The organism is Enterococcus sp. XAF26B05_ASV22 (assembly GCF_056727285.1).
This window is the reverse complement of record NZ_CM161538.1, coordinates 1,787,343-1,902,685: the sequence shown is the minus strand read 5'-3', so window position 1 is coordinate 1,902,685 and position 115,343 is coordinate 1,787,343. Positions and strand designations below refer to the sequence as shown.

The 115,343-nt window shown below is 36.1% G+C and carries 105 protein-coding genes, 4 pseudogenes and 2 other annotated features (2 of these 111 cut by a window edge); of the genes and pseudogenes, 87 read left to right on the top strand and 22 right to left on the bottom strand.

Features of this window, described 5'->3' with window-relative positions; all coding sequences use genetic code 11:
- Nucleotides 1-749: the 3' portion of a homoserine kinase gene (thrB, locus tag AC1PU0_RS09435; RefSeq protein WP_111248718.1), read on the top strand. 115 nt of this gene lie to the left of the window's left edge; only the last 749 of its 864 coding nucleotides appear in the window; its start codon lies off the left edge, out of view; it ends in the stop codon at nucleotides 747-749.
- A gap of 59 nt (nucleotides 750-808) precedes the next feature.
- Here thrB and AC1PU0_RS09430 read toward each other — a convergent pair whose 3' ends face one another.
- A complete protein-coding gene (locus AC1PU0_RS09430; protein ID WP_069653037.1) occupies nucleotides 809-1,666 on the bottom strand; it encodes a pyruvate, water dikinase regulatory protein in 858 nt (285 codons plus the stop codon).
- Nucleotides 1,667-1,765: 99 nt separating this feature from the next.
- On the opposite strand from AC1PU0_RS09430, the gene AC1PU0_RS09425 reads away from it, so the two are divergent.
- The 16 genes and pseudogenes from AC1PU0_RS09425 to AC1PU0_RS09350 all read left to right on the top strand — a co-directional run bounded on the left by AC1PU0_RS09425 (nucleotide 1,766) and on the right by AC1PU0_RS09350 (nucleotide 15,052).
- The gene (locus tag AC1PU0_RS09425; RefSeq protein ID WP_069653038.1) at nucleotides 1,766-2,194 is read left to right on the top strand and encodes a Fur family transcriptional regulator; all 429 of its coding nucleotides are present in this window, start codon (nucleotides 1,766-1,768) and stop codon (nucleotides 2,192-2,194) included.
- 207 nt (nucleotides 2,195-2,401) lie between these two features.
- Nucleotides 2,402-2,578 (top strand): 30S ribosomal protein S21, encoded by a 177-nt coding sequence (rpsU, locus tag AC1PU0_RS09420; RefSeq protein WP_002356740.1) that lies wholly within the window; start codon nucleotides 2,402-2,404, stop codon nucleotides 2,576-2,578.
- Between the two features lie 25 nt (nucleotides 2,579-2,603).
- The gene (locus AC1PU0_RS09415; protein WP_069653039.1) at nucleotides 2,604-3,053 is read left to right on the top strand and encodes a GatB/YqeY domain-containing protein; all 450 of its coding nucleotides are present in this window, start codon (nucleotides 2,604-2,606) and stop codon (nucleotides 3,051-3,053) included.
- Between the two features lie 5 nt (nucleotides 3,054-3,058).
- Nucleotides 3,059-3,184, top strand: a complete 126-nt coding sequence (locus tag AC1PU0_RS09410; RefSeq protein ID WP_258379373.1) for a hypothetical protein — start codon at nucleotides 3,059-3,061, stop codon at nucleotides 3,182-3,184.
- 57 nt (nucleotides 3,185-3,241) lie between these two features.
- Nucleotides 3,242-4,210, top strand: a complete 969-nt coding sequence (locus AC1PU0_RS09405; RefSeq protein ID WP_069653201.1) for a PhoH family protein — start codon at nucleotides 3,242-3,244, stop codon at nucleotides 4,208-4,210.
- Nucleotides 4,211-4,242: 32 nt separating this feature from the next.
- Entirely contained in the window at nucleotides 4,243-6,441 is a 2,199-nt protein-coding gene (locus tag AC1PU0_RS09400) for an HD family phosphohydrolase (protein ID WP_206848583.1), read from the top strand.
- Nucleotides 6,441-6,918 (top strand): annotated as a pseudogene (gene ybeY, locus AC1PU0_RS09395) (rRNA maturation RNase YbeY). Before AC1PU0_RS09400 ends, ybeY begins: the two are co-directional and overlap by 1 nt.
- Nucleotides 6,902-7,303, top strand: coding sequence for a diacylglycerol kinase family protein (locus tag AC1PU0_RS09390; protein ID WP_205634344.1), 402 nt, complete (start codon nucleotides 6,902-6,904; stop codon nucleotides 7,301-7,303). The pseudogene ybeY and the gene AC1PU0_RS09390 overlap by 17 nt, the downstream one beginning before the upstream one ends.
- 12 nt (nucleotides 7,304-7,315) lie before the next feature.
- A complete protein-coding gene (gene era / locus AC1PU0_RS09385; RefSeq protein WP_069653043.1) occupies nucleotides 7,316-8,218 on the top strand; it encodes a GTPase Era in 903 nt (300 codons plus the stop codon).
- A gap of 92 nt (nucleotides 8,219-8,310) precedes the next feature.
- Nucleotides 8,311-9,102, top strand: coding sequence for a DNA repair protein RecO (recO, locus tag AC1PU0_RS09380; protein ID WP_206848587.1), 792 nt, complete (start codon nucleotides 8,311-8,313; stop codon nucleotides 9,100-9,102).
- Nucleotides 9,103-9,562: 460 nt separating this feature from the next.
- Nucleotides 9,563-9,729: a binding site (T-box leader), on the top strand.
- Between the two features lie 70 nt (nucleotides 9,730-9,799).
- Nucleotides 9,800-10,042, top strand: coding sequence for a hypothetical protein (locus tag AC1PU0_RS09375; RefSeq protein WP_069653045.1), 243 nt, complete (start codon nucleotides 9,800-9,802; stop codon nucleotides 10,040-10,042).
- A gap of 103 nt (nucleotides 10,043-10,145) precedes the next feature.
- On the top strand, nucleotides 10,146-11,054 hold the full coding sequence (glyQ, locus tag AC1PU0_RS09370) for a glycine--tRNA ligase subunit alpha (protein WP_069653046.1): 909 nt from the start codon (nucleotides 10,146-10,148) through the stop codon (nucleotides 11,052-11,054).
- 1 nt (nucleotide 11,055) lies between these two features.
- Nucleotides 11,056-13,137, top strand: a complete 2,082-nt coding sequence (gene glyS / locus AC1PU0_RS09365) for a glycine--tRNA ligase subunit beta (RefSeq protein WP_206848588.1) — start codon at nucleotides 11,056-11,058, stop codon at nucleotides 13,135-13,137.
- 186 nt (nucleotides 13,138-13,323) lie between these two features.
- Nucleotides 13,324-13,446 (top strand): annotated as a pseudogene (locus AC1PU0_RS09360) (hypothetical protein); the annotation flags it as partial.
- Nucleotides 13,447-13,613: 167 nt separating this feature from the next.
- Entirely contained in the window at nucleotides 13,614-14,420 is an 807-nt protein-coding gene (locus AC1PU0_RS09355; protein ID WP_206848589.1) for a tryptophan-rich sensory protein, read from the top strand.
- A 62-nt stretch (nucleotides 14,421-14,482) separates the two neighbouring features.
- Nucleotides 14,483-15,052 (top strand): TetR/AcrR family transcriptional regulator, encoded by a 570-nt coding sequence (locus AC1PU0_RS09350; protein ID WP_069653049.1) that lies wholly within the window; start codon nucleotides 14,483-14,485, stop codon nucleotides 15,050-15,052.
- A 45-nt stretch (nucleotides 15,053-15,097) separates the two neighbouring features.
- On the opposite strand, the gene yidC is transcribed toward AC1PU0_RS09350, so the two are convergent.
- On the bottom strand, nucleotides 15,098-16,027 hold the full coding sequence (gene yidC, locus AC1PU0_RS09345; protein WP_069653050.1) for a membrane protein insertase YidC: 930 nt from the start codon (nucleotides 16,025-16,027) through the stop codon (nucleotides 15,098-15,100).
- A gap of 119 nt (nucleotides 16,028-16,146) precedes the next feature.
- Nucleotides 16,147-16,422, bottom strand: coding sequence for an acylphosphatase (locus AC1PU0_RS09340; protein ID WP_206848590.1), 276 nt, complete (start codon nucleotides 16,420-16,422; stop codon nucleotides 16,147-16,149).
- Between the two features lie 119 nt (nucleotides 16,423-16,541).
- Between AC1PU0_RS09340 and AC1PU0_RS09335 the strand changes: the two genes are divergently transcribed.
- The 34 genes from AC1PU0_RS09335 (at nucleotide 16,542) to AC1PU0_RS09170 (ending at nucleotide 52,963) form a co-directional block, all read left to right on the top strand.
- Complete coding sequence (locus AC1PU0_RS09335; RefSeq protein WP_111248713.1) at nucleotides 16,542-17,315, top strand: TrmH family RNA methyltransferase; 774 nt, start codon at nucleotides 16,542-16,544, stop codon at nucleotides 17,313-17,315.
- 225 nt (nucleotides 17,316-17,540) lie between these two features.
- Nucleotides 17,541-18,302 carry a carbonic anhydrase gene (locus AC1PU0_RS09330; RefSeq protein WP_206848591.1) on the top strand — a complete coding sequence of 254 codons (762 nt, stop codon included), beginning with the start codon at nucleotides 17,541-17,543 and terminating at the stop codon, nucleotides 18,300-18,302.
- Nucleotides 18,303-18,514: 212 nt separating this feature from the next.
- Nucleotides 18,515-19,303: a 30S ribosomal protein S2 gene (gene rpsB / locus AC1PU0_RS09325; protein WP_069653054.1), complete on the top strand. Its 789-nt coding sequence runs from the start codon at nucleotides 18,515-18,517 to the stop codon at nucleotides 19,301-19,303.
- Between the two features lie 347 nt (nucleotides 19,304-19,650).
- Nucleotides 19,651-20,532 (top strand): translation elongation factor Ts, encoded by an 882-nt coding sequence (tsf, locus tag AC1PU0_RS09320; RefSeq protein WP_069653055.1) that lies wholly within the window; start codon nucleotides 19,651-19,653, stop codon nucleotides 20,530-20,532.
- A 135-nt stretch (nucleotides 20,533-20,667) separates the two neighbouring features.
- Nucleotides 20,668-21,390: a UMP kinase gene (gene pyrH, locus AC1PU0_RS09315; protein ID WP_069653056.1), complete on the top strand. Its 723-nt coding sequence runs from the start codon at nucleotides 20,668-20,670 to the stop codon at nucleotides 21,388-21,390.
- 3 nt (nucleotides 21,391-21,393) lie between these two features.
- The gene (frr, locus tag AC1PU0_RS09310) at nucleotides 21,394-21,951 is read left to right on the top strand and encodes a ribosome recycling factor (protein WP_111248712.1); all 558 of its coding nucleotides are present in this window, start codon (nucleotides 21,394-21,396) and stop codon (nucleotides 21,949-21,951) included.
- 200 nt (nucleotides 21,952-22,151) lie between these two features.
- Nucleotides 22,152-23,618 carry an FtsX-like permease family protein gene (locus AC1PU0_RS09305; protein ID WP_206848592.1) on the top strand — a complete coding sequence of 489 codons (1,467 nt, stop codon included), beginning with the start codon at nucleotides 22,152-22,154 and terminating at the stop codon, nucleotides 23,616-23,618.
- A gap of 12 nt (nucleotides 23,619-23,630) precedes the next feature.
- Nucleotides 23,631-24,305 carry an ABC transporter ATP-binding protein gene (locus AC1PU0_RS09300; protein WP_069653059.1) on the top strand — a complete coding sequence of 225 codons (675 nt, stop codon included), beginning with the start codon at nucleotides 23,631-23,633 and terminating at the stop codon, nucleotides 24,303-24,305.
- Complete coding sequence (locus tag AC1PU0_RS09295; protein WP_206848593.1) at nucleotides 24,298-25,881, top strand: PASTA domain-containing protein; 1,584 nt, start codon at nucleotides 24,298-24,300, stop codon at nucleotides 25,879-25,881. The genes AC1PU0_RS09300 and AC1PU0_RS09295 overlap by 8 nt, the downstream gene beginning before the upstream one ends.
- Before the next feature lie 245 nt (nucleotides 25,882-26,126).
- Complete coding sequence (locus tag AC1PU0_RS09290) at nucleotides 26,127-26,930, top strand: isoprenyl transferase (protein WP_069653061.1); 804 nt, start codon at nucleotides 26,127-26,129, stop codon at nucleotides 26,928-26,930.
- Nucleotides 26,927-27,727: a phosphatidate cytidylyltransferase gene (locus tag AC1PU0_RS09285; protein ID WP_206848595.1), complete on the top strand. Its 801-nt coding sequence runs from the start codon at nucleotides 26,927-26,929 to the stop codon at nucleotides 27,725-27,727. Before AC1PU0_RS09290 ends, AC1PU0_RS09285 begins: the two co-directional genes overlap by 4 nt.
- A 58-nt stretch (nucleotides 27,728-27,785) precedes the next feature.
- Nucleotides 27,786-28,946: a 1-deoxy-D-xylulose-5-phosphate reductoisomerase gene (locus AC1PU0_RS09280; RefSeq protein ID WP_206848597.1), complete on the top strand. Its 1,161-nt coding sequence runs from the start codon at nucleotides 27,786-27,788 to the stop codon at nucleotides 28,944-28,946.
- Nucleotides 28,943-30,211: an RIP metalloprotease RseP gene (gene rseP / locus AC1PU0_RS09275; protein WP_206848599.1), complete on the top strand. Its 1,269-nt coding sequence runs from the start codon at nucleotides 28,943-28,945 to the stop codon at nucleotides 30,209-30,211. The genes AC1PU0_RS09280 and rseP overlap by 4 nt, the downstream gene beginning before the upstream one ends.
- A 72-nt stretch (nucleotides 30,212-30,283) precedes the next feature.
- Nucleotides 30,284-31,996 carry a proline--tRNA ligase gene (locus AC1PU0_RS09270; protein ID WP_206848601.1) on the top strand — a complete coding sequence of 571 codons (1,713 nt, stop codon included), beginning with the start codon at nucleotides 30,284-30,286 and terminating at the stop codon, nucleotides 31,994-31,996.
- Nucleotides 31,997-32,368: 372 nt separating this feature from the next.
- On the top strand, nucleotides 32,369-36,721 hold the full coding sequence (locus AC1PU0_RS09265; RefSeq protein WP_206848603.1) for a PolC-type DNA polymerase III: 4,353 nt from the start codon (nucleotides 32,369-32,371) through the stop codon (nucleotides 36,719-36,721).
- Nucleotides 36,722-37,280: 559 nt separating this feature from the next.
- Nucleotides 37,281-37,943, top strand: coding sequence for a type IV pilus modification PilV family protein (locus tag AC1PU0_RS09260; RefSeq protein WP_206848605.1), 663 nt, complete (start codon nucleotides 37,281-37,283; stop codon nucleotides 37,941-37,943).
- A 32-nt stretch (nucleotides 37,944-37,975) separates the two neighbouring features.
- Nucleotides 37,976-38,443 carry a prepilin-type N-terminal cleavage/methylation domain-containing protein gene (locus AC1PU0_RS09255; protein ID WP_206848607.1) on the top strand — a complete coding sequence of 156 codons (468 nt, stop codon included), beginning with the start codon at nucleotides 37,976-37,978 and terminating at the stop codon, nucleotides 38,441-38,443.
- Nucleotides 38,444-38,453: 10 nt separating this feature from the next.
- Nucleotides 38,454-38,702: a hypothetical protein gene (locus AC1PU0_RS09250; RefSeq protein ID WP_206848609.1), complete on the top strand. Its 249-nt coding sequence runs from the start codon at nucleotides 38,454-38,456 to the stop codon at nucleotides 38,700-38,702.
- Nucleotides 38,686-38,910: a hypothetical protein gene (locus tag AC1PU0_RS09245; protein WP_206848611.1), complete on the top strand. Its 225-nt coding sequence runs from the start codon at nucleotides 38,686-38,688 to the stop codon at nucleotides 38,908-38,910. The genes AC1PU0_RS09250 and AC1PU0_RS09245 overlap by 17 nt, the downstream gene beginning before the upstream one ends.
- Nucleotides 38,911-38,964: 54 nt before the next feature.
- Nucleotides 38,965-39,291: a hypothetical protein gene (locus AC1PU0_RS09240; protein ID WP_111248701.1), complete on the top strand. Its 327-nt coding sequence runs from the start codon at nucleotides 38,965-38,967 to the stop codon at nucleotides 39,289-39,291.
- Nucleotides 39,252-39,584, top strand: coding sequence for a hypothetical protein (locus AC1PU0_RS09235; RefSeq protein ID WP_206848613.1), 333 nt, complete (start codon nucleotides 39,252-39,254; stop codon nucleotides 39,582-39,584). The genes AC1PU0_RS09240 and AC1PU0_RS09235 overlap by 40 nt, the downstream gene beginning before the upstream one ends.
- 53 nt (nucleotides 39,585-39,637) lie before the next feature.
- On the top strand, nucleotides 39,638-40,630 hold the full coding sequence (locus tag AC1PU0_RS09230) for a pectate lyase-like adhesive domain-containing protein (RefSeq protein WP_479998226.1): 993 nt from the start codon (nucleotides 39,638-39,640) through the stop codon (nucleotides 40,628-40,630).
- An 85-nt stretch (nucleotides 40,631-40,715) separates the two neighbouring features.
- Complete coding sequence (locus AC1PU0_RS09225) at nucleotides 40,716-42,407, top strand: hypothetical protein (RefSeq protein ID WP_206848618.1); 1,692 nt, start codon at nucleotides 40,716-40,718, stop codon at nucleotides 42,405-42,407.
- Entirely contained in the window at nucleotides 42,408-43,166 is a 759-nt protein-coding gene (locus AC1PU0_RS09220) for a hypothetical protein (protein ID WP_206848620.1), read from the top strand.
- Nucleotides 43,167-43,667: 501 nt separating this feature from the next.
- A complete protein-coding gene (gene zapA / locus AC1PU0_RS09215) occupies nucleotides 43,668-44,111 on the top strand; it encodes a cell division protein ZapA (RefSeq protein ID WP_069653076.1) in 444 nt (147 codons plus the stop codon).
- Between the two features lie 17 nt (nucleotides 44,112-44,128).
- Nucleotides 44,129-44,677, top strand: coding sequence for a CvpA family protein (locus AC1PU0_RS09210; protein WP_111248696.1), 549 nt, complete (start codon nucleotides 44,129-44,131; stop codon nucleotides 44,675-44,677).
- A 42-nt stretch (nucleotides 44,678-44,719) separates the two neighbouring features.
- Nucleotides 44,720-47,086: an endonuclease MutS2 gene (locus tag AC1PU0_RS09205; RefSeq protein ID WP_206848622.1), complete on the top strand. Its 2,367-nt coding sequence runs from the start codon at nucleotides 44,720-44,722 to the stop codon at nucleotides 47,084-47,086.
- A 207-nt stretch (nucleotides 47,087-47,293) separates the two neighbouring features.
- A complete protein-coding gene (trxA, locus tag AC1PU0_RS09200; RefSeq protein WP_069653079.1) occupies nucleotides 47,294-47,608 on the top strand; it encodes a thioredoxin in 315 nt (104 codons plus the stop codon).
- Nucleotides 47,609-47,709: 101 nt separating this feature from the next.
- Nucleotides 47,710-49,509 (top strand): excinuclease ABC subunit UvrC, encoded by a 1,800-nt coding sequence (gene uvrC / locus AC1PU0_RS09195; protein ID WP_479998223.1) that lies wholly within the window; start codon nucleotides 47,710-47,712, stop codon nucleotides 49,507-49,509.
- A 175-nt stretch (nucleotides 49,510-49,684) separates the two neighbouring features.
- A complete protein-coding gene (locus tag AC1PU0_RS09190; protein ID WP_069653081.1) occupies nucleotides 49,685-50,005 on the top strand; it encodes a PadR family transcriptional regulator in 321 nt (106 codons plus the stop codon).
- A gap of 56 nt (nucleotides 50,006-50,061) precedes the next feature.
- Complete coding sequence (locus tag AC1PU0_RS09185) at nucleotides 50,062-50,280, top strand: DUF2812 domain-containing protein (protein ID WP_206848624.1); 219 nt, start codon at nucleotides 50,062-50,064, stop codon at nucleotides 50,278-50,280.
- 55 nt (nucleotides 50,281-50,335) lie between these two features.
- Nucleotides 50,336-50,716, top strand: a complete 381-nt coding sequence (locus AC1PU0_RS09180; RefSeq protein WP_206848626.1) for a hypothetical protein — start codon at nucleotides 50,336-50,338, stop codon at nucleotides 50,714-50,716.
- Between the two features lie 86 nt (nucleotides 50,717-50,802).
- Entirely contained in the window at nucleotides 50,803-51,702 is a 900-nt protein-coding gene (locus AC1PU0_RS09175; protein WP_111248692.1) for an ABC transporter ATP-binding protein, read from the top strand.
- Nucleotides 51,695-52,963 (top strand): ABC transporter permease, encoded by a 1,269-nt coding sequence (locus AC1PU0_RS09170; RefSeq protein WP_069653083.1) that lies wholly within the window; start codon nucleotides 51,695-51,697, stop codon nucleotides 52,961-52,963. Before AC1PU0_RS09175 ends, AC1PU0_RS09170 begins: the two co-directional genes overlap by 8 nt.
- Before the next feature lie 128 nt (nucleotides 52,964-53,091).
- On the opposite strand, the gene AC1PU0_RS09165 is transcribed toward AC1PU0_RS09170, so the two are convergent.
- A complete protein-coding gene (locus tag AC1PU0_RS09165) occupies nucleotides 53,092-54,090 on the bottom strand; it encodes a LacI family DNA-binding transcriptional regulator (protein ID WP_069653084.1) in 999 nt (332 codons plus the stop codon).
- Between the two features lie 161 nt (nucleotides 54,091-54,251).
- Here AC1PU0_RS09165 and AC1PU0_RS09160 point away from each other — a divergent pair, with 161 nt between their 5' ends.
- Nucleotides 54,252-55,646: a 6-phospho-beta-glucosidase gene (locus AC1PU0_RS09160; RefSeq protein ID WP_069653085.1), complete on the top strand. Its 1,395-nt coding sequence runs from the start codon at nucleotides 54,252-54,254 to the stop codon at nucleotides 55,644-55,646.
- 69 nt (nucleotides 55,647-55,715) lie between these two features.
- On the opposite strand, the gene AC1PU0_RS09155 is transcribed toward AC1PU0_RS09160, so the two are convergent.
- Nucleotides 55,716-56,153 carry a hypothetical protein gene (locus AC1PU0_RS09155; protein WP_206837629.1) on the bottom strand — a complete coding sequence of 146 codons (438 nt, stop codon included), beginning with the start codon at nucleotides 56,151-56,153 and terminating at the stop codon, nucleotides 55,716-55,718.
- Between the two features lie 156 nt (nucleotides 56,154-56,309).
- Nucleotides 56,310-57,599, bottom strand: a complete 1,290-nt coding sequence (locus AC1PU0_RS09150) for a BaiN/RdsA family NAD(P)/FAD-dependent oxidoreductase (protein WP_206848628.1) — start codon at nucleotides 57,597-57,599, stop codon at nucleotides 56,310-56,312.
- Nucleotides 57,600-57,737: 138 nt separating this feature from the next.
- On the opposite strand from AC1PU0_RS09150, the gene gdhA reads away from it, so the two are divergent.
- Entirely contained in the window at nucleotides 57,738-59,084 is a 1,347-nt protein-coding gene (gene gdhA / locus AC1PU0_RS09145; RefSeq protein WP_206848630.1) for an NADP-specific glutamate dehydrogenase, read from the top strand.
- 247 nt (nucleotides 59,085-59,331) lie between these two features.
- A pseudogene (locus AC1PU0_RS09140) lies at nucleotides 59,332-60,682 on the top strand (glucose-6-phosphate isomerase).
- A 65-nt stretch (nucleotides 60,683-60,747) separates the two neighbouring features.
- On the opposite strand, the gene AC1PU0_RS09135 reads toward AC1PU0_RS09140, so the two are convergent.
- Entirely contained in the window at nucleotides 60,748-61,083 is a 336-nt protein-coding gene (locus AC1PU0_RS09135) for a hypothetical protein (RefSeq protein WP_111248687.1), read from the bottom strand.
- A 263-nt stretch (nucleotides 61,084-61,346) separates the two neighbouring features.
- Between AC1PU0_RS09135 and lepB the strand changes: the two genes are divergently transcribed.
- From lepB to pheT, 6 genes are all read left to right on the top strand, one after another.
- On the top strand, nucleotides 61,347-61,892 hold the full coding sequence (lepB, locus tag AC1PU0_RS09130) for a signal peptidase I (protein ID WP_069653091.1): 546 nt from the start codon (nucleotides 61,347-61,349) through the stop codon (nucleotides 61,890-61,892).
- Between the two features lie 138 nt (nucleotides 61,893-62,030).
- Nucleotides 62,031-65,609 carry a PD-(D/E)XK nuclease family protein gene (locus tag AC1PU0_RS09125; RefSeq protein WP_206848633.1) on the top strand — a complete coding sequence of 1,193 codons (3,579 nt, stop codon included), beginning with the start codon at nucleotides 62,031-62,033 and terminating at the stop codon, nucleotides 65,607-65,609.
- Nucleotides 65,602-69,399, top strand: coding sequence for a helicase-exonuclease AddAB subunit AddA (gene addA / locus AC1PU0_RS09120; RefSeq protein ID WP_206848635.1), 3,798 nt, complete (start codon nucleotides 65,602-65,604; stop codon nucleotides 69,397-69,399). The genes AC1PU0_RS09125 and addA overlap by 8 nt, the downstream gene beginning before the upstream one ends.
- A gap of 63 nt (nucleotides 69,400-69,462) precedes the next feature.
- Nucleotides 69,463-69,807: a winged helix-turn-helix transcriptional regulator gene (locus AC1PU0_RS09115; protein WP_069653094.1), complete on the top strand. Its 345-nt coding sequence runs from the start codon at nucleotides 69,463-69,465 to the stop codon at nucleotides 69,805-69,807.
- A gap of 42 nt (nucleotides 69,808-69,849) precedes the next feature.
- Nucleotides 69,850-70,059, top strand: a binding site (T-box leader).
- A gap of 112 nt (nucleotides 70,060-70,171) precedes the next feature.
- Nucleotides 70,172-71,218, top strand: a complete 1,047-nt coding sequence (pheS, locus tag AC1PU0_RS09110; RefSeq protein ID WP_206848637.1) for a phenylalanine--tRNA ligase subunit alpha — start codon at nucleotides 70,172-70,174, stop codon at nucleotides 71,216-71,218.
- A 6-nt stretch (nucleotides 71,219-71,224) separates the two neighbouring features.
- A complete protein-coding gene (gene pheT, locus AC1PU0_RS09105; protein ID WP_206848638.1) occupies nucleotides 71,225-73,648 on the top strand; it encodes a phenylalanine--tRNA ligase subunit beta in 2,424 nt (807 codons plus the stop codon).
- Nucleotides 73,649-73,703: 55 nt separating this feature from the next.
- On the opposite strand, the gene AC1PU0_RS09100 is transcribed toward pheT, so the two are convergent.
- From AC1PU0_RS09100 to AC1PU0_RS09085, 4 genes are read right to left on the bottom strand one after another with little or no spacing between them, the layout of a single operon-like run.
- The gene (locus AC1PU0_RS09100; RefSeq protein ID WP_206848640.1) at nucleotides 73,704-74,360 is read right to left on the bottom strand and encodes an amino acid ABC transporter permease; all 657 of its coding nucleotides are present in this window, start codon (nucleotides 74,358-74,360) and stop codon (nucleotides 73,704-73,706) included.
- A gap of 12 nt (nucleotides 74,361-74,372) precedes the next feature.
- A complete protein-coding gene (locus AC1PU0_RS09095) occupies nucleotides 74,373-75,071 on the bottom strand; it encodes an amino acid ABC transporter permease (RefSeq protein WP_069653097.1) in 699 nt (232 codons plus the stop codon).
- A gap of 46 nt (nucleotides 75,072-75,117) precedes the next feature.
- Nucleotides 75,118-75,942: a transporter substrate-binding domain-containing protein gene (locus AC1PU0_RS09090; RefSeq protein ID WP_206848642.1), complete on the bottom strand. Its 825-nt coding sequence runs from the start codon at nucleotides 75,940-75,942 to the stop codon at nucleotides 75,118-75,120.
- Between the two features lie 33 nt (nucleotides 75,943-75,975).
- A complete protein-coding gene (locus AC1PU0_RS09085; RefSeq protein ID WP_069653099.1) occupies nucleotides 75,976-76,704 on the bottom strand; it encodes an amino acid ABC transporter ATP-binding protein in 729 nt (242 codons plus the stop codon).
- A gap of 458 nt (nucleotides 76,705-77,162) precedes the next feature.
- Here AC1PU0_RS09085 and racE point away from each other — a divergent pair, with 458 nt between their 5' ends.
- The 9 genes and pseudogenes from racE to AC1PU0_RS09040 all read left to right on the top strand — a co-directional run bounded on the left by racE (nucleotide 77,163) and on the right by AC1PU0_RS09040 (nucleotide 85,923).
- The gene (gene racE, locus AC1PU0_RS09080) at nucleotides 77,163-77,990 is read left to right on the top strand and encodes a glutamate racemase (RefSeq protein ID WP_206848650.1); all 828 of its coding nucleotides are present in this window, start codon (nucleotides 77,163-77,165) and stop codon (nucleotides 77,988-77,990) included.
- Between the two features lie 3 nt (nucleotides 77,991-77,993).
- Nucleotides 77,994-79,339: pseudogene (gene rph, locus AC1PU0_RS09075) on the top strand (ribonuclease PH).
- Nucleotides 79,340-79,349: 10 nt separating this feature from the next.
- The gene (locus tag AC1PU0_RS09070) at nucleotides 79,350-79,865 is read left to right on the top strand and encodes a metallophosphoesterase (RefSeq protein WP_069653102.1); all 516 of its coding nucleotides are present in this window, start codon (nucleotides 79,350-79,352) and stop codon (nucleotides 79,863-79,865) included.
- A 201-nt stretch (nucleotides 79,866-80,066) separates the two neighbouring features.
- Nucleotides 80,067-80,564: a cyclic-di-AMP-binding protein CbpB gene (cbpB, locus tag AC1PU0_RS09065; RefSeq protein WP_069653103.1), complete on the top strand. Its 498-nt coding sequence runs from the start codon at nucleotides 80,067-80,069 to the stop codon at nucleotides 80,562-80,564.
- A gap of 193 nt (nucleotides 80,565-80,757) precedes the next feature.
- The gene (gene dapD / locus AC1PU0_RS09060) at nucleotides 80,758-81,459 is read left to right on the top strand and encodes a 2,3,4,5-tetrahydropyridine-2,6-dicarboxylate N-acetyltransferase (RefSeq protein WP_111248677.1); all 702 of its coding nucleotides are present in this window, start codon (nucleotides 80,758-80,760) and stop codon (nucleotides 81,457-81,459) included.
- 189 nt (nucleotides 81,460-81,648) lie between these two features.
- Complete coding sequence (locus AC1PU0_RS09055; RefSeq protein ID WP_111248676.1) at nucleotides 81,649-82,800, top strand: efflux RND transporter periplasmic adaptor subunit; 1,152 nt, start codon at nucleotides 81,649-81,651, stop codon at nucleotides 82,798-82,800.
- Nucleotides 82,793-83,473, top strand: a complete 681-nt coding sequence (locus tag AC1PU0_RS09050) for an ABC transporter ATP-binding protein (protein WP_206848644.1) — start codon at nucleotides 82,793-82,795, stop codon at nucleotides 83,471-83,473. Before AC1PU0_RS09055 ends, AC1PU0_RS09050 begins: the two co-directional genes overlap by 8 nt.
- The gene (locus tag AC1PU0_RS09045) at nucleotides 83,470-84,675 is read left to right on the top strand and encodes an ABC transporter permease (protein ID WP_479998218.1); all 1,206 of its coding nucleotides are present in this window, start codon (nucleotides 83,470-83,472) and stop codon (nucleotides 84,673-84,675) included. The genes AC1PU0_RS09050 and AC1PU0_RS09045 overlap by 4 nt, the downstream gene beginning before the upstream one ends.
- Nucleotides 84,676-84,795: 120 nt before the next feature.
- On the top strand, nucleotides 84,796-85,923 hold the full coding sequence (locus AC1PU0_RS09040; protein ID WP_206848648.1) for an amidohydrolase: 1,128 nt from the start codon (nucleotides 84,796-84,798) through the stop codon (nucleotides 85,921-85,923).
- A gap of 233 nt (nucleotides 85,924-86,156) precedes the next feature.
- Here AC1PU0_RS09040 and AC1PU0_RS09035 read toward each other — a convergent pair whose 3' ends face one another.
- The gene (locus tag AC1PU0_RS09035) at nucleotides 86,157-87,089 is read right to left on the bottom strand and encodes a mechanosensitive ion channel family protein (RefSeq protein ID WP_206838555.1); all 933 of its coding nucleotides are present in this window, start codon (nucleotides 87,087-87,089) and stop codon (nucleotides 86,157-86,159) included.
- A 141-nt stretch (nucleotides 87,090-87,230) separates the two neighbouring features.
- Between AC1PU0_RS09035 and AC1PU0_RS09030 the strand changes: the two genes are divergently transcribed.
- The 3 genes from AC1PU0_RS09030 (at nucleotide 87,231) to AC1PU0_RS09020 (ending at nucleotide 90,364) form a co-directional block, all read left to right on the top strand.
- Nucleotides 87,231-88,247, top strand: a complete 1,017-nt coding sequence (locus AC1PU0_RS09030; protein ID WP_206850607.1) for a branched-chain amino acid aminotransferase — start codon at nucleotides 87,231-87,233, stop codon at nucleotides 88,245-88,247.
- Between the two features lie 181 nt (nucleotides 88,248-88,428).
- Nucleotides 88,429-89,412: a glucosaminidase domain-containing protein gene (locus tag AC1PU0_RS09025; RefSeq protein ID WP_242596653.1), complete on the top strand. Its 984-nt coding sequence runs from the start codon at nucleotides 88,429-88,431 to the stop codon at nucleotides 89,410-89,412.
- Between the two features lie 127 nt (nucleotides 89,413-89,539).
- Complete coding sequence (locus AC1PU0_RS09020) at nucleotides 89,540-90,364, top strand: aldo/keto reductase (RefSeq protein ID WP_111247216.1); 825 nt, start codon at nucleotides 89,540-89,542, stop codon at nucleotides 90,362-90,364.
- Nucleotides 90,365-90,412: 48 nt separating this feature from the next.
- On the opposite strand, the gene AC1PU0_RS09015 is transcribed toward AC1PU0_RS09020, so the two are convergent.
- Together AC1PU0_RS09015 and gloA are read right to left on the bottom strand one after the other, a co-directional pair.
- On the bottom strand, nucleotides 90,413-91,132 hold the full coding sequence (locus AC1PU0_RS09015; RefSeq protein WP_111247215.1) for a gamma-glutamyl-gamma-aminobutyrate hydrolase family protein: 720 nt from the start codon (nucleotides 91,130-91,132) through the stop codon (nucleotides 90,413-90,415).
- 171 nt (nucleotides 91,133-91,303) lie between these two features.
- On the bottom strand, nucleotides 91,304-91,678 hold the full coding sequence (gloA, locus tag AC1PU0_RS09010) for a lactoylglutathione lyase (RefSeq protein ID WP_111247214.1): 375 nt from the start codon (nucleotides 91,676-91,678) through the stop codon (nucleotides 91,304-91,306).
- A gap of 174 nt (nucleotides 91,679-91,852) precedes the next feature.
- On the opposite strand from gloA, the gene AC1PU0_RS09005 reads away from it, so the two are divergent.
- Together AC1PU0_RS09005 and AC1PU0_RS09000 are read left to right on the top strand one after the other, a co-directional pair.
- On the top strand, nucleotides 91,853-92,296 hold the full coding sequence (locus AC1PU0_RS09005) for an NUDIX hydrolase (RefSeq protein WP_069653115.1): 444 nt from the start codon (nucleotides 91,853-91,855) through the stop codon (nucleotides 92,294-92,296).
- A gap of 380 nt (nucleotides 92,297-92,676) precedes the next feature.
- A complete protein-coding gene (locus tag AC1PU0_RS09000) occupies nucleotides 92,677-93,135 on the top strand; it encodes a PTS sugar transporter subunit IIA (protein ID WP_206850604.1) in 459 nt (152 codons plus the stop codon).
- A gap of 66 nt (nucleotides 93,136-93,201) precedes the next feature.
- Here the strand turns inward: AC1PU0_RS09000 and yidA are convergent, their stop codons facing one another.
- The 4 genes from yidA to AC1PU0_RS08980 all read right to left on the bottom strand — a co-directional run bounded on the left by yidA (nucleotide 93,202) and on the right by AC1PU0_RS08980 (nucleotide 96,729).
- Nucleotides 93,202-94,008 (bottom strand): sugar-phosphatase, encoded by an 807-nt coding sequence (yidA, locus tag AC1PU0_RS08995; protein WP_206850603.1) that lies wholly within the window; start codon nucleotides 94,006-94,008, stop codon nucleotides 93,202-93,204.
- 23 nt (nucleotides 94,009-94,031) lie between these two features.
- Nucleotides 94,032-95,402 (bottom strand): HD domain-containing protein, encoded by a 1,371-nt coding sequence (locus AC1PU0_RS08990; protein ID WP_206850602.1) that lies wholly within the window; start codon nucleotides 95,400-95,402, stop codon nucleotides 94,032-94,034.
- A 126-nt stretch (nucleotides 95,403-95,528) separates the two neighbouring features.
- Nucleotides 95,529-96,377 (bottom strand): lipoate--protein ligase family protein, encoded by an 849-nt coding sequence (locus AC1PU0_RS08985; protein WP_069653118.1) that lies wholly within the window; start codon nucleotides 96,375-96,377, stop codon nucleotides 95,529-95,531.
- Nucleotides 96,370-96,729: a hypothetical protein gene (locus tag AC1PU0_RS08980; RefSeq protein WP_111247210.1), complete on the bottom strand. Its 360-nt coding sequence runs from the start codon at nucleotides 96,727-96,729 to the stop codon at nucleotides 96,370-96,372. The genes AC1PU0_RS08985 and AC1PU0_RS08980 overlap by 8 nt, the downstream gene beginning before the upstream one ends.
- Nucleotides 96,730-96,923: 194 nt before the next feature.
- On the opposite strand from AC1PU0_RS08980, the gene AC1PU0_RS08975 reads away from it, so the two are divergent.
- The 8 genes from AC1PU0_RS08975 (at nucleotide 96,924) to AC1PU0_RS08940 (ending at nucleotide 104,681) form a co-directional block, all read left to right on the top strand.
- Entirely contained in the window at nucleotides 96,924-97,922 is a 999-nt protein-coding gene (locus AC1PU0_RS08975) for a thiamine pyrophosphate-dependent dehydrogenase E1 component subunit alpha (RefSeq protein WP_206850601.1), read from the top strand.
- A complete protein-coding gene (locus AC1PU0_RS08970; RefSeq protein WP_069653121.1) occupies nucleotides 97,919-98,908 on the top strand; it encodes an alpha-ketoacid dehydrogenase subunit beta in 990 nt (329 codons plus the stop codon). The genes AC1PU0_RS08975 and AC1PU0_RS08970 overlap by 4 nt, the downstream gene beginning before the upstream one ends.
- A gap of 2 nt (nucleotides 98,909-98,910) precedes the next feature.
- A complete protein-coding gene (locus AC1PU0_RS08965) occupies nucleotides 98,911-99,858 on the top strand; it encodes a sugar-binding transcriptional regulator (protein WP_206850599.1) in 948 nt (315 codons plus the stop codon).
- A gap of 174 nt (nucleotides 99,859-100,032) precedes the next feature.
- Complete coding sequence (locus AC1PU0_RS08960) at nucleotides 100,033-100,467, top strand: YwiB family protein (protein WP_069653123.1); 435 nt, start codon at nucleotides 100,033-100,035, stop codon at nucleotides 100,465-100,467.
- 75 nt (nucleotides 100,468-100,542) lie between these two features.
- Complete coding sequence (gene rpoE / locus AC1PU0_RS08955; protein ID WP_181429437.1) at nucleotides 100,543-101,172, top strand: DNA-directed RNA polymerase subunit delta; 630 nt, start codon at nucleotides 100,543-100,545, stop codon at nucleotides 101,170-101,172.
- A 274-nt stretch (nucleotides 101,173-101,446) separates the two neighbouring features.
- Nucleotides 101,447-102,280 carry a PRD domain-containing protein gene (locus AC1PU0_RS08950; protein ID WP_069653125.1) on the top strand — a complete coding sequence of 278 codons (834 nt, stop codon included), beginning with the start codon at nucleotides 101,447-101,449 and terminating at the stop codon, nucleotides 102,278-102,280.
- 23 nt (nucleotides 102,281-102,303) lie between these two features.
- Entirely contained in the window at nucleotides 102,304-104,286 is a 1,983-nt protein-coding gene (gene nagE, locus AC1PU0_RS08945) for an N-acetylglucosamine-specific PTS transporter subunit IIBC (protein WP_479998213.1), read from the top strand.
- 206 nt (nucleotides 104,287-104,492) lie between these two features.
- Entirely contained in the window at nucleotides 104,493-104,681 is a 189-nt protein-coding gene (locus AC1PU0_RS08940; protein ID WP_111247205.1) for a hypothetical protein, read from the top strand.
- Nucleotides 104,682-104,874: 193 nt separating this feature from the next.
- On the opposite strand, the gene AC1PU0_RS08935 is transcribed toward AC1PU0_RS08940, so the two are convergent.
- Both AC1PU0_RS08935 and AC1PU0_RS08930 read right to left on the bottom strand, forming a co-directional pair.
- Entirely contained in the window at nucleotides 104,875-105,744 is an 870-nt protein-coding gene (locus tag AC1PU0_RS08935) for an IS3 family transposase (protein WP_479998808.1), read from the bottom strand.
- Between the two features lie 11 nt (nucleotides 105,745-105,755).
- Nucleotides 105,756-106,286 (bottom strand): transposase, encoded by a 531-nt coding sequence (locus AC1PU0_RS08930; protein WP_479998212.1) that lies wholly within the window; start codon nucleotides 106,284-106,286, stop codon nucleotides 105,756-105,758.
- A 234-nt stretch (nucleotides 106,287-106,520) separates the two neighbouring features.
- On the opposite strand from AC1PU0_RS08930, the gene tuf reads away from it, so the two are divergent.
- On the top strand, nucleotides 106,521-107,708 hold the full coding sequence (tuf, locus tag AC1PU0_RS08925; RefSeq protein ID WP_206850206.1) for an elongation factor Tu: 1,188 nt from the start codon (nucleotides 106,521-106,523) through the stop codon (nucleotides 107,706-107,708).
- 194 nt (nucleotides 107,709-107,902) lie between these two features.
- Here tuf and mprF read toward each other — a convergent pair whose 3' ends face one another.
- Entirely contained in the window at nucleotides 107,903-110,491 is a 2,589-nt protein-coding gene (gene mprF / locus AC1PU0_RS08920) for a bifunctional lysylphosphatidylglycerol flippase/synthetase MprF (RefSeq protein WP_206850207.1), read from the bottom strand.
- 10 nt (nucleotides 110,492-110,501) lie between these two features.
- Nucleotides 110,502-111,221 (bottom strand): alpha/beta fold hydrolase, encoded by a 720-nt coding sequence (locus AC1PU0_RS08915; protein WP_069653130.1) that lies wholly within the window; start codon nucleotides 111,219-111,221, stop codon nucleotides 110,502-110,504.
- A 175-nt stretch (nucleotides 111,222-111,396) separates the two neighbouring features.
- On the opposite strand from AC1PU0_RS08915, the gene AC1PU0_RS08910 reads away from it, so the two are divergent.
- The 4 genes from AC1PU0_RS08910 to AC1PU0_RS08895 form a co-directional block, all read left to right on the top strand.
- Nucleotides 111,397-112,014, top strand: coding sequence for a lysozyme family protein (locus AC1PU0_RS08910; protein WP_069653131.1), 618 nt, complete (start codon nucleotides 111,397-111,399; stop codon nucleotides 112,012-112,014).
- A 143-nt stretch (nucleotides 112,015-112,157) separates the two neighbouring features.
- Nucleotides 112,158-114,494, top strand: coding sequence for a cation-translocating P-type ATPase (locus tag AC1PU0_RS08905; protein WP_206850208.1), 2,337 nt, complete (start codon nucleotides 112,158-112,160; stop codon nucleotides 114,492-114,494).
- 38 nt (nucleotides 114,495-114,532) lie between these two features.
- Nucleotides 114,533-114,766, top strand: coding sequence for a hypothetical protein (locus AC1PU0_RS08900; protein WP_084013189.1), 234 nt, complete (start codon nucleotides 114,533-114,535; stop codon nucleotides 114,764-114,766).
- Between the two features lie 52 nt (nucleotides 114,767-114,818).
- Nucleotides 114,819-115,343 carry the 5' portion of an SPFH domain-containing protein gene (locus AC1PU0_RS08895; protein ID WP_373681194.1) on the top strand. 363 nt of this gene lie beyond the right edge of the window, so the window shows 525 of its 888 coding nt (coding positions 1-525); its start codon is at nucleotides 114,819-114,821; its stop codon lies off the right edge, out of view.

The following is a 115,343-nucleotide window of genomic DNA, read 5'->3' as shown; positions in this document are numbered from 1 at the left end:
AAATTCTCCATTCTTTAGGAACAGACATCCCAACTGATGAAACAAATCTACTGATTCAAACGGCATTAAAATTAGCTCCCGAACTTTCACCTAAAGTATTAAAAATGACGTCAGATATTCCTTTGGCTAGAGGTCTAGGTAGTAGTTCGAGCGTAATTGTAGGAGGGATCGAGCTAGCCAATCGTCTAGGGAATTTGAACTTATCTCAAAAGGATAAATTACAAATTGCAACGGAGATTGAAGGTCATCCAGATAATGTTGCTCCAGCAATATACGGTGATTTTGTTGTGGCAAGTTATATTGATGGCGAAGTACATTCTGTAAAGCATCATTTTCCAATGTGTGACGTGATTGCATATATTCCAGATGTTCAACTATTGACAGCTGAAAGTCGTAGTGTACTTCCTTCTTCTATTCCGTATAAAGAAGCGGTTCAAGCAAGCTCTATTGCCAACGTAATGATTGCTGCAATCTTGAACGGCAATTTACCATTAGCTGGTATAATGATGGAAAAAGATCGCTGGCACGAACCTTATCGTAAAAAACTTGTTCCACATTTAGATGAAATACGAGCTCTAGGTCATAAAATTGGGGCGTATGGTGCATTTTTAAGCGGGGCTGGTCCGACGGTATTGATTTTGTCTCCAGAAGAAAAAACAGATCAAATGGTTCAAGAACTAGAAAAATTACCTCTTTCAGCTACCATCAATGTGCTATCGGTAGATAAAGAAGGTATTCAAGTCTTTTAAAAAATAAGAGCAGTGAGATGTTTGTTGACCTCAATGCTCTTATTTTTTATTTTACTAATTTAAACCTCAGGCGATTCCGTTGCATAATAACTATGATCTTCTAAATTCAACGCATTTAAAATCATTGAAGCCGTCTCTTCAATTGATAAAGAAGCAACATTGATTACCACACAACCTAATTTTTCGTATAAATCATTCGCAAACGTTAACTCTTTTCTGATTTTTTCAATATCTGAATAAGAAGTATTGGCTGGCAACCCATAAGTTCTCATTCGTTCTTTACGGATACCGTTCAAGATATCTGGATCATTTGTCAATCCAACAATTTTTTTAGGATTCGTTTCCCACAATTGTTTTGGTAAATGCGCTTCAGGAATCAACGGTAAATTTGCTACTTTTAAATTTTTATTGGCCAAAAATAGACTAAGGGGTGTCTTAGATGTTCGAGAAACGCCTAATAAGAGTACATCCGCTTCTAAAAACCCTCTTGGATCCTTACCATCGTCGTATTTTACAGCAAATTCCATTGCCTCGATTCGTTTAAAGTAATTTTCATTTAAATGATGCAAGGCCCCTGGTTCTCTGGTAGGTGCTACACCGGTCAATCTTTCGATTTCAGCTACTGGTGGTGTTAAGATATCAAAGTGATATAAATCATGTTCTTCAAAAAAATCATTCGCAATTTTTACTAAACGATCATTTACAATCGTATGTAAAACCATGGCATTTTCACGTTTGGCATCCTCAAGTGCTTTTCTTAGTTTATCTTCTTCTTTGGCAAAGGTTCGTCTAAATAGTGAAAAGTCCACAGTAGGGTATTGGGCCATAGAAGCGGCTGCCAGTTTTGAAGCTGTTTCTCCTGCTGAATCAGAAATGACGAAGATCGTCACACATTTTTTTTGTTCATTTGTTGTCATAGTATGATTCCTCTCTTGCTTTTTTTATAGATTTATTATACCATACCTTCATGAATCTTATTCGTAATGATTTTGATTTAAGAATTGGAGGTTACCATGATGACACAGTCAAATTCAAAAGTAGAGCAGTCATTAGCAGTGATGAAAAAAAATGGCTTAAAATACACAAAAAAAAGAGAAGCAATGATCACGTATCTAATTAGAAGGAATCGTTATATTTCTGCTAGAGAAGTTTATGAATTTATGAATCAAGAATATAAAGGTGTAAGTTATGATACTATTTACCGAAATTTACACGATTTCGAAACGTTTGATCTGTTAGAAACAACTGACTTGAATGGAGAAAAAAAATTTCGTTTTCATTGTTGTCAGGAAGTTGGGCATCATCACCATTTTATCTGCACAGTTTGCGGAAAAACAAAGGAAATTCACATGTGCCCGATGGATTTTTTTAAAGAACAATTAAGTGGTTGTGAAATTGAAGGACATCGATTTGAAATTTTTGGTCGATGTGAAGAGTGCCAGTGAGTATTTTTTTCAGAAAAAATCATGAATATAGCATATGTGTGTATAACTTTACTCATTTTGAAACTTTTTTGTGCATTTTTTCAATACAAAGGTTGACGTTAAAATAACCATTCGATATAATAAGGAAAGAACGGTAATTTATTTATGGTAAACAATTCATAAATATAAAAAACGGTTACTTTTTAAGCTCGGAGGGAGGGAATTAACATGTCAAAAACTGTCGTTCGTAAAAACGAATCTCTTGACGATGCTCTTCGTCGCTTCAAACGTTCCGTTTCAAAAGCGGGTACTTTACAAGAATCTCGTAAACGTGAATTCTACGAAAAACCAAGTGTAAAGCGTAAGAAAAAATCTGAAGCAGCTAGAAAACGTAAAAAATTCTAGTTTTCGATGAATTGGAGTTGGTTGTATGTCATTACTAACAATATTGAATGACGATATCAAGGCAGCAATGAAGTCAAAGGATAAAGAAACATTATCCGTACTTCGTATGCTGAAAGCAGCCATTCAAAATGAGCAGATTAAAACTGGCCGTGATTTGAACGGAGAAGAAGAGTTAACAGTTTTGTCTCGTGAGATGAAACAACGCAGAGATTCTTTATCAGAGTTTGAAAATGCGGAGCGTGACGATCTTGCTGACAAAGTAAAAATCGAAATCGCAATTGTTGAAAAATATATGCCAAAACAACTATCTGACGAAGAAATTCGTCAGATAGTTCAGACGGCAATTGATCAGACCGAAGCGTCTTCATCAAAGGAATTTGGTAAAGTTATGAGTGCTGTAATGCCTAAAGTCAAAGGTAAAGCAGACGGCAATCAGGTCAATGCAATTGTAAAAGAATTACTACAAGAGAATTAGTCAAAATGAAAAAACCAACGGATTTCCGTTGGTTTTTTTGTTCAAAAATTGCAGAACAAGAAGTGGGCGGTATGGATGCTTCTGTGAAAAAAGAAAAACAAGTATCTAGTTTTAGCCCACTCTCTTTTTAATAAATAAATAATATGGTATGATTATAAAGAATGAAAAATAAAGGAGATGGGCATTTTTTGACAGAAAATCAGTCAATATCTTTGGAATTGAAATTAAACGATTCTGATGATGTGAGTATGCTTTTAGGAACCCATGACAAACATATAAAATATTTAGAAGAAAATGCACTAGTTACAATCAACACACGAGGTGAGATGATTCAATTAATTGGAGAAGAATCAGAAGTTCAATTGATTGCATCTGTTTTACGTACACTTTTAGTACTGATTAAGCGTGGCATTAAAATCAGTACGGCAGATGTTGTTTCTGCTTTGAAAATGGCAAGAAGTGGCGATTTGGATACGTTTGTGACAATGTACGAAGAAGAAATCCTAAAAGATCACCATGGTAGAGCGATTCGCATAAAAAATGTTGGCCAAAAAAAATATATCGATGCCGTACGAAAACGTGATATTATTTTTGGAATCGGTCCAGCAGGAACGGGCAAGACCTTTTTAGCTGTGGTTATGGCTGTGTCAGCATTAAAAAAAGGAGAAGTCCAAAAAATTATTCTGACCCGCCCAGCTGTTGAAGCAGGAGAAAGTCTAGGTTTTTTACCGGGCGATTTAAAAGAAAAAGTGGATCCTTATCTACGACCTGTTTATGATGCGTTATATCAAGTTTTTGGTATGGAACATACGAACCGTTTGATGGAGCGTGGTGTTATTGAAATTGCACCATTGGCTTATATGAGAGGGCGAACATTGGATGATGCTTTTGTAATTCTTGACGAAGCTCAAAATACGACCGTTGCTCAAATGAAAATGTTTTTGACAAGGTTAGGGTTTAATTCAAGAATGATCGTCAATGGTGATACCAGTCAGATCGACTTGCCTAAGGGTGTAGCGAGCGGGCTGATTCATGCAGAAAAAACATTACAATCTATCGATAAAATAGCGTTCGTTCATTTTGATGCCGGAGATGTTGTAAGACATCCAGTTGTTGCTCAAATTATTCGAGCCTATGAAAAAGAAAATCAAAAATAGGTTAAAAACTGCGGAAAGGAGTGAAAATTCCGTTGAAATACTGGTTACTAAAATTACGCGATAAATTAGGGAAGGCTTATATCCCTATACTTTTACTCGTTTTTTCAAGTTTTTTATTCATCATTATGTTTGGTAGTGTATATCAGAAAAGAGTGGAAATAAAAGAAGGTCAGCTTGCTGAGAATACCATTCGAGCGAATAAAAATATTGAAAACACTTATGAAACGGCACAAAAGAAAAAGTTAGCAGCTGAAGCTGTTACTCCTGAGTACATTTATCAGGAAGAAACAGCAGATGTTCAGCACAAACGAATCGAAAAGCTATTTAAGCTTATTGTGAATGCAAATGAAAAGACAGAAAAAGAATATGAAGAAAAAAAAGCGAAAGCTAAAAAAGATGAAACGATTCCGAGACCAACAATTGAAGAAAGAATCGCAAATTTAAAGTCTCAATTTGAATCGTTAGATCAAGACGAAGTCGCTTTTTATCAAAAATTTCCGAATGTATTTTATCAAAACATTTTTTCATTGACTGAAAGTCAGATTCAGCAAGTAAAAAATGAAAGTTTGAAGATTGTTGACGAAAAGATGAAGGATCATGTTCGAGAAGCTGATTTGGATTCTATTCGGCAAAGTGCAATTGAAAAAATCCAATTTCTTGATGTTACTAGTACGATGCAACAAGAAATTCGTTATATTGTCAATCAAGGAATTGTAGCGAATGATTTTGCAAACGATAAAAAGACAAAAGAAATGCGTCAAAATGCTATGGATGCCGTACCGCCAGCGATGATCTATCAAGGTGAAATTATCGTTCGTGAGGGAACGCAGATTGACAGCAAAGCAATGGAAAAATTGGAAATATTAGGTATGACAAATCAAAGTACCTCGTTATTTCCGATGGTAGCATTAGCATTAGCGATTGTATTACAAGTATTCGTCCTGATTTTCTTTACGAAACAAGTGACAGAAGAAGGTAGACGTAGACATTTTATTTTATTCTATGTAGGGGCAATGTCTTTAAGTGTCATATTGATGAAGTTTTTCCAAATTTTCCAAACAGAACAAATGATGTATATTTCATTGTTCTTTCCGGCAGCATTTACGCCACTTGTATTAAATTATTTTGTAAGTAGAAGAGCGGGCGTCTTGGCAGCTGTTTTCCAAGTCATTTTTTCACTATTTATATTTTATAATTCTATTGGAACCAACTCATTGACTATTATTTTAGTCAGTTATATGTTTTCTGGTCTGTTGGCAACAGTGGTCAAACGGACACGGATCGCTGAACAAGGATTGGTTGCAGTTTTTTGGGTCATTATTTTCCCAATATGTGTTGATTTTATTTTAATGGTTTACCAGGGGATGAGCTTTTTTGACAGTAAATCATGGACAATGATGATTTGTGCCTTAGCCGGTACCGTCTTATCCTTCTTAGCGACGATGGGGCTTCATCCTTATATTGAGTTACTTGTAACTGATGACAGTGTGATTGTCTTAAATGAGCTAAGTAACCCAAATCACCCTCTGTTAAAACAACTACTTGAAGAAGCGCCAGGAACGTATCATCATAGTATGATGGTAGCAAGTTTAAGTGCGAATGCAGTTGCTGAAATCGGTGGGCGTTCATTATTGACTCGAGTTGCTTGTTATTATCATGATATTGGCAAGATTAAACATGCTAATTTCTTCGTTGAAAACTTACCGGCTGGAGCCGAAAATCCACATAATTTCTTGTTGCCAGAAGATAGCAAACAAATTATATTTGGACATGTTATCGATGGAGCAAAAATATTAGAAGAGTATCATATGCCTGAAATGGTCATCGACATTTGTCGTCAACATCATGGAACAACGTTAATGAAGTTTTTCTATGTAAAAGCAAAAGAGCGAAATTCTGAGATATCTGAAGCAGATTTCAGATATCCAGGTCCAAAACCTCAAACAAGAGAAGCGGGAATCGTTAGTATTGCAGATACATGCGAGGCTGCAGTTCGCGCCATGGATCATCCAACAAACGACAAAATCCAAGCGTTTGTTCATAACGTTATTCAGGATCGAATTTCAGATGGGCAATTGGATGATTGTGGCTTAACGATGAAAGAAATTCGGATCATCGAGAAATCTTTAGTCAATGGTTTATGTAGTACGTTCCACTCTAGAATCAAGTACCCAAAGATGAAATCTGAAGCAGAAGAAATGAAAGTTGAACAAGAAAAGAGAGATGACTAATGGATATTTCATTTATTGATGAAACAACTAGTTTATCAAAAGAAAATTTAGAAGAAGTTGAAAATCTGCTGCGAATTCGCAGCTGATTTTCTGAAAATATCTGAAGATACAGAAATGTCCGTATCCTTTATGGATAATGCAGGGATTCAGGTAATCAATAGAGAGTATCGCGGAAAAGATGTTCCCACTGATGTAATCAGTTTTGCGTTAGAAGAAGAAGGCGAAGATGAATTGCCGATTATTTTTGAAGATTCTGAAAAAGCTTTTCCAAGAAATCTTGGCGATATCATGATATCGACTGAGCGAGCGACCGAACAAGCAGAAGAATACGGTCATTCTTTTGAACGTGAATTAGGCTTTTTGGCTGTGCATGGTTTTTTACATTTAAATGGTTACGATCATATGGAACCTGAGGATGAGAAAGAAATGTTTGGTTTACAGAAAGAGATCTTAGATGCCTATGGACTCAAAAGATAAGCGGACGCAGAAGAATAAACATTTTATAGCCTCATTGGAGTTTGCTCTTCAAGGAATCAAAACAGTATTCAAGGAAGAACGGAACATGCGGACCCATACTGTAATGGGGATTGTAGCAATTGTTATTGGTATTGTCTTTCGATTGACGACACCAGAATGGTTGTGGTTGTTACTTGCAATCTTTCTAGTATTAGTGATGGAGATTATTAATACAGTATTTGAAAATGTCGTAGATATGGTGACGGATTTCCATTTTCATCCAATTGGTAAAAAAATAAAAGATATGGCTGCAGGCGCAGTTCTTTTAACGACAGGATTTGCTGTAGTTGTTGGAATACTGTTGTTTGTTCCGAAAATTTGGCAGATAATACAAGATTTTTTATAGAGGAGAGAAACAATGACTGAAACACATAAATCCGGATTTGTAGCGATCGTAGGAAGACCAAATGTTGGGAAATCTACTTTGTTGAATCGTATTGTCGGACAAAAAATTGCAATTATGAGTGATAAAGCTCAAACCACTAGAAATAAAATACAAGGAATTTATACAGTTCCAGAAGCACAAATCGTTTTTATTGATACGCCCGGTATTCACAAGCCGAAACATCGTTTAGGTGATTTTATGGTTGAGACAGCTTATAGCGCATTACGAGAAGTAGATGCAACCTTATTTATGATCAGTGCAGACCAAAAAAGAGGTAAAGGCGATGATTTTATCATTGAACGCCTTAAAACGATGACGAGCCCTGTTTATTTAGTAATCAACAAAATCGATACAGTTCATCCAGATCAGCTTTTAGGCATCATAGAAGACTACTCAAGTCAAATGGAATTTGCAGAAGTTGTACCGATTTCAGCTACTGAAGGAAATAATGTGGATCGTTTGATGGCTGTTTTAGTTGATCAGATGCCGGAAGGCCCACAGTATTTTCCAGATGACCAAATAACAGATCATCCTGAGTACTTTATTGTTTCGGAATTAGTACGTGAGAAAGTATTATTGCTTACTAGAGATGAAATTCCTCATTCTGTTGCTGTCGTAGTTGATTCGATGAAACGCGATGAGAATGATAAGGTACGTATTCAAGCAACGATTATCGTTGAACGAGATAGCCAAAAAGGAATTATCATCGGTAAGGGCGGTAAGATGCTTAAACAAATCGGAACAAAAGCCAGACAAGATATTGAACATTTACTTGACGATAAAGTTTACTTAGAGCTTTGGGTAAAAGTACAAAAGGATTGGCGTGATAAAAAAGTACATTTACAAGACTTTGGTTATCGCAAAGACGATTATTAGGAAGAACGAGCGAACAATTCTGTATTATTACGGAATTGTTCTTTTGCGTCTATCTCTGCTAAAATAGACTAGAGCGTATAGGAGGCGAAAACATGACTTTAGGGGAAACGAAAGGGATTATTTTATTTACCAAAGACTACAAAGAAAAAGATAAATTAGTCAAAATTTTTACGGAATCTTTTGGTAAATTGATGTTTTTTGTCAAAGGAGCACATCGCAAAAATAATCCGATTGGTCCTGCTATTTTGCCTTTTACAGAAGCCATATATATTGGGGACTTTAGATTAGATGGATTATCATTTTTGAATGGAAGCAAAGAAGTCCAAGCATTTCGAATGATCCAGAGTGACATTTTTATAAACGCTTATGCAACCTATATTTTAAATTTAGTGGATGCGGCAATCGATGATCGGACTTACGATCCCAACTTGTATCATTTTGTTCAGCAGGCATTGCGTTTGTTAAACGAGGATAAAGATGCGGAGATTATCACAAACATCTTTGAAATCCAGTTATTAAGTCGTTTTGGTATTACGCCTGAATGGACACATTGTGCAGTCTGTGAAGAAACGCGGGGGAAATTTGACTATTCTTCGAAGTATAGCGGGGTTCTTTGTGAGCGACATTGGCATCTTGATAACCATCGTTACCATGCCGATCCACGAGCAATTCATTTCATTCGTCTTTTTTCTGCGATTTCATATGATAAGGTTCAGGATATCAATGTTAAGTCAGAAACAAAGGCAGCAATCAGGCAAACGATTGATGAACTATATGATGAGTATGTTGGGATCAATCTAAAGAGTAAGAAATTTATCGATCAAATGAAAAGTTGGGAAGATACTTTGAAACTACCAAAGCGAGAAATAAAGGACGAAGAATGAGACAAGACTGTATCTTAACTTTAAATCGTTAAGCAGTAGTAGGTATAGTTGATTTTTATCGAGATCCTTATAATATCATCAAGTAGACGAATATTCCGTTTAGTCACAATTTCTTTTGTTTCCAACTTCCCATTTGTATTAGAGTTTTTTTAAGTGGTAAACCTTTTAACTATTGCAGTTTTAGGTGTGGAGGATTCAGATTCACTTAATTTTGAAGATTGTTTTGCATTTTTTCTTTAGCCAGAACGATAGCGTGGATGAAAGCAGAACGTTCCACTTCTGGACTTATCATCAAAAGACAATACGAATGTTGTAGCATTATCGTTTTTTTCTGAAAGCTCAAGATACCTATCATGTACATAAGAGACAGAGAGAAAGCAATTTATGGCTTGTGTCTTATGATAATTCGAAAAATGATTTGACATCTAATCAATCAACGATTATTATAAAGAGTAATTAAATAAATACGTTGAAAAAGAAGAGTAAAAAGAACTGCTGTTAGAGCGAATCTGGGAAAGTGTAAGCCAGATACAAGCAACTTTTGAAGGGCGCTTTTGAGTATTATTAAACGAAGCTGCCGGTAGTTATATCGGAAGTAGGGTGGAACCGCGATTATTCGTCCCTATGTCTCATGGAGGCATAGGGACTTTTTTGTTTTCTCGCTAAACGGATGTTTTACTAAAAAAGGAGGGGCAGTATGGATTTCACTGTACGATTTTTACCTGCTGATTTTTCAGAGAATCGATTAAACGTGTTATCACTTGTTAAACTATCAGTACAAATCAAAGAAAGTGACGGTACAGTCATCGAAGAATTTGAAACGAATCCTAGCGAAAAGAGTTACAAAATTAATACGGAACTCACGCCAACAATGAAGGTTGAAGTATCTGTTGTGCCAAATGAAGTCATTGAGTTTTACCCAGTTGTCACAGCTTTATAAAGAAATCGGTTCGTTTTGAGTAGAAAAAAACTTCATAGCTTATTTTACTGAATTTTAGTCAAAGCGAGCTACGCTTTTTAGTATTTAAAATAGGAGGATCACAATGGAAAAAAAACTGACAGTTCAAGAAATGATTTTAACATTACAAAAATTTTGGTCATCAAATGGTTGTATGCTAATGCAAGCATATGACACAGAAAAAGGAGCAGGTACAATGAGTCCATATACTTTTTTACGAGCAATTGGACCAGAACCGTGGAATGCTGCTTATGTAGAGCCTTCAAGAAGACCAGCAGATGGACGTTATGGCGAAAACCCTAACCGTTTGTATCAACATCATCAATTTCAAGTTGTGATGAAGCCTTCACCTGAAAACATTCAGGAGTTGTATTTAGAAAGTCTAGAGTTGCTAGGAATCGACCCATTAGCGCATGATATCCGTTTTGTCGAAGATAACTGGGAAAATCCTTCAATGGGGTGTGCTGGTCTAGGATGGGAAGTTTGGCTAGATGGTATGGAAATTACTCAGTTTACGTATTTCCAGCAAGTAGGCGGACTAGCTTGCCATCCCGTTACTTCAGAAATCACTTATGGAATCGAGCGACTAGCGTCTTATATTCAAGAAGTAGAAAGTGTTTACGATTTAGAATGGACACAAGGTGTTAAGTACGGAGAAATTTTCAATCAGCCAGAGTATGAACATTCCAAATATTCATTTGAAATTAGCAATCAAGATATGTTACTAGAAAACTTTGATAAATTTGAAAAAGAAGCGAAACGTTGTATTGATGAAAGTTTAGTTCATCCTGCATATGATTATATTTTGAAATGTAGTCACACTTTTAATTTATTAGATGCTCGTGGCGCTGTTTCAGTGACAGAGCGTGCTGGATATTTAGCACGCATCAGAAATTTAGCAAAAGCTGTTGCTAAAATTTTCGTCGCTGAACGTGAAAAATTAGGATTCCCACTTTTAAACAAAGAAAATCAAACAACTAAGGAGGCAAAATAATATGGCAAAAGATTTATTACTTGAAATTGGTTTGGAAGAAATGCCAGCTCATATTGTCAGCCCAAGTCGTTTACAATTGGAAAACAAAATAGTAAAATTCTTAGACGAAAATAACTTAACGTATGAAACTGTTCAAAGTTTCTCGACACCTCGTCGTTTAGCGATTCGTGTGACGAAATTACCTGAGCAACAAGAAGATACACAAGAAGAAGTAAAAGGTCCTGCTAGAAAAATTGCGCAAGATGCTGAAGGTCACTGGAGTAAAGCAGCTGAAGGATTCGTTAGAGGTCAAGGTTTGACGACGGATGCAATTACATTTAAAGAACTGAATGGTGTGGAATATGTTTATGTGACAAAGCATAATCAAGGTCAAAAAACGATTGATGTATTAACTGGTTTGAAAGATGTGATTACTAGTTTAACATTCCCTGTTACAATGCATTGGGCTGATTATGATTTTGAGTATATTCGCCCGATTCACTGGATCGTAGCTTTACTGGATGATGAAATTATTCCTTTTTCTGTACTCGATGTAACGACTGATAAAAATTCTCGAGGACACCGTTTCTTAGGTGATGATGTAACGTTCAATCACTCAGCTGAATACGAAGAAAAAATGAAAGAACAATTTGTTATTGTAGATCCTAATGAAAGAAAAGCGCTGATTGTAAATCAAGCAAATGAGTTAGCGGATAAAAATAATTGGAAATTGGACTTAGATGAGAAATTGTTGGAAGAAGTCAATAATTTAGTTGAATACCCAACTGCTTTTGTAGGCGGATTCGATGAAAAATATCTTTCAGTTCCAGATGAGGTATTGGTTACATCAATGAAAGAACACCAACGTTATTTTGACGTCCGGAACGAACAAGGATTATTATTGCCACATTTTATTTCTGTCAGAAATGGAAACAACGTCCATATTGAAAATGTAATCAAAGGAAACGAAAAAGTTTTGATTGCTCGTTTGGAAGATGCGGAATTTTTCTACAATGAAGATAAAAAATTATCGATCGACGAATGTGTTAATAAATTAAAAAATGTTACTTTCCACGAGAAAATCGGTACGATTTACGAAAAAATGCAGCGAGTAGGCATTATTGGACAGATTATCGGAAAGGAAGTTGGTTTATCAGATGCTGAGTTAACAGATTTGAAACGAGCTTCTGAAATTTATAAGTTTGATTTAGTCACGAATATGGTGGGTGAATTCCCAGAGTTACAAGGAATCATGGGCGAAAAATATGCTTTGCTTCATGGCGAAAAACCTGCTGTTGCTCAGGCTATTCGTGAACATTATTTACCAACGTCAAGTGATGGTGCATTACCTGTTTCTGCTATTGGATCTGTATTGGCGATTGCTGATAAATTAGACAGCGTATTTTCATTCTTTGCAGTTGGGATGATTCCGAGCGGCTCTAATGATCCTTACGCTTTACGTCGCCAAACATACGGTGTGATTCGCATCGTTGAAAGCAAAGAGTGGCAATTCCCGCTAGTTCAATTGCAGGCGGATATTGATGCGGCTGTTAATGCGGATAGTCAAAAATATGGCATTCAATTAACAAGTGGACAAGAAGAAGTTATTGACTTTGTGAAAGCACGTTTGCGCCAGTTGTTAACCACGAAAGATATTCGGCATGATGTGATCGATGCAGTGATTTCGTCTGAGCAAAAAGACTTGGCAAAATTATTTTCATCAGCCGCGATTCTAAAAAATCATCTGTTGGATAAGGATTTCAAACCATCAATGGAGGCATTGACACGCGTAATCAACTTAGCTAAAAAAGGGCGCGAGTTATTAAATCAGGAAAGTCAAATTGATGCGACTCTTTTTGAAAATGATGCTGAAAAAGCATTGCATCAGGCAGTGAGTAAAGTAGAAGAGAATTTTAATGAAAATACAATGTCTGAAAATTACCAAGCATTAGTAAACTTACGACCACTGATTGAGCAGTATTTTGAAAAAACAATGGTTATGGTAGAAAATGAACAAGTGAAAGCGAATCGATTGAAAGAATTGAATCGAATTACTAAAATGGCTTTATCATTAGCAAGTCTTGACTTATTGATTGTTAAATAAGTATATAGTTTAAAAGGTGAGGATCATTGACTAAATGATCCTCGCCTTTTTTAAAGCAAAATTTTTTCATAAATGAATTTAACGTGGTACGATAAACTTATCGATTGATAAGGTCATCGTACCTATTTTTATTTTTGGAGGAGGAAGTTAAAGTGAAACATTATATGAAATAATTTTAGCGTTGCTGCTTTGGCATTTTTAGTACTGGATTTCATCTGGTTGCTTTTCACCGCTAAAAAAATTTATCAAGACTATTTAGGGTATTTACACAGAAGCTCTACTCGGCGTGCTATGTTAGGGAACCTATGAATTATCCAATTTGATGATAATCAAGGACTGGTTAATATTTGTCACAAAGATTGATTTAGTCTGGGAGGATTTGTTATTGCTGCGACATGCGGAATACCCGTTTTTGCAGCACAGTATTTTAATTTGAGGGAAATAATGGAAAAAAGGATTATAAAGGAGGAATTAAAATGAGTAAAAATCAATCTCTAGGAACAAAAGTGCTTGTAACTGTTATTTATATTGTCATGATTGCAACAAATGCTGCCGCGATTTTATTGCCTATGAATGGTATGACGACACAGGAAGTTTCGGGTTCATATCCTAATTTGTTTGCACCAGCAGGTTTGACGTTTGCTATATGGTCCGTAATTTATTTGCTGTTAGCTGGTTTTGTAGTGTATCAGTGGCTTAAACCGGCAGCTCGGTCGATAATAGCTGGCCAACAAATTAGTAAAAAAATAAGGGTGCTATTTGTAATTTCTTCTATATTTAATAGTGTATGGTTAGTGGCATGGCAATATCTGCAAATTAATTTATCTGTTGTTATCATGTTAGGGTTGCTTATTGTGCTGATATATACAAATTATCTTTTGGCAAATACCAATTTGACGAAGATGGATTATGTCTTTGTAAGATTACCGTTTAGCGTTTATTTTGGTTGGATCACTATTGCGACAATTGCTAATATCACAGCCTTCTTAGTTGATAAGAACATTGCTTTTCTACAAAACAATCAAGTGTTTTGGACGATTGCGATATTGATTGTTGGCTTGCTAATAATTACCGCAACAATTCTTTACAATCGTGATGTTGCTTATGGTTTAGCTACAATTTGGGCTTATTATGGCATTTTGAATAAACATCAATCGACAGATGGTTGGGACGGTGCCTATCCAGCAATCATTACAACAGTCATGATCTGTTTAGTTATTTTAGTTATCGTATGTATTTATGAACTCTTTTTACTCTTTAAAAGAAAAAAGAACGTCATCTAATCTAGGTTTCTGCGCCAGCTTCTGTTAAAATGATAATGAAATTTATTTTAGGTGGCTACGTAATGGAAAAAGAAACGAAAAATACACGAGTCAAAATTATTCAAGTCGCAACACGTTTATTTATGGATAACGGGTATCAGAGTACCTCTACAAGGCAAATTGCACAGTTGGCCGAGGTGACTCAACCAAATTTGTATCATCATTTTAAGAATAAAGAAGAAGTTTATGTAGGAGTTATCGAAAGCTTGTTAGGTGATGTAAACAAAGAATTAGTAAAAATTGTTGGAAATCCAAGTCTGGATACTATTAGTAAATTACAAAAGTTTGCTGAATGTCTGAAAACAAAGCATCCATTTGATTTTGATCTGATGATGCATGATTTCAGGACGAACTTAGCTGAAGAAACCCAGATGAAATTATTTTCGCTTTGGAACAGTTCCTATAAAGCACCGTTGTTGAATCTTTTTGAAGAAAGTGACTTTGCTATGCGAAACGGCCTATCGCCGGAGATTGCTACAACTCATTTTCTTAATACACTCTCTCCGTATATCAAAACAGAACAAAGTAACGCATCATTAAGTATAACTCGAGTTGTTGACCTTTTCGTTTTTGGCGTTTCAGCAACCAAATGATAAAAAATGACCAACTGGAAGAGAAACTTGCAGTTGGTCATTTTTTTATTTTCTATTTTGTTTTCCAGCATTTCTACCATTTTTAGTAGTAGTTTTTGGAGCTGAAGGTTTTTGTTTATTTTTATCTTCTGTTGGTGTGACATCTTTACGAGGGACAATCACTTGTTTTGGTGGATTTTGTTTTAGTTCCTCTGCTACTTGAGCTTTGATTCTTGGTTTTAAAAATTGATTGGTAATCAATGTTTGAATACTACTGAAAATACCACCAACTACCCAATACAATGTTACACCTGCTGGAGAGCTGATTGACATGAATACAATCATTAACGGAGACACGATCAACATTGATTTCATTGTTTTCTTTTGTTCTTCTGGAATACCAATGGTTGAAAGGTATCCTTGAAGTAAGTATGCTACACCAGCTAACACAACGAATACAATACTTGGTTGACCAAGGTTAACACCAAAGAATGATGCATCGCCAATTCCTTTTGTATATCGAGCCGCAAAGAATAAGGCAGAGAAGATTGGCATTTGAATCAATAGAGGTAGACACCCGATACCGCCCATCATACTCATGTTATTTTCCTTGTAAACTTGTTGCATTTCAGCTTGAGCTTGCATTTGTTCTTCACGAGTCGTGGCTTCTTTTACTTTTGCTTGCGCCGCATCGATTTGCGGCTTGATCGCTTGCATTTTTTCTGTTTGGATCATGCTTTTTTTGGATTGATTCAATCCTAATGGCATAATAATAAGACGAACAATGATCGTGATAAAGATGATTGCCCAACCGTAATTCCAATCGAAATTATCAACGAGGTATGTAATAGCACTACTCATTGGTTTTACAAGTAAATTATAGATGATGCCTTCACCAGTTGGCTGGCCGTCAGAACCTGTTTTTACACATCCAGATAAAAACAACACTAAAGAGAATAGACCGGAACTTAAGAGCCACTTATTTAATTTTCTCATTTTATTCTTTCCTTTTCTAAAAAATTTGCACAAGGTTAACTATACTTGAAAAAGCGTTTTTTTTCAATAAAAATTAGAAGAATCCGCCTCAAGACTGAGTAAGATTCTTCTGGACTGATTTAGTTTGTTACTTTAAAGGTGGTATGCTCTTCGATTAGTGGATCTTCCTGTATATCCATATAGGTCACACGTCCTGCGAGGCTGGGCGAATCTTTGATTTTTTGAATAAACTGATTCATTTTTTCGTCAGTGCCTACGGATTCGATTGAAACGGATCCATCCTCTTCATTTTGGACGGTACCGTGAATTCCTAGTTCATCAGCCACCATCTTAGTCATATAACGAAATCCCACACCTTGGACTCTACCTTGCACATTCATGCGTACTTTTCTCATTGTTGCACACCTCGCTTTTATTTAAATTCATGATAGCGACTTTTCAATCTTCTGGCAAGTAAAGTAGTGACTGTTTGATTAAAAAGAATCATGGTATAATGGTCGAGTGAGGTGTGAAAATGAAAGAAATTTTATCGACAAAAAATGCAATGATCAAGGAATTAAAAAAATTACATAAAAAAAAGTATCGAGAAGAAAAGCAACAATATATAATTGAAGGATTTCATTTGATTGAAGAAGCTGAGAAAGCAAACGCTCAAATTGATTGGGTACTTTTTAATCAGCGAGGACGTACGGAGTGGTCGGATTGGTTAGACGAACAGCCACAAGAAAGATTGATTCAGGTCTCTTATGAGGTGTTAGAATCTCTTTCAGAATTACCTACTCCTCAAGGCATGATCGCAATCATTAGGATGCCTGAACTTGAGAATACGATACAATTTTCAGGTGGCTGGCTTCTTTTAGACAATGTTCAAGATCCAGGAAATGTGGGAACGATGATTCGGACTGCCGATGCAGCTGGTCTTTCAGGTGTGATTTTAGGAGAAGGCTGTTCCGATATTTACAATACGAAGGTGTTAAGGGCTATGCAAGGAAGTAATTACCACTTACCTGTAATATTCAAGCCTTTGGATAATATAATTGATATGTTCAAAAAATTAAAGATACCTATTTACGGTACTGAACTAAATCCAGAGGCAATCATCTATCAAAAAATACCCAGGACTAAGAATTATGCTTTAATTATGGGAAATGAAGGACAGGGGATTTCACCTAGATTTTTGGAGGAGACTGATCAAAATATCTACATTCCAATTAAAGGAGCAGCGGAATCATTAAATGTAGCGATTGCAGCTGGGATTTTAATGTACCATTTTGAAAGTGATAACTAAATATACTCTTTATGAGACTGAAACGAAATACATGTGCGATGTCGTTTTCAGTCTTTTTTTTATTTTAAGAAAATTTTTCTACTAAATTTCTCTGAAATAAGATATAATAAATTGATTATAAAAAGATTTATATAAGTTACATCTGGATTGGAGGACGAATTAATTTTTAAACTAAAGGTGAGCTTTCCCCAAATTCAAACAAAAAATTGAAAGAAGGATGAACGTATGAAAAAGAAACTGCTTATTTCAGTATTGCTTTCATTGCTAATACCCGTAACAGCTTGTACCCAAAAAAGACAGAGTGAGCCTGTAGAGAACGTTTTACACACGCAAGAAAGTTCTCAAAAAAAAGAAGCGAGTCACTTTGAATATGATGATCAAAAAAGTTGGAAACAAGTATCTGGCAAAATGCAATCACCAATTGACATTCCAAGTTCTTTAGTAGAAAAGATGACAGATGGCGGTGCAATCCAATTAGATTATAGTCGTAAAATAAGTGAGGCTAAGAATAATGGACATAGTATTCAAGTCACTGATTCAGGCACAGCGACAATCAATCACAGAAGATTCACCTTAACGCAATTCCATTTCCACGCTCAAAGTGAACACACAATAGATGGGCAATATTATCCTCTGGAAGCTCATTTTGTCAATCAAGCCCAAGATGGACGTTTAGCTGTGATTGGTGTGTTTTTTACAGAAGGTGCTAAAAATAAAGGATTTCAAGAAGTACTTGAGGATGTGTCCGATGGCAAAAAAACAGAAATCATAGATATTGAATCAATGTTTCCAGAAAATAAGAGTTACTATCATTATTTAGGTTCGTTAACAACACCGCCGTTAACTGAAAATGTGGAATGGTATATTTTGAAAACACCAGTTGACGTCTCAAAAAAACAAATCGAAATGTTTGAAGAATATTATGCGCATAACAATAGAAATAGTCAATCGCTGAACGATCGAGTAATTCTTGAACATGATGAATAATCAAATTCGATTACTTTGTTAAGATAGAGATAAAAAAAGTATAAATAGTATGTTGAAATATTTTAAAGAATCATGTATACTAGATAACGGTGTTAAAACACTAAATCCACATCCAGATTCGATTTGTAAGGCGGTGCTACTTACTAGTAGTTCTTTATAAAGATGAGAACTGGAGAGGGAACAAATAAAAACCAAATTGGAGGAAACAAAAAATGGCAGTAATTTCTATGAAACAATTACTAGAAGCCGGCGTACACTTTGGACACCAAACTCGTCGCTGGAACCCAAAAATGAAGAAATATATCTTCACAGAAAGAAACGGAATCTACATTATTGACTTACAAAAAACAGTTAAATTAGTAGATGCTGCTTACGATTACATGAAAAATGTTGCTGAAGACGGCGGCGTTGCATTATTCGTAGGAACTAAAAAACAAGCACAAGAAGCGATCAAAGACGAAGCAATTCGTTCAGGTCAATACTTCGTAAACCACCGTTGGTTAGGTGGAACATTAACGAACTGGGATACAATCCAAAAACGTATCAAACGTTTGAAAGATATCAATAAAATGGAAGAAGACGGAACTTTTGAAGTTCTTCCTAAAAAAGAAGTTGTTGGTTTAAACAAACAACGTGAACGTCTTGAAAAATTCTTAGGTGGTATCGCTGATATGCCTAGAATTCCAGATGTAATGTACATTGTGGATCCTCGTAAAGAACGTATTGCTGTTCAAGAAGCACATAAATTGAACATCCCAATCGTTGCGATGGTTGATACAAACTGTGATCCAGATGAAATCGACGTAGTAATCCCATCTAATGATGATGCGATTCGTGCGGTTAAATTAATCACTGCTAAAATGGCTGATGCTTTCATCGAAGGAAACCAAGGTGAAGATCAAGCTGTAGAAGAAATCTTTACTGAAGAAGCACCAGAAGCTGCAACTTCAATCGAAGAAATCGTAGACGTTGTTGAAGGTAACAACGATTCAGCAGAATAATTAATAATAACGGAGCTGTCTCGAAGGCTAGGCGAAAAAAGCCTGATTCTCCTTTGAGATAGCTTTTTTAAAACGAATTTTATACTTAAATTATCTAGCTTCATGAGTCAGACTCTCAGAAAAAGAAGAAATCTGCCTGTGACCAAAAACATCACAATCATATTTCCATATTTTCAGTCGAGTCTAATCGATCTCATTCAGCTTTTAAACTATCTAGCTTCGTAGGCTAGTCTTTAGGAAAAAGACAGAACCTGATAGTGGCAAAAAGCACCACTCTCGTGTTTCCCTATTTTTCTGTCAAGGCTAAACGAGCCTACTACGCTTTTAAAACTTAGGAGGAACAAAAAATGGCAGATATTTCAGCAAAATTAGTTAAAGAATTACGCGACATGACTGGTGTCGGTATGATGGACGCGAAAAGAGCGTTAGTAGAAGTAGAAGGTAACATGGAAGCCGCTGTTGATTACTTACGTGAAAAAGGAATGGCCAAAGCCGCTAAGAAAAATGATCGTGTAGCAGCTGAAGGTTTAGCAAATGTTGCTTCAAACGGTAACTTTGCAGCAATCGTAGAAGTAAACTCTGAAACTGACTTCGTTTCTAAAAATGAAATGTTCCAAGACCTAGTTAAAAAAATCGCGACTGAAATTGCGACAAACAAACCTGCGAACATGGAAGAAGCTTTAGCACTTAAAACAGATAAAGGAACATTAGAAACTGAATTGATCGAAGCAACAACTGTTATTGGTGAAAAAATCAGCTTCCGTCGTTTTGAACTAGTAGAAAAAGATGACAATGCCGCATTCGGTGCTTATTTACACATGGGTGGACGTATTGCAGTATTGACTGTATTAGATGGGACAACTGATGAAGAAGTTGCTAAAGACGTAGCAATGCACGTGGCAGCTATCAACCCTCGTTATGTGAATGAATCTCAAATTCCGCAAGAAGAATTAGAGCATGAAAAAGCAATTCTTTCAGAACAAGCATTAAACGAAGGCAAACCAGCGAATATTGTTGACAAAATGGTTGTTGGACGCTTAAATAAATTTAAAGCTGAAATTTCATTAGTAGATCAACCATTCGTTAAAGATCCAGATATGACAGTTGAAAAATTTGTTGCTTCTAAGGGTGCAACGGTTAAATCATTTATTCGCTTTGAAGTTGGCGAAGGAATCGAAAAACGTGAAGATAACTTTGCAGACGAAGTAATGAGCCAAATCAAAAAATAAATCTGTTGCTTAGGTAACAGTTGGGAACGCATTGAGATGCGCTCCCTTTTTTTAGGCAAATCAAAAGAAATAAACTGGCAGAATGCCTAGAGTATGTTAAAATGTTCTTAGACAAATGGTGGAGGGAAAACAAAAATGGTAAAACCTAAATATCAACGTGTTGTATTAAAGTTAAGTGGCGAAGCTTTGGCCGGAGAAGAAGGTTTTGGAATTAAACCTCCAACAATCAAAGAGATTGTAGAAGAAATCAAAGAAGTTCATGAATTAGGAATTGAAATGGCAATCGTTGTCGGTGGTGGAAACATCTGGCGTGGACAAATCGGTGCCCAAATGGGTATGGAACGTGCACAAGCAGATTACATGGGAATGTTAGCAACTGTAATGAACGCTTTGGCATTGCAAGATACGTTAGAAAATCTAGGTGTTCCTACTCGCGTTCAAACATCAATCGAGATGCGTCAAATTGCAGAACCATATATTCGTCGACGTGCAGAACGTCATTTAGAAAAAGGACGTATCGTTATTTTTGCAGGTGGTACAGGAAATCCATATTTTTCAACTGATACAACTGCAGCTTTACGTGCGGCAGAGATCGATGCAGATGTTATTTTAATGGCTAAGAATAATGTTGATGGTGTATATTCTGCCGATCCTAAATTGGATGCAACTGCAGTTAAATTTGAAGAATTAACACATTTAGATGTGATATCAAAAGGATTGCAAGTAATGGACTCAACAGCAAGCTCACTAAGTATGGATAATGATATTCCATTGGTGGTGTTCAATTTAAACGAAACAGGCAATATTCGCCGTGCATGTCTAGGTGAAAATATTGGAACAACCGTAAGGGGGAAATAACAAATGAGTGGAACGGTATTAGAAACAGCAAAAGAAAAAATGAGTAAAGCAGAACAAAGTTTACAACGTGAATTGGGTCAAATCCGTGCAGGACGCGCTAATGCAAGTCTTTTGGACCGTATTCAAGTAGATTACTATGGTGCACTAACACCTGTGAATCAATTAGCTGGAATCAATATTCCAGAAGCCCGAGTATTGATGATCACACCTTTTGATAAAAATTCACTTGAAGATATTGAAAAAGCAATTCAAGCTAGTGATATTGGCATCAGCCCAACAAATGACGGTACAGTGATACGCTTAGTAATTCCACAATTAACGGAAGAGCGTCGTAAAGAATTAGCGAAAGATGTAAAAAAAGCTGCTGAAAATGCGAAAATTGCTGTTCGTAACATTCGTCGTGATGCGATTGATGAATTAAAAAAACAACAAAAGAATAATGATATTACTGAAGATGAACTGCGTAATTTGGAAAAAGAAGCACAAAAATTAACAGACGATAGTGTAAAAAATATCGATACGATTACTTCTGAAAAAGAAAAAGAACTGTTAGAAGTTTAATAAGTTATTTGAATATGAAAGAACAAGAAAATCCACTTGAATAGTGTATTTTCTTGCTTTTTTTTATATAAAATAATGATTATAAAGATATAATCTATAGATTTTGTAAGGTCGAGTGAGTGCAAGAAAAAACATCTTGTTAAACCTCATGGGATATGGAATAATGATGTTAACTATATTTTCTAAAGGGAGCTGAAAAGGTGAATTTTATCAAACGTGCATTATGCAGTGTTACTAGAAAAAAGGGGAAATCACTCATTTTGTTTGCAGTGATTTTTGTGTTGGGAAACGTTATTGCAGGAGCCATTGCGATTCAACAGTCTACACAGAACGTTGAAAAGAATGTCAAGAAGCAATTAGGTGGTACGGCTACGATTCAAATCGATTATGAGAATAATCAAGAAGAATTTGCAAAAGAAGACCTTAAAATTGAGCAACTTAAAATTGATTTAATGAAAAAAGTTGGGGAATCTCCATATGTAAAATATTATGATTATAACGCTTTAGCGATGGTTCAGACAAAGGAATTGAAAAGTGCTTCATTAGAATCAGAGCAATCTGGAGGCATGATGGAAGGATTTACCTTAAAAGGATCCAACTATCACAAAATTTTAGATGTTGAAGAAAAAAATATAAAATTAGTAGCAGGTAAAGTATTTACTCAAGAAGAGATTGACAATGGCAAAAATGTCGGCTTGATTTCTTCAAAAGTAGCAGAAGAAAATGGGCTTTCTGTAGGTGATCAGATGGTCATGGATACTAGAACGTATGATTATAACGAGAATGGCGATGAAAAAGAATTATTCAAGACGGATGTCCCTATCCAAATTATCGGAATTTTTGAACCTACAACAGTAGAAATGAAAGATAAAGAAAATAAAAAAAATGAAGAGCAAAATATGAATCAACAATATATGTCAATGCAACAACTCAACACAATTTATTTACCAAACAAAACAGTGTTAGAAATTAACAAAGACAATATTGAAAAGCTAAAAAAAGTTGATCCAGATAGTCCTTATCTGTCGGAAGAGAGTCTAGAAGAATATTATACACCTGTTTATGTTTTGAAAAGTCCAGATGATGTGGAAGCCTTTAAACAAGAAACACAGCCGCTTTTACCTAAGCTGTATACTGTGAAAGCTTCAACGGATCAATATGAACAAATCGGTGGAAGTATGAAAAAAATGTCACAAATTTCAGGTTATGTGGTTATGATTGCGGTCATTGCTACGTTGCTGATAATTTCGCTTGTCGTCTTATTGTTTATGCGTGATCGCAAACATGAATTAGGAATTTATCTCTCATTAGGTGATAAACGTAGCCACGTTATGGGACAAATTATTATTGAGATGTTGATCATAAGTGGAATTGCACTGATTCTTTCTTTGATTACAGGGAATTTCTTAGGAAAAATGGTTTCAGAATCTTTATTGAATAGCGACCTATTAAATAATTCAAATGACCAAATGAACATGTTTATGGGCTTTGATGGACTAGGTACAACAGAATTGACAACGGATGATATCATGAACGCTTATGAAGTGAAATTCTCATTAGGATATATCGTTACGTATTTAGTTGTTGGATTAGGTACAGTTCTAATGTCAGCAATTTTACCATTACTGTACATCGTTCGTTTAAATCCAAAGAAAATCATGATGTAGGAGGCAAGGAAAATGGCAATTTTAGAAACAAAAGATCTCAGTTATTTTTATCAAGATGGAGATCAACGTCGTTTTATATTAAAAAATACCAATGTTGCTTTTGAACAGGGGAAATTTTATACTATTTTGGGGCAATCTGGTTCAGGAAAAACAACATTTCTTTCTCTAATCAGTGCTTTGGATACGCCTAAAGAGGGGCAAGTTTTATTGAATGGAAAAGATATCAAAACAATCGGATATGAGAAATATCGTCGCGATGATATCAGTATTATTTTCCAGAGTTACAACTTAGTTCCTTATCTGACAGCATTGGAAAATGTGTTAGTTGCAATGTCGATCACAGACAATGAACTACCACCAAATCAAAAAGAAGTTGCGTATAATTTACTAGATTACATCGGGATCACAAGCGAAAAAGCGGATCGACTCGTAAATCAGCTTTCCGGTGGTGAACAACAACGTGTTGCGATTGCCAGAGCTTTAGCAACAAATGTAGACATTATTTTGGCGGATGAACCGACGGGGAATTTAGATGAAGGAATGGAGCAAGAGATTGTAGATATTTTTCAAAATCTAGCAAAAGTTCATAACAAATGTGTAATTGTTGTGACGCATTCTAATGATATTGCTGGGCAATCAGATGAGACTTATTACCTGAAAAAAGGTGTGTTAAAAAAATATGAGTGATTTTCTATCAAATTTCAGCGGAGATAATTATGAGAAAACCCGCCAGAAAAAAAATGAACAAAAAGAAAAATTAAGTAAAAATGAACCTGACAAGAAACCGAAGTCAGAAAAGGATTCAATAGGTAAAGAAGATTCGGCTGTCAAACAAGGAGAAAGTCACTCTGAAGTATCGTATGGACCACGAAACAATCCGGATAATGCTCCTACTGCTGCAAAAGAGAAAAAAATTGAATCAAGTGATACTGAGGGCTTGATATATTCTAAAAAAAGATCAAAAAAGAAAAAATACGAGTCGGTACAAGAACCAGTTAAAGAAACTGAACCAACTACTACAATACCAGTGAATCAGTCAAAGAATCCCGAAGAAGTGATTGAAACAGACCCAAACTATAAAAAAGAGAAAATCAAAAAATATCTTTATATTGGTCTAGGAAGTTTGGCAGCAGTTTTATTATTATATTTTGGTTATTACCAAATGACCCATGTAAAAGTCCCTAATTTTGAAGGAAAAGAATTGTCTGAAGTACGTGAATGGACAACTGAGAATGGCGTAAAACTTCAAGTAGAGCAAAAATACGATTTTGATAAAGAAGCAAACGTAATCATTCAACAAACAGTGAAAAACAAGAAAATCAAAAAAGGTAAAACTTTAGTAGTTGATGCTAGCCTTGGAGCGGACCCAGAAGAAGCCATTTCACTACCAGACTTCAAATCAATGAAAACAGCAGATGCGAAAAAATGGATCAGCAAGCAAAAAGCAGATAATTTAGCTATCATTGAAGAATACAGTGATAAAGTAGCAACAGGTGACTATCTAAAATTCGAAATAACAAACAAAGATGTAAAAGCCGAAAATTATAAACGTAAAGACAAAGCCAAAGTCTATTTTTCTAAAGGCAAAGAAGTTTTTGAAAAAGATATTGCGATGCCTGATTTTGCTGGAAAGCCAAAAGAAGAAGCAACTGAATGGGCTAAGAAAAATGAAATTACACTAACAGTCGAGGAAGCGGACTCTGATAAGGTAGAGACTGGGAAAATTATTTCTCAAAGCGTTGGGAAAGACACTAAGGTTGCCAAAAAAGAAGCAATGTCAATTACCGTTTCAACAGGTAAAGCGTTAATTGTTCCAGATTTTTCGCAATTTACAGTAGAAGAAGCAGAATCAAAAGCAAGTGGATTACAAGTTCAAGTGAAACAATTATTTAATGATGAGGTTCCATACGGACAATTTATCAGTCAATCCGTAGAGATAGGGAAAAAATATACAGAAAAAGATGAAAAGCCTGTGATTCAAGTCGTTTATTCTTCAGGAAGACCCTATATTAAAGATTTGCGCGACAATACATTAGAAGGAGATCTTCAAAAGATTTTCTACGATGATTATCAGTCAAAAGGTGCGAATATCACCTATCAGGTTTATTATGTCGATTCAACTGTAACTAAAGGGACTGTGGTGAATATGAGTCAATATAATGAATTTATTCCGATCAATTCTGTTGTTCAAATCGGTGTCAGCAAAGGGAATCTAAAACCTGAAGAAAATAAACCTTCAGAAAAAGAAGAAAAGATGGATTAAAATGCATTTTTTTGGGAAGTGAAGCAAAACGATTTTAAGTTTTGTTTCCTTTCTTTTTTAATTTAATGGAAAATTTTATGAGTAAAAAGACGGCAGAACCCATTTTTAAGTGCAAGTTTAGCCTGAATTAAGCGGATTCCCTCATAAATTTATTAAATAATGTGGAAATCTTTCCATTTGCATAGGCATTTCTGAAAGATATTGCTATAATAGTCTAGACAGATTTTTGGAATGGAGGGAAAAATATGTTACGTTTTTTTCCGCAAAAGAATAAATACATACAAAAAGAGAGTACATTTACTTTTGATAGCGAAGGTCCGATCCCAGGACACGTAGCCGTTATTATGGACGGGAATGGTCGGTGGGCTCAAAATCGACGTTTGCCACGAATTGCTGGGCATAAAGAAGGCATGAACACAGTTAAAAAAATTACGAAACATGCTAGTAAATTAGGGATCAAAGTCCTAACGTTATATGCATTTTCAACTGAAAATTGGAAACGCCCAACAGATGAAGTAAGTTTTCTAATGCAGTTACCAGTCGATTTTTTTGATACCTTTGTACCAGAGTTGATCAAAGAAAATGTAAAAGTTCAAGTAATGGGGTACAAAGAATTGTTACCAGCGCATACACAAGATGCAATAGAGCGAGCGATTGAACAAACAAAAAATAATACTGGTATGATTTTAAATTTTGCTTTAAACTATGGTTCAAGAGCTGAAATTCTGACAGCGGTAAAAGAAATAGCTGCAAAAGCCGCAAATAATCAACTATCGACTGACGAGATTACTGAGGCGACAATTGAGGATCATTTGATGACAAGCTTTTTATCCGAGGACTTAAGGGACCCAGAATTATTGATTCGTACAAGTGGCGAAGAGAGAATCAGTAATTTCTTGCTTTGGCAGATAGCGTACAGTGAATTGTTTTTTACAGATGCTTTGTGGCCTGATTTTAATGATAAACTATTAGAAAATGCGCTAGCATCGTTTCAAAATAGAAACCGCCGTTTTGGCGGCTTAAAGGAAACAGAGGAGGAAGATAAATGAGACAGCGCGTTATTACTGCTGCCGTAGCTTTAGTAGTATTTATACCGATCATTTGGTACGGGGGCTTTGCGATTGAACTTGCGGCAGCGATATTGGCAGTTGTAGGGGTTTATGAATTATTTAGAATGAAAGGACTAGAAATTACTAGTTTTGAAGGTGTACTTTCAGCTTTAGGCGCAGTATTTTTAGTTTTGCCAAAAGATCGATGGTTTTTCTTTTTACCAGAAAAAGCGGATAATTTTATTTTATTTTACCTAACAGTCATGATTTTATTAGGTGGTTTAGTTGCTTCCAAGAATATGTATACCATCTCTCAAGCTGGTTTTCCAGTTATCACAAGTTTGTATGTAGGTGTCGGCTTCCAAAACTTTGTGAGCGCTAGACATACTGGTTTTGTTGTATTGCTTTATGCATTATTTGTTGTATGGGCAACGGATATTGGGGCTTATTTTATTGGGAAACAGTTTGGGAAAAGAAAGTTATGGCCAGAAGTTTCACCTAACAAAACGATTGAAGGCTCATTAGGCGGAATTCTCTGCGCAGTCGTTGTGGCATTATTGTTCTTGCTGTTGACACCAAATAAAGAATTGTTTGTTTATAACTTGCCGACTATGCTAATTATCACTGTTGTCTTTTCGATTGTCGGACAATTCGGAGATTTAGTTGAATCATCCATTAAACGTCATTATGATGTAAAAGATTCCGGCACTATTTTACCAGGGCACGGCGGTATATTAGATCGTTTCGACAGCTTACTTTTTGTTTTCCCAATTATGCATTTATTCGGACTATTTTAATTTCTAAACAAGAAGGGAAGGTGAAAAACTCTGAATGTTCAGGGTTTTTCTTTTTAATATGAAAAACATTGCATTATTAGGTGCTACAGGTTCTATTGGCACGAACACAGTGGCTGTTGTTACAGCGTATCCTGAGTTATTCCAAATCGAATCGTTGACCTTTCATTCAAATAGTGAAAAAGGCGCGGATTTAATTAAAATGTTAAAGCCGAAATATGTGGGTGTAGGCACAGAACAAATGAAACAAGAGTTTACTACTCGTTTCCCTGAAATTGAATTTGGAGTAGGCGAAGAGGGGCTAATAAAAGCTGCAACGCTTGAATCAGTTGACGTCGTATTAACTGCGGTTACAGGCAGTGTGGGGTTGAATCCTACATTAGCTGCAATTAAAGCAAAGAAAGATATTGCTTTAGCAAACAAAGAAACGTTAGTTATGGCGGGGCAGTGGGTCATGGAAGAAGCAAGAAAAAATGAAGTGCGTATTTTACCCGTCGACAGTGAACATTCTGCAATTTTTCAATGTTTAGATGGACAAAAATCAGATAATTTAAAAGAGTTAGTAATCACAGCATCAGGTGGTAGCTTTAGAGATTTAACTCGTGAAGAGCTTAAAACTGTTACTTTGGAAGAGGCATTGAACCATCCAAACTGGTCTATGGGTAGAAAGATTACGGTAGATTCATCAACGATGATGAATAAAGGCTTAGAAGTTATTGAAGCACATTGGTTATTTGGTACAGATTATGATAAAATAAAAGTTGTTTTACATAAAGAAAGTATAGTTCATTCGATGATTGTTTTAAAAGATGGTGCATACTTGGCTCAACTTGGACCAAGTGACATGCGTGAACCAATTCAATATGCTTTGACGTATCCTAACCGTTTGCCGATTCAAGATGAAAAAGCATTCGATTTAACTGAGATTAGTCAATTAAATTTTAAGCCAATGGATTTTGAGCGTTTTCCCATGTTAGAACTTGCTTATATTGTTGGGGAAAAAGGTGGAGCATTTCCAACAGTCTATAATGCGGCGAACGAAATTGCGGCAAATGCATTTATTGATGGCAAAATTTCATATCTTCAAATTGAGGAATTTGTCCAAAGAGCAATTTGGAATTATACAGAAACAAAGGAAGTCACTTTGGAAGAAGTGATTGCGATCGATAAACAAACAAGAACTATCGTAGAAAGATGGATAAAGGAAGAAGGTCTGTTATGAAAACAATCATTACATTTATTATTGTCTTTGGAATTCTTGTCTTAGTACATGAATTTGGACATTTTTTCTTCGCAAAGCGTTCAGGAATATTGGTACGTGAATTTGCGATTGGTATGGGTCCGAAGATTTTTGCCCATCAAGGTAAAGATGGCACAACCTATACAATTCGTATTTTACCGATCGGTGGCTATGTTCGCATGGCTGGGATGGGTGAAGACGAGACGGAGTTAGCCCCCGGAATGACTCTTTCTGTTGAGTTGAATGAACAGGAAGAAGTCGTAAAAATCAATACAAGTAAGAAAGTTCAATTGACAAATAGTATTCCAATGGAAATGCTAGAGGCTGATTTGGAAAGAAAACTATTCATCAAAGGTTATGTCAATGGAGATGAATCTGAAGAGACTACGTATAAAGTGAATCACGATGCAACGATCATTGAACAAGATGGAACGGAAGTTAGAATTGCACCGATCGATGTACAGTTCCAATCCGCAAAACTTTGGCAACGGATGTTGACGAATTTCGCTGGACCGATGAACAATTTTATTCTCGCGTTAGTATTGTTTACAGTTTATGTCTTTATGCAAGGTGGTGTGACGTATACAAATACTAATCTAATCGGTGGTGTCCAACCAGATAGTCCAGCCGCAAAAGCTAGCTTAAAAGCAGATGATAAAATTGTATCAATCAATGGCACATCTGTTAGTGACTGGAATGATTTTACAAAAATAATTCAAGATAGTCCTGATAAAGAATTGAACCTAATGGTAGAATCTGATGGAAAAACTAGAGAAGTTGATGTAATACCTAAAAGTCAAAAATCTGGTAAACAAGAAATTGGCGTGATTGGAATCTTACCGCCGAAGAAAACGGGTTTAGCAGATAAACTGCTTGGCGGAGTAGAAACAACTTTAAGTAGTTCTATGCAAATATTCAAAGCTCTTAAATCATTATTTACTGGATTTAGTTTAGATAAATTGGGTGGTCCAGTAATGATTTTCCAAATGTCCGCAGAAGCATCTAAAGCTGGTTTAAACACTGTGATTTGGTTGATGGCTATGTTATCCGTCAACCTTGGGATCATCAACTTATTGCCAATTCCTGCTTTAGATGGCGGAAAAATCGTTTTAAATATTTTTGAAGGGCTTAGAGGAAAACCTTTAAGCCAGGAAAAAGAAGGCATACTAACACTGATAGGCTTTGGTTTCATCATGTTATTGATGGTGTTAGTTACTTGGAACGATATTCAACGTTTTTTCTTTTAAATAATTAATTGGATTTATAGAACGAATCACTTGAGGAGATTCAACAATTCGTTTAAACAAAGGAGAGTTCTAATGAAACAGTCAAAAATGTTAATTCCAACTTTACGCGAGGTACCAAATGATGCTGAAGTGTTAAGTCATCAAATGTTATTGAGAGCAGGGTATATTCGCCAAGTCTCAGCAGGAATTTATTCGTATTTACCACTAGCAAATCGAGTACTTGAGAAACTAAAAAAAATCATGCGAGAAGAATTCGACAAGATCGATGCTATTGAAATGTTGATGCCTGCATTGCTTCCAGCAGAATTGTGGAAAGAATCTGGTCGTTATGAAACGTATGGTCCAAATCTATATCGCTTAAAAGACCGTAATGATCGTGATTATATTCTTGGTCCAACACATGAAGAAACGTTTACAGAACTGATTCGTGATGAGGTGAACTCATATAAACGTTTGCCATTAAATCTTTACCAAATTCAAACAAAATATCGTGATGAAAAACGTCCGCGTTTCGGGTTATTACGAGGCAGAGAATTTATCATGAAAGATGGCTATTCGTTCCATGCTGATGAAGAAAGTCTAGATCAATCTTATCGTGATTATGAAAAAGCTTATTCCGCTATTTTTGAACGTTGCGGATTAGATTTTAGAGCGATCATTGGTGATGGCGGTGCCATGGGAGGAAAAGATTCTAAAGAGTTTATGGCAATTTCTGATATCGGGGAAGATACGATTTGTTTCTCAACAGATGGCGATTATGCAGCAAATCTAGAGATGGCAACTAGCCTATATACACCTAAAAAGTCACATGAAACTCAATTAGATATTGAAAAAGTAGCTACTCCAAATGTTGGATCGATTGAACAAGTTGCGGCCTTCTTCAATGTTGAGCCACAGCGCATCATCAAATCTGTTTTATTTATGGCGGACGAGCAACCTGTAGTGGTTTTAGTTCGCGGAGATCATGAAGTAAATGATGTTAAATTGAAAAATTTCTTAGGCGTTGACTTTTTAGAAGAAGCAACTGACATAGATGCTCGTACCTATTTAGGTGCCGATTTTGGTTCCGTTGGTCCAGTTGAATTGTCTGAAGAGGTAAGATTATTTGCAGACTTCCATGTCCAAGATTTAGCAAATGCAATTACTGGAGCCAATGAAACAGGATTCCATCTAACTAATGTTAATCCAGGACGTGATTTTACACCAATTAGCTACGAAGATTTACGCTTTGTTCAAGAAGGCGATCCTTCTCCAGATGGTAATGGTGTATTAGAATTTACTAAAGGCATTGAGATCGGTCATATCTTTAAGCTTGGCACTCGCTATAGTGAAGCGATGGGGGCAACTGTCTTAGATGAAAATGGTAGAGAAAAGCATGTGATCATGGGATGCTATGGAATCGGGGTTAGTCGTTTACTTTCAGCGATCGTTGAACAAAATATTGATGAAAATGGCATCAATTGGCCAGCGGGTATTTCTCCATTTGATTTACATGTCGTTCAAATGAACGTAAAAGACGAATACCAAACAAAACTTGCACAAGAAGTTGAAGAAGTAATGTCAGTGGCGGGTTATGAGGTATTGGTCGATGACCGTAACGAGCGGGCTGGTGTTAAATTTGCTGATGCTGATTTGATCGGTTGTCCAATTCGGATCACGGTCGGTAAAAAAGCGGTTGATGGTATTGTAGAAGTAAAAATCAAACGAACTGGAGAAATGGTTGAGGTTCGTAAAGAAGAACTGGAAAGCACATTATCTATCTTGCTGAATGCTGATAAAGAATAAATTGGAGACGTCTACGAAAGAGATCATCGATCGGTTTTCGTAGATGTTTTCTCTTAGCAAACAAACAAATATTATAGACGTATTATAACTAATAGTAATTTTGTTTACATTGTATTTCAGATAAAAAAATAGTATACTTAAATGTGGCGAGGCACTTGGCAGAAATGTCTAAGGGCCTCTTTCTTATCAAATGATTAAACTATAGACAGTTATATAAGGATTCGGACTGAGAATAGTGAGCGATTCTTCAGTTGTGGTGTGGCTAATCGTCAAGAGAAAAAATCTGATCGTATCAGAAAACATTATGTTTACAGTTAGCGTGTTTCTATTGGATAAAGTCCGCTGCACTTTTAATTTAAGGAGGTTCATTTAGTGGCAGAAAAAGCACAAGAGTTATTTGCAAAGTTGATTGATCAAATTCAATTAAATGAACAAGAGCGGCAACATCCGCTTATTCAGCAAGGGAGAATTGACAAAGTAGTTGTCCATCAACAAAGCCGCTTATGGGAATTTCATCTTGGATTTTCTGAAATTTTACCTGTGATGCTTTATCAGTCATTTATACAGCAATTAGAACTTGCTTTTCAGCAAATCGCAGGTGTCACTGTAAAGATTTCAGCAGATAAAAATGAATTTACAGCTGAACAATTAACTGATTATTGGCAGTTAGCATTATTAAATAGTCAATGTGACACACCATTGGTACAACGCGTGATAAAAACGCAAACGCCAATCATAGAAGATAAAAAAATCATTTTACCTGTCGATAACGAAGCAGTGATTCCTTATTTGAAACAACAATATTTACCAATTATTGAAGAACTATATAGCCATTACGGTTTTCAAAAATTTCATATTGAACCTAAAATGGATGAACAACAAGCTAAACGAGTATTGGCACTATTTGAAGAACGCAAACAAGAGCAAGATGCTGCTTTTCAACAACAAGCCGCTGAATCTCTTGTGAAACATGAACAAAAGAAAAAACAACAGCAACAACAAGGGCCAGCACTTGAAGGTCCAATCCGTTTAGGTCGAAATATTCCAAATGATGAACCAATCATGCCGATGGGCAACATTCTAGAAGAAGAACGCCGAGTGACGATCGAAGGTTTTGTCTTTGATGTAGAAGTTCGTGAGTTACGTTCTAAACGGAAAATTTTGATTTTGAAAATTACCGATTATACATCATCATTTATCGTCAAAAAATTCTCAAATGGTGAAAAAGATGAGCAAGTTTTTGATGCTATTCAAAAAAATAGTTGGATTCGAGTTCGCGGAAGTATTCAAGAAGATACGTTCATGCGGGATCTAGTAATGAACTGTCAGGATTTAATGGAAGTAAAACATGCGCCTCGTAAAGATTATGCACCAGAAGGCGATAAGCGTGTGGAACTACATTTGCATAGTAATATGAGTACAATGGATGCTACAAATAACGTTGCTGACTATGTTGCCCAAGCAGGGAAGTGGGGACATAAAGCAATTGCTATTACAGATCATGGTGGGGCTCAAGGGTTTCCCGATGCTCATAGCGCTGGTAAAAAAGCAGGCGTCAAAATTTTGTACGGTGTTGAAGCCAATGTAGTAGATGACGGTGTGCCAATCGCTTATAATGAAGCCCACATTGAATTGAGCGAAGCAACTTATGTAGTATTTGACGTGGAGACCACTGGCTTATCAGCTGTTTATGATACGATCATTGAGCTTGCGGCAGTTAAAATGCATAAAGGGAATATCATTGATACATTTGAACAATTTATCGATCCAGGACACCCATTATCGCAAACGACGATTAATTTAACTGGGATCACTGACGAAATGGTGCGGGGCTCAAAATCAGAAGAAGAAGTTTTACGCTTATTTAGAGAATTCTCGAAAGATACCATACTTGTAGCCCACAATGCCTCCTTTGATATGGGATTTTTAAATACTAGTTATGGAAAATATGATATCCCAGAAGCCGAAAATCCAGTCATTGATACATTGGAATTGTCCCGATACCTAAACCCAACATTTAAAAGTCACCGACTTAATACGTTATCTAAAAAATTCGGTGTCAATTTAGAACAACATCACCGAGCAATCTACGATTCAGAATCGACAGGGCATTTATGTTGGATTTTCTTAAAAGATGCTAAAGAAAATCATAATATGAACTATCATGATGAGCTAAATATGCATATTGGAGAAGGCGATTCATATAAACGAGCAAGACCGTTCCATGCAACTATCTTAGCAACTACTCAAGCTGGTTTAAAGAACCTCTTCAAGTTGATTTCAATGTCTAATATAAATTATTTTTTCAGAATTCCTCGTATCCCGCGTTCACAGTTAAGTAAGTTGCGAGAAGGATTGATTATCGGTTCTGCTTGTTCAAATGGTGAAATTTTTGAGGCAATGATGCAAAAAGGCGTTGAAGAAGCAAAAAATCGAGCAAAATTTTATGATTATATAGAAGTTATGCCAAAAGAAGTTTATGCACCTTTACTTGAACAAGAGTTAGTGAAAAGTGAAGCAGATCTAGAAGAAATCATCACCAATTTAGTTAAAATCGGAGATGAGTTAGAAAAACCTGTTGTAGCGACTGGCAATGTTCATTATCTAAACGAAGAAGATAGTATTTATCGCAAAATTTTAGTGGGTTCGATGGGTGGCGCTAATCCATTGAATCGTCATAGTTTACCTGCTGTTCATTTTAGAACAACCGATGAAATGCTGACGGCTTTCCAATTTTTAGGAGAAGAAACAGCACATCGACTAGTTGTTGAAAATCCCAATGCGATTGCAGATATGTGTGAGGAAATCACGCCAGTTAAAGATGACTTATACACGCCGAAAATTCCTGGTTCAGAAGATGAAATCAGAAATTTGAGTTATACTCGTGCGAAAGAATTGTACGGTGATCCATTGCCTGATATCGTTGAGAAGCGTTTGAAAAAAGAACTCGATAGTATTATCGGAAATGGTTTTTCGGTTATCTATTTGATTTCACAAAAATTGGTGCATAAAAGCATGGAAGACGGTTACTTAGTTGGTTCACGCGGCTCTGTAGGTTCAAGTTTTGTTGCAACTATGACTGGAATTACGGAAGTTAATCCTTTGGCGCCGCATTATCATTGTATCAACTGTAAGCATTCTGAATTTTTCGATGATGGATCTTATGGTTCTGGCTTTGATATGCCCGAGAAAAATTGTCCAAATTGTGGTCAGCGATTGTTTAAGGACGGACATGACATTCCATTTGAAACCTTTTTAGGATTCCACGGGGATAAAGTGCCCGATATCGATTTGAACTTTTCGGGTGATTACCAAGCGGAAGCACATAATTATACGAAAGTTTTGTTCGGTGAAGAATATGTTTATCGTGCTGGGACGATTGGGACCGTTGCAGATAAAACGGCCTATGGGTACGTAAAAGGCTATGAACGAGATCACAATCTACATTTTAGAGGAGCTGAGATCGATCGTTTAGCAAAAGGCTCGACTGGAGTGAAACGAACGACTGGACAACATCCTGGAGGAATAATTGTTATTCCTGATTACATGGATGTTTACGATTTTACACCGATCCAATACCCTGCAGATGACCAAAATTCTGAATGGAAAACGACTCACTTTGATTTCCATTCAATCCATGATAATATTTTGAAACTTGATATTCTTGGCCATGATGATCCTACTGTTATTCGGATGTTGCAGGATTTATCAGGAATCGATCCTAAAACGATTCCGACGGATGATCCTGAAATGATGCGCATTTTTGCTGGACCCGAAGTATTAGGCGTGACGGCAGAGCAAATTTATTCTAAAACGGGTACTTTGGGAATACCTGAGTTTGGTACTCGTTTCGTACGAGGAATGTTAGAAGAGACGCATCCGTCAACTTTTGCAGAGTTACTCCAAATATCTGGACTGTCTCACGGGACTGATGTTTGGTTAGGAAATGCTGAAGAATTGATTCGCCGAGGAGAAGCGAATCTCGCAGAGGTTATTGGTTGTCGTGATGATATCATGGTTTACTTGATTCATGCTGGACTAGACAGTGGTATGGCCTTTAAGATCATGGAGACGGTGCGTAAAGGGCTTTGGAATAAAATCCCTGATGAATTAAGAGAAGAGTATTTGACCGCGATGAAAGAAAACAATGTGCCAGACTGGTATATTGATTCTTGTTCCAAGATCAAGTATATGTTCCCAAAAGCCCATGCGGCTGCTTATGTTTTGATGGCGTTACGTGTGGCGTACTTTAAAGTGTATTTCCCGATTCTATACTATTGTGCTTATTTCTCTGTTCGTGCAGATGATTTCGACTTGGTTGCTATGTCGCAAGGCAAAGAAGCAGTGAAAGCGCGAATGAAAGAGATTCAAGATAAGGGATTGGAAGCTTCCACAAAAGAAAAAAATCTTTTAACGGTTTTAGAACTTGCTAATGAAATGATTGAACGCGGCTTTAAATTTGGTATGATTGATTTATATAAATCAGATGCTGAGAATTTTGTGATTGACGGAGATACCTTGATCGCACCTTTCAGAGCGGTACCTAGTTTGGGATTGAATGTGGCAAAATCAATTGTAGAAGCAAGAACAGAACCATTCTTATCTAAAGAAGATCTTGCAAGTCGAGGGAAAGTCTCAAAAACTTTGATTGAATACATGACAGAAAATGGCGTGTTAAAAGATTTACCGGATGAGAATCAATTATCGTTATTTGATATGTTATAAAAATTGGTGCGTCCAACGGATTAATTGAAACTTTAGATGAAAATAGCACTATTTATATTAAAAACAACAGAGTCTCGTAAGATTCTGTTGTTTTTTAGCAGTTGGAACAAAGCGAAGAGCGCTTTGTTCCAACTGCTTTTTTCTCATCGTTCTTTAATTTTAAAGGAATAGCTCAGAAAAAATCAAAAAAATTTTTGGTGATTTTAAATTCAGTTTAATTCATTTAATGTTTTAAATTGTAAAAAAAAGAAATTTTCATTGATGATCTCAATCTTGATTACCTAATAGTTTGTTTGACGTTATCCATCTTTAAAACAATTTTAAGAAGCGATACGAAAGCTTTTTTTGTTTTTTTAATTCGTTTTTTATTTGGTTTATTTTATATTTAATTTTTTTAAATAATGCTAATTTTAATTTTTATGTGTAATTTCGTTATCAATTAATAAGTTATTTTACGGATTGTTAAAATATTGAAAATCTTTTATAGTTATGTATTTGTAATGATTTTATTATTTTGTTTGAATTTTTATACGTTATTTATGAATAAGGGGTCGCTTTAATGATAAGGAATGAAGATGGTTTGACCCTGATAGAAGTTTTAGTAGCGGTAGTTATATTGGAGACGTCATTTATGTTACTAGCATCAATGTTGGTTCGAAATCAACAAATGATTGAATTGAACGAAAAGAAAAAAGAAGCACAAGCTATTCGTGATGAACTTCGTGAATGGATGGGGTATCGCGGGCAAACACAAGACTTAGCTGGTTTGAATCAGTATGTCTTTAGTGTCAAGAACAATGAGCATTTGACAACTAGTCAAAAGGTAAGAAGAAATTATCTCATTCTCGATAATTCAGGGATTCAGACGAACGGTGGAAATATCTCCATTTACGGTGAGCAAAAAGTTGATTTGACCGGAAGAGTGGAAACTACGAATAAACAACAAGAGCGGAAAATTGAATATAGCTACCCAGATAAAAGAACGTTACTTCCCAAGAAATGGAAAGATGCAGAAGAAGGAACGTTAGAAAAAGAAGAAAGCAATTACTTAGGCAGATATATTGGAACAGCAAATCAGCATAATTATTTAGTATTGTGTAAAGTGCATTTTAAAAATACTTCGAAAAAGTATGATCCTCGTAAGGATGGTATAGAAGTATTCCTAGAAATTTATGATGGAAGGATGGTTCGATTAATGACAGATACGTTATTTATTGGATAATCACTTATTAGCAGTAAATTGAAGGAGAAAACATGAGCAAGATTCTGAAAAATGAAGATGGATTAACATTAATAGAGATGATTGCAACTTTAGCCATTTTTTCAATCGTGATTCTATTTTTTGGAGCGGTTATCGGTAGTATTGGTAAAGCATTTTCAATCCAAGGAGAAAAAATCGAGCTTCAGCAAACTGCAAACGACATAGTCGTTCAAATAAACCAATTATCAAAAATAGAAGGACTTTATGAAAAAGCCGGATATTTGGGAAAAATTCCTGCAACAACTTCTTCAGAAAATCCGTGGAAGACGAATCAGATCATTAGTGTTTTCGACTCTGAAGCGGCAAATCAAAAACCAATCGCTTTATCAGAGCAAGGGAAAAATAAAATCGGACTTACTGATATAGTAGATGCCACAAAAGATAGCGGGAAAAATTCAAATGCGCGCTTTTATCAATTAAAAATCAAGACTATAAAATCAAAATTTTTCAGCAAAAAATAAAAATGAATCTTTGAAAACACAATTTAAGACACCAAATTATCGAGATACTTTTACAATCCAAACCAGTGTTACGATTCTTTTTTACAAAGGGAGTATTGATTTTGGTCACTACATTAAAAATGGTGAAATTAATCTGTCTGGAAGAGGCGGTATTGAAGAAGAAGAGAGTACAAAGATTTTATACAGTCGAAAAGCAGAATTCACTTATCGTGATGAATTAAAGGCAAAAGGAGAGATTCCGGGTGAAGGTAGATGGTAAAAAACTGAAAAATGATGAAGCAGGTTATGCCTTACTCTACGCATTAGGAGCAATCGTGATTGTAAGTCTTGTGATGATGGGAATTTTTTTAAGAGCTAGAAATAATTTTCTTCAGATAAGTGCAGTTGATCAATTAACAAAAATGAAAGATGTGAAAGAATACACTTTTCAGGAAGCTTCCATGAAGATAAAACAAACGATCGAATAAAAACTATCTGGAAACACTCAATTAGGACTAGATAAAACAGTACTAACTAATAAAATGTCTGAGGTAACGAACGAGCTGCAAAATCAGCCAATTGAAAAAATGAGTATTGGGAAACAACAAGATTTTTCTTTTACCGTGAAAGTATCCGAACCAACTGTTTCGATCATCAATCCATATAAATTTATTTCTGAGGACAGAGGTGCTAATGGTTGGATACCAATGGAAGCAAGTGACTCTAAAGATGGAATAATTAACACGAACACCACCTTTACATTAGAGATTAATGTTGAGCAAACGATGAAAAATGGACAGATAAAAAAAGCTCCTTTAAAGGAGACTATGTGTACGAGTTTCAATGGACGCAAGGTCAACAAAAAGTAGTAGAATCAAATTTATATGCTTGGAGGTATGTGTATTACCAACCCTCACTTGCTGACGGAGAAGAACTGATTACGGCTGATACTTGGATTCGGAAAATGGATCACATTTATCGTTATCAATCAAATCAACCACTATTTCCATATAAAGAATATTTTAGTCATTATGAAACAAGTTATGGAGGGTCCAATAATTTTTTAGTCGATCTTCAAGATGGGACTTTTTTGAATTTTTGGAAAGGACCCAATTCAGTTATATACAAAGATTTAAACGTTCCAGGCTCTTTTTTTTTCTAAAAACGGCGTCTTGCTGAGCGGGAAAAAATCGATTACCGCGAAAAATTAAAACAATGAACATAAATTACACCTCTCCTAAAGAAAAAACTGAAACATCTTCGTTGATTGTCAAACCCAAAATGCATGCAACGATAGGTTCGATTACTTCAACTAACAGTTATGAGATGTTTAGTTCACCTTCTGTCCTACAAATTCAAAACTATACTCCGTCATCCACTAAAAGAATCGTGACGACTTATCAGCAATTGATTGCCGCAATCAAAGATAACTCCACCGACCATATTGAATTTGGTGCAAATATTTCAAGAACAACTGCATTACCAGAAGTCAATCGTTCGTTAATGATTGATGGCAAGGGGTTCACTTTTACTACAGGCACAGGAAATAATCGGTCATTTCAATTAGGATCAGCTAAACGTTACTTTGTTGTAAAAAATATGAATGTCGATAGCAAAAACAATAGTGGGTTGATCCGTAGCACGCAAGATGGTTGGACGATTTTAACAGAAAATATTCAAAATACTTATGCGAATAATGCTGGAACTTTTATTGATACCTCCAGGTCCTATTTAGTGATGAAAGGTCAAACGAATTGGAATTCTGGTACGACAGGCAACAATGTTGTAAATGCTAAGGAAATTTTGATAACGGAACAGGCTGACATCCGTATTCAAGGGAGAGTATCCGTAATTAGGATGCATCCGGGAAATAGAATCAACACAGTTTTTGTCATAGAAAAAGGCTCGAAGCTCGCATTGCATAGTAGAGAAGGTCAAGCCATTTATGCCAATAGCCAAGGGTACGTAAATAAAGTTCATTTTGAAGCGAGAGATGAGGGGACCGTCCTTAATGCAACATCTAACGGAGCGTTAATAGATTATTACGGTGCGACTATTTCTATATGTGGTTCATCTAATAATAGCTCTGAAGCAACTAAATCAGCGACAAAAATAACCAGCGGTGCAAAGGTAAATATTCATAGTTTAGGTCTAAATAATAATAAAAAAAGCGCAGCCAGCAATGATCAATCAAGTGACAAACGGTAATTTTTACGTTGATGGAAAAGGTTCCGAGTTAAATTTAACCTAAGAGGGGGAAAGTAATAATATCGGTGCGGTCCTTCGTTTCCGATTGGTTGGAGGGCAAACATTTCTTCTCACTAACAAAGGGAAAGTATCGATAACCAAAAAGAATGGATCAGCATCCGGTATTCGCTTGTATGGACAAAACAATCAGTTTTTTGTAAAAAGCGGTGGCTATCTTCAAATCAATAATCAGGCAGATAAATCTGATAATGGTGGACCGGTAAATGGTTCAGATACAGGTGGCAAACAAGGGATTCAATTTCCAATAGATGGCTCTGGGAAAATGTCGATCTTTTCTCTTGAAGGAAAGGAAAGTGAAGTATACATCAATGCATCTCTAGGCCCAGCGCTATGGACGCAAAGTGGTAGTCTTAGGTTTTTAGTAGGGAAAGATACTGTGTTTCGAGCAGAAGGACACACCTATTCTCAAAATAGTGGGGTGATTCAATCAGCAGGTCAAGCCGATTTTGAATTAGATCAACCGAGTTTTTATGACATAAGAAACAACCGTAAAAATGGGGGACAAGTATTCTCAAATGGCTCTAATAATGGCACCTTTAAAGTGAAAAAATCTTATCTTTCTGTTTGGGAAATCAAAAATGGCCTTGATTTAGATCAAGATCCAGATGCTTATTGGGCACCGATTTCGTATACATTAAAAGGACGGAATTTCGAAACAATCGTAAGTACCGATTATGTAGATGAATTTAATCAAAGTACGTATAAAGGAGCTAACCATTATGCTCGTATGAGTGGTAATAGTTCTGCCCCAATCGTAGATGAGCTGAGAATTCCAACGAATGCTGATAAAAAAATCTATGGGCATGTTAGCGTAAAAGTCGGTTATGGAGAAGAAATTCGAGATGCTTGGGAAAAGGAAGTTCTAGTGAAAGTTAAAATTACAAGAGGCAATACTGTACTCATGGAAAAAGAAGTTCTGACAAAAGGATACAAAGGTGCAAAAAATCTTCCAGGTGTTCAGCAATGGGATGAGCAAAAACCACGAGGTGGAATAGTCATCATTGAGTTAGCTGATTTTATTAAAACTGGTGATAAAGTAGAAATTATCGGTGCTACTCGTGGAAGAAATCGAGACAGTTTAGAAGTTCCATCGCTTCTTGTTAAATCAGTCACCACAGTAGATGTCACACCGCCAATGGAATTAACAATAGAAAAAGATTCAATTTCCGGAAAGTCAGATACCCTCACAAATGCAAGCAAACAAATCAAAGGCACGATCGATTTATATGATAAACGACATGATAATCAAATAACAGAAAAAATGTACATCTTTGCGAAAGTAAACAATCGATTTTTAGAGAGTACATTGACAGAAGTAACGAGTGAAGGGAAAAGTATCACGGATTCTAAAGTGAATTGGACAATCAATTTACCGAGATATCTATCATCCAATGAAACAATCGAAATTTTCGCGAAAGATAGCAACGTTCTTGATGATTTAAAGGATAAAGAGCAATTAAATACGTATAGTAAAGATCCTAATGGCATTGGTGGCAATAGTATGCCGTCAAGTAGCAGTTATGGGCATTATAAAGGCTATCATGATGCAGTTAAGTCAGGCAAACAAAATGACCGATTTAAGCCCGCTAAACTAATGTCTGTTGAAGATGTAATGCCAGAAGAGTTGACATTAGAAAACTTGAAGGTCGAAGCTAGTACGAAAGAAAAAGATCCTGTAACGAATAAAGAAGTTGATATCACTAGAATCGGTAGTTAATTGACGTATTCAGGCGAAATAAGAAGTGCGAACAATCATCCATCCGAATCAAAAAAAGTGATTAGAAATGTTCTCTTCACTACCGAGATTCCCGCTGATCTTGATGATTCATCAAGTAGTTTTACCTTCTTTTTTGAAAAAAATGGGAAACCAATTATTGGGCAGTATGATCAGGCATCAAGGATATTGTCCGTCAATGTTGACACTTTAACCAAGGATGATGTACTTACATTCAATTTTTCCACTAAAGTGACGGATGTTCCAGAAGGCTCACCAGAGTTTAGTTTAACTGTAAAAGCGCAAGGGAAATCACCAAATGAAGAGCCATTTATACCAGTCGACTTTATTTTGGAGAATCAAAAAACGTTGACAGACGAAGCAACGATGACAAGTCCAATGCCTAAAAAAGGAAGCGAAAATGAAACTGAATCGATCATCGAAGATGGGAAAGCGTATGTGAGACTATCTGTAATCAATAAACGTTTAACTGCTTATTATAGAAATGTGACAAAAATTGTCGTGAAAATCGATGGTGATACCTATCGATCATTTGATAAGACATCTGGTTTACAGGAACTATCAACTGCTGAAAAGGCGATTGTACTTGACATACCGATTGATCAGCATCGTCGAAATATTACGGCTGAATACTATTATCCAGATCCACAAAATACGAGTAATTCGCTAAAAGCAATTACAACGTGGAACAAAAAGAAATGGAATAAGGATGTAAATGATGCGCTAGATCCAGAAAAATAGCGAGTGGCACTGGTAAGAGTTAATAAAACCATTTTATTTTATAGATAAATATTGTATATCCTTTTGACTCGATGGCACATTTAGTCGAAAGTGTTATTTAATAGTTTTATACAATCTGTAGTGAGGTTGGGAAAGAAGTGCTTAATTATCTTAGTGCTTTAGTTCTTTGAATTTGATGTGCTAGATGCAAAGCGTACTGCTTGCTTCTACAGCAACCGTTGATCTGAATTCTTTAGGGGGTGGAATGTGACTCGTAGAGTCATGTCCCACCCTCATTTCGTTTTTTATAATTTAGTTTAGGGATTCTTTGGAAAAATTTATAACTTGTATTAAAAAAGGTATTTTTAAGTGAAAATCTAATAAAAGCTGTAATAATAACACTAGACCTTTAATTTTTTGATTTAGTAGCATATAATAAGAAAGGGTTTATTTGAGAACGCACAATAATAACTTTCATGGTACAATAGCATGTAATGGATCACTACAGGAGGGAACACTATCATGGTCAAAGAAAAAACTAGATATAAAGCTGTGATTGCCGATCATACCTATACAATCATCGGACAAGAAAGCAAACAACATATGGATTTAGTAACGAAATTGGTCAATGAACAACTAGCTGAAATCAAACATATCTCACCACAAACAAACGATGAACAAGCCTCTGTTTTATTAGCGATCAATGCCATTTCTGATCAGTTAAAAAAACAAGAAAAAGTGCTTAACTTAGAACAAGAAGTAGCAGAACTAAAAAAACGTACAATCAGACTGGCTGAACTAGAAAATCGAATCAAACGCATCGAAGCAATAGAAGAAGAAGCAAGAGTCGTTCTGAAAAAAAATGGACAAGAAGATGTAGAAATACACAATCATATGGAAGCTCAGCAAATCTTAAATGAAAATCGAAAACAACAGATTCAAAGTAAAAGCACCCAAGACCAATAATCTGAGAGGATGACAGGATGTTAACACTACTTATTTTATTACTTTTTGCCATTGGATTTTATACAGGAGCTAGACGTGGATTGATTTTACAAGTGTTATATACATTTGGCTATTTTTGTTCTTATTTTATAGCTAAAACGTACTATAAAAGTTTAGCTTCCCATCTAGAATTGTTCATCCCGTATCCATCACCAACACCTGATACTAAATTGGTCTTCTTTAATCAAAAGCTAACGCTTGATTTAGATCAAGCATTTTACGGAGCGGTAGCATTTTTGCTTATTTTAGCAGCAGGTTGGTTAGTTGTCCGATTTTTGGCGATTTTTGCGCATGGATTGGTATTTGTACCAGTCTTAAAACAAGCAAATTGGCTAGCTGGCGGATTAATAAGTTTGATCGTCGTTTATATTGGAGTATTTTTAGTTTTAAGTACTGTATCGATGTTGCCAGTCGATTCAGTCCAAAATCAATTTAAAAACAGCGGATTAGCAAGTTTTATCATAAAAGATACCCCTATTTTTTCTAAACAAATCTACCATTTATGGATTGAGCAGATGATTAAATAAAAAAAAACATTAAGAATCATTACAAGAACAGAAGGTGAAAAAATGAATACACGAATTTTAACAACGTTAGGCTTTGATAAGGTCAAACAGCTAATTTCCCAATATGTTGTTACAGCTCAAGGCTTGGAAGAGGTTGAACATTTAGTACCAGTAAATGAGGAGACCAGTATTCAGGCTTGGTTAAGAGAAACAGAAGATGGCTTGAAAGTCCAGCGATTGCGTGGTGGTATTCCAATTCCGAAGTTAGAGAATATTCGTCCGCATATGAAGCGAATTGAAATTGGTGCTGATTTAAATGGTATCGAATTGGCGCATATTGGACGTGTCTTGTCTACAACTTCTGAAATGATACGTTTCTTTGATGATTTACAAGATAGTGAGATCGAACTACTGAGACTTTATGCTTGGAACGATCAATTAGTCGTTTTACCTGAACTGAGTCGACGATTGAAAGAGTCAATTGATGATGAGGGGCGAGTAACCGATGAAGCCTCACCAGAATTGAAAATCATTCGGCATAATATTCGTAGAACAGAACAGACGATTCGCGAACAATTAGATGGAATCGTTAGAGGGAAAAATGCCAAATATTTAAGTGATGCGATCGTCACGATGAGAAATGAACGTTACGTAATTCCAGTTAAACAAGAATACAAGAGTGTATTTGGCGGAGTTGTTCACGATCAAAGTTCTTCAGGTCAGACATTGTTTGTAGAGCCGAAACAAATCGTTGAGTTGAACAATCGTTTACGTCAACATCAAATTGCAGAACGTAACGAAATCGAGCGGCTTTTATCTGAGTTGTCTGCCGAGCTAGTACCGTATCGAAATGATATCATGCACAATGCATACGTTATTGGTAAATTAGATTTTGTAAATGCCAAAGCTCGATTCGGGAGACAACTAAACGCAGTTGTTCCAAAAATCAGTGAAGAAAACCATATTTACTTTAAGCAAGCCAGACATCCGTTATTAGATCAAGACAAAGCTGTTCCAAACGATATCACGATTGGAAAAGAATATCAGGCAGTTGTGATCACAGGACCAAATACAGGTGGTAAGACGATTACCCTTAAAACACTTGGTTTGCTTCAACTGATGGGGCAATCTGGCTTACCAATTCCTGCGGGTGAAGAAAGTCAAATGGGTATTTTTGATGAAGTTTTTGCTGATATCGGAGATGAACAATCAATCGAACAAAGTTTAAGTACGTTTTCTTCTCACATGACAAATATTGTTGATGTCTTGAAAAAAGTAGACAATCATAGTTTAGTCCTATTCGATGAGTTAGGTGCAGGAACCGATCCGCAAGAAGGTGCAGCTCTGGCGATTTCGATTTTAGATGCATTAGGTAGTAAAAGTGCTTATGTAATGGCAACGACCCATTATCCTGAATTAAAAGTTTATGGTTATAATCGTACAGGCACGATTAACGCTAGTATGGAATTTGACGTAGACACCTTGAGTCCAACGTACCGCTTATTGATAGGCGTTCCAGGACGTAGTAATGCGTTTGAAATTTCAAAACGACTTGGTTTGGATACAGCTATTATCGATGAGGCAAAACACATTATGGACGGTGAAAGCCAAGATCTTAATGAAATGATTGCTGATTTGGAAAATCGTCGTAAAATGGCTGAGACGGAATATTTAGAAGTTCGTCATTATGTAGAGGAAGCAGAGCGCTTGCATCATGAGTTGAAAGAAGCCTATAGTTACTTTTTCGATGAGCGAGAAAAAGAAATGACAAAAGCCCGCCAAAAAGCCAATGAACTTGTGTCACAAGCAGAGGAAGAAGCTGCTGGTATTATTTCAGATATTCGTAAAATGCAGTTAAGCAGTGGCAATCAAGGTGGCATCAAAGAACATCAATTAATCGATGCTAAATCTAAGCTTTCGAGTCTTCACCATGAAGAGGCAAAACTAGAAAAAAATAAAGTGCTAAAAAAAGCTAAAGAACAAAAGAAACTAAAAATAGGTGATGAAGTAATCGTCAATACTTATGGACAACGTGGAACGTTGATTCGTAAATCAAGCGATAATGAATGGCAAGTTCAATTGGGCATATTAAAGATGTCAGTTGCCGAAAGTGATATGACACCCGTCGCCCCAGAAAAAGAACCGAGGCAAAGAGTGACGGCAGTTCGTTCTAGTGAAAGTAGTCATGTGGCAAACCAATTAGATTTACGAGGAAAACGGTATGAAGAAGCGTTGGCTGAAGTCGATCAATACTTAGATGCAGCGATTTTAGCGGGCTATCCTCAAGTGACGATTGTACATGGTAAGGGAACTGGCGCTTTACGGACAGGTATTACGGATTACTTGAAAAACCATCGTAGTGTGAGTAGTTATGAATTCGCACCAGGTAACCAAGGTGGTAATGGCGCAACAATCGTAAAATTTAATTAATCTGCTTACCTTTAGTAAGCAGAAAACTAGTCGAATGAACAGACGAGTGCTATAATTACTTTAGAAATCATCAACTAGCTTTGCAGGCTACTTTTTGGAACGGAGATAAGAATAGAGTGAAGTTAAAGGGATCTCAATCAATTTTTCTTCTTCTTCTTTCAAGGTTAGACAATCCTGTTCAGCTTTAATACGTAGGAGGGCTATAATATGACACAAGTAATTACAGATAAAGAATTTTCAACTGAAACAGATAGCGGTCTTGTTTTAATCGATTTTTGGGCAACATGGTGTGGACCTTGTCGTATGCAATCGCCGATTTTAGAGCAATTAAGTGAAGAATATGATGAAAGTGAAGTGAAAATTGCGAAGATGGATGTCGATGAAAATCCAGAAACGCCCGCTTCATTTGGAATCATGAGTATTCCAACATTATTGTTGAAAAAAGACGGTGAAGTTGTAGAAAAAGCAGTAGGTGTTCATTCGAAAGAACAGTTACGTGCAATGATTGAAAAATATCTGTAGAATCAAACGTAGGATGGGGAACTTCTTCATCCTATTTTTTATGTCTTACTATAAAGATAATGGTATAATATAATGTATCAAGGAAGAAGAAAGGAAGTATTATGAACGATAGAATCAAAAACAAATTAGCATTGCTTCCTGACCAACCAGGTTGTTACTTGATGAAAGACAAAAATGGAACAATCATTTACGTTGGTAAAGCAAAAGTGTTAAAAAATCGTGTTCGTTCTTATTTCAGCGGTAGCCATGATACAAAAACAGAACGGCTTGTCAGCGAGATAGAAGATTTTGAATATATAGTGACTGAATCAAATATTGAAGCATTATTACTTGAAATCAATTTGATCCACAAAAATGATCCTAAGTACAATATCATGTTGAAAGACGATAAAAGCTATCCTTTTATTAAAATTACAAACGAAGATTATCCTCGTTTGTTGATTACTAGAAAAGTTTCAAAGGACAAAGCTCTTTATTTTGGGCCATATCCAGATGTTGGTGCAGCAAATGAGACGAAACGATTGCTGGATCGTCTTTTTCCATTAAGAAAATGCCGAGTGTTACCCAAAGAAGTTTGCCTTTATTACCACATGGGCCAGTGTTTAGCTCCTTGTGTTTTTGATATTCCTAAATCAACTTATACAGAAATGGTTTCAGAAATCAAAAGTTTTTTAAACGGAGGACACCCAGTTATTCAAGAAGAAATACAACGAAAAATGAATGAAGCTGCTGAAAATATGGAATTTGAAAAGGCAGCAGAATATCGTGATCAAATCAAAGCGATTGAAACGGTCATGACACGTCAAAAAATGACGAATGCAGATTTGGTCGATCGTGATGTCTTCGGGTATTCAGTTGACAAGGGCTGGATGTGTGTTCAGGTGTTCTTTATCCGTCAAGGTAAGTTGATTGAGAGAGATGTTTCCATTTTTCCTTTTTACAATGAAGAAGAAGAAGATTTTTTAACCTTTATCGGGCAGTTCTATCAAGAAAATGAACACTTTATTCCTAGAGAAGTCTTGATTCCAGATAACATTAATATTGCGAGTGTAGAGGCGATGCTTTCAACCAAAGTACTACAACCTCAACGCGGGGAGAAGAAGAAATTAGTTAAGTTAGCGGGCAAAAATGCGACGGTCGCTTTACAGGAAAAATTTGATTTGATTGTACGGAAACAAGAACGAACGATTGGGGCAGTCGAAAAGTTAGGAAACGCGATGAATATCCCGACACCTATCAGAATTGAAGCATTTGATAACTCGAATATTATGGGGACGGATCCAGTTTCGGCGATGGTTGTTTTTATTGATGGTCGACCAGATAAGAAGGAATACCGTAAATACAAAATAAAAACGGTAAAAGGTCCAGATGATTATGCCTCAATGCGTGAAGTGATTTATCGTCGCTATTCAAGAGTTTTGAAAGAGAACCTCCCATTTCCAGATCTGATTGTAATCGATGGAGGAAAAGGGCAGATTGATGCAGCGAAAGAAGTATTAGATAATCAATTAGGCTTGGATATTCCGATTGCAGGATTGGCGAAAAATGATAAGCATAAAACGAGCGAACTACTTTTTGGACCGAATTTGGCTATTGTTCCTCTAGAAAGAAATTCGCAAGAGTTCTTTTTATTACAGCGTATTCAAGATGAAGTCCATCGCTTTGCTATTACCTTCCATCGACAATTAAGAAGTAAAAACAGCTTTGCTTCTCGCTTGGATAATATAGAAGGATTGGGTCCAAAAAGGAAAAAAGAGTTGCTCAAACAATTTAAGTCCTTAAAAAATATCACGGCCGCTTCGATTGAAGAACTAAATGCATCTGGTTTGCCAAAGAATGTTGCTAAAAATGTCTACGATCACTTGCATCAGGATGAAACTGATTCTGGTGAAAACGTATGATGGCTGATTAACTAAAAAAAGCTAAATTCATTTTTATGAGTTTAGCTTTTTATTTTAATCGATAATTACAGAAAAAGTGGTTTAGCCCATTTAAAAACGTTTGACATATGAAGAAATTCACGATACTCTATCGTTAGGTGATATATCATCTGACGATATAAAGGAGTAAGATACCATGGAAGATACACTGACGGATTCCACTTATTTGATTCTGTTAGCATTACTAGAACCGCAACATGGATACGCTATCATGAAAGAAGTAAATGTAGTAACGAATGGCCAAGTCGACATTGGTCCAGCGAGTATGTACACTATTTTAAAAAAGTTACAAAAGAGCGAGTTGATCACGCTAGAAGAAAGTAACGAACGGAAGAAAACGTATTTAATTACGGATAAAGGGCTCGCAATTTTAGAGTTAGATATTGAGCGCAGGAAACTTCTCTATCAAGCTGGAAACCGTCTATTAGCTGAAAAAAGGAGAAAAAAAGGATCATAATTCAGGGGAAGAAATACATTTTTTCAAAGGGAATTACATTTTATCCAGAAAAAGAAATGCAACTTTTAAAAAGACAAGCACAAGATGGCTGGCACTTTGAAAAAATGAATCAAGCTGGTTTTATTGTATTCGAAAAGGGAAATCCGGAAAAAAAGGATTTTTCAGTCGATTTCTTTGAGGGATCATCTGAAGAATTATCTGAATATTTGGTAATCTATAAAGAAGCTGGTTGGAAAAATATAGGCAATTATAAAGATAAATATTATTATTTTTAAAGCTGAATGAGAGACACCGACAATCTATTCAGATTCTGACAGTTACTGGATTCGTATGAAGAAAGAATGGCTATGGTTATTCCTGCGCGCGCTTATCTATTTACCGATCGGTATTTGTTTCCTTATGCTTGTGTTCTTAACAAAAGAATCTCAAAATGATATTTTAGGGAATGTGTTTGTCAGAGGTATTTTACTATCTTTAGGGACGATGCTCACCGTATTACCGCTAGGAGTAACGGTAACAATTGTCTTTTCATTGATTATTTATTGGGATCGTACAAAATATTATCATCATCCAGAACGTTTTGCCAAACGACAAAAAGTTCTGAGAGATTCCATAGTCTTAGCAATTTTAGGTGCTATTGTAGGAATGCTGTTCAGTCTTTTATTAAAGAACTTTTTTAAACTAATTGGGGCACATAGTACAATCTGTTAAAAGGTCAAAGAATATGTTGACGAATAAAATAGAAACTGTACTTTTGAATAAAAATAGATTTTAATTTGAAAATAGGAGGATGGATAATGTTAGAAGTAAAGAATTTGGTTAAAACATTTGGAAATTATACAGCTGTTGACAACATGTCTTTTGAAATTCCAGATGGAAAAATACTAGGACTAATTGGTCAAAACGGTGCTGGGAAGACGACAACTTTCCGTTTGATTTTAGACTTTTTGACACAAGATAGTGGGGTTGTCCTTTGGAATGGTCATCAGCTAAGTGGTAAAGACTATAACGATATTGGATACTTACCAGAAGAACGTGGTTTGTATCCAAAAGTTTCTATTCAGGAGCAATTGATTTACTTTGCTGAATTAAGAGGGAAAACGAAGAAAGAAATTGAACCGAAAATTGATGAATGGATGGAGAAGTTCAAAGTCAAAGGGAAAAAAACGGATAAAGTAAAATCACTTTCAAAAGGAAATCAACAAAAAGTTCAACTGATTGCCACATTGATTCATGAACCAAAATTAGTGATTCTAGATGAACCCTTTAGTGGACTAGACCCAGTGAATGCTGAGCTATTAAAAGATGGGATCATTGCATTAAAAGAGAAGGGGTCCTGTGTGATTTTCTCCAGCCATAATATGGATAATGTTGAAAAAATCTGTGATCATCTTGTTATGCTAAGAAGTGGGAAAATGGTTCTTAATGGTAAAGTTCATGAAATTCGTGAAAGTTTCGGCCGCACGAAAGTCTTCTTAGAATCGCCATTGAGTCCTGAAGATGTTTTAGCAATCGACGGGGTTCAGTCTGCAGTAAAACGCGGAGATGGTGTTGTTGAAGTAACCTTAAATGATCCAGACGCAGGGCAAGAAATTTTTGCTCGTGCTACACAGTTCGGCTATATTCCGATGTTCAATCAGCAACCACCTACCTTAGAAGAAATATTCAAGATGAAAGCAGGTGAACCAAATGAGTAAATTTTGGATTATAGCGAGAGATGTATATAAAAAGAATGTTAAATCTCTTTCCTTTATTATTATGATCCTTGTACCCTTTATTGTCATGGGAATTATTTATATTGCTGGTTCTTTGGCGGGTGGTTTTTCTGAGGAGACGAAAGTGGGTCTTGTTTCTGATAATCAAGCATTAGCAGAACAATTAGCACAGTCAAAAACAGATGATTATACATTTAAAGTAATGAAATCGCAAAAAGAAGCTGAGAAACAATTAAAAGAGAAAAATCTTGAAGCTTTTCTTGTTTTAGAAACTAAATCAGAACAGATTCATGGAGAATTATATGCAGAATCTTCTTTAGGAACAACGACAGAATTGATGATGGGGCAAATGCTTAACGGTCTTCAATCTTCATTCAATGCAAGTAAACTTAATTTAACCACAGAACAATTAGCAAGTTTAAGTCAACCGGCGAATTTTGAGAAGACTAAAGTTCGCTTTGACGATAATGGAAAAATGATAACGGGACAAGATAATACAGCGATTCAATCAGCAATGTCATTTGTGATAACGATTGTTCTTTGGGTGATTATTATCACGTATGCATCCATTATTGCTCAGGAAATTGCTTCTGAAAAAGGAACCCGGATCATGGAAGTTATTTTATCCAGTACAAAAGCCCAAACGCATTTTTATGGAAAATTGACTGGGGTCATTTTGGTTGCACTTACTCAAATTGTGATTTACGCAGCGGCAATCGGGATTGGGTATACACAATTGAAAGACATGGATATCGTAAAAGGATTTCTAGAAGGTCTTTCTTCCACGACTATTTTTGGTAGTTTTTTATTCTTCACTTTAGCATTTTTTGTGTTAGGAGTATTGGTCTATTCAGTCTTAGCAGCATTATGTGGGTCATTGGTATCAAAACCAGAAGACACGGCAAAAGCAGTTCAACCGATCATCTACATTGCTATGATTGGCTATTTCATTGGGATTACATTAGGAACAAGTGATCCACAAAATATTGTGATCAAAGTATCTTCTTACATTCCGCTGATTTCATCTTTTATTATGCCGATTCGTTTAGCTAGCGAAACCGTCACTACTGCAGGGGCGCTGATTTCTGTAGGGATCTTGATTGTGTTCGGTCTATTATTGACGATGTTTTCAGCTAAATTGTATAAATCAAACGTTTTAGTTTATAGCGAAGGTGGCGTTTTGAAATCATTGAAACAATCGATTTCAATTCTGAAAAATGAACGCAAAAAAATAGTTAAATAGGTATTAAAAGAAATTAGGACAGAAGTGTTTAACGCTTAGAATTTGATGTGATCGAATCAAAGCGCAGTAATTGCTTTAGCTCTCCTTATTTATTTGAATTCCTTGAGGCAGAGATAGGACTCATAGAGTTATGTCTCTGCCTCTTCATGTTTTCGTATTGGAACGGTTTCCCTTTCGATTAAGCGAACGCTCATTTCTTGTTCTGGAATAGTTTCTTTGTTGAGCTGGTTATGAATATAAATAAATGAATTTTCTGCTTGCAGTTTGATTGAATAATCAACTGTTGTAATATGCATCAACCGACTGATCTCGCTATTATCAAAACCGATGACAGCTACATCATCGGGAATAGAATAGCCTAAAGATTGAAGTTCAGAAATAAAACCTGCTGCAACTGAATCGGTGTAAAACGCCATGGCATCTGTTTTAGTTTTCATTTCATGCCATAATTGGGCAATATGACGTCCATTGTCCACTCTATCATCATCACGAAAGATCCATTCCTCGTTGATTGAAATATTTTTTTCCTTGTGGAAATCATCAATGGCTCTTATACGTGCCTTAGTATTTAGATTCACAGAATTCCCTAAAACATGACCAATCGAACGGTATCCACGCTGATAAAGGTAATCTAGCGAACGTAAGTATCCTGAATAATGATCGATATAAGAAGAATAGACGCGTTCAGAATCAATTCGATGCCAAGTAGCAATCGGACCATAAAGACTGTAAGGTTCGATTACTTCCCATTTATTTGACCTAGTTAAAATAAATACACCATCGAGCTGTTTGTATTTCATTTGATTCAGGGCATCAATCTCTTTCTTTTGATCTCCATCGGTAAAATAAAGTGTGACATAGTAATTATAGGATTTGGCAATAGAAATAAAACTTTCAAGAAAAATACCCAAAGGATCTATAAATCCATGTGCAAGAAAACCAATCGTCTTTGTTTCACCACTTTGAAGATTTCGAGCAATCAAGTTAGGAGAGTAGGATAGCGCTTCCATTGCATCTAAAACTTTTTTTCGACTTTCTTGACCAACATAACCATTCCCAGAAATAACTCTAGAAACAGTGGATTTTGAGACTTGTGCTTTTTTTGCTACATCAATAATTGTAGTCATGTTGACACCTCGCTAATTAAATAGAAAAAATATTCTTCACTTTTTAGTATAACATAAAATAGTTGAAAAAAGAGCTTGACATGGGAACATTCCCACATATTATGATAAAAATGTAAACGATGTCAGAACATTTTCTGAACAAAAAATCAGGAGGGAAACACATGACAAGAGATGCATTGAAAATCGCAACAATTGGTGGAGGGTCAAGTTATACACCAGAATTGATCGAGGGATATATTAAAAGAAAAGATGAATTGCCAATCAAAGAAATTTGGTTAGTTGATATTGAAGCAGGAAAAGAAAAATTAGAAACGGTTGGGGCTATGGCAAAACGCATGGTCAAAGCAGCGGGATTAGATTGGGAAGTTCATTTAACATTAGATCGTCGTGCAGCGTTGAAAGATGCTGATTTTGTATCGACTCAATTCCGTGTAGGATTACTTGACGCTCGTATTAAAGATGAACGTATTCCTTTATCACATGGTGTGCTAGGCCAAGAAACAAATGGCGCAGGTGGTATGTTTAAGGCATTTCGCACGATTCCAGTAATCCTTGCGATTATCGAAGACATGAAAGAACTTTGTCCAGATGCGTGGCTTGTTAATTTTACGAATCCAGCAGGAATGGTGACAGAAGCTGCCATTAAACATGGCGGGTGGAAGAAAACAGCAGGGTTATGTAATGTACCGATTGGCCACAGAAAACAAGCTGCTGAAAAACTAGGTATTCCAGAAGATGATCTATTCTTCAAATTTGCTGGAATCAATCATTTCCATTGGCACCGTGTTTGGGATAAACAAGGAACTGAACGAACACAAGAATTGATCGACTTGATTTATGGACCACAAGAAGATTCTGAAAGTCATTTGAAAAATATCCACAACGCACCGTTCCATTATGAACAAATCAAAGATTTAGGGATGTTACCATGTGGCTATCATCGGTATTATTATATTGAAGATGAAATGCTAAAACATTCGATTGAAGAGTTTGAAAAAGGCGAAACAAGAGCACAAGTAGTAAAAGAAACGGAAGCACGTTTATTTGAACTTTACAAAGATCCAAATCTGGATTACAAGCCAAAAGAATTAGAAGAACGAGGCGGGACTCATTACAGTGATGCAGCATGTGAATTGATCGCATCGATTCATAATGATAAACGCACAGATATGGTCGTTTCAACTGAAAATAATGGCACAATTACAGATTTACCTTATGATTGTGTCGTTGAAGTTTCAGGTCCTGTCACTGCCCACGGACATGAGCCATACAATTGGGGGGCATTTCCACCAGCGGCGCGTGGAATTATCCAAGTGATGAAAGGAATGGAGGAAACAGTGATTCGTGCGGCAATGGATGGAGACTACGGTGCTGCGTTACACGCCTTCACAATCAATCCGCTTGTTCCAGGTGGAGCGATGGCAAAAACGTTACTAGATGAATTGTTGATTGCGCATAAAGATCATTTACCAAACTTTTCAGCAGCTATTTCTAAAATTGAAGTAGAACAACCTGATACAGTGGCTTATGTTACTGAATTAATGAAAAGCAATTAAAACTTAAAAAGCCTGATTTTGTCGATGATTGGCAAAATCAGGCTTTTTATCAGTCATTGAATAAAAAGGTTAGATTGTTTTCGTTGTTGTGCCTTCTTTAAAAAACGATCGTATTGGATTATGGGTCTCAACGTTAAATTGATAGGAACGGTAACGAAATAATTGATTTAATACGACAAAAGCAGAGACTTCCGTCATCAGAAAAATGTTTAATGAATCAATCGAAAGGCTAGCTAAAGAAATTGCTAAAAATAAGATAATGAATAGAGAAAATAATTGCTGAATCTGATTTGTAGTTGTAATAGTCACTTCCTCGGTGTCTGGAGTAATGTTGACTTTTTGGGAGAAGCGAAAAAGTCCTTCTCGAAATTCTAGAATGTCACCAACAGTAACATTTAGTTCAATTGAAATATTATTGAATAATTTTCCTTGATACACACCATTTTTATAGACGGAAAAGTGGCGCACGCATCCCCATGTCGTTTGTCTTTTTAACTTAATATTCATTATGATCACCTCTTAAAACTATTTTCACATAAATCGAATAAAAAAGAATCCAACAAAAGACTGATTTATAGTGATAGTTTTATCCTGCTAAAGTCCTATTAAGGCGAAAAGAAAAGAACTCCGGAAAATCTAGAGTTCTACTGAATAAAAACTAGTTTATTCTTGATCTAAAGGTGGTAAATATGTATACTCGGCAATTGTTGCAGCATGCGTTCCAGCAACATGTCCAGTTACGAAGGCCGCAGTAACATTATACCCCCCTGTATAGCCATTAATATCTAAAAGCTCCCCTGCAAAAAATAAACCATTAAGTAGTTTACTTTCCATTGTTTTTGGTTGGATTTCTTTTAAAGATACGCCCCCGCCAGTTACAAAAGACTTTTCGATCGGTAATGTTTTATCTGCTTTTATATCAAAAGACTTTAAGCGTTGGACAAGTAGATCTAGTTGTTTTTCCGAGACTTGTTTCGCTTGGACGTCTGAAAGGTCGAGCTCGTTTAAGACGAAATCAAGTAGTCGTTCAGGAGCTACGTTTTTCAAAGCGTTTTTTAATGATTTTGCTGTTTGCTCTAAAAGTCTTTTTGTGATTTCAGCACGTAGTTCTTGTGTACTTTTTTGCGGAAATATATCTAGGCGAAGTGTGACAGGTTGTTGATTATTTTTTGTCAATTCTTGATTAACAAAGCTGGAACATCTTAAGGCAGCAGGGCCAGAAATACCAAAATGCGTAAACAAAAGATCCATTTGATGTTCAATGACTACTTTTCCTTGATTGTTTAAAACGGAAAGCGAAACATCCTGTAAAGAAAGACCTTGCAACGTTTTTTCTTGAATAAAAGGTTCGCTAGAAATGATAGGAGATTCCGTTGCATATAAAGGACTGATCGTATGTCCAACTCTTTTTGCAAGTTTATAACCATCGCCAGTAGACCCGGTAGAAGGATATGTTCGTCCGCCAGTAGTTAGAATAACACAAGGAGCATACAATTTTTCATGTTCCAAAGCGACACCAATCACTTGTTTATCTTTATAAAGAATTTTCTCAACTTTCGCCTCCGTATAAATCGTAACACCCAATTGTTCCAATTGATTAAACAACGTTTCAACAATTGTTTTTGAGCGATCCGTGACTGGAAACATCCGACCGTGGTCTTCTTCTTTTAAATGAGTTCCGTTTGATTCGAAGAACTCCATGATATCATAATTAGTAAATTGCGAAAAAGCACTATATAAAAATTTGCCATTTCCAGGAATATGAGCAATGATCTCTTCAGCTGGACGATTGTTTGTGACATTGCAACGACCGCCTCCAGTTAATAAGAGTTTTTTTCCAACACGTTTATTTTTTTCTATCAATAATGTATTACTGCCAGATTTTGCAGCAGCAATAGCTGCCATCATACCGCTAGTGCCAGCTCCAACGACAATAACATCAAATAATTTCATAAATTCTCCTCCATTTCAATGGTAGTTTAACACAATTTTGGAAAAATTTTCTAAGTTTTTTTCAATTTACAGTAAAAAGTTGTGGAAATTTTCTGAATTTAGGTTAAAATAGGATTATAACGATGAGAGGGTGATTAGATGGAAGCAAAACAGTACGTGGGAGAGATTCAAAAAAAGATTCATGAAAATGATCGAGGGCAAGTGGAATACTTGCAAGCTGTCGACGAATTTTTACCAACGGTTGAAGTATTTTTGAAAGAAAATCCAGCATTCATTGAAGCCAATATTTTAGGAGTTTTGATTGAGCCAGAAAGAATTTTACAGTTTAGAGTTCCATGGCAAGATGACAAAGGAAACTGGCAAGTCAATCGTGGTTATCGTGTGCAGTATAATTCTGCGATTGGTCCATATAAAGGCGGCCTACGTTTTCACCCTAGCGTGAATTTAAGTGTGATGAAATTTTTAGCGTTTGAACAAATTTTTAAAAATAGTTTAACGGGTTTACCAATCGGTGGAGGCAAAGGCGGAAGTGATTTCGATCCTAAAGGAAAATCAGATGCTGAAGTCATGCGTTTTTGTCAAAGTTTCATGACAGAATTACAAAAACATATTGGACCAAGTACAGATGTACCTGCAGGAGATATTGGAGTTGGTGCAAGAGAGATCGGTTACTTATTTGGCATGTATAAACGCCTAAGAAATTATGATGCAGGTGTTCTAACAGGAAAACCTTTAGGTTACTGGGGAAGTCAAGCAAGAACGGAAGCTACTGGTTATGGCTGTGTCTATTTCGTAAAACATTTATTGAATGATTCAAATGACTCATTTGAAGGGAAAAAAGTCGTCGTTTCAGGTAGCGGTAACGTTTCAATCTATGCAATGGAAAAAGCGAAAGAATTAGGTGCAACTGTTCTAACTTGCTCAGATTCAAACGGTTTTATTTACGATCCAAACGGTATTGATGTTGAATTGGTTAAGGAACTAAAAGAGAAAAATCGTGAACGTATTTCTAAATATGTCGAGACACATTCTGATGCTACGTATTACGATGGTCAATCTGTATGGGACTTCGAAGTAGCTTACGATATCGCTTTACCTTGTGCCACTCAAAATGAAATCAGCGAAAAGCAAGCTGAATTATTAGTAAAAAATGGCGGAAAGATTGTAGCTGAAGGTGCTAATATGCCTTGTACATTAGATGCCGTAGCAGTACTTGAAAAAGCTGGGGTATTGTATTGTCCTGGTAAAGCAGCAAATGCTGGTGGCGTTGCCGTATCTGCCTTAGAAATGAGTCAAAACTCAGAACGTCTATCATGGTCGTTTGAAAAAGTAGATGGTATGCTAGATGATATTATGAAAAATATTTATGAAACTTGTCGAGATACGGCGAACAAATATGATGCTGCAAATAATTTCGTCTTAGGGGCGAATGTTGCAGGATTTGAAAAAGTCGCACGAGCTATGCTAAGCCAAGGTTTGGTCTAGTCCAAATGACGAGAGAATGGAGAATGATAGTGATGATTTTAATCCTATTCATTCTTCATTTTTTTCTGGTTTTTGCCACATGAACGGTTAGGTAATCCAACAAAATATTTTGTTTTTGAGGTGTAAACGAGTCTTTTTAGCTGATTTAAAATAAAAGTGGTACAGACAGTCATAATTTGCTTGAAAAAAGCAGAAAAAGAACGTAAAGTAGTTAGTGTATTAAGTTTAATTTCAAGGAGGAGAAGGAATGTCACACATTCAATTTGATTATTCCAATTTGACACCATTTGTTGCTGATCATGAATTGGAATACATGCAGACACAAGTGACTGCAGTAGACAAAGCATTACGAGAAGGAACTGGAGCAGGTAGTGATTTTACTGGTTGGATCGATTTACCAGAAAATTATGATAAAGACGAATTTGCCCGTATCAAAAAAGCGGCTGAAAAAATTCAATCTGATTCTGAGGTTTTAGTTGTAATCGGAATTGGCGGTTCTTACTTAGGTGCAAGAGCAGCAATTGAATTTTTACATCATTCATTCAATAATTTATTGCCAGCAGATGAGAGAAAAGCTCCACAAGTTTTCTTCGCAGGAAATAGCATCAGCTCAACATACTTAGCTGATTTAATCAATGTTATTGGTGATCGTGACTTCTCAGTAAATGTGATCTCTAAATCAGGTACAACAACAGAACCAGCAATTGCCTTTAGAGTATTTAAAGAATTATTGATCAAAAAATATGGTAAAGATGAAGCGAATAAGCGCATCTATGCAACAACTGACCGTGCTAAAGGTGCTGTTAAAGTTGAGGCAGATGCTGAAGGTTGGGAAACATTTGTGATTCCTGATGATGTTGGCGGACGTTTCACTGTTCTAACACCAGTTGGGTTATTACCGATTGCCGTTAGCGGTGGCGATATTGATGCTTTGATGACAGGTGCTAATGATGCTCGTAAAGAGTATGCCACAACTACTGAATTAAGCAAAAATCAAGCGTATCAATATGCTGCATTAAGAAATATCTTATATCGTAAAGGTAAAACGACTGAAATGTTGATTAACTACGAACCAGGAATGCACTATTTTTCAGAGTGGTGGAAACAATTATTTGGTGAATCAGAAGGAAAAGATCAAAAAGGAATTTTCCCTGCAGGCAGCCGATTTCTCTACTGATTTGCATTCAATGGGTCAATACGTTCAAGATGGAATGCGTAACTTATTTGAAACGGTTGTTAAGGTAGATACCCCACGTCATGTTGTTTCTATCCCTGAACTTACTGAAGATTTAGATGGATTAGGCTATTTACAAGGGAAAGAAATTGATTTTGTGAATACAAAAGCATTTGAAGGAACATTATTGGCTCATACAGATGGTGGAGTGCCAAATATGATTGTTAAAATTCCAGCAATGGATGCGTATTCTTTAGGTTATGTTATGTACTTCTTTGAAATTGCCGTAGGAATTTCAGGTTACTTAAATGGTGTAAATCCATTTGACCAAGAAGGTGTGGAGGCGTATAAAAAGAATATGTTTGCCCTACTTGGTAAACCAGGATTTGAAGATTTAGCGAAAGAATTGAATGCACGTCTGTAATATAAATGAATAAAAAAGCGTCAACAGGATTTCAACTTCCTTGTTGGCGTTTTTTAATGTTACATTCATTTAAAATTATCATCTTTCGGATAGGGTAGAACATGCAAGGAGTAGTCGTCCTCGATAGTTTCTTCATAAGTTGATTCTTGATAATAATGATTTTCAGTTTCTTGTGTAAAATCGTTAGGATAAGCAGATTCGTTTTGAGTTGAATCGATTGCTGGTTGTGAGGCAGTAAGGTTATTCTGTGCTAACCGTTCTTTCGCTGCTTCTACTGCTTTTTGAGTATTGTCATGGTGTGATTTGTGATTACCACCAGTGAATGTTAAATAAATAATCAACGCAATCATTATAATTGTTATTATAATTAAACCAATAAACATGCCAAATGAAATAAACATGATGGTAAACCTCCTTTATCTTTCCTATTCCACTTCAGTTTATCAAATGTTGCGCGTACAGTCATCTATTTTCTTATATATCCATAATTAAAATAAAGCAGAATAGTAGTATAATAGGAAAAAACAAATAGAGAAAATGTTTAAAATGGAGCAGTTAGACAGAAAGAATCCAGCAATGACTTAAAAATTTATTTAAAAAGACAAGAATTCTGTAGGTATTGGATTGTTTGTGGTAAAATGTAGAAAGCAAGTTTTTTGGAGGAATGAATTTGAAGTCTAAAGAGTTATTACATACAATATTATTTTTTGTTGGTTTAGCAGCTTTACTATTTTTATTAAGACAATTTGTGTTCACGCCAGTTGTTGTCAAAGGGCATTCGATGGATCCGACTTTAGCAGATGGTGAAAGAGTAATTGCTTTAAAAAATACGGAAATCAAACGCTTCGATATTGTAACATTTCCAGCACCAGATGAACCTGATAAGAATTACATCAAGCGTGTGATTGGTTTGCCGGGTGACACGATCGAGTATAAGAATGATGTGTTGTATATCAACGATAAAGAAGTAAAAGAACCTTACCTTGATGAATTCAAGGGAGAAGTCAAAGACGGATTACCATTGACTCTTGATTTTACGCTGTCGGAAGTTACTGGTGAGAAGAAAGTTCCAGAAGGTGAATATTTTGTAATGGGTGATAATCGTCGGAATTCCAAAGACGGACGCATGATCGGTTTTATCAATAAGGATAAAATATTAGGGGATGTGAAATTTGTTTTGTGGCCCCTTGATCGATTTGGAACGATTTAATGAAATAACCATTCAATGACAATATAAGAAAGTTCTCTTTTAAGTAAGAGGCTTTTTTTGTTAAATAGTAAAAATGATATCCACACTGGAATTATGATAAACTAAGAAGAGGAAACATTTATAAAGGATGTGAAAAAAATGAGTCTACAATTTATCCGTGGAACTGCTGAGATGGATTTAGAAGAAGCACTTTTACAAGCGTCTGTCCAGTGGTTATCTGATGAAGGGGCACATGAAGTTTTTTATTTAGTACCGAACCACATGAAATTTGAGCAAGAGATCAATGCACTTAAACGAATAAAAGAAATCCAAGAGAATCATAGTGATTCGATTGCAACGATGCGCTTTCAAGTGTTTAGTTTTTATCGATTGGCATGGTACTTTTTACAGCATACACAATATTATGGCTCTGAAATCCTTTCTGAAGCAGGAGCCGCAATGGTCTTCAGAAAGATCTTATCAGAAAATGAAGAATCACTAAAAGTCTTTCGTGGGGAAGTCAATAAATCAGGGTTTATTCAGCAGTTATTTGACTTGTATCAGGAAATGAAAGAAGGCAATATTGATTTAGATGAGTTATTTGGTCAATTATCGGGAACAAATTCAGATAGTAAAGAACAGGATTTACAATTAAAAATTCAAGATATTAAATTAGTATTTTCAAAATTTGAAGAAACAATGACTCAATACGGAATCAAATCAGCAGAAATTATTAATTATTTGACAGAATATCTAGAAACAAAAGACTTACACAATGTTTTATTCGTAATCAATGGGTACCATAATTTTTCCGCAAGGGAATTGAAATTGATTGAAACATTGATGCGTCGCGGAGGCGAGGTTAAAGTTTCTTTAGTGTTGGATAAAAAATATCCGAATGAGTTACCATCGCCAATGAACTTATTTTATGAGACAGGGACGACCTATCAAAAATTGTATCAAATAGCTAGAAACGCCAATGTAGCGATATTGCCGGATTACGTGGAAAAAAAGAAGAAATTGATTGCAAACGGTAGTTTACAAACTCTTGAAAAGTATTGGATCGAGGCTCAAGAAAGTCATCCGAAAAAAGGCAAACGAGGAATCACGGATGACCATGTGCAATTTTGGTGTGCAGAAAATCCTAAGGAAGAACTCAATCACATTGCGAAAGAAATTAGAAGATTAGTTGTGGAAGAACATTATCGGTATAAAGATATTCAGCTGTTAACAAGAGAACTGGATAGTTACGAAACACTGATCGAACCGTTATTTTCGATGCATGAGATTCCCGTTTATTTGGATCGTGATATGGCAATGGAACAGCATCCTCTAGTTGAATTTATTCAGTCTTTGTTTGCGATACATGCCTACCATTATCGTTACCGTGATGTATTGCGTTTTTTAAGAACAGAATTATTTTTTCCAATTGAGGATCAAACCTCAGTTGAAGACTGGCAAATACAGCGAAATGAATGGCGTCGTAAAATAGATGTAGCTGAGAATGTTGTTTTAGCCTATGGATATGAAGGATATCATTGGGTGAAAAAGAAGGATTGGCACTTTATCCGTTATGATTTCGAAACAGAGCAGCAGGATGATACTGAATTAATTGAAAAAGATTCGAATGCTGTACGAAATATGATCCAACAAACTGTCCCAACGTTTTTTGAACAAATTCAAGAAACGAAAACAGGAATCGAAGCAGCAGACTATTTTTATCGTTTTTTAGTGAATAATGGGGTCGAAAAACAATTAATGATGTGGCGCAATCAAGCAATCGAGAAAGGTCAATTGGAAGACGCTCGTAATCATGAACAAACGTGGGAAGCATTAATGACGTTACTAGATGAGTATGTGACAATTTACGGAAATGATTCCTTTGATTTAACGCTTTTTGAAGAAATTTTTTCTAGTGGTTTAGAAGGTCTACGCTATAATAAAGTTCCGACTGCAATTGATCAGGTACAAGTTCGATCAATGGATCTTGCTCGACCAGGACAAGCTAAAATTGTTTTTGCTATTGGTTTGACGGATCAAGTATTGCCGCAAAAATTTGATAATAAGACCTTATTATCTGATGAGGAGAGAGAATACGTCAATGGACATTTAGACGATGGGCAATTTTTATTGAATGATACGAGAAAAAGCATAGCCAAAGAACCCTTTAACGCGTATATCATGTTTACGTCGGCGACGAATCGTTTGTATTTTACTTATCCTACTGTGAAAGATACCGCTAAAGACGTAAAAGTATCACCTTATTTAACCAATATTCAAAATGACTTAGGGGTTCGGATGCAACAAAGAAATGGACTCACAATTTTAGATAATGAACAAGTCAGTCTTGAACATATCGGGACATACCGAACATTAATCAGTGATTTAACCAATCTAAAACGACAAAAGAAGGAAACGCAAGAAGGAATGTTGTCTTTCTGGCTTGTATTAGAACGTGAATTAATGAAACAGTCACAAGCAGCACTGGCAACCCACGTTTTTGAAAGTCTTGGACATCAAAATTTACCAGAAAATCTAGAGGAACAGTTGGCAGATGAGTTATATACTAAGACTATTTATACATCAGTCTCTAGAATGGAGAGTTTCTATCGTTGTCAGTATCAATATTTTTCACGTTTTGGATTAGGATTAAAAGAAAGAGATGTTTTTGGTTTATCGCCAGCTGCAACTGGAGACTTTTTCCATGAAGCGTTAGATCAGTTCTTTAAATTATTGATTATGCAGAACAAGCAATTATCTGAGCTGACAGATAGAGAAGTGAATGAGTTTACAGAACAAATCTTGAATACTGTATTTGGTGAGATTAAATTTTCGATTCTTGATACATCTAGTCGAATGAATTATATCCGTTATCAACTTGGCCAAACAATCAAAAAAGTGAGTTGGGCATTAAAACGTCAAAGTGAACGTAGTGGGATGACGACGATTCAAACGGAAGTTCTATTTGGACAAATTGCAAGCCAAAAAGGAATTAGAGGCCTAGAATTACCATTGAAAAATGGCGGTAATATCAGTGTTCGGGGGAAAATCGATCGTTTAGATCAGTTAGTGACACCAGATTCTCTATACTTAGGAGTCGTTGATTATAAATCTAGTCATAAGAAATTTAATATTACAGAAGCTTATTATGGCTTAGCGATGCAGATGCTAACCTACTTAGATGTTGCTTTGATGGATGCTGTGAGTTTGGTTGGTCAATCAGCTAAAGCAGCCGGATCATTCTATCTGCATGTTCACAATCCCATTCTTCCATATGAAACCGAAGATAAAAAAGAGCAGCAGCTGTTAAAGAAATTCCAATTTGACGGCTTGTTATTGAATGACCCAGTCTTGCTTGAGAATCTAGATAGAAGTTTGCAAGCCAAACAAAGTTCATTGATTTTCCCAATTGAGGAATCAGCCAAGGAATTGATCAAACCTGGGCGTCGTCAAGAAGATAAATTTGTAACAGAACCTGAATTGGAAGTATTATTGACTCACAACCGTAGTAAATTTATTGAGGCTGGTAACAAGGTGACAAGTGGTGAAATCGATTTAAATCCAGCCTATCAAGGAAAAGAACGCATCGCATGTCGTTTTTGCCCATTTAGAAGTGTGTGTAATTTTGATGTTATGTTGAAGGAAAACAATTATAATCGAATTGAAACCTTATCTAAAAAAGAAGTGATGGATCGGTTGATTGAAAACGAGCAGGAAGGAGGAACGAGTGATGAGTAAAGTTATTCCATTACGTCCAGAAAATGAACAATTTACCGATAACCAATGGCAAGCTGTTTTTGATGGAGATGAAAATATTTTAGTCTCTGCTTCTGCTGGTTCTGGAAAAACAACGGTCCTTGTTCGTAGAGTAATCGAAAAACTCAAAAGTGGCGTTGATATTGATCGAATGTTGATTGTAACGTATACGGAAGCGGCAGCAAAAGAAATGAAAGAGCGAATTCAAGTCGCTTTACAAAAGGCAATAACAAACGAAAGTGAGCAAGATAGAAAACAACATTTTATGAGACAATTGACCTTACTTCCGACTGCGAATATCAGTACATTGCATGCTTTTTGTTTAACTGTGATTCGACGCTTTTACTATTTGATCGAAATGGATCCTGTCTTTCGATTGTTGACGGATGAGACCGAAATGTTACTGTTAAAAGAGGATGTGTGGGATGAACTTAGAGAAAAATTCTATGCTGAAAACGAAGAAACTTTTTATCAGCTGACGAGTAATTTTTCTAATGATCGTAGTGATGATGGTTTAACGAAATTGATCTTTTCACTATACGAGTTTGCACGTGCTAATCCAGATCCAGACGAATGGCTGATTCATCTAGCAGATAGTTATCAAGTTGTTGGAAGTTTAGGTGATTCAGCGTTATTCCAAAAGTATTTAAAACCGCAAGTTATGGAAAGTCTATTGCGTTGTGTGGATCGTTATGAAGAGATGATTCGTATGTCGGAAGGCGAAGAAAAGTTAGAAAAAATCGCTATTCTCGCTAGAAATGAAAAAGAGTTCGTTGAAACCTTTACTAGTCAATTAGCAGATAATGATCTAGAGTCAGGATTTGACATTTCAAAAACAATTACCTTTGACCGTTATCCTACAGTGCGTGATGAAGAGTTGAAAGAAATAGCAGCCCAGGCGAAAAACTTGCGTGAGCAAAATAAAAAAGCTATCAACGACATTTTAAGTAATCTCTTTACGTTGTCTCCAGAACAAATGAAGGAAATTTTAGAACAATCACAGCCGCTTGTGCAAGAAATGGCTAAAGTAGGAAAAGCATTTATAGAGACATACAGCAAACAGAAATTAAGAAAAGGTCTCATTGATTTCAATGATTTAGAACATTTTACATTGGCAATCTTAGCAAAAAAAGAAGCAGGCACATGGCTTGCGACGGAAGCATCTAAGTATTATCGAGAGAAATTCGATGAAGTATTAGTCGATGAATACCAAGATATCAATCGATTACAAGAAACGATTCTTTATTGGTTAAGGCGACCAACTGCTGAGGAAGGCAACCTGTTTATGGTTGGTGATGTGAAGCAATCAATTTACTCTTTCCGTTTAGCTGATCCAACACTATTTATTGAAAAATATAATCAATATGGGCAAAATAAGGATGGAAAACGGATTGTTTTAGCTGAGAATTTCCGTTCTAGGAAAAATGTTTTAGATTTTACCAACTTAGTGTTTGAACAGTTGATGGATGAACGGGTGGGTCAAATTGCATACGATGAGGCAGCAAAACTTGTACATGGTTTTGACCAATTTGCTGAAGCTGAAAATTATGATACAGAACTATTGATTTATGAAAAGAAATCGGAGCAGTTGGAAGACACACTTAAACTAGATGATACTCAATTGATTTTAGAAGACAAAACTGAAGGCGAACTGCATATGACAGCGCTGAAAATCAGAGAGTTGATCGACAAGAAATTTTTGATCTATGATAAATCGACCAAAGAAAATCGACCACTGACCTATAAAGATATAGTGTTGTTGACACCAACGAAGAAAAACAATTTAACGATTTTAGAAATATTCAAACTAGCTGGAATCCCTATTCAAGTGAATGATGCGCAAAATTATTTCCAAGCGACAGAAGTTCAGACGATGGTCGCACTCTTGCAAATTATTGATAATCCGTATCAAGATATACCGCTAGCAGCCGTTTTACGTTCGCCCATTGTTGGGTTGAAAGAAAACGAGTTAGTGATGATCCGTTTGGCAGCTAAAAAAAGTTCGTATTACGAAGCGTTTTTGACATTTAATCAAAACGAAGCTGTTGAAAAAGAGCAACAGATATTAAAAGAAAAAACAACGGAATTTGCTGACTGGTTAGAACAATGGCGAGAAATTGCTAGACGGAACCAATTGTCAACATTGATTTGGCAAATTTATCAAGATACTGCGTATTTGGATTATGTTGGTGGTATGCCGGCTGGTAAACAAAGACAGGCAAATTTATTCGCGTTAGTTGATCGAGCAGCCAGTTATGAACAAACAAGCTTCCGAGGATTGTTTCAATTTGTTCGTTTTATTGAAAAAATGCAGGAAAAAGATAAAGACTTAGCTGAACCTGTGATTTTGAGCGAAGAAAATGCAGTTCGAGTGATGACCATTCACGCGAGTAAAGGGTTGGAATTTCCAGTAGTATTTATTCTAGATATGACTAAAGAGTTTAATCTTGGAGACTTGAATGAACGCTATATTTTCGATGATCGTTTAGGTGTGGGAATACGTTATCTTGACCAAACAGATCGAATGCTTTATGAAACTTTACCATTTCTAGCAATCAAACAGGCAAAACTAAAAAAATTACTATCAGAAGAAATGCGAAAATTATATGTAGCTTTGACCAGAGCAGAGCAAAAACTTTATTTAGTAGGATCATATAATAACAAAGAAGCGGCTTTTAAAGAATGGTTAAAAGTGGGAGATGTTCAGACGAAAGTCTTGCCTAGTGAAAATCGTTTACAGGGAAAAAGTAGCTTGATGAACTGGGTCGGGATGAGTTTGATTCGCCATCAAAAAATGGCTGAATTTCAAACGGAGTTCGTTGTGGAGAAAATTCCTGGAATCACCAACCATTCTGCTGGTTTTACTATTGGGTTTATGACTGAAAAAGACATCCAAGAACAGTTTGCCACACTCCAATTTGTTGAGACAAGTTCTGAAAAACGAGAATGTATTGAAAAAAGTGATTCAAACATTATAGAAAAAGGTCTTCGCCGATTAAATTATGACTATCCATATCAATTGTCAACCAAAACGACGAATTACCAATCAGTATCTGAAATTAAACGAGTATTCGAGGACCCAGATAATAAAGAAATCGCTAAAATTGAAGTAGACGAAAAAAATACAATGCAGCCAACACCTATGATTGTTCATCGAATGAGTGAAGGCGAGTTAGGTAAACCTAGATTTATTGAAACGATTAGAAAACCATCTGCAGCAGAAATTGGTACTGCAACACACTATTTATTGCAGCTTTTGGATTTAAATGAAGAACCGACGAAAGACAGTATTGTTCAATTGATCAATGAATTAGTTGAAACGAATATCATTCAAGATAATGTGGCAAAACAAATCAGTAGTGATGAAATTCTTTCATTCTACCAAACGAGTTTAGGTCAACAATTATTAGAAAATCCGGACAAAGTTGTTCGTGAACAACCATTTTCAATGTTGTTGAAAGCGGAAGAACTCATCAAAGATTATCCGAAGGAGACCCAAGATGATTTATTGATTCATGGAATGATCGATGGCTATCTTGAACAAGAGGACAACTGTATTCTTTATGATTATAAAACTGATTTTGTTCAAGACATTGACAATAGTGCAGAAATCAAAAAAATTATCTTGCGATATAGAGGCCAATTGAATTTATATAGAAAAGCATTAGCTCAAGCAACTAATAAGGATGTCAAGCAGGTGTTGCTCGTATTATTGTCTGCCAGAATTATTATTGATATGGACAAAGAAGAGATTGTTGAAAAAATGAATTAATGAAAGCAAATCTACTTACAAATTGTAAGTTGTATGCTATACTCAGTTCACGAGGTGAGGAAGATGGAGCAAGTAAAAACAACCGAGTTTTCATTATGTCCTAAATTCGAGAAAGCATTTGCGATTTTAGGGAAAAAATGGAACGGTTTGATCATTGATGTCTTGTTGGAGAACGGTCCTCAACGATTTGGTGAGTTAAGACAAAAAATCCCTGAACTAAGCGATCGGGTTTTGGTGGAGCGCTTAAAAGAATTGGAAGGCGAAGGAATTATCTCAAAAGCAGTTCGCTGTGATGAGAGTAGCCGTCTAGAGTATTTTCTCACGAATAAAGGCAAGGACTTACAACAAGCAATGGAACAAATTCAGAGTTGGGCAGAAAAATGGGTTACTTCAGAAGAATGCTGTTGACCTTAGACTTAATTTCTTGTAAACTGTAATCAATTGAATAACAAAAAAACAGTGATGGAAAAGAGTAGTTTTGTAGATACGGAAAGGGAAAACCTGTCATAGACTGGAAACAGGTTGCGTAATCGGAAAATGAAGTTCACTTCCGGAGTTTGTTTGTTCCAAAGAGAACAGACCGGTGAAAGCCGTTATAAGAATTGAGTGCATGATTTTTTGTCATGAAGTAGGATGGTATCACGATAGCTCGTTCCTTTTAAGAGGAGCGGGCTATCGTTTTTTATTTGATTCATGCTTTAGAGGCATGTGTACATAATGTCTACAGCCTGGAACTCAGTTCAATTATCAAACAATAGAAAGGAATAGAGACATGACATTAAAAGCTCAATTAGAAGCTTTACGAGATGAAACATTGCATAATATCCAACATGTTACTGATCTTAAAGCGCTAAACCAAATCAGAGTAGAAACATTAGGAAAAAAAGGCCCCATCACCGAAGTGTTGAGAGGGATGAAAGATCTATCAGCGGAAGAACGTCCAGTAGTTGGAAGTTTTGCGAATGAAATTCGTGATCTATTGACTGAAGCTTTAGAAACACGGAAAGAAATTTTAGAGACTGAGGCATTAAATGAAGCTTTAGACCAAGAAAAAATCGATGTAACGTTACCTGGTAAACAAATGGCTCATGGTACTCGTCATGTGCTATCTCAAGTAATGGAAGAAATCGAAGATATTTTCGTTGGCATGGGGTATCAAGTTGTAGAAGGATATGAAGTTGAGTCAGATCATTACAATTTTGAGCGTATGAACTTACCTAAAGATCACCCAGCTCGTGACATGCAAGATACATTTTATATTTCTGACGAAATTTTGATTCGTACACATACATCACCTGTACAAGCTAGAACTATGGAAAAACATGATTTTTCAAAAGGCGCATTGCGTATGATTTCTCCAGGGAAAGTATTCCGCAGAGACACTGATGATGCGACACACAGTCACCAATTCCATCAAATCGAAGGCTTAGTTATCGATAAAAATATTACAATGGGCGACCTCAAAGGAACACTGGAAGTTGTTATGAAAAAAATGTTTGGGGAAGATCGTAAAATCCGTCTACGTCCAAGTTATTTCCCATTTACTGAACCTTCAGTGGAAGTTGATGTTAGTTGCTTTAAGTGCGGTGGTGCTGGCTGTAATGTCTGCAAACAAACAGGTTGGATCGAAATTTTAGGTGCAGGGATGGTTCATCCAGATGTCTTATCAATGTCAGGAATCGATCCAAATGAATATACCGGTTTTGCTTTTGGCTTAGGTCCAGATCGTGTAGCAATGTTGCGTTACGGTGTTAATGATATTCGTAATTTCTATCAAAATGATTTACGTTTCTTAAATCAGTTCAAGGTAAAGGAGTAGTCGACGATGTTAGTTTCTTATAAATGGTTAAGTGAGTATTTAGATCTTTCAAAAATTTCTGCAAAAGAATTATCTGATCAAATGTCTTTGACTGGAATCGAAGTCGAAGGCGTTGAAGTACCAGAAGAAGGTTTGAAAAAAATTGTCGTGGGTGAAGTCAAAGAATGTGTACCTCATCCAAATTCAGATCATTTATCGATCTGTCAAGTTGACATCGGTGAAGAAGAATTGTCGCAAATCGTTTGTGGTGCACCAAATGTCAAAACGGGCATTAAAGTGATCGTAGCTTTACCAGGTTCTCGTATCACTGGGAACCAAAAAATCAAAAAAGGTAAAATGCGCGGTGAAGTATCAAATGGCATGATTTGTTCATTACAAGAATTAGGCTATTCTGATAATGTGATTCCTAAAGCATATTCTGATGGAATTTATTATATGCCAGAAGATGCAGTTAACGGGGAGGATGTCTTTTCTTATTTAGATATGGATGATCAGATTATCGAATTATCCATTACACCTAACCGTGCTGATGCTTTAAGTATGCGTGGCGTTGCATACGAAGTAGGGGCTATTTACCGCCAAACACCTAAATTCAATGATGATTATGTAGATGAAGATACTAGCGAAACAGCAGAAAACTATCTTTCTGTTGAAGTGGAAGATAAAAAAAATGTACCAGCGTATCAGATCAGAATCATTAAAGATGTAAAAATTGCTGAAAGTCCATTGTGGTTGCAAACGCGCTTGATGAATGAAGGCATTCGTCCAATCAATAACGTAGTGGATGTAACAAACTACATTCTTTTACTATTTGGTCAGCCGTTACATGCGTTTGATTATGATAAGTTAGAGAGTCAAACGATTTTAGTAAGACGTGGCAAATTGAACGAAGAAATTGTTACTTTGGATGGTGAAACAAGAAAAATATCTGAGGAAAATATCGTCATTACAAACGGAAAAGTTCCAGTGGCTTTAGCTGGTGTAATGGGTGGTGCGAATTCAGAAATCACTGATGGAACAACTACTGTTGCCTTAGAATCAGCGTTATTTGATTCTCTATCTATCCGTAAAACATCAAAAGAGTTTAATTTACGTAGTGAATCTTCAAGTAGATTTGAAAAAGGAATCAATCATGCAACGATTGGCGAAGCTGGTGATGTAGCGGCAGCGATGATTGCTAAATTAGCGGGCGGGACGGTCGTTTCTGGAAAAGTGATTGGCTCTGAATTAACTCTTGAAGATGTAGTAGTAAGTGTCACGATTTCACGAATCAATGAATATCTAGGTACTGAAATGGATCAAGCAACCGTTAGTGAAATTTTTGATGCGTTAGGATTTTCGTACGAACGTGATCAAGATAAATACATTGTGACAATTCCACCAAGACGTTGGGATATTTCAATTGAAGCAGACTTGATCGAAGAAGTTGCACGTATTTATGGCTATGATAATTTGCCATCGACGTTACCAAAAGGAGAAACAGTAGCTGGCAGTTTAACGAGCGGTCAACTAGCAATTCGTAAAATCAAAAGTTTGTTAGAAGGCTGTGGGGCCAGTGAAGCCATCAGTTATGCTTTAACAACCGAGGAAAAATCTCGTCAATTTATGATGAGAGAAAGTATAACAACAAGTTTACAATGGCCAATGAGTGAAGAGCGGTCTGTTTTAAGAATGAATTTGATTTCAGGTTTATTAGACGATGTAGCCTATAATGTTGCACGTAAAAACAACAATGTTGCTCTTTATGAAGTTGGGCGAGTGTTCTATCAGGATAATGACCCTAAAAAGGGATTACCATATGAAGAAAATCATTTAGGGATCGTATTATCAGGAAGTAGTGCAGTGAAAGATTGGCAAACAAAAGAAGTGCCCATTGATTTTTATACAATTAAGGGAATGCTTGAAGTGTTATTCGATTCTGTAGGAATTTCTGACAAGATCGTTTACGAAGCAACAAAAGGTAATCAAGACTTACATCCAGGTAGAAGTGCTTTAGTAAAATTAAATGATAAAGTGATCGGTTTTATCGGACAAGTTCATCCAACAGTCGCGAAAGAATATGAGATTACTGAAACATATGCAGCTGAATTAAATCTTCAAGCACTTATAGAAGAAGAAAACGATGCGTTAGTTTATCAGCAAATTTCCAAATTCCCAGCAATTTCAAGAGACATTGCGTTATTAGTGGATGAAACTGTTACAAACCAAGACTTAGTTGCCATCATTTCAAAACATGCTGGTAAATTCCTGCAATCTGTTCATTTATTTGATGTTTACCAAGGAGAGAATATCGCTGAAGGAAAAAAATCAATGGCGTATAGCTTAACGTTTGTAAATGCAGAAGCAACGTTAGTAGATGAAGAAATCACTTTTTCAATGGAAAAAGTGGAAAAAGCATTAGTAGAGGAATTTGATGTAACGATTCGATAAAAAAATAAAAGTGTATCGCAAATCTATCAATAGTTTTGCGATACGCTTTTTATTTTTATGCCCAATTTCTCGAAAGCCATCTTGAAAATTGGGAAATTGAAAAGTTGATGACGAAATACATTAAAGCCACAAGACCATAAATAGCAAAGACTTGTTCAGTTTGCGCGTAACGTCCCATTAAAATATAAGATTTACCAAATAGTTCTTGTAATGCAATGACCGAGTACAAGAAACTAGTATCTTTGATCACGGTCACAAATTGAGAAACGATAGCTGGCAATACATTTCGAATCGCTTGAGGTAAGACGATATGCAACAGAATTTGAATATTACTAAACCCTTGTGAACGGGCAGCTTCTTTTTGTCCTTTATCTACACCGTTCAACCCACCACGGATAATTTCAGCTAATGCAGCAGTAGTGAAAACAGTGAAACTGACAATACCAGCTGGAGTAGATTTGATTTTAAAAATCAAGAAAATGACATATATCCATAATAAATTAGGAATATTCCGGACAATTTCGATATATAAACTAGCTAAAAATTTTAGAAATCCACTTTTTTTGTTTCTCAATACGGCTAAAAGGGTTCCAAAGATTGTACTTAAAACGATTGAAACAAAAGAGATATAAAGAGTAAGCTTCAAACCATCGAATAAAAAGCGCAAATTATTGCCGGTCAGAAGTTGACTCATTTGATCTGAAAAAGACATGTTTGCATCCTCCTATCTGGTATAAGCTTTCTTGTTATTTTCTTCAAGTTTCCTAGCTAAATTAGCGAGTGGGAAACAAAGGATAAAGTAAAGTAATCCTGCTACAGTAAACGCTGGAATATAATTCAAATTAATTGAAGACCAACTATTCGCAGTGAACATTACATCTGCTCCGGATATAATCGCAACGGTCGACGTATTTTTTATCAAGTTGACGATTTGATTCGTAAGCGGTGGTAACATAATTCGCCATGCTTGTGGTAAGACAACGTAGCGCATAGTTTTTCCATAAGAAAAACCTTGAGAATAAGCTGCTTCAAATTGACCTTTTGGAACAGCACCAATTCCAGAGCGAACAACCTCTGAAATATAAGCACCATGGTATAGACCAACGCAAATAATAGCGATAGTCGTGGTTGAAAAAGTCAACATCGGACTAATTAAAGGAAACCCATAATAGACTACGATAAATTGAATCAACAAAGGGGTATTTTGAAAAAACTCAACATAAATTCGACTGATTACATTTAAAAATTTATTCTGCATAGCGGATAGACTACCGAAAAAAATTCCTAATAGCATAGCAACAATCAGTGAGCCAATAGCCAATAAAATAGTATAGAGGAAAGCATCGCCAAAAAGTTTCCAGTCTTTAAATAATGCTTCCCAACGATAGAGTGCAAAAGGACCTGCATTCGCTATAATGAACATGTATTTTCCTCCTAAATTCTAATAAATTGCATAGAACCGCGAAGTGCTAGTCTAGATTCCACGTTTTGTAAATTTTTTCCAAGGTACCATCTTTTTCCCATTTTTCAATGGATTTATTCAACTGATCATTCAATTCAGTATTGGCTTTTTTCGTTGCGATGCCATATTCTTGTGGTGAGAAACCATCTTTAAGGATTTCTGTACTAGCGTCGACATATCCTGTCAAAATCGATTTATCAACTGAAAAAGCATCGATTCGTTTTGAAGTTAAGGCAGTTTTTAGTTCCGGATAAGAACCAAGTTCTTGGTATTTAAAGGATACACCTAATTCTTTCGCTTGTTTTTCAATGGCTTCTTTTGTAGTCGCTGATTGAACGACGCCAATAGTTTTTCCATCTAAACTAGCAGTATCAGTGAATTTATCTGCCTTTCTAACTAAGAAACCAACTTCGTCTTTATAATAAGGTGTTGTGAAATTATACGTTTCTTTTCGCTCATCGGTAATGGTAAACGTCGCGATGACCATATCCAATTCACCATTATCTAATAAAGGACCACGAGTTTTAGCTGTTACACCAACAAACTCAACATTATCCTCGCTGCCTGTTAATTCTTTTGCGATTAGACGAGCGATGTCTGGTTCCATTCCCTCGTTTTTATTTGTGTCTGGATTCATATAGCCGAAATTAGGGACATCTTCTTTTACACCAACTTTAATAACACCAGCATCTTTGATTTTTTGAAGAGTAGTAGTTCCTTTACTGCCAGAATCAGCAGAATTCTTATCATCTCCACTGTTACCACAACCTACAATTAAACCGAGTAATAGAGTAAGGGATAATGCTGCCACTAATTTTTTTGTCTTTTTCATTTTAAAATTCCTCCTTGTAATTGATTTTGTGTATTAATTATGAATAATTTTGCTTAGGAACTCTTTCGCACGTTCATTTTGAGTATTAGTGAAAAAATGTTCGGGTGTTCCTGTTTCGATAATTTGACCGTCATCCATGAAAATGACTTTATCAGCTACTTGGCGAGCAAAGCCCATTTCGTGGGTTACACAAATCATCGTGATGTTTTGTTTGGATAAATCAACCATAACATCCAAAACTTCTTGGATCATTTCAGGATCAAGTGCCGAAGTCGGTTCATCGAATAGAATGATCTCTGGATGCATATTCAATGCTCGTGCGATAGCTACTCGTTGCTGTTGTCCTCCAGAAAGTTGAGCAGGGTATGCATTCGCTTTATCAGCTAACCCGACTCTCTCTAAGTATTCCATACCAGTCTTGGTTGCTTCTTCTTTACTAACGCCTTTGACTTTAATGGGTGCTAGCGTAAGGTTTTGGATGATTGTTTTGTGTGCATACAGATTAAAACTTTGAAAAACCATGGCCACTTTTTGGCGAACCTTTTGAACGGGAGCTTTCGGTTCGGTAATGTCGATTCCATCAACAAATATGTGTCCATCCGTGACTTTTTCTAACCGATTGATACAACGAATCAAAGTACTTTTACCAGAGCCGGAAGGGCCGATGATTACGATCTTTTCTCCTTCGTTGACTTTTAAAGAAACGTCCTTTAATACGTGATGTTCCCCAAAAAACTTATTTACATGTTCCAACGAAATCATGGTCATTCTCCTTTATGTATAGAATTGTCACATCATTTTTAAAATAAGCGATGCGATAGTGAACAAATAAATGATTGAATACTTTAAAATAACGATTGATATTATATTAAACTGAGAATACGGTAAGATTCTTTTATAAAACTACTTATCCAATGTGTTAAGAATAGTATGGAACACAGTAGTTATATAATGTTCTTTTTATAAAAACAGTTTTCTTTTTTATTTAATCCTATCATCATAAATCTATCCATTCGTTAATGTTAGAAATTATAACATATGGAAAATGAGATTGCTAGTTTTTTTTTACTTAAAAATAAAAGTCCTTAAAAAGCACACAAGAAATAAAATTCCCGTATAAAGAATGATATAATAGAAGCAATTGATGTTGAAGCTTGAAAAAAAATAGTAAAAAGTAGAGAATAAGAGTGTTGGAAAAATACTGTAAAGGTTTGATTGACTTGAAGATTCATGAAGCAATAGGTTTTATAGATTCCGGTGTCGGAGGACTGACGGTAGTGAAAGAGGCATTAAGGCAACTACCAAATGAACGTTTGATTTACCTTGGAGATACAGCACGCTGTCCTTATGGGCCGAGACCAGCTGAACAAGTAATCGAATTTACTTGGGAAATGACCAATTTTCTTTTAGAAAAAAATATTAAAATGTTAGTGATCGCCTGCAATACTGCGACAGCAGTTGCATTAGAAGAAATCAAGGCGAAATTAGATATCCCTGTTGTAGGTGTGATTATGCCAGGAACAAGGGCTGCATTAAAAGCAACGAAAAATAGTCGCATCGGTATTATCGGCACTGTTGGAACAATCAAAAGTCGCGCTTATGAAGAGGCATTATTAAGTAAAGCACCCAAAACATTTGTTTCAAGTTTGGCTTGCCCAAAGTTTGTTCCAATCGTCGAAAGTAATGAGTTTCACTCATCTGTAGCAAAAAAAGTTGTATCAGAAACGTTAAACCCATTACAATTAAAGAACTTAGATACCTTAGTTTTAGGTTGCACTCATTATCCATTATTACGCCCTTTGATTCAAAACGTTATGGGAGACCAAGTAAAATTGATTGACTCTGGGGCCGAAACAGTGAGTGAAGTTAGTATGCTATTGGACTACTTTGATATAGCGAATACCCCACAACACCATAATGAACCAAATGAATTTTATACAACGGGCTCTGCGAAAATGTTTCACTCCATTGCTAATGACTGGTTAGATATTGAGGTATTAAACGTTGAGCAGGTGCGATTATCGACGAAGACATGTGGAGGAAGATAAATGATTAGACATGATGGAAGACAAGCGAAAGAATTAAGAAAAATTACCATTGAGACGAATGTTTATAAACATCCTGAAGGATCAGTAGTAATTTCGTTTGGCGATACAAAAGTAATTTGTTCTGCGACGGTGGAAGAAAAAGTCCCACCATTTTTAAGAGGTGAAGGAACTGGTTGGGTGACAGCTGAGTATAGTATGTTGCCAAGAGCCACTAACACAAGAAATATCCGTGAAAGTGCTAAAGGTAAGTTGACTGGACGAACTATGGAAATTCAACGCTTGATTGGGCGTTCATTACGTGCTGTAATCGATTTAAAGAAACTGGGAGAAAGAAGTATCATCGTGGATTGTGATGTTGTACAAGCAGATGGCGGAACTAGAACTGCTAGTATTACAGGTGCTTTTGTCGCTATGAAGATCGCAGTAGATAAAATGATTAAAAGAGGAGAATTACAAGAAAATCCAATCAAAGAGTATTTAGCGGCTGTTAGTGCTGGGATTTTAAGTGATGGAAATTGTGTTCTTGATTTAAATTATGTAGAAGACTCTGCTGCTGTTGTAGATATGAATTTAGTAATGACCGAATCTGGTAACTTTGTTGAACTCCAAGGAACGGGAGAAGAAGCAACTTTTTCAGGAGATGAGTTGAATGCACTCCTATTCTATGGCAAAACCGGCATTGAACATTTGATTGCCTATCAGAAAGAAGCGTTAATGACTCAAGTAAATGAAAAAACGTTTACTTCAGAAGAACAAACTATCGTGATTGCGACGAGAAATTCTGGAAAAGCGAAAGAATTCAAAAAAATGTTTGCTGAAAAAGGCTATCAGGTCAAAACATTATTGGATTACCCAGAAATACCGGATGTTGAAGAAACTGGGAAGACGTTTGAAGAAAATGCTCGTTTAAAAGCAGAAACGATTGCGGATCATTTAAAACAACCAGTTTTGGCGGATGATTCAGGATTGATTGTTGATGCATTAGGTGGCAGACCAGGGATTTACTCCGCACGTTTTGCTGGAGAGCCCACGAATGATGCTGCGAACAATGCTAAATTACTACATGAATTAACGGGAGTACCGAAGGAAAAACGAACGGCTACCTTTCATTGTACGCTCGTGTTCGCTTCCCGAATAAAGAAAGTTTAGTTGTTGAAGGGAATTGGTCAGGAGAAATTGGAACGATTCCAAGAGGCGAAAATGGCTTTGGCTATGATCCTTTATTTTTCGTGCCAGAAGAGCAAAAAACAGCGGCTGAACTTTCAGATGAACAAAAAAATGAAGTCAGTCATAGAGGTCAAGCTGTGGCAAAACTAAAAAATCAATGGGTAGAATGGTTGGAAAACTAGGAGGTTGTACATGAAATATCTAGTAGTAAGTGATAATCATGGTGATCGTGATGTGTTAGTTGATTTAGCACAAGCTTATCGAGGGAAAGTGGATAAAATGTTTCATTGTGGGGATTCAGAATTAGCGCCTACTGATGAGTTGTGGGATGATTTTATAGTTGTAAAAGGCAATTGTGATTATGATCCTGATTTTCCCAACACAATCGTTGAAAAAAGTGGATCAGATACTATTTTTATGACACATGGTCATCTAGCCAATGTCCGCTCAGGTTTGACAAGTTTAGCATTGCAAGCTGAAGGAGCCAAAGCCAATGTGGCATTATTTGGTCATACACATGAGATTGGTTGCGAAGTCCGGGCAAATGTTCTTTATTTGAATCCAGGGAGTATCAGTTTACCTAGAGGGCCGATCCAACTTAAATCTTACGCAATTGTTGAGAGCACACCAGATCAATTTATTGTTCAGTATTATGGTCGTGATCACAATCCGTATAAAGAACTGCATTTTATTTTTAATAAAAAATAGCTTTTAGATGAGGCTGGGACAGAAACTTATTTCCGAAGGGATTGCTTCTGCTCCCGCCGTTTAATCGCTAAATGTGAAGAAAATCAGTTTAAACCTTAATTTTTTTTAAGAGTTATGAAAAAAGTTTGAATTTGAAGACATTTGCATCCGTTTTCTGTACAATGATAGTTGTGGCAAAGAAAATGAAATGGAGGCACTCCAATGATTGGAACTGCTGTAAAAGAATTATTATTAGAAAAACAAGAAACATTTTTAATACCAGCGGAAAATGTCGCAAACGTAATGTGTTTGAATCCGCTAAGTCATGCTCTATTGGTTCTATCCCAAGTGAAATATTCAAAAATCCCTGTTCTAGATAAAGGTGATCGTTTTGTCGGATTGATCAGCTTATCTGATGTAGTGGATAAAATGTTCGATATTAGTTCTGTTGATTTTGAGAAATTAACTAGTTTTACGGTAGCTGATGTGATGGAAGTCAACATTCCAGTGATTGGTGAACAGTGGGAATTAGAGGATGTTCTTCATTTGTTAGTCGATGCAGCATTTCTGCCTGTAGTAGATGACAATCAATGCTTTAAAGGGATCATTACACGCAAAGAACTCCTAAAAGCAATTAATCATATGGCTCATGAGTTAGAACGGAAAAATGTTATTTTACCTAAATCCGATGGAGAGTCTATAGAAATGAAAGTGATTTGAGTATCTGAAATTAACTATTCACATTTATCTGATTATTTGATAAGCTAAACAATGAAAAGAGTTTAAATAGTGGTTCAAAAGGAACAGCGAATTTGGAGTGTATCTATTTTATAGTTGATACGTTGCAATAGGCTGAGAATGGTCAAATCGTATACTTTTGTGCAACACTCTTAATTTGAAGGGAGTTAATTTGATGGACGCATATGAAATTATTAATTATATCGGGAATGCTGAGAAAAAGACACCGGTAAAAGTTACTTTGAAAGGGAAACTGAAAGAAGTAACTTTTCCAGATGAAATTCAAGCATTCACGAATTGTAAAACCGGGACTTTATTTGGTGAATGGAAAGTAATCAAAGAATTTTTGGAAAATAATAAAGAGAACATTATAGATTATGTGATTGAAAATGATTCACGCAATTCAGCGATACCTATGTTGGATATCAAAGAAATCAACGCACGAATCGAGCCAGGAACAACAATTAGAGATCAAGTGGAAATTGGGGACAATGCTGTAATCATGATGGGTGCCGTTATTAATATCGGAGCTGTGATTGGTGAAGGTACAATGATCGATATGGGTGCAATTTTAGGTGGACGTGCAACTGTCGGTAAAAATTGTCATATTGGTGCGGGAACTGTTTTAGCCGGTGTAATTGAACCACCGAGTGCAGAACCTGTCGTCATTGAAGACAATGTCTTGATTGGCGCAAATGCTGTTGTGTTAGAAGGAATTCGAGTAGGCGAAGGCGCTGTTGTTGCAGCTGGGGCTATTGTAGTTGATGATGTTGCACCTTATACTGTCGTTGCAGGAGTACCAGCTAAAAAGATAAAAGATATAGATGCAAAAACGAAAAGCAAAACGAACATGATGGAAGAGCTACGTAAATTATAAACAAAAACATAATACAATTGATTTTGGAAAATGAGGTTGGAATGTAACTCGCAGAGTTATGTCCAGCCTCATTTTTTTGTTATATTAAACTTTCAAATATGTAAGATAAATGTTTGCTTATTCAATTCTCTAATCGTTTGTTACTGCTTATAATCGAGTATATAAGATAAAATAGGAGGAACAAGTATTATGAAAAGCAAAAAAAAGAAATTGGTTATTGGTGGTATTCTAATTGGTGTCTGTTTGGGCAGTTATTTGCTATTTTTTTCAGGTAAAAAAAAGGTTGAACCAAGTTATAATGTGTTTACGTTAAAAGCAATGGACCCACTTATTTTAAAAGGGGAAGTTAAAGCATCTCAAACAGAAGATATTTTTTATGACCAGACTTTAGGGACAGTTAACAATATTCCAGTAAAAAATGAACAAGAAGTCAAAAATGGAGATATTGTACTTAATTATTTAAATGGTGAGGCGCAGACGCGAGTTGACCAACAACAACGATCTGTAAATAAAAGTAGCTTATCAGCGCAACAGGCAGCTCAAAATTTAAGCTTGGCACAAGCACGTTATAATGAGGCTCAAGCCAACGTTAATCAAGCAAATACTGACTATAATCAAGAAATAGATCCTGAGAAAAAAGAGGAGTTAAAAGGAAGGGTTGAACAATTAAAAGCAGGGGCGATTAGTACTAACAATGAAGTGATCCAAGCGCAGCAAGCGTTAGATTTAGCTTATGTAGATGTGAATGATGAATCTGCATCTTTAGAATCAGAACAAGGAAAAGTAACGTCATCTGTTAAAGCTTCAATCGATGGGGTAGCGATGGTCAATGAAGCAGGAAAGAAATCATTGGAACAACCTATAATCCAAGTGTTAAGCAAGACGAAGCAAATTAAAGGAATCGTTACAGAGTATGATCTAAATAAACTAAAAACGGGCCAAGAAGTCAGTGTGACTTCAATTGGTTCCAATCAAACTGCTAAAGGGAAAATTAACAGCATTAACCAGTTGCCTAAATCGACAAGCGGGAATGATTCAGAGATTCCGACTTATGAATTTATTGTGGATGGTGATTTCCCATGGGCGTACGGGTCATCTACTCAAGTTTCATTACCACAAACACAATTAGTCTTGCCAGATAAGTCGATTGTAAAAAGAGATAATGAAACGTTTGTATATGTTTATAAAAACGGTCGAGCAACGAAAACAACTGTTAAGGTTTCAGAAGTAAATGGAACAAAAAATGTGGAGTCCGGTGTGTCAAAAGGAACAAAAATCATTGGAAATCCAGATGATAACTTAAAAGATAATGCAGAAGTGCAGGTGGTTGAAAATGATTAAACTTGAACAAATCAACAAATTTTATTCTTTGGAAGAAGAAAAACTCCATGTTTTAAAAGATGTTAACTTTGAAATCAAAGAAAAAGAATTTGTGGCGGTGATGGGGCCATCTGGTTCAGGAAAATCGACCTTGATCAATCTAATAGGGTTTATTGATAAAAAATTTGAAGGAAAATACTTATTTGAAGGTAAAGAGATTACAGATTTTTCTGATCAGGAGCTTTCTGCTATTAGAAATAAATCAGTCGGCTTTGTTTTTCAAAACTTTAGTCTAATTGAAAATAATACTGTTTTTGAAAATGTTGAGTTGCCATTATTATACAATGGTTCAGCTTATACAAATACCAAGGCAAGAGTACAAGAAGTACTAGAAAAGGTCGGCTTAGTTGATAAAGGAAACAAGTACCCAAAACAACTTTCTGGTGGGCAGCAACAGCGAGTCGCTATAGCAAGAGCAATCGTGAATGCACCAAATTTTATCATTGCTGATGAACCGACAGGGGCTCTAGATTCGAAAACGTCGGAAGATATCATGCAATTATTCCAAGATTTAAATAAAGATGAAGGAGTAACGATTATTTTAGTCACTCACAATCCAGATATGATCCATTATTGCGGACGTTTAATTCGCGTTAAAGATGGTGTTATTGTGGAAGAGGAGCTGATTAAATGAATAATTATGTCATTTGGAAGACCGCTCTAAAATCAATTTTAAAAAATAAAAAACGCAGACTTTTAACAATGTTTGGTATCATTATTGGAATTGCTTCGGTGATTACGATTGTTTCTATCGGTAACGGTTTTAAACGGGATATGATCGATAAAATGTCAATGGTAAATACAAATGAAAATGTTAGCAATATTACGTTTAACTACTATGATGTGTCTAATGCATTTACCGAAAGTGACGTTTTTAAAAAAAGTGACCTTGACTTGATTAAGAATCTAAAAGGGATTAGGAAAGTCGATTTTTATAAGCCAAAACAAAAATTGACCGAACGGCAAGTAGAATTAAATGTTCGCGGTAAAAAATTAACAAAAAAAATAGAACGTGTTGAACAGACCTCTGAACCTTTGCTGGTAGGGCGTCAAATTGATCCTAATGACAACGAAACCTTAAATAAAGTGGTTGTCATTGATGAGATATTAGCACAAAAACTATATGATGATCCAGAGAAAGCTGTTGGAAAAGGATTCGAAGTGATGAATGAACTCTTTACAGTAGTGGGCGTTATCGCAAGTAGTAATGGGACGTTATCTATGGAAAACCAAGCAGCATTGGCTTACTTTCCAATGAAAAGTTACGATCATTACTTCAATAAAGCTGAAAGTCAATCAATCTTGAATATCGAAACAGAAGTGGGAGAAAATCAAGAAGAGATATTGAAAGAAGTGTTAAAACAACTTAATTTTAATGGTAGTATGAGAAATGTTGGAGAATATGAAACCTATAATCCAAAGTCTGATATAGAGCAGATGGGAAGCATTTTGGATAATCTTACGTTATTTATTTCGGCTGTAGCAGGTATCTCGTTGTTTATTGCTGGAGTAGGTGTCATGAATATGATGTATATTTCTGTTTCAGAACGGACAAAAGAAATCGGAATCCGACGAGCCTTAGGGGCGACAGAGAAAGATATTAGAAAGCAATTTTTAACCGAAGGACTGACATTGACTTTACTGGGCGGTTTAATTGGTTATTTATTAGGAATGATTCTTGGGTTACTTGCTTCTATATTTTTACCTTTCTCGGTACGACCAGATTTGTTTACAATTGGTTTGGCTGTAGGTATTTCTGTATTAATAGGAGTTGTCTTTAGCTATATGCCAGCATCAGCGGCGTCTAAAAAAGACTTAATCGATATTATGAAGTAGTAAAAGTAGTCTGTTTCATGAACTGCAGAAAAATCCAAAATTTCTCTTGATGAAGGATTGACAGAAGACTCTTTTTATTCAACAATAGATATAGTGAAATAGAAAAGAGGCAGATGAATAGTGATCAAAGGACAGTTAATTGAGATTCGTAGACAACTGCACCAAATACCAGAAATTGGGTTAGAAGAAGTAAAAACTCAAAAATACTTATTAGAAATTATACAATCGATCAATAAAGTTTTTATAGAATATAAAACCTGGCAGACGGGGATTTTAGTGTTCGTTCATGGGAAAAATCCTAAAAAAACGATCGGTTGGCGCGCTGACATTGATGGGTTACCGATAACAGAGGAAGTCATTTCTGATTTTCAGTCTACACACAATGGCTATATGCATGCATGTGGGCATGATTTTCATATGACGATTGGCTTAGGTTTGTTGGATCAAATGACCAAAGAACAACCTGAAAATAACTATTTATTTTTGTTTCAACCTGCAGAAGAAAACGAGGCAGGTGGGATGTTAATGTATGAAGATGATGCATTTGGATCTTGGCTTCCGGATGAATTTTACGGACTTCATGTAAATCCTGAGCTCCCTGTTGGTAAGATTACAACTAAAGTAGGGACTCTTTTTGCAGCGACTTGCGAAGTTCAAATCAGATTAACGGGTAAAGGTGGACACGCAGCATTTCCTCACGCGTCTAACGATATGATTGTAGCTGGAATGAGTCTTGTACAACAAGCACAAACCATTGTCAGCCGAAATGTTAATCCAGTTGAAGGGGCGGTTGTCACGTTTGGAACATTTAATGCAGGGTCCGCGACAAATGTAATTGCTGGAGAAGCAACGATTTCGGGTACGATTCGAACGTTGACAGAAGAGATGAATCAATTGACGCAAATCAGAATCAGAGAAATCGGTGAAGGGATCGCGAAGTCATTTAATTGTATGGTAGAGGTATCTTTAGATCAAAAAGGATACGTTCCTGTCATTAATAATAAGCAAACAACAGAAAACCTTATGTCATTTATGGAACATGAAGCAGATGTTCTATTTGAAGAGGCAGAAGTGGCTATGACGGGTGAAGATTTTGGCTATTTATTATCGAAAGTACCTGGAACGATGTTTTGGTTAGGAGTCGATAGTAAGTATGGATTACATTCTGCAAAATTTGAGCCTAAAGAAGATGCGATTCCATTTGCTGTAGAGCATGTTAGTAATTTTTTAAAATCATTAGATAACTAAAAGAACGAGGTTGGGACAAAAGTGTTTAACTCCGAGAAATAAGAAGGAATTTACGGAAATTGCTCTTCAAATTTTTGTGACCAAGTATGTACTGTGCAACATCAACTTGTTCCTTGTTGTGTTTTACAGCAATTTCGGCTTATTTCCGAAGGAGTTGCTTCTGCGCCCACCGTTTATTCGATTACTAAGAGCCTGAAACATAACCTTGTTAGTTATGTTTCAGGCTCGTTCTTTTAAGTTAATGTGATGGGGGTATTTGGAATAGTAAAGTTCGCTTCAGATAATTTTTTAACATATTGAGCCAAAAATTCTTCTCTGATAGGGGCTTGTTTTCCATTCAAGACGTACATTGTTGTGCGAACAGCGAAATTTCCATTTCCAAGATCAACCATGCCAAAAATTGTTGGTCCTGTTTGAATACTTTCTGAATACTTTTCCTTCAATTCAAGATTGACTTGATCAATGATAGCTATGATTTTGTCGTATCCTTCATCCGGAATGATCCGAACGTCGATCAAAACTTGCATATTTGAGCGAGAAAGATTACTTATCGTTGTGATATTTCTATTTGGGATAAAATGAATTGTTCCATCTAAAGCTTTCATTTGAGTGGTTCTAAGCCCCACTGCTGTCACGGTTCCTTCAATACCAAGAGCGGTTAAACGAACATAGTCCCCAACATCCATTTGTTGTTCTAAAATAATGAAAAAACCAGTAATGATATCATTCATAAAGCCTTGTGCACCTAAACCGATTGCGACACCCGCAATACCAGCTCCCGCAAGAAGAGAGCCAACTGGAACGCCTACAACTGTTAGTAGAGAATAAATAAAAAAGAAAAAAAGTGTATATTGAAAGGCGTTGTTGATCAAGGTATGAAGTGTTTTTAAACGACTTTCACTGAACGATTGTTTTTTGCTATAATTCCCGTATGTTTTATCGATAAGAGCTTTCCCTATACGATTTAGAAAAGCGAAAAGAAGAATCAAAAATAAGAGATAAATCGTTTTTTCAATTAAAGTTGCAATGATCTGATCCCAATTAATGCCATTCCAAAAGCGCTGAAAAGCGTTGACTTTATTTTCTGTAGCGGTTTTTAAATCAAGTGTCGAATCCATTGTGCTTTCAAGTGTTTTACTGGATAGTGGTTGCCCAAGAATAAACAAGGATATCCCAACTTTCTTTTTTAATCTATGATTACTCTATTATTATACTAGAATTTGAAAAAAGATGTCATTATTTCTATAAAAAGCTTAACAAATTCATTTGAAATGTGTTACAATATTCTGAAAATAAGGAGTGATCGTATGACAATAGATTGGGATAACTTAGGTTTTGATTATATAAAGACACCATTTAGATACATTTCTACTTGGAAAGATGGTCATTGGGACGAGGGTAAACTAACAGAAGATAATATAGTGCATATCAACGAAGGATCAGCAGCGTTGCATTATGGACAGCAATGTTTTGAAGGTTTGAAGGCTTATCGTTGTAAGGATGGATCGATTAATCTATTTAGAGTCGATGAGAATTCTAAACGAATGAATCGCAGTGCTAAGCGACTATTGATGGCCGAAGTGCCAGAAGACAAATTTATCCATGCAATTGAAGAAGTGGTAAAGGCGAATGCGGAATTTATTCCTCCTTATGGTTGTGGTGGTACATTGTACATACGTCCACTTCTGATCGGTGTTGGGGAAGGGATTGGTGTACATTCAGCTCCAGAGTTTCTGTTTACTGTTTTTTGTATGCCTGTAGGTGCGTACTTTAAAGGCGGATTAACTCCGACAAACTTCATAGTTTCTGATTATGATCGTGCAGCACCGCAGGGGACAGGGGCAATTAAAGTCGGTGGAAACTACGCTGCGAGCTTATTACCTGGTGAAGAGGCCAAAGAGAAACACTTTTCTGATTGTATTTATCTTGATCCAGCAACACATACTAAAATCGAAGAGGTTGGCTCCGCTAATTTCTTTGGGATCACTAAGGATAATCGTTTTGTCACACCATTGTCACCATCAATTTTACCAAGCATAACGAAATATTCACTGCTTCATTTAGCTGAGCATAAACTTGGAATGGAAGCCGTAGAAGAAGATGTTTACGTTGATTCATTGGATCAATTTAAAGAGGCTGGAGCGTGCGGAACGGCAGCGGTAATTTCACCTATTGGTGGTATTCAAACATATGATGATTTCCATGTATTTTATAGTGAAACAGAAGTTGGGCCGGTAACACAAAAACTTTATGATGAACTAACTGGGATTCAATTTGGTGATTTACCTGCACCAAATGGCTGGATTAGAAACATAAAAATATAACATTATTAAAAGAAGATTGGCGAATAGCATAGTATAAAGAAAATGACGAACAAGGTTCGTTGTTTTCTTTTTTACTTTTATATAGAGTATAAAATCGTTATTTTAACAACTTTTTGATCATAAACTAAAATAATTGCGTATTACTATTATAGGAATAATGATCAAGAAGGAGATAATTTATATGAAAGAAAAGATACTAGTTAGTATAGTAATAGAATTAATGATTAGCTTAATGATTTCACCAGTGTTAGCTAAGGCTGAATCACTGATAGATTTCGAACGACGAGAAGAGTCAAGTGAGGATAAGGTTGAGAGAAACAGTTCAGAAATCAACCAAAAACAAGAGGCATTGCAACCTCGTGAAGATACTCAGACTATTTCAGAATCTGCAAACGATCTATCTGAGAATTCTGAAGAAGAGCAAAATAGGAGCATTCCAATTTTACAAGAGATGATGATCATAAAAAATCAAACAACAGAAAATTTCATCGAAGAAGTTAGAGAGTTAGCTCGAAAAATCGCATGTGATTATGATTTATATGCTTCGGTGATGATTGCACAGGCTATTTTAGAGTCTGCATCCGGCAGTAGTACTCTAGCCACAGCACCTAATTATAATTTATTTGGCATTAAGGGAGACTATAACGGCATGACAGTTGTGATGAAAACACAAGAAGAAGATGGTGAAGGAGCGCTGTACACTATTAATTCTGAATTCAGAAAATATTCTTCGCTTAAGGAGTGCTTAGAAGATTATGCTTGTTTATTAAAAAATGGGTTAGTGGGAAATCCTGAATTCTATAAAGGCGCTTGGAAGAGTGAAACTATGAATTATCAAGAAGCAACAGCTTTTCTGACTGGAAGGTACGCAACGGATAGTCAATATACTGAAAAGTTAGATCAGCTGATCTTTATTTATGAGTTATCTGCTTATGATGAATTCCAAGAGAACAACACTATTCAACCAGAAAATCTGTCAAATAGAAACGTGAAAGAAACTATGGCGACAGTTAAAAAAATAAAAAACGTACGAAGATTAGTAACGAATAAGTCAAAGAAGAAACGAATCAGAGATTTTGTGGAAAACGTAACTTCTTATATTGATAAAATTTATACTATTAGTGAAAAAATAGGTAAACGAATCCTAATCTTCGAAAATAAGTAGGTAGATTTCTTTATTAGCTGACGAAAATGAAATGCAACGATAGACAATCCAGTTATTTTCCATCTCCTACTTTAAGGAGTATACTAAAATTGTATTCACCTTTTCAAAGAAAGGAATGGAAAAAAATATGTCTTTAGAAAAAACAAAAGAGCTAGCGAATGGTTCTATTATTCCTCGTTTAGGTTTAGGGGTCTGGAAAGTGCAAGATGGGGAGGAAGCAGTTAATTCAGTGAAGTGGGCACTACAAGCTGGATATCGTTTGATTGACACTGCGGCAGCTTATAAAAATGAAGCCAGTGTAGGCGAAGGTATTCGTGCTTCGGGCGTGCCTCGTGAAAAGATTTTTGTTACGACTAAATTATGGAATGCGGATCAAGGATATGATTCAACTCTAAAAGCATTTGATGAGAGTTTAGCTAAACTTGGTTTAGATTATATTGATTTATACTTGATCCATTGGCCAGTTGAAGGGAAGTACAAAGATTCTTGGCGTGCGATGGAAGAAATTTATCAAAGTGGTCGTGCTAAAGCAATCGGGGTTTCTAACTTCCATGAACATCATATTAAAGATTTATTAAAAGAAGCAAAAGTCGTACCAATGGTTGATCAAATCGAGCTTCATCCAACGTTGACACAAGAACCATTACGTAAGTTCTTAGCGGCTAACAAAATTGCTGTAGAAGCATGGTCTCCGTTAGGGCAAGGTAAAATTTTAGAAGAGCCTATTTTAGTTGAAATCGGAAAGAAATATAACAAAACAGCAGCACAAGTCATTATTCGTTGGCATTTACAAAGCGATAGCATCGTTATTCCAAAATCAGTTCATGAAGAACGTATCAAACAAAATTTTGATGTGTTTGATTTTGAATTGACAGACGACGATATCAAACGAATTGATGAACTAAATACAAATGAACGTTTAGGTCCAGATCCAGATAATTTTGATTTTTAATAAGAAAAAAATAGTGGGAAACTGGTTAAAACCAATTTCCTACTATTTTTATAGTTGATTCACAAAATAGTCAAATAATGTAAATTCTTTTGTATCGACATCAAAACGAAGTTCAGGATGCCATTGGACACCTAATATATTTTGGCTTTTATCAGCTGATTCAATAGCTTCAACAATTCCATCAGTGGATTTAGCGGTGATTTTCAAAGAAGATGCTAATGTATTGATTGCTTGATGGTGATAAGAATTAACGCGATATGTTTCTCCAAGTAAGTCGTACAGAGCACTGTCTTTTTCTATTTGAATTCCGTGGGTTGCAAATTGTGGTTGGGTAGGCTCTTGTCCATGTTGTACTTTCCACTCAGGATATAGAGAAAGATCTTGATATAAGGTTCCTCCTAAAGCAACATTAAGCAACTGCATACCACGACAAACTGCAAAAATAGGTTTACTTTGCTTGATTGCTTCTTTGATTAAAGCCAGTTCAAAAATATCACGATTGCGATTTGTTTCTTCAAGTTTTGGATGAGGTTCTTCGCCAAAATAATCAGGAGAAATATCTTGTCCTCCTGCCAATAATAATTTATCGATTTGAGAAACATAAGCCGCAGCATGTTCTTCTTCACCAATGGGTAAAACAATCGGTAATCCGCCTGCTTTTTGAATTGCAGTTACGAATGCTTGAGGTGTATAACTTACATGGTTACCGTTGAAAATATCAACAGATTGAATAATTTGATTTCCAGCTATGCCGATAATCGTTGTCATTTGATCACGTCCTTGATTAATAGGTAGAGTAACAGTGTATCACTTTTTTATAAAATAAGGTTATAAAAAGAGCTGAATTGTAATTAAATCTAGAAACTTTCAGAAAAAGTAGTAAAAACAGTTGATCACATATTAGGTATGACCTAAAAAGTGATCAACTGCATTTTTTTATTATCGATTACGAATGACTTCGATTTTATATCCATCTGGATCCGTAATAAAGTAATAAGATGGTGGCGTTCCTGGTAAACCTTTCATGTCAGTAACAGTAAAACCAGCATTTTTTTGTTCCTCATGTAATTTTTCGATTTCGTCTGTGCTGATCGCAATATGGCCATAACCATCGCCTAAGTTGTATGCTTCATGATCGTAATTGTACGTTAGCTCTAGTTCATAACCATCACCAGGTAATGTTAGGTAAACTAAAGTAAATTTATGTTCTGGAAAATCACGACGGCGGCTTTCTTCAAAATTAAATGCCTTTTGATAAAATTCCAGCGACGCTTCCAAATCTTTGACACGGACACAAGTGTGAGCCATTTTCATATGAGTCATCTTCCTTTCAAAAGTGAATATTATCGCAGATCGAATCCAACAAACTGCTGACATTTTTATAGTAGCATAGACTTTAACAGAATTGTGAGTGAAATGATTAGATATTACTTGTTCATGAGAAAATTCTCATGTAAAATTAGTTTAAAAGAAAAGGGAGTTGTTTTTATGGAAACACCGTCATTCGGTGAAAAATCGGAAATGTTGGTCTATAAGAAAAGACTAGGTGCTTACATTATCATATCAAGAAATAATGGCACAGAAATAGTGCTAATTCAAGCGCCGAATGGTGCATATTTTTTACCAGGCGGAGAAATTGAACTCGGAGAGACGAAGGAAACTGCGATTCATCGGGAAATGATCGAGGAACTTGGTTTTGAAGTAGTTATCGGTGACTATCTAGGGCAAGCGGATGAGTATTTTCATTCAAGACATCGAAATACAGATTATCATAATCCAGGCTATTTCTTTGTTGCAGACAGTTGGAGAGAAATAAGTGAACCTCTGGAAAAAACGAACACAATTCGTTGGGTATCAATCGATGAGGGAGTTAATTTATTGAAACGTGGTAGTCATAAGTGGGCGGTACATAGATGGAGAGACAATAAATAAAAAGAAAGTCAAAGAAAGCAAATCGAACATGATTTGTTTTTTTTATTGACTGAATGAGTATTGAAATAATCATAAGAAATTACATTAGTTTTCCTGGGAACAAAGAGTTTAGTATAGTATTTGTTTGCTGTCGATTCATTTAGTGGTATGAATAAATGGGATTAAAAACCGATTTGATTTAGATACTTTACATTTTCTGAAAACATTTTATCAGAGAGCGATTTTTGTTGAACTTCACCGATTCTATAGGACCACTTTTTGTTTAATAGGTAGACAAAATAAGGCGACAAAAGAGATTGAAAACGTTTCACAAACAGATTATATTGAAAAGGAACCAACAAGTCGTACGCTTGGTAAAAATCTAAAAGGGGTGTTGCATATTGTTAAGTGAAATGATAAAAGAAGAATTTATTCAACTTGAACTTGAGGTAACCGATTGGGAAGATGCGATTCGTCAATCTGCTGAACCTTTACTTCTAGGTGGCAAAATCACCTCTGGTTATAACGAAAAAGTGATTGAAACAACCAAAGAATTAGGTCCATATATTGTCATCATCAAACATGTTGCGTTGCCACATGCAAGACCAGTTGATGGTGTGGAAAGATTGGGAATGAGTATTAACGTATTAAAGAACCCTATTGAATTTGGTAGCAAAGAAAACGATCCAGTTAAATATGTATTTTGCTTGGCAGCAACAGAAAATAATCGTCATTTAAATGCCATGGCAGAGTTAGTATGCTTATTAGATGATCCTCAATTTTACTATTTGCTAGATACTAGTCAAGATCCAAATGAGATTTATGATTATTTATCTGTAAAAGAAACGTTATTAGGTTGAAATTAGTAGGCGAAACACTAAAAAGCAGTTTGCGAATTAGCTGCAAACTGCTTTTTAATTTCACCATTAAATATAGTTCAACAATACTTCAGCAACACCGTCTTCATCATTACTGGTTGTTTGAATATCTGCAGCACGCTTGACGTTTTCAGTAGCATTCCCCATAGCAACACCGATACCAGCATATTCAATCATTGAAAGGTCATTTTCGTTATCTCCAATCGCCATTGTCTCAGATTGAGAAATCCCTAAATGTTCCGCAAGTTTTGCGAGCGCATTGCCTTTACTCGCTTCTTTGTTTAAAATTTCGTAGTAAAAATCTGTACTTTTAACTGTTGTATATTTATTACTAAATTCTTTTGGAAGTTGTCGAATAGCGTTGTCCAAAACGTCTGGCTCATCGATCATCATCATTTTAATGATGGACATATCTGGACTCATCTCATCAACTGCACGATATTTCAATGGCATATCAACAAGATAAGCTTCATGCACAGTATACTTACCGATATCCCGATTAGCCGTATAAATCGCTTTATCATCGATCGTGTGTAGATGAGCTCCCACTTTTCGGGCCATTAGTTCGATTTCTAAAAAGTCGTTATAACTTAAAGTATATTGCGAAATAATCTCATTCGATTTGGTTGCTTGTACCAAAGAACCATTGTAAGTAATTACATAGTCATTTTCACCATATAGCTCTAACTCTGCTAACTGTTCTTTTACACCAGGTAAAGGGCGCCCCGTGCATAAAACGATATACATACCACTTTCGTTGGCTCTTTTTAAAGTGTCTTTCACTTTGGGGCTGATTTTTCTGTTTGAATCAAGTAATGTTCCATCAATATCTATTGCAACTAATTTGACTGACATAAGTTCCTCCTAATATCATTTCTTTAATTTTTCTCTTCGACTAATGCACCGTTATGAATGTAAGCTGCAAATTCTCGATAGGTATCATCAAAGAGATCATAATGCTGCTGTCTTTTCGGATCAACCATTTCTTTGGGAAAATAAAAGCGTTCATCGATCTGTGTTTGACCAGCTAGAGCCGCCACTAGGTGACTGATTTTGGATAATTCGATCAAGGTACCATCTTTTTGCATGATCTCGATTTGGGTACGGTGGCTATTTTTTTCTGGACGATAAAAATCGTAAGGTAAGTCGTAACTTGAATTGATAGCAGTATAATATTTTGGATTATATCCTACTTTTTCAATCAATGTTTGCAGATGACGGATAGTTACAGAGTCTCGATCGCCAGAGAACGTTGCAGATTTAAGGGGTCTGCGTATTAAAAAGCGATTTGCGAGATCATTAAGAATCGGATCTGGTAAAGAAGTCCATTGAGTGAAATAGGTATTTAATACACCATCATCTAATTTTAAATATTCCTGTAATGAGAAATTCCCTTTGAAGAAGGGGACTAAAAGTTGAGAATGTAATTGATAATCTTCTGGTTGTTGTTCATATAATTCTTTTGCTCGGTGTAGTAAGTGATCCAAAATCACTTCCATTCCACGAGAAACAGGGTGGAAGTAGACTTGAACATACATTTGATATCGACTTACAATATAATCTTCTACCGCATGCATTCCGTTCATAGCAAAAGCTAAACCATCTTTGTACGGTCGGATCACCCGTAATATTCTAGTTAAATCAAAAGTTCCATATTCTGTTCCAGTAAAATAGGCATCGCGCAATAAATAATCCATACGGTCAGCGTCAATTTGACTAGAAATCATCTGGACTACCTGAGGATTAGGGTATTCTTTCGTAATGACACTTGCAACCTTATCAGGAAAATCAGCAGAAACACGATTCAATATTTGAAAAACTTCTGTTTCTGGTGAAGTGATGATTTGCACTGTGATTGCTTCGTGATCTGTATTAAAAATATGTTCAAAGGTATGAGAATAAGGTCCATGACCGACATCATGGAGTAAAGCAGCACAAAGTGTTACTAACCGCTCATTATCATTCCAGCCTTCGTCACCTAAATGTTCACTGGAATAATTGCGTTGAAAAATATCGCAAATACGCCGTGTTATTTCATAGACACCTAGAGAATGAGCAAAACGGCTATGTTCTGCCCCATGAAAAGTAAAAGAAGAGGTACCTAATTGCTTGATTCTCCGAAGCCTTTGAACTTCTGCTGAATTGATCAAATCTAAAATCACTTGATGTTGTACGTGGATATAATTGTGAACAGGATCTCGAAAGACTTTTTCAATTGGCAAAATTTGATATTTATAAGGGATTGACATAGATTCACTCCTTTTGATTAGTGGTTCGTTGTTTCTAGTGTTTAAGCAAAACAACATTTTTCCTTTTGCTGCTAAACACTTTAATCATGAACGGATACTGTTCTTTACTATTCTGTTGAAGCGGAATTAATCTAATAACTGATTTCGTTGCTTCATTTTATTTCGTTGCTTTTCTATTTCTGTTGTAAACCATTTTGAATTTAATAATTCAGGTACTGTTCGACTATCCATAGTAATTGGGGCGTTATCTAATAATACGCTAATTAATCGTTTTTTCACGTCATCTACTGTTATTTTTTTTTGAAGGAGATCTTCTAAATTTGCCATAACAGTTGGATCAACAGGAGGGTACCCATTTTTACCGAAATCTTCTTGAAGACTTGCTTCGTAAAAACGCCGGACACTTTCACCACGTTTTTGTTGATCCCCATTGATGCTCAAATAAATCATGATGGCTGTGCCGTCCTTCACACGACGTTGCGCAATGCCAGCAAATTTTTTTCCATGGATACTTAAATCGAATGTACCGGGACAATAAGATTCAGTGATTTCGAAAGCTTCTATCTTATGATCAGAGTCCTCAAATGCGCACTTGATCCATTGCCACATATAAGTATAAGCTTCGTCGATACTCATTTTTTTATCGCCTAAATTAGGCAAGATCAATGAAACGTTCAGTACCCCGACATCCGCAATTACGCCAAGTCCACCAGCATTGCGGATCACGACCTTGTAGCCGTCTTGTCGTAAAGACGTTAATCCCTTGCTTAAATCAGTGACTCGCGTATCTTTCATCCCAAGAATCATCGCTTGGTCAAGCTGCCAGAAATGAATGAATGGCTGTTGATTGATTCCAGAGAAAGTGGTGAAAGTATCTGTCAAAGCAAATGGAAGAAAGTAGTCTTTTTCGGTCAAACAGAGTTGATCGTATAAAAAGACTGTATTCTTTGTAAATAGTTGTTTTAAATTAGTCATCTTGGTCTTCATCCTGTTTTACGCGGGAAACGTAATCCTTTACTTCTTTATTCATTTGATTATATTCACTCGTAAAACGCATAGGTTTACTGATAATCCTCATCGGCATGGTGGCTAAAAATTTACTGAAATCTAGTCTGGCTTCTTCAGTTAAACGACCAGGCTTAGAAATCAAACGCTCATAAAGATAATGATAAAACTGATTCATTGCATCAATATCGATACTCATCTGATTATGACACTCTGTGCATTCTATACTGGAAATAATGTCATTCATATATTGAATGTCGTGGAGTGTTTCTTGTTGGCAGTGCATACAAAACAACATTGCTTGTTTATCGTGAAATAACATTTGTTCCACCTCCATATTCTATTATATACGATTTAGACAAAAAATCATGCTTATCCATGTAGAAATAACAAGGAAAGTAGATATTTTTAAAGTAAATCAAAAAAATGGAGAGAAAATCTTGCTATCAATCTAAGAAAACTATAGAATATTTACATATGATACGAAGCGGAACAAATGTAAAAGGGAGTGTGGAAATGAATCAAAAGACGAGCGCGTATCGACAATTCAATGTGATTGATGATCTAGAAGGTCTGAAAAAGATGTGGGAAATTCGCATCTTTGAAGAAACAATCCAAGAGCTTTTTGATGCAGGAGAATTGCATGGCACGATGCACCTTTGTATTGGACAAGAAGCAACGGCTGTTGGTGGAGCGGGCATTTTAGACCAAAGTGACTGGATTGTTTCGACACATAGAAACCATGGTCATTGTATCGCAAAAGGAACAGATATCAGAAGTATGTTTGCTGAAATGCTCGGAAAGAAAACTGGAACAAATGAAGGCAAAGGTGGGAGTATGCACATTGCTGATTTGGATATGGGAAATCTGGGATCAAACGGCATTGTCGGAGCGGGCTTTCCAATTGCAGCTGGAGCTGCTTTAAGTGCGCAAATGCAAGGAACGAAGCAAGTTGTATTATGTTACGCTGGAGACGGTGCCACCAATGAAGGCAGTTTCCATGAAGCATTGAACTTGGCGTCTATTTGGCAGTTACCAGTTATTTATTTCATTGAAAATAACCAGTATGGAATGAGTAGTTCTATTGAACAAATGGTCAACATCCAGAAGCTTTCTGATCGAAGCAAAAGCTATGGTATCGAAGGTATAACAATTGACGGCAATGATTTATCCGTCGTATCAGAGACCGTTTTGCATGCAGTAGCTAAAGCTAGAAGTGGTGGTGGTCCAACCTTGATTGAAGCGTTAACTTATCGTCACAAGGGACATTCGAAATCAGATAAATTAAAGTATCGTTCCGAAGATGAGTGTCATGATTGGCAAGTAAATAACGATCCGATTTTACGTCTAGAAAACGAATTGATACAGAACAAGAGAATGAAAGAAGAGGAAATTCGGCAGTTGGAAATGTCGATCAGAAGAAATTTTTCTGATTTAGTCGCTTCTGTAAAAGGAGATAGTGAACCAACGATCAAGGATTTATGGACGCATGTCTATGCGGAGGCTGAAGTATGAGGACGATAACTTATCTACAAGCAATTAATGAAGCGTTGGATGAAGCTTTAAAAAAAGATGAACGTGTTTTTCTTTTAGGCGAAGATATTGGCGTTTACGGCGGCGGTTTTGGTGCTACTCAAGGACTTCAAGAAAAATATGGAAAAGAACGTGTTCGAGATACACCTATTTCAGAAAGTGCGATAGCAGGAGTTGCGGTGGGAGCAGCGATGACAGGGATGCGTCCAGTAATGGAATTACAATTTTCTGATTTCATTACTGTCGCCATGGATCAGTTAGTGAATCAAGCAGCCAAAATACATTATATGTACGGAGGTAAAGCCAGCGTTCCTTTAGTGATGAGAACAGCTTCTGGCTCAGGTACTGGAGCAGCAGCACAACATTCACAGAGTTTAGAAAACTGGATGGCACATATACCTGGGCTCAAAGTCATCCAACCAACTACTGCTTATGATGCAAAAGGATTGCTCCATGCTGCAATCCAAGATAACAATCCGGTAATGTTTTATGAGCACAAACTTCTGTATAAAACAACTGGGTTTGTTCCGAAAGAACCGTACACGATCCCTATCGGTGTAGCTGATATTAAACGAAGGGGTTCAGATGTCACAATTATTGCAACCGGAATTATGGTCAATAAAGCGTTGGAAGCGGCTGAGATTTTACAAGAGAATAGTATTTCTGTTGAGGTGATCGACCCTAGGACTTTGGTTCCACTAGATGAAAAAACTATTTTGTCTTCTGTTAAAAAAACGAAACGAGTGATTGTGGCGACAGAAGCAGTTAAAAACAGTGGATTCAGTGCGGAAATCACCTCGATCATTGCCGAGTCTAATTGTGCGATGCTGTTAAAGGCTCCGATTGTTCGTTTAGGTGGCGAGTTTGTTCCGATGCCAGCACAAAAACAACTAGAAGCTCATGCGACACCTCAGGTAGCTACAGTGGTGAACGCGGCTATACAACTAATAGCAGAAGTCGAGGCCTAAAAATGAAGATAAATGAAAATCACAGAAAAATGCTGAAAATTGTGACGATGTACTACGAGCAAGGTCTGACTCAAGCCATAATTGCAAAAAAAATGGGGATTTCAAGACCGGTTATTTCAAAAATGTTACAACAGGCTAAAGAATCAGGAATTGTTTCAATTTCGATTAAAGATGAGTCTGCTTATGCAGTACAACTTGGCTTACGCTTAGAAAAAAAGTATCAGCTTGATGATGTGATCGTAATCCCTACAAATGAGCAAAAACAACACGAAATTGTAAAAAAAGAAGTGAGCAGGACAGCTGCTTACTATCTTAGGGAACGTTTAAAGCCTGAAATGGATATCGGACTATCTTGGGGGACGACATTAGCTGACTTGATTGATGAGATGCCGTATCAGTCCTTTCCAACCATCAACGTTTCACCGTTAGTTGGTGGAGTGTCCAGTGAGCATCTTTATTTCGATACAAATCATTTAGTCTTTCGATTAGCGGAAAAACTAAATAGTCGTTGCCAATATTTTTATGCGCCTGCTTTAGCGGAGAGTATAGAGTTGGCCAATATCTTAAACCAATCGCAACTAGTTGGACAGGCGTTAGAACAAGCAAAAAAAGTTGATTTAGCAATAATTGGAGTAGGGAATCCTAATCAGAGCTCAACCTGGAAACGTCTTGGCTATATCGGAACAAAGGAATTGCAAATCATAAGTAAAACAGGAGTCAAAGGCGATGCAGTAGCTTCCTTATTTGACAAAAATGGCCAAACAGTGAACAATGAAATAAGTAAGCGGATGCTAGGAATCAAAGTGGAAGATTTAGTGAACATACCAGAAGTAATGGTTATTGGTTGTGGTGAAGAGAAAGTTGACAGTATTCAGCCACTATTACTTGGTAAGTGTTGCACTATTTTAATTATTGATCAAAAGATTGCTGAAGCATTGATTGCCAGATAGACTAGTATATTAAGCTTTTATGTAATCCAAATTCATATGTTAAGTAATTTAGCTTTTAGATCTATTTGGCTTTGCAGGCTAGTTTGTCGAAAAAATTGAAAATAGAACGTGACAAAAAGCGTGACACGAGACTGAATGAGTCTAATACGCTTTTAATGAAGGAGAGTGCTTTTAATGGATTTATCACAAGGAACCCCCGTATCGATTCAGTTGAAGACGGTAGTTGATCAAGCGGGTGAAAAGAAAAACTTTTATTTTGATTTGGATGGTCAAATCGTGAAAATTGGCGATACTTTATATATTCGTTATAAAGAAGAGCAAGAAGAAGGAGAGGCTGTTCCTGTAACAATCAAAGTTGAACCCGATGGAAAAATTCAATTGATTCGTGCCGGTGGTCTTAGAATGCGGCTAAAATTTGCTTATCAAGAACGCTTAGATACTAGTTATAAAACTCCTTATGGTTTATTTCAAATTACGACATTTACACGTAATTTGCGCTTCAGCCTCAAAGATCAACCGGTTGCAGGAAGCATTTTGATCGATTATGATTTGTATTCTCAAACCGAAAAAATTGGGGAATATCATTTGGAACTAGAATTTACAGCATAATTATGTAATAATCAATTGATTTTTTCTTCATGTTTTTGTATGATAAGGAGTAGACTGTGAAAGGACGTGTACCGTTTGGAAATTAATGTATTTGACGGGTTGAACAAAGATGAATTATCCATGATAGAAGTTGCGCACGCAATTTTAGAACAACGTGAAGATGTGATGGACTTCTCTGATTTAGTAAACCAAATTCAAAATTATCTTGGAAAATCTGACAGCGAAATTCGTGACTCTTTAGCACAATTTTATACTGACTTAAATATTGATGGCAGTTTTATCTCTCTTGGAGATAACCGTTGGGGCTTGCGCTCATGGTATCCAATCGATTCTATTGACGAAGAAGTAACACACGGTTTAGAAGAAGACGAAGAAGACAAACCACGCCGTAGAAAACGTAAGAAAGTCAATGCTTTCATTATTGATGCTAATGATGAAGATGTGATCGACTACAACGATGATGATCCGGAAGATGCTGAACTTACGGATGAAGATGACGATATTCTTTACGATGATGATGACGATGAAGAAGACGAAGAGATTAAAGCGTATAACTCAGATCTTCAAGAAATCGGTGCGGATTCTGATGATGAGGAAGAAGAATTGCCAGGAATTGAAGAAGATCTTACAATCATTGATGAAGATGATGTAGATGATGATTTTGATGATGAAGACGAATATGTGGATCCTGAAGAGGAAGCATAACGTCTCAATTGACGAGTGTTCTCATAATGAGGACATTCGTTTTTTAGTTAAATAGAAAAAATGAATGAAAATGATTGACAAATGGTCTATATCTTTGTAAACTATGTCTGTTAACAAAAATGAATAGCGTTTTCATGTGACTAGATAATACTAGGCATGGAAGAATTTCAAAAAAAATATGATATACTCATATTTTGACGGGATTGTTCTATGCTTTTTTTGTTGTCTTGGCACAAGATGGCGAACAATTTACTTCTGCAGAAGAGGAATGTTTATGAAAATCAAAAAGGTGCTTAATCAAAATGCTGTGCTCGTCATTGACGCTGGACAGGAAAAAGTCGCGGTTGGTAAAGGCGTGGGATTTAACAAAAAGAAAAATGATTTGTTATTCCCGCAACAAGTAGAAAGAATGTTTGTAATGGAACCTGATGGTTTGAGAAAGCTTCAAGTTTTATTATCGCAAATCGATGAAAAATATTTTTTTGTCACGGAAGAAATCATTGCTCATGCTGAAACGATCTTGGGTGAAAAATTGAATGAACATATCAATATTGGTTTAAGTGATCACATTGCATTTGCTGCAGAGAATATCCAAAATAATATTATTGTAAGAAATAAGCTTTTGAATGAAATTGAAATTCTTTATAGTGAAGAATTTTCAATTGCACAATGGGCAGTGGATTATTTGACGCAAACATTAGGCATTCCGTTTAGTTATGATGAAGCAGGGTATATCGCAATCCATATTCACAGTGCTCGCAGTGGTCGAACGGATAACAGTAAAAGTATTCGTGAAGTCACTATTGTTTCAGAAATTATTCATTTAATCGAGCAAGAATTAGGAATTAATATTCATGATGAAAAGATGAGCTTAAGCTATTCACGGCTAGTCAATCATCTACGCTTGTTTATTCACCGTTTTCAGCAAAGTCAGTATGCGGTTTTGGACGATGAAATTTTGGATGTTGTGCGTAAAAAATACGCAGAAAGTTACGAAATATCGAAAAAAGTTCAAGTTTTGTTAATGAGAAATTTTCACTACCAAGTACCAAATGAAGAATTGGGTTATCTTGCTATTCATATCGAACGGCTGAAGATGATCAAATAACAGACAAGGAGAGAGAGAAAAAAATGAAAGCGTATATGCAAAGAATGGGACGCTCGTTGATGCTTCCTGTAGCGGTATTGCCAGCTGCAGCAATTTTAATGGGGATTGGGTATTGGATCGATCCAAACGTAATGACAGGTTTAGGTGATCCAAATTTTCTATCTGTCTTTTTAGTTAAAGCTGGTGGCGCAATTATAGACAATCTACCTGTTTTATTCGCGGTAGGTTTAGCATTAGGTATGTCTAAAGATAAAGATGGGGCTGCAGCACTTAGTGGACTTGTTGCATTTTTAGTTGTAACAACGTTACTTTCAACTGCGGCAGTTGGCGCAATGAAAGGTATCCCAGTTGAACAAGTGGATCCTTCTTTTGCTAAAATTGGTAATGCATTTATCGGGATTTTATCTGGGCTAATCGCTGCATCAATGTACAATCGATTTAGCCAAGTGAAATTACCGATGGCTTTATCCTTCTTTAGTGGTAAACGACTAGTTCCAATTATGACAGCCTTAGCAATGTTAGTCGCTTCAGGCGTGTTGTTCTTCTTGTGGCCAATTGTTTTCTCTGGTTTAGTGACTTTTGGTGAGTCTATTTCTAAATTGGGTGCGGTAGGTGCTGGTCTTTATGGATTCTTTAACCGTTTATTGATCCCAACTGGCTTACACCATGCATTAAACTCAGTATTCTGGTTTGACGTAGCAGGTATCAACGATATCGGCAATTTCTTATCTGGTACTGGCGAAAAAGGAATCACAGGGATGTATCAAGCTGGTTTCTTCCCAATGATGATGTTTGGGTTGCCGGCAGGTGCTTATGCAATTTACCGCAACGCACGTCCAGAAAAGAAAAAAGCAACTGCATCATTGATGATTGCAGCAGCATTTGCTTCTTTCTTTACTGGTATCACTGAACCATTAGAATTTTCATTCATGTTCGTAGCATGGCCATTATACGTTTTACATGCAATTTTGACTGGGATTTCATTATTCATTTCTGCATTCTTCCACTGGACAGCAGGTTTTGCTTTCAGTGCTGGTTTAGTTGATTTTGTGTTAAGCTTACGTAATCTGATTGCCAATCAACCTTATATGTTGATTGTTCAAGGGTTAGTTATGGCCGTTCTATACTTCTTTGTATTTGATTTTGCCATCAAAAAATTCAATTTGATGACTCCTGGTCGTGAAGAAGGTGACGGCGAGGAAACACCAGATATCGATACAACTGGCGATAATAAATTTGCAGTTTTAGCTAGTAAAATTTACCAAGGACTTGGTGGGGATGCTAACGTTACATCAATCGATAACTGTACAACTCGTTTACGTTTGACTGTTAGCGATACTGGCAAAGTTGATCAAGCAAAAATCAAAGCAACAGGCGTTCCTGGTGTGAAAGTAATTGATGATACAAATATTCAAGTAATCGTTGGGACAGAAGTGCAATTTGTAGCAGACGAAATGAATAAAATCCGCAATGGCGCAGCTCCTGTTACAAGTGAAACTTTAAAAAAGCCTGAAGTAAAAACAGAAGCACCAAAAGCAACTGCAAAAGAAACTGAATTATATGCTGTTGCAAATGGAAAAGTCATTCCAATTTCAGAAGTTCAAGATGATGTTTTCTCAGCTAAAATGATGGGAGATGGTTTTGCTGTTATCCCAACGGATGGTGAAGTAACAACACCTGTTTCAGGTAAAATCACAAGTATTTTTCCAACAAAACATGCTTTAGGAATCCAAACAGATTCTGGTATTGAAGTATTGTTACACATGGGATTAGATACAGTTGAGCTAAAAGGTGCTCCCTTTACTTTACACGTTGAAGAAGGTCAAGTATTGAAACAAGGCGATAAAATCGCAACAATTGATTTAGTAGCTTTAGAAGCTGCTGGTAAAAAATCTGATTTGATTGTTGTGTTCACAAATCAAGATGTTGTTGAAAGCTATGTTCTAACGAACGCAAATCAAACAGTTTCTGCTAGTGAGTCAATTGGTAACGTAACTGTAAAATAAATAAAAACTATTCAAGGTATTTCCCTTGGATAGTTTTTTTCTATTGTTGCAATATTATTTTTCTATGATAGGGTTAATGTATTAGTGTTTTTATTATTTTTTTAGAAATAGCGCGATCATTTTTAAAATAAATAAAATTGATACTAAAAAGTGTTTGGAAAATTATATAGTTAAGTGAATACTCTCTAGTTAATAGGAGTAAGTGATTGATAGCGAATGAAGGTGATACTGTTATGAAAGAAAATACAGCACAATTATTGACGTTAATTCAAAAATCTCAAGTCAAAGATCTATCATTAGCTGATAGTATAGAGCTTCGCCGATTATCCGCTGAGTTTGCGAATGTGTGTGGTGAAATCGTTGAGAAAAAGATGGATCAGTTTTATAAGAAATAAACATTAGAATAAGTAGAATAGGTTGGGACAGAAGTGTTTAACTCCGAAAAATAAGAAGGAATTCACAAAAATTACTCTTCAAATTTTTGTGAATTTCGGCTTATTTCCGAAGGAGTTGCTTCTACGCCCACTGTTTATTCGGTCACTAATAGCCTGAAACATAATGATGTGCGCCCTAAAAGTTGTACGTAGATTAACTTGTCATTCGACTGGTATGAATTCGGTATTGAACCGGACTCATACCAGTCAATTTTGCTTTTATCCGATGATGATTGTAATAATCAATATAATTTGTAACTGCTCGGTTTAATTCCTCAAAGCTAGAAAAACTACGACCATAATACATTTCTTGTTTCATTAGACCAAAGAAATTTTCCATCAATGCATTGTCCAAACAATTTCCTTTTCGTGACATACTCTGGTATAACTTTGCTTGCTTCAATTGTCTAACATACTGTTGATTTTGGTAATGCCACCCTTGATCGGAATGGATTGTTGTTCGAAAGTTGGTCTTTTTACTTTCTTTAATGGCTGTTTTTAAAGGAATCAATACACAATCCAACGTTGGTTTTTGCTGAAATTGATAGGCAATGATTTCTCCATTAAAACCATCAAGAAAAGGACTGAGATAGGCTTTTCTTTTTAGTTTAATTCCTTCGGAATTTCGTTCAGTATAGTGGAATTCTGAAATATCTGTAAAGATTTTTTGTTTTGGCATCGTGCTAAAAAAGCGACGATTCACCTTGTTCTTTGCCAAGGTTCCCACTAAACCTTTGTAAGATCGATACCTTCTTGAACGACGAGTAAAGCTTATACATACTAAGTTATATTTCTTCATAATTCGTCGGATTTTCTTATGATTGATTTGATAGCCCATATTCACTAAAGCCAGTTTGATTCGACGATAGCCATAATTGCGATCATTCTCTTCAAAAATTGTTTGAATCAATTTCTCTAGGTGAGTCATTTTTTCTTCGCTCATTATCTGTTTTTTCCAGTAATTGAAGGTAGAACGCGGTAGCTTAATCGCTTGTAATACGTGATCTTGACGATACTTTCCAATAAGTTCTATGGCTATTCTGGTTTGAACTCGTCTTTTCGCTTCGCCATAATAGTTTGTTGGAAAGTCCGTAGCTTTTTTAAATACTCAACCTCGATTCGTAAAAGTTCATTCTCACGCTCTAATTCCTTTTCACGAGATAGTTTGCTTGTTTCTTGCTGTTTTTTTGTTGGTTTATTCATCCTTTTTTTGGGTCTCCCTTTTTGATTAGACAGAGCCGTTTGACCACCAGCGATGTATTTCTTTTGCCAACGAGAAATCATCGACCCATTAGGCAGCTTGAATTGTCTTGCTGCTTCACCGAAAGAAGCACCTGTCGTTTCTATAAAGTGTAATACATCTCGCTTAAATTCACTAGTATATTTTGTCAGTGAACGGTGTCTTTTGAGCCCTTCTTTCCCAAATAATTGATAGGAGTGTTTCCAATTGTAAATTAAGGCATTTGATGGGAGTCCGTATTTTTTAGCCAAGGCTCGTCCGCCCAGAGGGCCTTCTAGGTACTCTTTCACTAGCTTTAATTTGAATTCTACCTCATAATAACTCATAAAAAATAACCTCCAAAAATTGTATTTTTCACGTACAACTTTTGGGGGTCACATCATAACCTTTTTAGTTATGTCCCAGGCTATTTTTTCCCATTGTTTTATTTACTTATAAATAGTAAGCAAATAACTTGTGAATTCTTTTAAAAGGAATATAATAGCACTATAAAGGTCAGGGATGGTCAATTATCGATTGACTTTCCACTTTATCTTTAAACAAAATAGGAGGTTTGTAAAATGGCAAAACAACATTATGACAGAAGTAAACCACATGTAAACATCGGCACGATCGGACATGTCGATCACGGAAAGACTACATTGACTGCTGCAATCACAACAGTACTAGGAAAAAAAGGCCTAGCAAACCCACAAGACTATGCTAGTATTGATGCAGCTCCAGAAGAACGTGAACGTGGCATTACAATCAATACCTCGCATGTCGAATATGAAACAGAGGCTCGTCACTATGCTCATATTGATGCACCAGGTCACGCTGACTATGTTAAAAACATGATCACAGGTGCGGCACAAATGGACGGTGCCATTTTGGTAGTATCAGCAACAGATGGCCCTATGCCACAAACAAGAGAACATATTCTTTTATCACGCCAAGTAGGGGTAAAACATTTGATTGTGTTCCTTAATAAAATAGATTTAGTTGATGATGAAGAATTAATCGATCTTGTTGAAATGGAAGTTCGTGAATTGCTAAATGAATACAATTTTCCAGGAGATGACACGCCAATCATCAAAGGTTCTGCTTTAAAAGCTTTACAAGGTGATTCTACTGCAGAAGCTGCAATCATCGAGTTGATGGATACGGTGGATAACTATATTCCTACTCCAGAAAGAGATACAGATAAACCATTGTTATTGCCTGTGGAAGATGTTTTTTCAATCACTGGTCGCGGTACAGTTGCATCTGGACGGATCGATCGAGGGAAAGTAAGTGTTGGGGATGAAATCGAAATTGTCGGTATAAAACCAACTACGCAAAAAGCCGTGGTAACAGGAATTGAAATGTTCCGAAAAACGTTAGACTATGGTGAGGCTGGAGATAATGTTGGTGTTCTTTTGAGAGGAATTACTCGTGATGAAATTGAACGTGGACAAGTTATCGCAAAACCTGGTTCTATCACTCCACACACAAAATTTATTGCGGAAGTGTATGTTTTAACAAAAGAAGAAGGTGGAAGACACACACCATTCTTCACAAATTACCGCCCACAATTTTATTTCCGGACAACGGATGTAACAGGAGTGGTTGAATTACCAGAGGGAATTGAAATGGTGATGCCAGGAGACAATATAACAATTGATGTTGAATTGATCCATCCAATCGCAGTTGAGCAAGGAACAACATTTTCTATTCGTGAAGGCGGACGGACTGTTGGATCTGGCATGGTCACCGAAATAGAAAAATAGCAAAAACGGATGACAATAATTATTTTAAGGAATGGCATGTTAAAAGAGAAGGCACTGTTCCATTTCAAGTTATGAGGGACGTCAACGGAGCACACAAAGTCAGTATTTCGGGAACAGCATGTCTGAATGGCGAATTTGAACTAGTGACAAAATAAGAGGAGAGCCAGAATGATTTCAGCTCTCCTCTTATTCATTTATCGTTGATACCTATTTCTAAGAATCCGACGAACCCCGTGTATTTTCTTTTGTTTTTCAATCGGGGCATTATCTATGATCAATAAAGCAATCATCACATAAGCGATAAAACTTTTTCTTGAGTAAAGTGTATATCTAGATATCCATTCAGAAGCATACTTATTTTTGTAATCACGCAATCCTTGGAAAGAGTAAAAGCGTGACCCAAATTCGTAGACTAGATAAGCAATTCGTTCTTGAAAGAAGCTTTTTCTAGATGTTCCAACATTCGATAATGGTGCCATACCGAGATTAAAATAAGTAAACCCTTCCTCCTTCATATAATTGAATAATGAAATAAAGAGGTAATCCATCACACCGGAAGGAGCTTGTTTACTGTATCTCATCAAATCGATCGTACCTTCTTCTTTGGTGTAAGTCGGTATGATATTGGCAAAAGCGACAATTTGATCCTCTTGATTTTTCGTAACGGCCAGTTGTCCTCGTTGCAAATAACTTTCAGAGAAGAAGCCTAACGAGAAGCCTTTTTCTTTTCGACTGCCTAACCATTCATCTGAAACTTGTTTTAATTCCAACATCAATTCTTTGGAAAAGGGTGGCTGCAATACTTCGAATCGGTAATTTTCTTTTGCAAAACGATTCATAACAGCTCGCTCGCTTTTCATCTTTTTCCCTGATAATGTGAAATTCGGTAAGTCGACATGCGCTTCTTCGCCCATTTTTATGAAGTCATAACCAAATTCGTGTAAGAACATTACGATTTCTTCAGAAGTTTCATAAAAAACTGGTAGATAACCCCAGCGGTCTGCTTCATTAATGAACTGTTCCATCGCTACTGAAAAGTCTTCTTTTTTCCCGGAAGGATCACCCATGATGACACACTTATTATTAAGTGTTTTAAATTGTAACATCACCGTATCTTCACCAGTTTGATCTGTGTAGATATACATATCCTTGTCTTTAAGGAAAATCAGCTGACTATCCGTATTACCACCATAAGTATTCAAAAGAGCAAGGGCACGTTCTTCGTCTAATTGCATGCCCATTTTATGTCGTTTCCCTTCAAGATATCGAATGAAAAGATAACTAAATAATGTTACCAGCAGAATGCCGATCAAGCCAGAAAACCAAATTTTTTCTGACGGAAAGAAAAAGAACGAAATAAAGTGATGCTTATGGTGAGGGAATGTTGGTAAATTATAAACACCAATCACAACATATAAAATCGTTAACGCTAGAAAAATAATTCCATCTACAGTGATCATTTCCCAAGAATAGACTAACTGTTCTCTGAATAGTTCTCGTTTTGAAAAAATGATTATGATTAGCAGAAGGCCTAGGAAAACAATAACACCCCAGCTAAAATCTTTGATAAACGTATAAACTAATGTGATGACTATTAAGCCGATTGTCGGTAAATATGCCCGTTTGACTCTGGCCGCAATACCTCGTCCCATGATCAGCAATAGAAATCCTAATAAAATAGCAGGAAGTTGTGTGATAATATGAAACGAAAGTGGATTTAATTTTTTCAACCAATCAAATCGGCTAAAGGCTTCGGGTATTGTAGCAGAAAGAACAATCATGATCCCTGAAAAGTACATGAGAAAAACGACAAATTTGTGTGCTAATTCAGTTGATAATTCTCTGGGAATACCAGAATAACGAGTATTTAAACTATGGCTTAGATTTTTTATAAAGAAGAGAATCCCAATCATAAATGGTACAATGTAATAAAATAGACGATAGAGTAGTATCCAAGCAATCACCACTTCTCGGTTGACGCCTAAAGCCGATAACCCAACAATCATCATGATATCAAAACTACCCAATTCACCTGGAATCATAGATACGATCCCGATGACAGACGCCGCAATGAATAGCGGAATAATTTGAAGTGGATTTAAATGAACGCCCATTAATTGACCGATTAATAAAAAACTGCCTAAAACTCCTGTCCATTCTAAGAAGGACGTTAAAATAAGGCCGATACGTGTTTTATTGTCGATATCTCCAATATACTCATCTTTTTTGATCAGACTTGTAATCAAAATAACTGGAAAGTATAAGCTGCCACCTATCAGCCAAATCCAATATTGTTGCAAGTAATCATTTGTATGACCAAACAGGACTAAGAGAAAAGCAATCAGACTATAGATTGATAAACCAGACATGAGAAAAATCAAGATTTTCGACAAGGCTCTAACGACCTTTTTGCCATCTTTTTCTTTTCCGTAAAATTCTGACCGTAAACCGACACTGACTAATCCACCAAACCCAGCGATATTATTGATAGTATTGATCATCCAACTCGTTTCTATGAGAAAGGACTTTTTCGGTTTTTGTTCTAGTATTCTGTTGAGAATCACATCATAACCGATCATTGGAAAGACAGCGATTAGCCCAATCAACAACATCAATCCGATTTTCCACAGCGCAAGATCTTGAAAAATATCAGCGAGTTGATCGAAAGAAATTGTTTTTCCTATAGAAAGTAATTCTCTAAAAACAATTATCACTACTGAAAAAATAAAGATGGTTTTAAAGTAACTAGCATGATCTTTGATCCATTGAAGCATTTTTTTCATTTAATAGCACCTACTTTTCTTGTAAGAATGTTAAAATTTCTTGATTGAATGTTTCAGGGTCTTTTTTCGCAAAGGAATGTCCTTGCTTTGGTACCAAAACAAATGAAGCGTTTGGTATTTCTTTTGCTAGATAAAGTGAATGGGCTCGTTTGATGATATCATATTTTCCTACAATAACTAAGGTTTTTGCAGAGAACTGCTGTAAATCTGATTTAGAAACGCCGATATCACGCATCATTAAACAAACAGTTTGGAGCTTCTTATAGGCTTTGTCATTAAATAAGGCAACAAATTTCAGGAAAATATAGTGTATTGTTGTCGCTATCCTTATAGGGGAATAGACGCCACTTACTACGGTATTTCCAGCGTTTAGTACTAAACGGTGTATCTTTTCAGGATATTTTTTAGTGAAAACCATTGCCAAATTAGCGCCATCACTAAAGCCAATAATGTTCGCTTTGACAACCTGCTCTTGTTCCATGACAGAATATAGGTCTTCAGCCATCTGATCAAATGTCAGTTTATTGCTAGTGTTCGTTGAGCGTGCATGTCCACGACTATCAATAGTGAACACTGTGAAATAGCGACTAAACTCAGGTACTTGTTTTTCAAAATAGTCACCGCTACCGCCATTCCCATGAAGAAGAAATAAAGGAAATCCTTTGCCAGATATTTCATAATAAATCAGACTATTATCTGCTGTGACTAGCGTTCGTTTTTGTTTTTCCATACCGTTACCACCTTATTATTCTTAGTATATCGGTTTCTGCTCATATTTCAAACTGAAACGAATAAAATGATTTCGAGTACTTTATTAAAGAATAATAAAGAATTAGTCTTTTTTTAGATTTTTTTTACATAATAAAGTATGATAAAATCTACTCACAAAAAGTTTGGATGATAAAATGGGCAAATTGATGAAACTCACAAAAAGAATAGTACTATTGCTAGTTCTCTTACTAATTGTTGGGTTAGGATACTTTGGTTATAAGATTCGCCAAAATGTTCAGCAAGTGACGACTTACGAAGCTGAAGTAGAACAAGCAGTAAAAGAGAACAATATTCCCGAATACAAAAACTTAGTATTAGCAATTATTTACACGGAATCAAAAGGCCGTACGGAGGATTTGATGCAAAGCAGTGAAAGCGCGTATGGCAAACGACAAATGATTGGAACGACTAAAGAAAGCATTGATGCAGGAGTGGCTTTTTTAGCCCAGTCAATCAATCAAGCCAATGAGGCTGGCTGTGACATATGGACAGCAGTACAAGCCTATAACTTTGGCTTAGATTACATTTCATTTGTAAAAGAACGTGGTGGTAAAAATTCGATTCGTTTAGCAGAAGAATACTCAAAGGAAGTATTGTCTCCTTTACTAGGGAATACAGAACAAAAAACGTATCGTTACTATCGTCCACAGGCGCTTGTTTATAATGGTGGATTTCTATACAGTAACGGTGGCAATATGTTTTATGCTGATATCGTTAGGATGAATGAGCAGTTTATCAAGTGGCTAAAGTAATTTAAATACCAAAAACAATGATCCTTAAGAATATCGTCTACTAAAAAGTGCGAATTCTTAAGGATTTTCTTGAAGTTCTTTCTATTAACAAGTAAACTAAAGAGGATGTATTTTTAACAAGGAGAAAGTAGGGAACCGAATCCATGACAAATAAGTTTGATCTGAAACAAGGGTTGACTCAACTAGAGGTTGAGGAACGAAAAAAGCAAGGACTACAAAATGACTATGAAGAAAATGTCGCTAAATCAACTAAGGACATTGTTTACGATAACGTCATGACATTGTTTAACTTTTTAAACTTTGGCATCGCACTTTGTCTTCTTTTTGTTGGAGCCTATTCCAATTTAGCATTTTTAGCGATTATTTTAGTAAATATGGGGATGGGAATTTATCAAGAAATCCATGCTAGAAATTTAGTGCAGAAATTATCGATTGTAGCTAAAGAAAGCGTGCATGTGATTCGTGATGGCAAAGAGATAGAAATCGATACCAAAGAATTAGTGATGGATGATCTTGTTGTGATTTCTGCTGGAGAGCAAGTTCCTTCTGATATGGAAGTGTTGGATGGGAAAGCCGAAGCCAATGAAGCTCTATTGACTGGTGAATCAGATCTGATTGAGAAAACTGAGGGAGATATTTTGTTATCTGGTAGTTTTCTAGCAAGTGGTCAAGTATATGGGAAAGTGATCCATGTTGGGGCCGATAATTATGCGGTCAAGATTACCGCAGAAGCCAAAGTCCACAAACCAATCCAGTCTGAATTGGTCAATTCAATTCGAAAAGTCTCTAAATTTACGAGTTTAGTGATTATTCCTTTGGGGATCATTTTATTTATAGAAGGCTTTATGATTCGTGACTCTGGTATAGAAGCGTCAGTAGTTGCATCAGCCGCCGCTTTACTTGGAATGTTGCCAAAAGGGCTGGTACTATTGATCAGTATCACGCTAACGACAGGCGTTGTAAAATTAGCCAAAAAACGTATTCTTGTTCAAGATATGTATTCAATTGAAACATTAGCTCATGTTGATACACTCTGTCTGGATAAGACGGGAACGATCACTGAAGGGAAAATGAAGGTTCAAAAGGTTGAAGTTTTACATGCAAACTATCATGAGAATTTCCCACAAATTATCGGTAGTTATCTAGCTGAAAGTACAGACAACAATATTACGATGCAGGCCATTCGAGATCATTTTGAATTGTCTAATCGTTTTGGTGCCGTTAAGACTTTACCGTTTTCATCTGAAAGAAAATGGGGTGCAATCGAGTTTAACGAATTAGGGACTGTTTATCTTGGGGCACCTGAAAAACTAGTCGCAGTTGACCGTTTGCCAAAAGAAGTGATTGAAGCACAAGAGAATGGTTACCGTGTGTTGATGTTGGGAATTGCGGAAAACATGCCATTGGACGAAGAGAATATGCCCTATTTAGAACCATTAGCTGTTTTAGAAATCGATGATCCAATTCGTCAAAATGCCAATGAAACGTTAGCATATTTACGTGAAGAAGGGATCAACTTAAAAGTTATTTCTGGAGATAACCCTGTAACAGTTTCTAATATTGCTCGTCGTGCTGGATTATTCGGCTATGAGTCTTATATTGATATGTCAACGATGGAAACAGAAGCAGATATACGCCGAGCTGTTCATGATTACACTGTTTTTGGTCGAGTAACACCTCAACAAAAACGGACAATCGTTCGTGAATTAAAAGATAATGGTCATGTTGTTGCAATGACAGGGGATGGCGTTAATGATGTTCTCGCTTTAAGAGAAGCGGATTGCAGTATTGCGATGGCAGAAGGGGACGGAGCAACTAGACAGATTTCAAATTTAGTATTGTTAGACTCTGATTTCACAACATTGCCAGATGTATTGTTTGAAGGTAGACGTGTTGTGAACAATGTCACGAAAGTTGCAAGTGTATTTTTTATCAAAACAATCTATTCATTTATTCTATCAATGATTTGTGTGTTTACGACAATTGCATTTCCTTTCATCCCAATTCAAATCACATTGATCGATCTGGCAATCGAAGGGTATCCTGCATTCTTCTTATCATTTGAAAGTGATAAACGAAAAGTACGAGGTAAATTCTTACCGACGGCATTGAGAAATGCATCTGTTAATGCGGTTTTAGTCATATTAAATATCGTTGCGGTTTATTTGATGGGACAAAACCAGGATTTTACGCAAATGGAGACAACGACATTAATGTATTACTTATTGATCGGTATCAGTTGTATGGCGGTTGTTCGTGCGTGTTTGCCATTTAATCCATTAAGAATTTTCCTAGCTGTTACAACTGTTGGAGGTATTTATGTCGCTGCAATGCTGTTTCACAGCATTTTAGAAGTAGGATTCTTAAATCAGCAGACATTACCAATTTTTGCAGTAATGATGCTTATTAATATTATTGTTCGAATCGTGATTGGTCTTTTCCAAATGAAACGTGCAGGAAAAACCATAAAAGATCTTTAAAATGGAGTAAAAAGTGTGAAAAATAGGGAGAGGTATTTATGAGCGGAGAATATCAAATGCGCAAGACTATCGGAAAATGTTTTCGGTCCCAAACAGATAATTTTAACGGCGTCATCCGAATATACGGCAGTCCATACATGTATCGTGTAATAAACGGCATCCCTGAAAAGGGGGCGATGTTGGAAGTCGTGGATTTTTCAAGTACCGAATTATTTGTAACTGTAAACAACTACTTATTCGAAAGTGATGTGAATTATATTGATAATCCTTAATATTCTAATTTTTATGATTATTCTTGTTCTAATTTTGGTTCTTATTTCAAAAATGGTGATCATTGTCCAGCAAGGTGAAGTAAAAATCGTTGAAAGTTTTGGTAAATATGTTAAAACAATCGATCCTGGACTACATTTTCTAATTCCGGTACTCTACAAGGTAAGAGGTAAAGTATCATTGAAACAAACGCCTTTGGAAATCGAATCACAAAGTGTGATTACTCGTGATAACGTAATCGTAGAGGTTGATGAAGCAATCAAATATCATGTGACGGATGTTCGTGCATTTGTTTATGATAATGAAGATTCTGTTACATCTATGATTCAAGATTGTCAGTCAAATCTACGTGGAATCATCGGGAAAATGGACTTGAATGAAGTGCTTAATGGAACAGAAGAGATTAACGTAAGCTTATTTGAAAGCGTCAAAGATATTACAGCAGGTTACGGATTATCGATTGACCGTATTAATATCGGTGAAATTTCAGTATCCGATGAAATTGTTAACTCAATGAATAAATTGATTACAGCCAGTCGTGATAAAGAGTCTACGATTACAATTTCAGAGGGTAGAAAA

Bases quoted from the DNA above. Each gene is read 5' to 3' on its own strand.
- AC1PU0_RS09430 (WP_069653037.1), bottom strand. From the start codon at position 1,666: ATGACAACAAATGAACAAAAAAAATGTGTGACGATCTTCGTCATTTCT.
- AC1PU0_RS09425 (WP_069653038.1), top strand. From the start codon at position 1,766: ATGACACAGTCAAATTCAAAAGTAGAGCAGTCATTAGCAGTGATGAAA.
- rpsU (WP_002356740.1), top strand. From the start codon at position 2,402: ATGTCAAAAACTGTCGTTCGTAAAAACGAATCTCTTGACGATGCTCTT.
- AC1PU0_RS09415 (WP_069653039.1), top strand. From the start codon at position 2,604: ATGTCATTACTAACAATATTGAATGACGATATCAAGGCAGCAATGAAG.
- AC1PU0_RS09410 (WP_258379373.1), top strand. From the start codon at position 3,059: ATGAAAAAACCAACGGATTTCCGTTGGTTTTTTTGTTCAAAAATTGCA.
- AC1PU0_RS09390 (WP_205634344.1), top strand. From the start codon at position 6,902: ATGGACTCAAAAGATAAGCGGACGCAGAAGAATAAACATTTTATAGCC.
- era (WP_069653043.1), top strand. From the start codon at position 7,316: ATGACTGAAACACATAAATCCGGATTTGTAGCGATCGTAGGAAGACCA.
- recO (WP_206848587.1), top strand. From the start codon at position 8,311: ATGACTTTAGGGGAAACGAAAGGGATTATTTTATTTACCAAAGACTAC.
- AC1PU0_RS09375 (WP_069653045.1), top strand. From the start codon at position 9,800: ATGGATTTCACTGTACGATTTTTACCTGCTGATTTTTCAGAGAATCGA.
- glyQ (WP_069653046.1), top strand. From the start codon at position 10,146: ATGGAAAAAAAACTGACAGTTCAAGAAATGATTTTAACATTACAAAAA.
- glyS (WP_206848588.1), top strand. From the start codon at position 11,056: ATGGCAAAAGATTTATTACTTGAAATTGGTTTGGAAGAAATGCCAGCT.
- AC1PU0_RS09355 (WP_206848589.1), top strand. From the start codon at position 13,614: ATGAGTAAAAATCAATCTCTAGGAACAAAAGTGCTTGTAACTGTTATT.
- AC1PU0_RS09350 (WP_069653049.1), top strand. From the start codon at position 14,483: ATGGAAAAAGAAACGAAAAATACACGAGTCAAAATTATTCAAGTCGCA.
- yidC (WP_069653050.1), bottom strand. From the start codon at position 16,027: ATGAGAAAATTAAATAAGTGGCTCTTAAGTTCCGGTCTATTCTCTTTA.
- AC1PU0_RS09340 (WP_206848590.1), bottom strand. From the start codon at position 16,422: ATGAGAAAAGTACGCATGAATGTGCAAGGTAGAGTCCAAGGTGTGGGA.
- AC1PU0_RS09335 (WP_111248713.1), top strand. From the start codon at position 16,542: ATGAAAGAAATTTTATCGACAAAAAATGCAATGATCAAGGAATTAAAA.
- AC1PU0_RS09330 (WP_206848591.1), top strand. From the start codon at position 17,541: ATGAAAAAGAAACTGCTTATTTCAGTATTGCTTTCATTGCTAATACCC.
- rpsB (WP_069653054.1), top strand. From the start codon at position 18,515: ATGGCAGTAATTTCTATGAAACAATTACTAGAAGCCGGCGTACACTTT.
- tsf (WP_069653055.1), top strand. From the start codon at position 19,651: ATGGCAGATATTTCAGCAAAATTAGTTAAAGAATTACGCGACATGACT.
- pyrH (WP_069653056.1), top strand. From the start codon at position 20,668: ATGGTAAAACCTAAATATCAACGTGTTGTATTAAAGTTAAGTGGCGAA.
- frr (WP_111248712.1), top strand. From the start codon at position 21,394: ATGAGTGGAACGGTATTAGAAACAGCAAAAGAAAAAATGAGTAAAGCA.
- AC1PU0_RS09300 (WP_069653059.1), top strand. From the start codon at position 23,631: ATGGCAATTTTAGAAACAAAAGATCTCAGTTATTTTTATCAAGATGGA.
- AC1PU0_RS09295 (WP_206848593.1), top strand. From the start codon at position 24,298: ATGAGTGATTTTCTATCAAATTTCAGCGGAGATAATTATGAGAAAACC.
- AC1PU0_RS09290 (WP_069653061.1), top strand. From the start codon at position 26,127: ATGTTACGTTTTTTTCCGCAAAAGAATAAATACATACAAAAAGAGAGT.
- AC1PU0_RS09285 (WP_206848595.1), top strand. From the start codon at position 26,927: ATGAGACAGCGCGTTATTACTGCTGCCGTAGCTTTAGTAGTATTTATA.
- AC1PU0_RS09280 (WP_206848597.1), top strand. From the start codon at position 27,786: ATGAAAAACATTGCATTATTAGGTGCTACAGGTTCTATTGGCACGAAC.
- rseP (WP_206848599.1), top strand. From the start codon at position 28,943: ATGAAAACAATCATTACATTTATTATTGTCTTTGGAATTCTTGTCTTA.
- AC1PU0_RS09270 (WP_206848601.1), top strand. From the start codon at position 30,284: ATGAAACAGTCAAAAATGTTAATTCCAACTTTACGCGAGGTACCAAAT.
- AC1PU0_RS09260 (WP_206848605.1), top strand. From the start codon at position 37,281: ATGATAAGGAATGAAGATGGTTTGACCCTGATAGAAGTTTTAGTAGCG.
- AC1PU0_RS09255 (WP_206848607.1), top strand. From the start codon at position 37,976: ATGAGCAAGATTCTGAAAAATGAAGATGGATTAACATTAATAGAGATG.
- AC1PU0_RS09240 (WP_111248701.1), top strand. From the start codon at position 38,965: ATGTCTGAGGTAACGAACGAGCTGCAAAATCAGCCAATTGAAAAAATG.
- AC1PU0_RS09230 (WP_479998226.1), top strand. From the start codon at position 39,638: ATGAACATAAATTACACCTCTCCTAAAGAAAAAACTGAAACATCTTCG.
- zapA (WP_069653076.1), top strand. From the start codon at position 43,668: ATGGTCAAAGAAAAAACTAGATATAAAGCTGTGATTGCCGATCATACC.
- AC1PU0_RS09210 (WP_111248696.1), top strand. From the start codon at position 44,129: ATGTTAACACTACTTATTTTATTACTTTTTGCCATTGGATTTTATACA.
- AC1PU0_RS09205 (WP_206848622.1), top strand. From the start codon at position 44,720: ATGAATACACGAATTTTAACAACGTTAGGCTTTGATAAGGTCAAACAG.
- trxA (WP_069653079.1), top strand. From the start codon at position 47,294: ATGACACAAGTAATTACAGATAAAGAATTTTCAACTGAAACAGATAGC.
- uvrC (WP_479998223.1), top strand. From the start codon at position 47,710: ATGAACGATAGAATCAAAAACAAATTAGCATTGCTTCCTGACCAACCA.
- AC1PU0_RS09190 (WP_069653081.1), top strand. From the start codon at position 49,685: ATGGAAGATACACTGACGGATTCCACTTATTTGATTCTGTTAGCATTA.
- AC1PU0_RS09185 (WP_206848624.1), top strand. From the start codon at position 50,062: ATGCAACTTTTAAAAAGACAAGCACAAGATGGCTGGCACTTTGAAAAA.
- AC1PU0_RS09180 (WP_206848626.1), top strand. From the start codon at position 50,336: ATGAAGAAAGAATGGCTATGGTTATTCCTGCGCGCGCTTATCTATTTA.
- AC1PU0_RS09175 (WP_111248692.1), top strand. From the start codon at position 50,803: ATGTTAGAAGTAAAGAATTTGGTTAAAACATTTGGAAATTATACAGCT.
- AC1PU0_RS09170 (WP_069653083.1), top strand. From the start codon at position 51,695: ATGAGTAAATTTTGGATTATAGCGAGAGATGTATATAAAAAGAATGTT.
- AC1PU0_RS09165 (WP_069653084.1), bottom strand. From the start codon at position 54,090: ATGACTACAATTATTGATGTAGCAAAAAAAGCACAAGTCTCAAAATCC.
- AC1PU0_RS09160 (WP_069653085.1), top strand. From the start codon at position 54,252: ATGACAAGAGATGCATTGAAAATCGCAACAATTGGTGGAGGGTCAAGT.
- AC1PU0_RS09155 (WP_206837629.1), bottom strand. From the start codon at position 56,153: ATGAATATTAAGTTAAAAAGACAAACGACATGGGGATGCGTGCGCCAC.
- AC1PU0_RS09150 (WP_206848628.1), bottom strand. From the start codon at position 57,599: ATGAAATTATTTGATGTTATTGTCGTTGGAGCTGGCACTAGCGGTATG.
- gdhA (WP_206848630.1), top strand. From the start codon at position 57,738: ATGGAAGCAAAACAGTACGTGGGAGAGATTCAAAAAAAGATTCATGAA.
- AC1PU0_RS09135 (WP_111248687.1), bottom strand. From the start codon at position 61,083: ATGTTTATTTCATTTGGCATGTTTATTGGTTTAATTATAATAACAATT.
- lepB (WP_069653091.1), top strand. From the start codon at position 61,347: ATGAATTTGAAGTCTAAAGAGTTATTACATACAATATTATTTTTTGTT.
- AC1PU0_RS09125 (WP_206848633.1), top strand. From the start codon at position 62,031: ATGAGTCTACAATTTATCCGTGGAACTGCTGAGATGGATTTAGAAGAA.
- addA (WP_206848635.1), top strand. From the start codon at position 65,602: ATGAGTAAAGTTATTCCATTACGTCCAGAAAATGAACAATTTACCGAT.
- AC1PU0_RS09115 (WP_069653094.1), top strand. From the start codon at position 69,463: ATGGAGCAAGTAAAAACAACCGAGTTTTCATTATGTCCTAAATTCGAG.
- pheS (WP_206848637.1), top strand. From the start codon at position 70,172: ATGACATTAAAAGCTCAATTAGAAGCTTTACGAGATGAAACATTGCAT.
- pheT (WP_206848638.1), top strand. From the start codon at position 71,225: ATGTTAGTTTCTTATAAATGGTTAAGTGAGTATTTAGATCTTTCAAAA.
- AC1PU0_RS09100 (WP_206848640.1), bottom strand. From the start codon at position 74,360: ATGTCTTTTTCAGATCAAATGAGTCAACTTCTGACCGGCAATAATTTG.
- AC1PU0_RS09095 (WP_069653097.1), bottom strand. From the start codon at position 75,071: ATGTTCATTATAGCGAATGCAGGTCCTTTTGCACTCTATCGTTGGGAA.
- AC1PU0_RS09090 (WP_206848642.1), bottom strand. From the start codon at position 75,942: ATGAAAAAGACAAAAAAATTAGTGGCAGCATTATCCCTTACTCTATTA.
- AC1PU0_RS09085 (WP_069653099.1), bottom strand. From the start codon at position 76,704: ATGATTTCGTTGGAACATGTAAATAAGTTTTTTGGGGAACATCACGTA.
- AC1PU0_RS09070 (WP_069653102.1), top strand. From the start codon at position 79,350: ATGAAATATCTAGTAGTAAGTGATAATCATGGTGATCGTGATGTGTTA.
- cbpB (WP_069653103.1), top strand. From the start codon at position 80,067: ATGATTGGAACTGCTGTAAAAGAATTATTATTAGAAAAACAAGAAACA.
- dapD (WP_111248677.1), top strand. From the start codon at position 80,758: ATGGACGCATATGAAATTATTAATTATATCGGGAATGCTGAGAAAAAG.
- AC1PU0_RS09055 (WP_111248676.1), top strand. From the start codon at position 81,649: ATGAAAAGCAAAAAAAAGAAATTGGTTATTGGTGGTATTCTAATTGGT.
- AC1PU0_RS09050 (WP_206848644.1), top strand. From the start codon at position 82,793: ATGATTAAACTTGAACAAATCAACAAATTTTATTCTTTGGAAGAAGAA.
- AC1PU0_RS09045 (WP_479998218.1), top strand. From the start codon at position 83,470: ATGAATAATTATGTCATTTGGAAGACCGCTCTAAAATCAATTTTAAAA.
- AC1PU0_RS09030 (WP_206850607.1), top strand. From the start codon at position 87,231: ATGACAATAGATTGGGATAACTTAGGTTTTGATTATATAAAGACACCA.
- AC1PU0_RS09025 (WP_242596653.1), top strand. From the start codon at position 88,429: ATGAAAGAAAAGATACTAGTTAGTATAGTAATAGAATTAATGATTAGC.
- AC1PU0_RS09020 (WP_111247216.1), top strand. From the start codon at position 89,540: ATGTCTTTAGAAAAAACAAAAGAGCTAGCGAATGGTTCTATTATTCCT.
- AC1PU0_RS09015 (WP_111247215.1), bottom strand. From the start codon at position 91,132: ATGACAACGATTATCGGCATAGCTGGAAATCAAATTATTCAATCTGTT.
- gloA (WP_111247214.1), bottom strand. From the start codon at position 91,678: ATGAAAATGGCTCACACTTGTGTCCGTGTCAAAGATTTGGAAGCGTCG.
- AC1PU0_RS09005 (WP_069653115.1), top strand. From the start codon at position 91,853: ATGGAAACACCGTCATTCGGTGAAAAATCGGAAATGTTGGTCTATAAG.
- yidA (WP_206850603.1), bottom strand. From the start codon at position 94,008: ATGTCAGTCAAATTAGTTGCAATAGATATTGATGGAACATTACTTGAT.
- AC1PU0_RS08990 (WP_206850602.1), bottom strand. From the start codon at position 95,402: ATGTCAATCCCTTATAAATATCAAATTTTGCCAATTGAAAAAGTCTTT.
- AC1PU0_RS08985 (WP_069653118.1), bottom strand. From the start codon at position 96,377: ATGACTAATTTAAAACAACTATTTACAAAGAATACAGTCTTTTTATAC.
- AC1PU0_RS08980 (WP_111247210.1), bottom strand. From the start codon at position 96,729: ATGTTATTTCACGATAAACAAGCAATGTTGTTTTGTATGCACTGCCAA.
- AC1PU0_RS08975 (WP_206850601.1), top strand. From the start codon at position 96,924: ATGAATCAAAAGACGAGCGCGTATCGACAATTCAATGTGATTGATGAT.
- AC1PU0_RS08970 (WP_069653121.1), top strand. From the start codon at position 97,919: ATGAGGACGATAACTTATCTACAAGCAATTAATGAAGCGTTGGATGAA.
- AC1PU0_RS08965 (WP_206850599.1), top strand. From the start codon at position 98,911: ATGAAGATAAATGAAAATCACAGAAAAATGCTGAAAATTGTGACGATG.
- AC1PU0_RS08960 (WP_069653123.1), top strand. From the start codon at position 100,033: ATGGATTTATCACAAGGAACCCCCGTATCGATTCAGTTGAAGACGGTA.
- AC1PU0_RS08950 (WP_069653125.1), top strand. From the start codon at position 101,447: ATGAAAATCAAAAAGGTGCTTAATCAAAATGCTGTGCTCGTCATTGAC.
- nagE (WP_479998213.1), top strand. From the start codon at position 102,304: ATGAAAGCGTATATGCAAAGAATGGGACGCTCGTTGATGCTTCCTGTA.
- AC1PU0_RS08930 (WP_479998212.1), bottom strand. From the start codon at position 106,286: ATGAGTTATTATGAGGTAGAATTCAAATTAAAGCTAGTGAAAGAGTAC.
- tuf (WP_206850206.1), top strand. From the start codon at position 106,521: ATGGCAAAACAACATTATGACAGAAGTAAACCACATGTAAACATCGGC.
- mprF (WP_206850207.1), bottom strand. From the start codon at position 110,491: ATGAAAAAAATGCTTCAATGGATCAAAGATCATGCTAGTTACTTTAAA.
- AC1PU0_RS08915 (WP_069653130.1), bottom strand. From the start codon at position 111,221: ATGGAAAAACAAAAACGAACGCTAGTCACAGCAGATAATAGTCTGATT.
- AC1PU0_RS08910 (WP_069653131.1), top strand. From the start codon at position 111,397: ATGGGCAAATTGATGAAACTCACAAAAAGAATAGTACTATTGCTAGTT.
- AC1PU0_RS08905 (WP_206850208.1), top strand. From the start codon at position 112,158: ATGACAAATAAGTTTGATCTGAAACAAGGGTTGACTCAACTAGAGGTT.
- AC1PU0_RS08900 (WP_084013189.1), top strand. From the start codon at position 114,533: ATGAGCGGAGAATATCAAATGCGCAAGACTATCGGAAAATGTTTTCGG.